General features: G+C 61.7%; 105 protein-coding genes (2 of these 105 cut by a window edge). 52 read left to right on the top strand and 53 right to left on the bottom strand.

Annotated features, from left to right (window positions below; translation table 11 throughout):
* A protein-coding gene (locus V8Z65_RS04905; RefSeq protein ID WP_338722933.1) for a TetR/AcrR family transcriptional regulator crosses the window boundary here: on the bottom strand, window positions 1-51 show its beginning. The gene continues 654 nt to the left of window position 1, outside the view; only the first 51 of its 705 coding nucleotides appear in the window; its start codon is at window positions 49-51; its stop codon lies off the left edge, out of view.
* A gap of 73 nt (window positions 52-124) precedes the next feature.
* On the opposite strand from V8Z65_RS04905, the gene V8Z65_RS04900 reads away from it, so the two are divergent.
* From V8Z65_RS04900 to V8Z65_RS04890, 3 genes are read left to right on the top strand one after another with little or no spacing between them, the layout of a single operon-like run.
* Entirely contained in the window at window positions 125-1,021 is an 897-nt protein-coding gene (locus V8Z65_RS04900; RefSeq protein WP_338722932.1) for an ABC transporter ATP-binding protein, read from the top strand.
* Window positions 1,018-1,743: a hypothetical protein gene (locus tag V8Z65_RS04895; protein WP_338722931.1), complete on the top strand. Its 726-nt coding sequence runs from the start codon at window positions 1,018-1,020 to the stop codon at window positions 1,741-1,743. The genes V8Z65_RS04900 and V8Z65_RS04895 overlap by 4 nt, the downstream gene beginning before the upstream one ends.
* Before the next feature lie 10 nt (window positions 1,744-1,753).
* Window positions 1,754-2,461 carry a hypothetical protein gene (locus V8Z65_RS04890; RefSeq protein ID WP_338722929.1) on the top strand — a complete coding sequence of 236 codons (708 nt, stop codon included), beginning with the start codon at window positions 1,754-1,756 and terminating at the stop codon, window positions 2,459-2,461.
* On the opposite strand, the gene chrA is transcribed toward V8Z65_RS04890, so the two are convergent.
* Together chrA and V8Z65_RS04880 are read right to left on the bottom strand one after the other, a co-directional pair.
* A complete protein-coding gene (gene chrA / locus V8Z65_RS04885) occupies window positions 2,458-3,816 on the bottom strand; it encodes a chromate efflux transporter (RefSeq protein ID WP_338722928.1) in 1,359 nt (452 codons plus the stop codon). The two genes, V8Z65_RS04890 and chrA, sit on opposite strands and share 4 nt — an antisense overlap.
* A 26-nt stretch (window positions 3,817-3,842) precedes the next feature.
* Window positions 3,843-4,619, bottom strand: coding sequence for a hypothetical protein (locus V8Z65_RS04880; protein ID WP_338722927.1), 777 nt, complete (start codon window positions 4,617-4,619; stop codon window positions 3,843-3,845).
* Window positions 4,620-5,007: 388 nt separating this feature from the next.
* Between V8Z65_RS04880 and V8Z65_RS04875 the strand changes: the two genes are divergently transcribed.
* The gene (locus tag V8Z65_RS04875; RefSeq protein WP_338722925.1) at window positions 5,008-6,165 is read left to right on the top strand and encodes a DUF2336 domain-containing protein; all 1,158 of its coding nucleotides are present in this window, start codon (window positions 5,008-5,010) and stop codon (window positions 6,163-6,165) included.
* Window positions 6,166-6,213: 48 nt separating this feature from the next.
* Here the strand turns inward: V8Z65_RS04875 and V8Z65_RS04870 are convergent, their stop codons facing one another.
* From V8Z65_RS04870 to V8Z65_RS04860, 3 genes are read right to left on the bottom strand one after another with little or no spacing between them, the layout of a single operon-like run.
* Window positions 6,214-6,561, bottom strand: a complete 348-nt coding sequence (locus V8Z65_RS04870; RefSeq protein WP_338722923.1) for a DUF1491 family protein — start codon at window positions 6,559-6,561, stop codon at window positions 6,214-6,216.
* Window position 6,562: 1 nt separating this feature from the next.
* The gene (locus V8Z65_RS04865) at window positions 6,563-7,750 is read right to left on the bottom strand and encodes a peptidoglycan-binding protein (RefSeq protein ID WP_338722920.1); all 1,188 of its coding nucleotides are present in this window, start codon (window positions 7,748-7,750) and stop codon (window positions 6,563-6,565) included.
* Window positions 7,747-9,558: a PAS domain-containing sensor histidine kinase gene (locus tag V8Z65_RS04860; protein ID WP_338722918.1), complete on the bottom strand. Its 1,812-nt coding sequence runs from the start codon at window positions 9,556-9,558 to the stop codon at window positions 7,747-7,749. Before V8Z65_RS04860 ends, V8Z65_RS04865 begins: the two co-directional genes overlap by 4 nt.
* Window positions 9,559-9,898: 340 nt before the next feature.
* Between V8Z65_RS04860 and V8Z65_RS04855 the strand changes: the two genes are divergently transcribed.
* Both V8Z65_RS04855 and V8Z65_RS04850 read left to right on the top strand, forming a co-directional pair.
* Window positions 9,899-10,192: a hypothetical protein gene (locus V8Z65_RS04855; protein ID WP_338722916.1), complete on the top strand. Its 294-nt coding sequence runs from the start codon at window positions 9,899-9,901 to the stop codon at window positions 10,190-10,192.
* A 170-nt stretch (window positions 10,193-10,362) separates the two neighbouring features.
* Complete coding sequence (locus V8Z65_RS04850) at window positions 10,363-10,791, top strand: SufE family protein (protein ID WP_338722915.1); 429 nt, start codon at window positions 10,363-10,365, stop codon at window positions 10,789-10,791.
* Window positions 10,792-10,809: 18 nt separating this feature from the next.
* On the opposite strand, the gene V8Z65_RS04845 is transcribed toward V8Z65_RS04850, so the two are convergent.
* From V8Z65_RS04845 to V8Z65_RS04795, 11 genes are all read right to left on the bottom strand, one after another.
* Complete coding sequence (locus V8Z65_RS04845) at window positions 10,810-11,823, bottom strand: acyltransferase (RefSeq protein WP_338722913.1); 1,014 nt, start codon at window positions 11,821-11,823, stop codon at window positions 10,810-10,812.
* A gap of 88 nt (window positions 11,824-11,911) precedes the next feature.
* Window positions 11,912-12,397, bottom strand: a complete 486-nt coding sequence (locus V8Z65_RS04840; RefSeq protein ID WP_338722911.1) for a DUF6456 domain-containing protein — start codon at window positions 12,395-12,397, stop codon at window positions 11,912-11,914.
* A complete protein-coding gene (locus V8Z65_RS04835) occupies window positions 12,390-12,749 on the bottom strand; it encodes a helix-turn-helix domain-containing protein (RefSeq protein ID WP_338722910.1) in 360 nt (119 codons plus the stop codon). The genes V8Z65_RS04840 and V8Z65_RS04835 overlap by 8 nt, the downstream gene beginning before the upstream one ends.
* Window positions 12,750-13,019: 270 nt before the next feature.
* The gene (locus V8Z65_RS04830) at window positions 13,020-13,442 is read right to left on the bottom strand and encodes a MucR family transcriptional regulator (protein WP_338722909.1); all 423 of its coding nucleotides are present in this window, start codon (window positions 13,440-13,442) and stop codon (window positions 13,020-13,022) included.
* Window positions 13,443-13,568: 126 nt separating this feature from the next.
* A complete protein-coding gene (gene mnhG, locus V8Z65_RS04825) occupies window positions 13,569-13,922 on the bottom strand; it encodes a monovalent cation/H(+) antiporter subunit G (RefSeq protein ID WP_338722907.1) in 354 nt (117 codons plus the stop codon).
* Window positions 13,922-14,230 (bottom strand): monovalent cation/H+ antiporter complex subunit F, encoded by a 309-nt coding sequence (locus tag V8Z65_RS04820; protein ID WP_338722906.1) that lies wholly within the window; start codon window positions 14,228-14,230, stop codon window positions 13,922-13,924. The genes mnhG and V8Z65_RS04820 overlap by 1 nt, the downstream gene beginning before the upstream one ends.
* On the bottom strand, window positions 14,227-14,706 hold the full coding sequence (locus V8Z65_RS04815; protein ID WP_338722905.1) for a Na+/H+ antiporter subunit E: 480 nt from the start codon (window positions 14,704-14,706) through the stop codon (window positions 14,227-14,229). The genes V8Z65_RS04820 and V8Z65_RS04815 overlap by 4 nt, the downstream gene beginning before the upstream one ends.
* The gene (locus V8Z65_RS04810) at window positions 14,703-16,310 is read right to left on the bottom strand and encodes a proton-conducting transporter membrane subunit (protein WP_338722904.1); all 1,608 of its coding nucleotides are present in this window, start codon (window positions 16,308-16,310) and stop codon (window positions 14,703-14,705) included. The genes V8Z65_RS04815 and V8Z65_RS04810 overlap by 4 nt, the downstream gene beginning before the upstream one ends.
* A gap of 3 nt (window positions 16,311-16,313) precedes the next feature.
* Window positions 16,314-16,691 carry a Na+/H+ antiporter subunit C gene (locus V8Z65_RS04805; RefSeq protein WP_338722903.1) on the bottom strand — a complete coding sequence of 126 codons (378 nt, stop codon included), beginning with the start codon at window positions 16,689-16,691 and terminating at the stop codon, window positions 16,314-16,316.
* A gap of 2 nt (window positions 16,692-16,693) precedes the next feature.
* On the bottom strand, window positions 16,694-17,119 hold the full coding sequence (locus V8Z65_RS04800) for an MnhB domain-containing protein (RefSeq protein WP_338722902.1): 426 nt from the start codon (window positions 17,117-17,119) through the stop codon (window positions 16,694-16,696).
* Window positions 17,116-19,545, bottom strand: coding sequence for a putative monovalent cation/H+ antiporter subunit A (locus tag V8Z65_RS04795; RefSeq protein WP_338722901.1), 2,430 nt, complete (start codon window positions 19,543-19,545; stop codon window positions 17,116-17,118). Before V8Z65_RS04795 ends, V8Z65_RS04800 begins: the two co-directional genes overlap by 4 nt.
* A gap of 359 nt (window positions 19,546-19,904) precedes the next feature.
* Between V8Z65_RS04795 and V8Z65_RS04790 the strand changes: the two genes are divergently transcribed.
* The 4 genes from V8Z65_RS04790 (at window position 19,905) to V8Z65_RS04775 (ending at window position 25,031) form a co-directional block, all read left to right on the top strand.
* Window positions 19,905-21,986, top strand: a complete 2,082-nt coding sequence (locus tag V8Z65_RS04790) for a S9 family peptidase (RefSeq protein WP_338723952.1) — start codon at window positions 19,905-19,907, stop codon at window positions 21,984-21,986.
* 44 nt (window positions 21,987-22,030) lie between these two features.
* Entirely contained in the window at window positions 22,031-22,999 is a 969-nt protein-coding gene (locus V8Z65_RS04785) for an AraC family transcriptional regulator (RefSeq protein WP_338722899.1), read from the top strand.
* A 60-nt stretch (window positions 23,000-23,059) separates the two neighbouring features.
* A complete protein-coding gene (locus V8Z65_RS04780) occupies window positions 23,060-24,274 on the top strand; it encodes an MFS transporter (protein ID WP_338722897.1) in 1,215 nt (404 codons plus the stop codon).
* A 142-nt stretch (window positions 24,275-24,416) separates the two neighbouring features.
* Window positions 24,417-25,031 carry a superoxide dismutase gene (locus V8Z65_RS04775; RefSeq protein ID WP_338722895.1) on the top strand — a complete coding sequence of 205 codons (615 nt, stop codon included), beginning with the start codon at window positions 24,417-24,419 and terminating at the stop codon, window positions 25,029-25,031.
* 61 nt (window positions 25,032-25,092) lie between these two features.
* On the opposite strand, the gene V8Z65_RS04770 is transcribed toward V8Z65_RS04775, so the two are convergent.
* Window positions 25,093-25,461: a YbaN family protein gene (locus V8Z65_RS04770; protein ID WP_338722893.1), complete on the bottom strand. Its 369-nt coding sequence runs from the start codon at window positions 25,459-25,461 to the stop codon at window positions 25,093-25,095.
* 203 nt (window positions 25,462-25,664) lie between these two features.
* Between V8Z65_RS04770 and V8Z65_RS04765 the strand changes: the two genes are divergently transcribed.
* Window positions 25,665-26,216: a response regulator gene (locus tag V8Z65_RS04765; protein ID WP_338722892.1), complete on the top strand. Its 552-nt coding sequence runs from the start codon at window positions 25,665-25,667 to the stop codon at window positions 26,214-26,216.
* Between the two features lie 330 nt (window positions 26,217-26,546).
* Here V8Z65_RS04765 and V8Z65_RS04760 read toward each other — a convergent pair whose 3' ends face one another.
* The gene (locus V8Z65_RS04760) at window positions 26,547-27,098 is read right to left on the bottom strand and encodes a hypothetical protein (protein ID WP_338722891.1); all 552 of its coding nucleotides are present in this window, start codon (window positions 27,096-27,098) and stop codon (window positions 26,547-26,549) included.
* Window positions 27,098-28,606, bottom strand: a complete 1,509-nt coding sequence (locus V8Z65_RS04755; protein ID WP_338722889.1) for a helicase HerA-like domain-containing protein — start codon at window positions 28,604-28,606, stop codon at window positions 27,098-27,100. Before V8Z65_RS04755 ends, V8Z65_RS04760 begins: the two co-directional genes overlap by 1 nt.
* A 158-nt stretch (window positions 28,607-28,764) precedes the next feature.
* Between V8Z65_RS04755 and V8Z65_RS04750 the strand changes: the two genes are divergently transcribed.
* Complete coding sequence (locus tag V8Z65_RS04750; RefSeq protein WP_338722887.1) at window positions 28,765-29,175, top strand: MbcA/ParS/Xre antitoxin family protein; 411 nt, start codon at window positions 28,765-28,767, stop codon at window positions 29,173-29,175.
* Entirely contained in the window at window positions 29,172-29,864 is a 693-nt protein-coding gene (locus V8Z65_RS04745; RefSeq protein WP_338722886.1) for an RES family NAD+ phosphorylase, read from the top strand. Before V8Z65_RS04750 ends, V8Z65_RS04745 begins: the two co-directional genes overlap by 4 nt.
* Window positions 29,865-30,084: 220 nt before the next feature.
* Here the strand turns inward: V8Z65_RS04745 and V8Z65_RS04740 are convergent, their stop codons facing one another.
* From V8Z65_RS04740 to V8Z65_RS04730, 3 genes are all read right to left on the bottom strand, one after another.
* The gene (locus V8Z65_RS04740; protein ID WP_338722885.1) at window positions 30,085-31,086 is read right to left on the bottom strand and encodes an asparaginase; all 1,002 of its coding nucleotides are present in this window, start codon (window positions 31,084-31,086) and stop codon (window positions 30,085-30,087) included.
* A 90-nt stretch (window positions 31,087-31,176) separates the two neighbouring features.
* Window positions 31,177-31,515, bottom strand: coding sequence for an SH3 domain-containing protein (locus V8Z65_RS04735; RefSeq protein ID WP_338722884.1), 339 nt, complete (start codon window positions 31,513-31,515; stop codon window positions 31,177-31,179).
* Between the two features lie 119 nt (window positions 31,516-31,634).
* On the bottom strand, window positions 31,635-32,066 hold the full coding sequence (locus V8Z65_RS04730; RefSeq protein ID WP_338722883.1) for a hypothetical protein: 432 nt from the start codon (window positions 32,064-32,066) through the stop codon (window positions 31,635-31,637).
* 235 nt (window positions 32,067-32,301) lie between these two features.
* On the opposite strand from V8Z65_RS04730, the gene V8Z65_RS04725 reads away from it, so the two are divergent.
* The 11 genes from V8Z65_RS04725 to V8Z65_RS04675 all read left to right on the top strand — a co-directional run bounded on the left by V8Z65_RS04725 (window position 32,302) and on the right by V8Z65_RS04675 (window position 47,802).
* A complete protein-coding gene (locus V8Z65_RS04725; protein WP_338722882.1) occupies window positions 32,302-33,162 on the top strand; it encodes an NAD(P)-dependent oxidoreductase in 861 nt (286 codons plus the stop codon).
* 103 nt (window positions 33,163-33,265) lie between these two features.
* Window positions 33,266-33,856 carry an ANTAR domain-containing response regulator gene (locus V8Z65_RS04720; protein ID WP_338722881.1) on the top strand — a complete coding sequence of 197 codons (591 nt, stop codon included), beginning with the start codon at window positions 33,266-33,268 and terminating at the stop codon, window positions 33,854-33,856.
* A gap of 9 nt (window positions 33,857-33,865) precedes the next feature.
* A complete protein-coding gene (locus V8Z65_RS04715) occupies window positions 33,866-35,074 on the top strand; it encodes a CmpA/NrtA family ABC transporter substrate-binding protein (RefSeq protein ID WP_338722880.1) in 1,209 nt (402 codons plus the stop codon).
* Between the two features lie 363 nt (window positions 35,075-35,437).
* Window positions 35,438-36,844: a CmpA/NrtA family ABC transporter substrate-binding protein gene (locus V8Z65_RS04710; RefSeq protein WP_338722879.1), complete on the top strand. Its 1,407-nt coding sequence runs from the start codon at window positions 35,438-35,440 to the stop codon at window positions 36,842-36,844.
* A gap of 50 nt (window positions 36,845-36,894) precedes the next feature.
* Window positions 36,895-37,968 carry an ABC transporter permease gene (locus V8Z65_RS04705; RefSeq protein WP_338722878.1) on the top strand — a complete coding sequence of 358 codons (1,074 nt, stop codon included), beginning with the start codon at window positions 36,895-36,897 and terminating at the stop codon, window positions 37,966-37,968.
* 9 nt (window positions 37,969-37,977) lie between these two features.
* The gene (locus V8Z65_RS04700; protein WP_338722877.1) at window positions 37,978-39,720 is read left to right on the top strand and encodes an ABC transporter ATP-binding protein; all 1,743 of its coding nucleotides are present in this window, start codon (window positions 37,978-37,980) and stop codon (window positions 39,718-39,720) included.
* A 352-nt stretch (window positions 39,721-40,072) separates the two neighbouring features.
* The gene (gene nirB, locus V8Z65_RS04695; RefSeq protein WP_338722876.1) at window positions 40,073-42,517 is read left to right on the top strand and encodes a nitrite reductase large subunit NirB; all 2,445 of its coding nucleotides are present in this window, start codon (window positions 40,073-40,075) and stop codon (window positions 42,515-42,517) included.
* 5 nt (window positions 42,518-42,522) lie between these two features.
* Entirely contained in the window at window positions 42,523-42,858 is a 336-nt protein-coding gene (gene nirD / locus V8Z65_RS04690; protein WP_338722875.1) for a nitrite reductase small subunit NirD, read from the top strand.
* A gap of 2 nt (window positions 42,859-42,860) precedes the next feature.
* Window positions 42,861-45,491 (top strand): molybdopterin-dependent oxidoreductase, encoded by a 2,631-nt coding sequence (locus V8Z65_RS04685; RefSeq protein ID WP_338722874.1) that lies wholly within the window; start codon window positions 42,861-42,863, stop codon window positions 45,489-45,491.
* On the top strand, window positions 45,457-47,037 hold the full coding sequence (cysG, locus tag V8Z65_RS04680) for a siroheme synthase CysG (protein ID WP_338722873.1): 1,581 nt from the start codon (window positions 45,457-45,459) through the stop codon (window positions 47,035-47,037). The genes V8Z65_RS04685 and cysG overlap by 35 nt, the downstream gene beginning before the upstream one ends.
* An 81-nt stretch (window positions 47,038-47,118) precedes the next feature.
* The gene (locus V8Z65_RS04675) at window positions 47,119-47,802 is read left to right on the top strand and encodes an outer membrane protein (RefSeq protein WP_338722871.1); all 684 of its coding nucleotides are present in this window, start codon (window positions 47,119-47,121) and stop codon (window positions 47,800-47,802) included.
* 65 nt (window positions 47,803-47,867) lie between these two features.
* On the opposite strand, the gene rhaM is transcribed toward V8Z65_RS04675, so the two are convergent.
* The 6 genes from rhaM to V8Z65_RS04645 form a co-directional block, all read right to left on the bottom strand.
* Window positions 47,868-48,200 carry an L-rhamnose mutarotase gene (rhaM, locus tag V8Z65_RS04670; protein ID WP_338722870.1) on the bottom strand — a complete coding sequence of 111 codons (333 nt, stop codon included), beginning with the start codon at window positions 48,198-48,200 and terminating at the stop codon, window positions 47,868-47,870.
* Entirely contained in the window at window positions 48,197-49,198 is a 1,002-nt protein-coding gene (locus V8Z65_RS04665; protein ID WP_338722869.1) for an ABC transporter permease, read from the bottom strand. The genes rhaM and V8Z65_RS04665 overlap by 4 nt, the downstream gene beginning before the upstream one ends.
* Window positions 49,195-50,175 (bottom strand): ABC transporter permease, encoded by a 981-nt coding sequence (locus V8Z65_RS04660; protein WP_338722868.1) that lies wholly within the window; start codon window positions 50,173-50,175, stop codon window positions 49,195-49,197. Before V8Z65_RS04660 ends, V8Z65_RS04665 begins: the two co-directional genes overlap by 4 nt.
* A complete protein-coding gene (locus V8Z65_RS04655) occupies window positions 50,172-51,677 on the bottom strand; it encodes a sugar ABC transporter ATP-binding protein (RefSeq protein ID WP_338722867.1) in 1,506 nt (501 codons plus the stop codon). Before V8Z65_RS04655 ends, V8Z65_RS04660 begins: the two co-directional genes overlap by 4 nt.
* A 177-nt stretch (window positions 51,678-51,854) precedes the next feature.
* Window positions 51,855-52,841, bottom strand: coding sequence for a rhamnose ABC transporter substrate-binding protein (gene rhaS / locus V8Z65_RS04650; protein WP_338722866.1), 987 nt, complete (start codon window positions 52,839-52,841; stop codon window positions 51,855-51,857).
* Between the two features lie 47 nt (window positions 52,842-52,888).
* Complete coding sequence (locus V8Z65_RS04645; RefSeq protein ID WP_338722865.1) at window positions 52,889-53,689, bottom strand: DeoR/GlpR family DNA-binding transcription regulator; 801 nt, start codon at window positions 53,687-53,689, stop codon at window positions 52,889-52,891.
* A gap of 184 nt (window positions 53,690-53,873) precedes the next feature.
* Between V8Z65_RS04645 and V8Z65_RS04640 the strand changes: the two genes are divergently transcribed.
* Together V8Z65_RS04640 and rhaI are read left to right on the top strand one after the other, a co-directional pair.
* Window positions 53,874-55,970: a bifunctional rhamnulose-1-phosphate aldolase/short-chain dehydrogenase gene (locus V8Z65_RS04640; protein ID WP_338722863.1), complete on the top strand. Its 2,097-nt coding sequence runs from the start codon at window positions 53,874-53,876 to the stop codon at window positions 55,968-55,970.
* A gap of 10 nt (window positions 55,971-55,980) precedes the next feature.
* Window positions 55,981-57,270, top strand: a complete 1,290-nt coding sequence (rhaI, locus tag V8Z65_RS04635; protein WP_338722862.1) for an L-rhamnose catabolism isomerase — start codon at window positions 55,981-55,983, stop codon at window positions 57,268-57,270.
* Window positions 57,271-57,345: 75 nt separating this feature from the next.
* Here rhaI and V8Z65_RS04630 read toward each other — a convergent pair whose 3' ends face one another.
* Both V8Z65_RS04630 and V8Z65_RS04625 read right to left on the bottom strand, forming a co-directional pair.
* Window positions 57,346-57,807: a DUF5680 domain-containing protein gene (locus V8Z65_RS04630; RefSeq protein ID WP_338722860.1), complete on the bottom strand. Its 462-nt coding sequence runs from the start codon at window positions 57,805-57,807 to the stop codon at window positions 57,346-57,348.
* Window positions 57,808-57,862: 55 nt separating this feature from the next.
* Complete coding sequence (locus V8Z65_RS04625) at window positions 57,863-58,759, bottom strand: LysR substrate-binding domain-containing protein (protein WP_338722858.1); 897 nt, start codon at window positions 58,757-58,759, stop codon at window positions 57,863-57,865.
* 121 nt (window positions 58,760-58,880) lie between these two features.
* Between V8Z65_RS04625 and V8Z65_RS04620 the strand changes: the two genes are divergently transcribed.
* Together V8Z65_RS04620 and ybaK are read left to right on the top strand one after the other, a co-directional pair.
* Window positions 58,881-59,090, top strand: coding sequence for a hypothetical protein (locus V8Z65_RS04620; protein ID WP_338722857.1), 210 nt, complete (start codon window positions 58,881-58,883; stop codon window positions 59,088-59,090).
* A gap of 38 nt (window positions 59,091-59,128) precedes the next feature.
* Complete coding sequence (gene ybaK, locus V8Z65_RS04615; protein WP_338722856.1) at window positions 59,129-59,602, top strand: Cys-tRNA(Pro) deacylase; 474 nt, start codon at window positions 59,129-59,131, stop codon at window positions 59,600-59,602.
* Between the two features lie 372 nt (window positions 59,603-59,974).
* Here ybaK and V8Z65_RS04610 read toward each other — a convergent pair whose 3' ends face one another.
* The 4 genes from V8Z65_RS04610 to V8Z65_RS04595 form a co-directional block, all read right to left on the bottom strand.
* A complete protein-coding gene (locus V8Z65_RS04610) occupies window positions 59,975-60,121 on the bottom strand; it encodes a DUF1127 domain-containing protein (protein WP_297105645.1) in 147 nt (48 codons plus the stop codon).
* A 262-nt stretch (window positions 60,122-60,383) separates the two neighbouring features.
* Window positions 60,384-60,515, bottom strand: coding sequence for a cytochrome bd-I oxidase subunit CydX (gene cydX, locus V8Z65_RS04605; RefSeq protein ID WP_338722853.1), 132 nt, complete (start codon window positions 60,513-60,515; stop codon window positions 60,384-60,386).
* 9 nt (window positions 60,516-60,524) lie between these two features.
* A complete protein-coding gene (gene cydB, locus V8Z65_RS04600; RefSeq protein WP_338722852.1) occupies window positions 60,525-61,670 on the bottom strand; it encodes a cytochrome d ubiquinol oxidase subunit II in 1,146 nt (381 codons plus the stop codon).
* Window positions 61,667-63,262 (bottom strand): cytochrome ubiquinol oxidase subunit I, encoded by a 1,596-nt coding sequence (locus V8Z65_RS04595; protein ID WP_338722851.1) that lies wholly within the window; start codon window positions 63,260-63,262, stop codon window positions 61,667-61,669. Before V8Z65_RS04595 ends, cydB begins: the two co-directional genes overlap by 4 nt.
* A gap of 174 nt (window positions 63,263-63,436) precedes the next feature.
* Here V8Z65_RS04595 and cydD point away from each other — a divergent pair, with 174 nt between their 5' ends.
* Both cydD and cydC read left to right on the top strand, forming a co-directional pair.
* Window positions 63,437-65,161, top strand: a complete 1,725-nt coding sequence (gene cydD, locus V8Z65_RS04590) for a thiol reductant ABC exporter subunit CydD (RefSeq protein WP_338722850.1) — start codon at window positions 63,437-63,439, stop codon at window positions 65,159-65,161.
* Window positions 65,158-66,810, top strand: a complete 1,653-nt coding sequence (cydC, locus tag V8Z65_RS04585) for a thiol reductant ABC exporter subunit CydC (protein ID WP_338722848.1) — start codon at window positions 65,158-65,160, stop codon at window positions 66,808-66,810. Before cydD ends, cydC begins: the two co-directional genes overlap by 4 nt.
* Before the next feature lie 19 nt (window positions 66,811-66,829).
* On the opposite strand, the gene V8Z65_RS04580 is transcribed toward cydC, so the two are convergent.
* On the bottom strand, window positions 66,830-67,552 hold the full coding sequence (locus V8Z65_RS04580) for a Crp/Fnr family transcriptional regulator (RefSeq protein WP_338722847.1): 723 nt from the start codon (window positions 67,550-67,552) through the stop codon (window positions 66,830-66,832).
* 391 nt (window positions 67,553-67,943) lie between these two features.
* Here V8Z65_RS04580 and V8Z65_RS04575 point away from each other — a divergent pair, with 391 nt between their 5' ends.
* From V8Z65_RS04575 to V8Z65_RS04565, 3 genes are read left to right on the top strand one after another with little or no spacing between them, the layout of a single operon-like run.
* A complete protein-coding gene (locus V8Z65_RS04575; protein ID WP_338722846.1) occupies window positions 67,944-70,205 on the top strand; it encodes a heavy metal translocating P-type ATPase in 2,262 nt (753 codons plus the stop codon).
* Window positions 70,202-70,618: a Cu(I)-responsive transcriptional regulator gene (cueR, locus tag V8Z65_RS04570; protein ID WP_338722845.1), complete on the top strand. Its 417-nt coding sequence runs from the start codon at window positions 70,202-70,204 to the stop codon at window positions 70,616-70,618. The genes V8Z65_RS04575 and cueR overlap by 4 nt, the downstream gene beginning before the upstream one ends.
* A gap of 2 nt (window positions 70,619-70,620) precedes the next feature.
* The gene (locus V8Z65_RS04565; protein ID WP_338722844.1) at window positions 70,621-70,821 is read left to right on the top strand and encodes a heavy metal-associated domain-containing protein; all 201 of its coding nucleotides are present in this window, start codon (window positions 70,621-70,623) and stop codon (window positions 70,819-70,821) included.
* A 310-nt stretch (window positions 70,822-71,131) separates the two neighbouring features.
* Here V8Z65_RS04565 and V8Z65_RS04560 read toward each other — a convergent pair whose 3' ends face one another.
* From V8Z65_RS04560 to V8Z65_RS04550, 3 genes are all read right to left on the bottom strand, one after another.
* Complete coding sequence (locus V8Z65_RS04560; protein WP_338722842.1) at window positions 71,132-72,082, bottom strand: substrate-binding domain-containing protein; 951 nt, start codon at window positions 72,080-72,082, stop codon at window positions 71,132-71,134.
* Window positions 72,083-72,193: 111 nt separating this feature from the next.
* Complete coding sequence (locus V8Z65_RS04555) at window positions 72,194-73,201, bottom strand: ABC transporter permease (RefSeq protein WP_338722841.1); 1,008 nt, start codon at window positions 73,199-73,201, stop codon at window positions 72,194-72,196.
* Window positions 73,179-74,720: a sugar ABC transporter ATP-binding protein gene (locus tag V8Z65_RS04550; protein WP_338722840.1), complete on the bottom strand. Its 1,542-nt coding sequence runs from the start codon at window positions 74,718-74,720 to the stop codon at window positions 73,179-73,181. The genes V8Z65_RS04555 and V8Z65_RS04550 overlap by 23 nt, the downstream gene beginning before the upstream one ends.
* A gap of 205 nt (window positions 74,721-74,925) precedes the next feature.
* Between V8Z65_RS04550 and V8Z65_RS04545 the strand changes: the two genes are divergently transcribed.
* Window positions 74,926-75,948, top strand: a complete 1,023-nt coding sequence (locus V8Z65_RS04545) for a LacI family DNA-binding transcriptional regulator (protein WP_338722839.1) — start codon at window positions 74,926-74,928, stop codon at window positions 75,946-75,948.
* A 2-nt stretch (window positions 75,949-75,950) separates the two neighbouring features.
* Here V8Z65_RS04545 and V8Z65_RS04540 read toward each other — a convergent pair whose 3' ends face one another.
* The gene (locus V8Z65_RS04540) at window positions 75,951-76,976 is read right to left on the bottom strand and encodes a LacI family transcriptional regulator (RefSeq protein WP_338722838.1); all 1,026 of its coding nucleotides are present in this window, start codon (window positions 76,974-76,976) and stop codon (window positions 75,951-75,953) included.
* Between the two features lie 281 nt (window positions 76,977-77,257).
* Here V8Z65_RS04540 and V8Z65_RS04535 point away from each other — a divergent pair, with 281 nt between their 5' ends.
* The 5 genes from V8Z65_RS04535 (at window position 77,258) to ugpC (ending at window position 84,656) form a co-directional block, all read left to right on the top strand.
* Window positions 77,258-78,574, top strand: coding sequence for an extracellular solute-binding protein (locus V8Z65_RS04535; RefSeq protein ID WP_338722837.1), 1,317 nt, complete (start codon window positions 77,258-77,260; stop codon window positions 78,572-78,574).
* Window positions 78,575-78,693: 119 nt separating this feature from the next.
* Window positions 78,694-79,584: a sugar ABC transporter permease gene (locus V8Z65_RS04530; RefSeq protein ID WP_338722835.1), complete on the top strand. Its 891-nt coding sequence runs from the start codon at window positions 78,694-78,696 to the stop codon at window positions 79,582-79,584.
* Window positions 79,584-80,396: a carbohydrate ABC transporter permease gene (locus V8Z65_RS04525; RefSeq protein WP_338722834.1), complete on the top strand. Its 813-nt coding sequence runs from the start codon at window positions 79,584-79,586 to the stop codon at window positions 80,394-80,396. Before V8Z65_RS04530 ends, V8Z65_RS04525 begins: the two co-directional genes overlap by 1 nt.
* A complete protein-coding gene (locus tag V8Z65_RS04520; RefSeq protein WP_338722833.1) occupies window positions 80,393-83,590 on the top strand; it encodes a glycoside hydrolase family 38 C-terminal domain-containing protein in 3,198 nt (1,065 codons plus the stop codon). Before V8Z65_RS04525 ends, V8Z65_RS04520 begins: the two co-directional genes overlap by 4 nt.
* 10 nt (window positions 83,591-83,600) lie before the next feature.
* Complete coding sequence (ugpC, locus tag V8Z65_RS04515; protein WP_338722831.1) at window positions 83,601-84,656, top strand: sn-glycerol-3-phosphate ABC transporter ATP-binding protein UgpC; 1,056 nt, start codon at window positions 83,601-83,603, stop codon at window positions 84,654-84,656.
* A 125-nt stretch (window positions 84,657-84,781) separates the two neighbouring features.
* Here the strand turns inward: ugpC and V8Z65_RS04510 are convergent, their stop codons facing one another.
* From V8Z65_RS04510 to V8Z65_RS04495, 4 genes are all read right to left on the bottom strand, one after another.
* The gene (locus tag V8Z65_RS04510; RefSeq protein ID WP_338723951.1) at window positions 84,782-86,452 is read right to left on the bottom strand and encodes an ABC transporter ATP-binding protein; all 1,671 of its coding nucleotides are present in this window, start codon (window positions 86,450-86,452) and stop codon (window positions 84,782-84,784) included.
* A 4-nt stretch (window positions 86,453-86,456) separates the two neighbouring features.
* Entirely contained in the window at window positions 86,457-87,587 is a 1,131-nt protein-coding gene (locus V8Z65_RS04505; RefSeq protein ID WP_338723950.1) for an ABC transporter permease, read from the bottom strand.
* Between the two features lie 62 nt (window positions 87,588-87,649).
* Window positions 87,650-88,663, bottom strand: a complete 1,014-nt coding sequence (locus tag V8Z65_RS04500; RefSeq protein ID WP_338722830.1) for an ABC transporter permease — start codon at window positions 88,661-88,663, stop codon at window positions 87,650-87,652.
* Between the two features lie 75 nt (window positions 88,664-88,738).
* Window positions 88,739-90,772: an ABC transporter substrate-binding protein gene (locus V8Z65_RS04495; protein WP_338723949.1), complete on the bottom strand. Its 2,034-nt coding sequence runs from the start codon at window positions 90,770-90,772 to the stop codon at window positions 88,739-88,741.
* Between the two features lie 220 nt (window positions 90,773-90,992).
* Between V8Z65_RS04495 and V8Z65_RS04490 the strand changes: the two genes are divergently transcribed.
* On the top strand, window positions 90,993-91,913 hold the full coding sequence (locus tag V8Z65_RS04490) for a helix-turn-helix domain-containing protein (protein ID WP_338722828.1): 921 nt from the start codon (window positions 90,993-90,995) through the stop codon (window positions 91,911-91,913).
* Between the two features lie 6 nt (window positions 91,914-91,919).
* Here the strand turns inward: V8Z65_RS04490 and V8Z65_RS04485 are convergent, their stop codons facing one another.
* The 3 genes from V8Z65_RS04485 to V8Z65_RS04475 all read right to left on the bottom strand — a co-directional run bounded on the left by V8Z65_RS04485 (window position 91,920) and on the right by V8Z65_RS04475 (window position 96,191).
* On the bottom strand, window positions 91,920-92,987 hold the full coding sequence (locus V8Z65_RS04485) for a DUF4037 domain-containing protein (RefSeq protein ID WP_338722826.1): 1,068 nt from the start codon (window positions 92,985-92,987) through the stop codon (window positions 91,920-91,922).
* Between the two features lie 35 nt (window positions 92,988-93,022).
* Window positions 93,023-94,564, bottom strand: a complete 1,542-nt coding sequence (locus V8Z65_RS04480; protein ID WP_338722825.1) for a tryptophan halogenase family protein — start codon at window positions 94,562-94,564, stop codon at window positions 93,023-93,025.
* A 172-nt stretch (window positions 94,565-94,736) separates the two neighbouring features.
* Window positions 94,737-96,191: an alpha-glucosidase/alpha-galactosidase gene (locus tag V8Z65_RS04475; protein ID WP_338722823.1), complete on the bottom strand. Its 1,455-nt coding sequence runs from the start codon at window positions 96,189-96,191 to the stop codon at window positions 94,737-94,739.
* Between the two features lie 98 nt (window positions 96,192-96,289).
* On the opposite strand from V8Z65_RS04475, the gene V8Z65_RS04470 reads away from it, so the two are divergent.
* Window positions 96,290-97,156 (top strand): AraC family transcriptional regulator, encoded by an 867-nt coding sequence (locus tag V8Z65_RS04470; RefSeq protein ID WP_338722822.1) that lies wholly within the window; start codon window positions 96,290-96,292, stop codon window positions 97,154-97,156.
* On the opposite strand, the gene V8Z65_RS04465 is transcribed toward V8Z65_RS04470, so the two are convergent.
* The 5 genes from V8Z65_RS04465 to V8Z65_RS04445 all read right to left on the bottom strand — a co-directional run bounded on the left by V8Z65_RS04465 (window position 97,157) and on the right by V8Z65_RS04445 (window position 101,583).
* Window positions 97,157-97,660, bottom strand: coding sequence for an SRPBCC domain-containing protein (locus V8Z65_RS04465; protein ID WP_338722821.1), 504 nt, complete (start codon window positions 97,658-97,660; stop codon window positions 97,157-97,159).
* Window positions 97,661-97,673: 13 nt separating this feature from the next.
* Window positions 97,674-98,015, bottom strand: coding sequence for a metalloregulator ArsR/SmtB family transcription factor (locus V8Z65_RS04460; RefSeq protein WP_338722820.1), 342 nt, complete (start codon window positions 98,013-98,015; stop codon window positions 97,674-97,676).
* 120 nt (window positions 98,016-98,135) lie between these two features.
* Window positions 98,136-99,236: a Xaa-Pro peptidase family protein gene (locus V8Z65_RS04455; protein ID WP_338722818.1), complete on the bottom strand. Its 1,101-nt coding sequence runs from the start codon at window positions 99,234-99,236 to the stop codon at window positions 98,136-98,138.
* A 107-nt stretch (window positions 99,237-99,343) separates the two neighbouring features.
* Window positions 99,344-100,930, bottom strand: coding sequence for an ABC transporter substrate-binding protein (locus V8Z65_RS04450; RefSeq protein WP_338722816.1), 1,587 nt, complete (start codon window positions 100,928-100,930; stop codon window positions 99,344-99,346).
* A complete protein-coding gene (locus tag V8Z65_RS04445; RefSeq protein WP_338722814.1) occupies window positions 100,927-101,583 on the bottom strand; it encodes an XRE family transcriptional regulator in 657 nt (218 codons plus the stop codon). The genes V8Z65_RS04450 and V8Z65_RS04445 overlap by 4 nt, the downstream gene beginning before the upstream one ends.
* A 208-nt stretch (window positions 101,584-101,791) precedes the next feature.
* Between V8Z65_RS04445 and V8Z65_RS04440 the strand changes: the two genes are divergently transcribed.
* The 11 genes from V8Z65_RS04440 to V8Z65_RS04390 all read left to right on the top strand — a co-directional run bounded on the left by V8Z65_RS04440 (window position 101,792) and on the right by V8Z65_RS04390 (window position 112,537).
* On the top strand, window positions 101,792-102,802 hold the full coding sequence (locus tag V8Z65_RS04440; RefSeq protein ID WP_338722812.1) for an ABC transporter permease: 1,011 nt from the start codon (window positions 101,792-101,794) through the stop codon (window positions 102,800-102,802).
* A gap of 190 nt (window positions 102,803-102,992) precedes the next feature.
* Window positions 102,993-103,895 (top strand): ABC transporter permease, encoded by a 903-nt coding sequence (locus tag V8Z65_RS04435; RefSeq protein WP_338722811.1) that lies wholly within the window; start codon window positions 102,993-102,995, stop codon window positions 103,893-103,895.
* A 175-nt stretch (window positions 103,896-104,070) separates the two neighbouring features.
* Window positions 104,071-104,907 carry an ABC transporter ATP-binding protein gene (locus tag V8Z65_RS04430; protein ID WP_338722810.1) on the top strand — a complete coding sequence of 279 codons (837 nt, stop codon included), beginning with the start codon at window positions 104,071-104,073 and terminating at the stop codon, window positions 104,905-104,907.
* Window positions 104,904-105,638, top strand: a complete 735-nt coding sequence (locus V8Z65_RS04425; protein WP_338722808.1) for an ABC transporter ATP-binding protein — start codon at window positions 104,904-104,906, stop codon at window positions 105,636-105,638. Before V8Z65_RS04430 ends, V8Z65_RS04425 begins: the two co-directional genes overlap by 4 nt.
* A 42-nt stretch (window positions 105,639-105,680) precedes the next feature.
* Window positions 105,681-106,187 (top strand): GAF domain-containing protein, encoded by a 507-nt coding sequence (locus V8Z65_RS04420; protein WP_338722807.1) that lies wholly within the window; start codon window positions 105,681-105,683, stop codon window positions 106,185-106,187.
* Complete coding sequence (locus V8Z65_RS04415) at window positions 106,184-106,690, top strand: GAF domain-containing protein (RefSeq protein WP_338722806.1); 507 nt, start codon at window positions 106,184-106,186, stop codon at window positions 106,688-106,690. Before V8Z65_RS04420 ends, V8Z65_RS04415 begins: the two co-directional genes overlap by 4 nt.
* 151 nt (window positions 106,691-106,841) lie before the next feature.
* Complete coding sequence (locus V8Z65_RS04410; RefSeq protein WP_338722805.1) at window positions 106,842-107,771, top strand: ABC transporter permease; 930 nt, start codon at window positions 106,842-106,844, stop codon at window positions 107,769-107,771.
* Window positions 107,768-108,940, top strand: a complete 1,173-nt coding sequence (locus V8Z65_RS04405; protein WP_338722803.1) for an ABC transporter permease — start codon at window positions 107,768-107,770, stop codon at window positions 108,938-108,940. Before V8Z65_RS04410 ends, V8Z65_RS04405 begins: the two co-directional genes overlap by 4 nt.
* Complete coding sequence (locus V8Z65_RS04400) at window positions 108,937-109,941, top strand: ABC transporter ATP-binding protein (protein ID WP_338722802.1); 1,005 nt, start codon at window positions 108,937-108,939, stop codon at window positions 109,939-109,941. Before V8Z65_RS04405 ends, V8Z65_RS04400 begins: the two co-directional genes overlap by 4 nt.
* Window positions 109,938-110,930, top strand: a complete 993-nt coding sequence (locus tag V8Z65_RS04395) for an oligopeptide/dipeptide ABC transporter ATP-binding protein (protein ID WP_338722800.1) — start codon at window positions 109,938-109,940, stop codon at window positions 110,928-110,930. Before V8Z65_RS04400 ends, V8Z65_RS04395 begins: the two co-directional genes overlap by 4 nt.
* 26 nt (window positions 110,931-110,956) lie before the next feature.
* A complete protein-coding gene (locus tag V8Z65_RS04390) occupies window positions 110,957-112,537 on the top strand; it encodes a peptide ABC transporter substrate-binding protein (RefSeq protein WP_338722799.1) in 1,581 nt (526 codons plus the stop codon).
* Window positions 112,538-112,603: 66 nt separating this feature from the next.
* On the opposite strand, the gene putA is transcribed toward V8Z65_RS04390, so the two are convergent.
* A protein-coding gene (putA, locus tag V8Z65_RS04385; protein WP_338722798.1) for a bifunctional proline dehydrogenase/L-glutamate gamma-semialdehyde dehydrogenase PutA crosses the window boundary here: on the bottom strand, window positions 112,604-112,705 show its end. 3,270 nt of this gene lie beyond the right edge of the window; the window shows 102 of its 3,372 coding nt (coding positions 3,271-3,372); its start codon lies off the right edge, out of view; the stop codon is at window positions 112,604-112,606.

The following is a 112,705-nucleotide window of genomic DNA, read 5'->3' as shown; positions in this document are numbered from 1 at the left end:
ATCCAATATCTGTTCACGTCGCTCATTGGCGCTGAGATAAGCCCTGGCCAAAGTCGTTTCCTCTTGCAAACCAACCGTCGGTCTGTTTATGTTGCGTGCCGCCGAACAAGTCAAGGAGCATTTCATGGCCGTGACAGCGCATGTGGACGATATCATCTCCGTCCACGATCTCAGCTACGTCTACAAGGGCCAGGCCAAGCCTGCCGTGAACGGCGTCAGCTTCGCGGTGCGGCGCGGTGAAATCTTTGGCCTTCTAGGGCCTTCGGGCGCCGGCAAGAGCACCACGCAGAAGGTCCTCACCCGGCAGCAGCGCGGCTTTGGCGGCCAGGTCGCCATCATGGGCAAACCACTCGATGCCTGGGGATCGGATTATTTCGAGCGCATTGGCGTCGGCTTCGAATTGCCCAATCACTATCTCAAGTTCACCGCCCGGGAGAATCTGGATTTCTTCGCCTCGCTCTATGCGCGGCCCAGCCGAAGCCCGGCCGAGATGTTGGCGCTGGTGGGTCTGGAAGATTATCTCGACAAGCGCGTCGAGACCTTTTCCAAGGGCATGCGCATGCGGCTCAATTTCGTTCGCGCCCTGCAGCACGATCCGGAACTGATCTTTCTGGACGAGCCCACGGCCGGGCTCGATCCGGTCAATGCCGGCATCGTCAAATCGCTGGTTGCCGATCTCGCCCGCGCCGGCAAAACCGTGGTGCTCACCACGCACAACATGAACGACGTGGACCAGCTCTGCGATCGCATTTCCTTCATGGTCGATGGCCGCTTTGCGGCTCTGGACACACCGCAGGCGCTCAAATCGGCGCATGGCCGCCGGATGGTTGCCGTGGGCACGGCGGATGCGCAAACCGCTGAATTTCCGCTGGACGGGCTGGGCGACGATCCCGGCTTTCTGGCCTTGCTCCGCTCGGGCGCTGTCGAACGCATCCATTCCCAGGAGGCGAGCCTCGATAAGGTCTTCACCAATGTAACAGGCCATCGTCTGGACCAGACCGAACCGGTGGCGGCGCAATGAGTGCCACCCTCAAACGACTGATCGTGTGGGACATTCAGTTACAGGCGCGCGAGAACATCTATCTATTCACCGTCTTGACCACGCTGGGCTTCGCCATCTTCCTCAAGCTGCTGCCGCCCGAGGCGCCGCCCACCATTTTCACGCTGGTCCTCTTTTTCGATCCGGCCATTGTCGGGGCCAGCTTTGTGGGCTCCATCGTCCTGATGGAGCGCAGCCAGAACACGCTTTCGGCGTTGGCCGTTTCCCCGGCCCCGGTGGGCAACTATATCCTTGCCAAGGTCGCCACCCTGACCCTCTTGGCCATTGTGGGCAGCCTGTTCCTTCTGGCGGTGGCCTATTGGGTGCCGCCCATCGACATGGTGTTGCGTTTCACCCTCGTGCTGGCTTTTACCGGGGCGATTGGCGTATTGGGCGGTTTCCTGATCGTTGCCGGCGCGAATTCGATGAACCATTTCATCGCGCGGGCCATGCCGATCACCATAATCCTGTTTCTGCCTCTGGCTTCCCATTTCGGTGTGGTCACCGGGATCTGGCAATGGCTGCTTTTTGCCATCAATCCGGGTCACGCCATGCTGCGGGCCATGCTCTGGGCCGCCCAGCCGTCCGCCGTCAGCACGGCCGATATCGTCTATGCCTTTGCCTATATGGCGGTGATGATCGTCGTCTTCTATCGCTGGACGATCGGCGTCTACACCTCCGAACTCAGCCGGGTCGAAGATTAGGAGCCACGCCATGAACCGCGTCCTGTCCGTCATCGGCCACGACATCGTCTCGATCACGCGGGACAGCATCATGATCAATATCGTGGTGATGATGATCGCCCTGGCGACGATAGCCTCGATCCTGCGCCATATGGGGCTCTATCCCGAATGGTGGCACAATACCCAGCTTCTGCTCCTGCTCACCTATATGCCGGGCATGGGCTATCTTTTCGCCATGCTGATCGTGGATGAAATGGATAGTGGCGTGAACCAGGCCCTGCTTGTCAGTCCGGCCTCCGCCATGGGTGTCCTCTGGGCGCGTGTCGCCCTGCCCACGGCCTTTGTGCTGCTCTATGCCTTCGCCTTCATCTATGCGGCGCGCGCCATCGACCTGCCGTTCCACCAATGGCTGGTGCCTATCCTCACACTATCGCTGGCCGTGTCCTGGGTGACCCTGCTCATCCCCGCCATTTCGCACGACAAGGTGCAGGCGCTCGGTCTGTTCAAGATACTCAATCTCTATGTCGCCATTGCCACGGTCGGTCTCTTCATCCCGCAGGATGCCTGGTACCGGCCGGTCCTGTGGCTGACCCCGGCCAGTTGGGCGCTCAATGGGATTGAGGCCTTTGTCGGGGGCAACGAGGGCCTGGGCTATGCCTGGTCGTTCGGCGGGCTGGCTTTCTTCGGGGCTCTGGTCGCCCATGCCGCCTGGCTCTATCTCAGGCGCCAGGCACGCTAAAGCAAGGCCTGCACCACCAGCCCGCCGAGCGCGCAGACGGCAAGGGTGCGCAGCACGCCCCAATGCAGGCCGAACAGCGCCATGCCGGCGACAATGGTCAGCGCCACAGCGGTCCAGTCCAGCGTCGTCCAATTGGGCCAGGCCAAGAATAGGGGCCCCGCCTCGATGCGTCCGACCTCGCGGAACAGCACATGCAGGGCGAACCACAGGGCCAGATTGAAGATAACGCCGACCACCGCCGCGGTGATCGCCGCCAATGCCCCCACCAGCGCCACATTGGACCTCAGCCGCTCGATATAGGGGGCGCCAAGGAAGATCCAGAGGAAGCAGGGGACAAAGGTGACCCAGGTGGCAAGACTCGCGCCCAGCACTCCGCCCCAGACATTCGGCAATCCCGCCGGGTCGCGAAAGCCGGCCACATAGCCGACAAAACTGAGCACTAGAACCAACGGTCCCGGCGTTGTTTCCGCCAGGGCCAATCCGTCCAGCATTTCGCCCGGTTGCAGCCAGCCGAATGTACCCACGGCCTCGCTCGCCACATAGGCGAGCACGGCATAGGCGCCGCCGAATGTCACCACCGCCATCTGCGAGAAAAACCCCATAATGGCGACGAATGCATTGTCCCAGCCCCATAGCAGGGTCAGCGGCACCAGCGGGGCGACCCACAGGCCACCCCAAACACCCGTCACCATCAGGGCGCGCCGCCAGCTCGGGTCGACCTCCGACACGTTCTGGTCGATTACAGCGGCCATTTGCGGGGCGCTCGCGTTGGACTTGTGCCCCCCTCCGGTCAGAAGGTCCGACCGCTGCCTGGCCACCAGATAGCCGACGAGACCGGCCCCCAGAACCACGAGCGGAAACGGCACTGCAAAGGCAAACAGCGCCAGGAAAGCGAATGCCGCCAGGCCATAGGACAAGCTGTTTTTGAGCGCCCGGTGCGCAACCCGGATCAGGGCTTCGACGACGATTGCCAGCACAGCGGCCTTGAGGCCAAAGAAGATCGCGTTGACCCAGTCCACCTGTTGAAACAGCGAATAGCTGGTGGCCAATGCCAGTATCACGAAGAATCCCGGCAGCACGAAAAGCACGCCCGCGGCCACACCGCCCCGCCAGCCATGCAGCAACCAGCCCACATAGGTCGCCAATTGCTGGGCCTCGGGTCCGGGCAACAGCATGCAATAGTTGAGGGCGTGCAGAAACCGGGACTCCGATATCCAGCGGCGCTCCTCGACCAGTTCTTTGTGCATCAAGGCGATCTGTCCGGCCGGTCCGCCAAAGGACAGAAGGCCGATCTTGGCCCAGACGCGGAGTGCCTCCGAAAATGAAGGATAGGCAGGCTTGGTGTCGACCGTCATGGTACCCTATAGGCTGGCAGCTGGCCCTACTTGGGTAGCACGACCTCCCGATCATAAACCATCGTCTGGAAGCGTGACGGTATGGTGACGCCATGGCCGCTGCCGCTTCCCGAATTGGACGAGCAGAAGTCCCCGCGATTGGCTCGGTCGACCCATGGCCGCATGCGTCGCAAATGTTCGTCCACACTCATGGATTGCTCATGCGGCGTTTCGACCAGCAGATGGTCGAGCGCATAGGCATAGCTCTGATAGCGGTAGTTGAGGGCCCGCACGAACCAATCGATATGCCATTGGTTTTCGGTGCGCCGCGCCGCGACATTGTCTGCCACGCTTTGCTCTATGCCGCCCAGTTCGGCCAGTGCCACCTGCCTTTGCCGATCCACTTCCAGGACCGCGCAGATCGATTGGAACGTGGTCGGGACCGTGTCGATATCGGCCAGGATGTGGCGGCCCACAGTGTTGTATCGTGTAGGCGAGGATTGGTATTGCGTCGTCCGCAGCCAATTGTAGTAGCGCTCAATGCCATAGCGGTAATCGCGGGCCGGCCCGATACGGGTGCGCTGCAGCTCCACCGAAGAATCGAACATCCAGTCCCGACTATGCGCCGCGATCAGGAAGCGCCAGGTCCGGTCGTGCATCTCCCGTTCCTGGTCGGTCTGGTTGAAATTTGAAACCGGTTCCTTGCGATTGGTCGCAATCAGCTTGCCGGCATAGGGCATGACCGTGTCGTGCAGCACACCTGGCTGGGCGCGTCCGAAATCACCCACCGGCCGCGCCACGCAGCCGGCCGCAAGCACCGCCATACCAATGCAAGCAAAGATGCGGAGCCAGGCTCCGCAGGAATTAGACACGTTTGCGCTTGCGCCCGTTATTGCTGTGAGTAGTCGGTGGCGGCGGCGTCCCGCGTTCATAACGCACCCCGGTGAAAATCAGGATCTGGGCGTCGCCGGAAACTTGCCTCCCAGCGCTGACGGACTTCTTCCGCCCCTCGAACTTTAGCAGCTTACCCAAGCTGGCCTCCATCATGCGCCGCTCCCCCGTCCCTAATGGGGGCAGCGAGTTCAACAGTTTCGTCCCGGCGCGACGCCCCTCGCGCTGAGAGCCATTAAGAGATCGTCAAGGTTAACAGTCTGCTAACGAATTGGCGGCAAGAGTCTGACTTGCATCAAATTCGATGCAAACGTTGAGTCGATGGTTCCGCCCGAAATGCTTGGATTTCAGCCCTACGAGACCTTTCAGCTTCTGATCGAGACGGGTGGCGTGGACCGTACCAACACCCTTTTGATCGCTGCTTGCGACGCCTATGCGCGGCGCGGCAAGCCGACGGTTCCCGAAATGGAACAATTCGAAGCGCTGGCCGCCAGGCTGTTTCCAACTGCCGGCCCGCAGGCGCGCGCCAAGGGTGCCGCCATTCTGGGCCGCGCCGAGATGCTGTCCCCTGCCCTGGAACGGCTGGTGGTTGAAAATATCGGCGAGGACCTCATTGCCTTCCTTGAAAGCGCAGTCGAGCTCTCCGACCAGACCATGCTGGATATTATCGCCCGCTATGACGTGCTGGCCTGCGCCACGCTGGCCGCGCGAGCTGATCTCAGCAATGTCGTTCTGGCCAAGCTTTTCCAGATGAATTCGCGCAAGGTCTACCGCGCCCTTGCCGCCAATACCCATATCGTGCCGCGTGGGGCCTATCTCAGCGCGCTTGCACGCTCCGCGCAAATGGATCATCTGGTCGCCGAAGCCCTGGGCCGCCGCGACGATTTCGACGCCGCCCTTCTCGCACCGGCCTTTTTCGACCTTTCCGATACGCATCGGGTCAAGGTCATCGAGGCCTTTGCCAATCGTACCACGCCGGTCGCGCCCATTTCCCGCACCATCGAGCAACTCTCGGTTGCCAGTGGCGAATTGACCAAGGCGTTGATGAAGCTGTTCTCCGAAAATCGCCGCCCGGAAGTCACGCGCCTGCTCGCGCAAATCACGGGCCTGGACGAGGTGCGTTGCGGCCAGATCGCGCATGACGTGACCGGCGCATCCCTCTTTGTCATTCTGCGCGCCTTTGGCGCCACCGCCTATGACGGGCTCAAGGTTCTCATTCATGCCACCAGCCATGACAGCGAGCGTTCGCGGGCATTGGCCGATTTTGCCACGCTTTTTGGCGCCGTTTCTTCCGAATCCATGGCCTATCTGATGAGCGCCTGGCGCGGCGAGGTGAACCTGCTCGAGCTCTCCAAGCCTCAGCACCAGCCCTTCACCCAGCCCAGCAAGCGCACGCCATCAATGTCGCCGGCCCACAATCCGGTAGTCGAACAGGCCATCGAAGCGCTGGCAAAGATCGGCGTGCGGCGCGCCAGCTAACGACATTGTCAAAATCAAAAGCCCCCGAACAGCGTTCGGGGGCTTTTGCTATGTGCCGAGATCCTTGACCATATCTATGCCAAGATCGTCGCCGCGCATATCGATGCTCAGCACCCAGAGATCGGGGTCGAAGGAAATTTCCTGCTCGATGCGCTCGCGCACCTTGCCCGGCTCGACCCGCTCGAACCGGCGCTGGAACATCTGCCCGGCGCTATCGCCCCGGCTTACTGTCGGAGCGGGCGTATAAAGGGAACGTGTGCCATCGAGATGGTCCACCTCGATGAAGATCTGGCCAGCGATCGGATCGCCCCGACGCGCGACAACGCACATATTGCCCATGTCGTTATGACGCCGCACAAAGGCCATGCACCAGAGATCGCTCCGAAGCGAGGCCACTTCAGATGGTCGCGCCTGCCTGAAGCAGGAGCTCAACCAGATCGGGCTGCACCTGGCCGGTCATCTTGTAGCGGTGGAAATTCTCGAACTCGCGGATGGCGCGCGCCGTCTCGGGCCCCGGCTTGCCGTCGATCGGCCCGCGGAAGAAACCGAGGCTGGCCAGCCCGGTCTGAATCTGGGTGACCAGAGCCGCGTCGGTGGCCGGGGGCACATTGGCGGGCGTGGTCACCGGCGTGGTGCTGGCGACTTGCACCGGCACCTGGGCGGCGGGCTGCACCGCGACTGGCTGGGGCTGGGCCTGAACCTGCGCACTAAGGCTGGGCAGCGCTGCGCGAGGCGTCGGTGGGTTGGCCGCAACAGGCGCCGCACCGCGGGAGCCGCCATCGAGGCCGGCAATGATCGAATCGATGGTATTGGCGGCGCTCTGCGCCACATCGTCGAACACCTGTTCGGCAGGCGAAAGCGCGGGCAGGCGCGCCACGACCTGATCCTGCTGCTGCACAACCGGCGTTTGCACCACAACCGGCTGCGGCGCCACAGCCACCTGCTGAATGGGCTGCGCCTGAACCACAGGCGCCGCCACCGCGGCCTGAGGCTGGGGCGCAGCCGTCTTGGTCGCCCGACCGTTCGCGTCAGCGCCCAGAATCACCTCGAACACCGCCGGATCGTTGGCGCCGGTCGGCGTCATGCCATTATTGGCTTCGAAAGCCCGGATCGCTTCGGCGGTCTTGGGGCCGTAATAGCCATCGATCTTGCCGGTAAACAGATTGAGCTCGAAAAGCTTTTTCTGCACCGCAAACATCTGCGCATTGCCCACGGGCGCATCCGGAATGACTGGCTGGGCGCTAACGCTGCCGGTCGTTTCCGGCGCGACGGCCGGTGTGGGAAGCACTTGGGGCAATGGCTGGACCGCGCCGGTCTGGGCCACTGGACGCTCAACCACGGGCGTGGGCAGCGGCGCCACTTCGCTGCGCGCCGGCGCAAAGAAGGGTGAGGGATGCTCGGTCGTCTGGAAAAACAGCGCATTGCTACCCGCCAGTGCCGTCATCGTCACCATGGCCAATATGCCGGTCGAGGCCAGCGGCGCCCGCATATAGCGCGAAAAGGTCCAATGCCCCGCGCGGCTCAGGGTGCCGAACAGGGCACTGCCAGCCATAAGCGGCAGTTGGGTGAGGGTCGAAGCCGTCATAGTGCTTTTCTTTTTTCGTCTGGCCATGAAGTGGGGGCCGCAGCCACGGGCTCGCGATGGAGTTGCAGAATATCGGCAGTTTCGCCCGGTTTGGTTGCCGGACCGTTTATAGGCAGCAAAACAGTGATGGTTGTCCCCGCCCCCATCTCGGACATGGCCCGCAATGTGCCGCCATGCAGCTCGACCAGTCCCTTGACGATGGAGAGGCCCAGCCCCGTCCCCTCATATTTGCGGCTCAACCCGTCCTGCACCTGGAAGAAGGGTTCGCCGATTCGCGCCATGGCTGCCGGCGCCATGCCAATGCCCCGGTCGCGCACCGAGAAATTGATCGACTGCCCCTGCCGCTTGACCGAGACGGTGACCAGGCCACCCTCGTGGCTGAACTTGATCGCATTGGAGAGCAGGTTGATCACGATCTGCCGGCACACGCGCTCGTCGGCGATCATGGTGGGCAGGCCCGCCTCGATCTCGGAGACCAGGCGCACATTCTGTTCCTGAGCCAGGGGCTCGACCATGGAGAAGCAGGCGGGAATGATGTCGCCAGCCTCCATGGCTTCGGCCCGGATCTCAAATTTGCCGGCCTCGATCCGCGACATGTCGAGCAACATGCTCACCACTTCGAGCAGATGCTTGCCGCTTTGCTGGATGAGATCGGCATATTCCTTATGCGTGGGCGAGAGCTCGCCGCCGATGCCGCCCGCCATCATCTCGGAAAAGCCGACCACGGCATTGAGCGGGGTGCGCAATTCGTGGCCGATCGTGGCCAGGAACCGGGATTTGGCCTGCGAAGCATCCTCGGCCACGCGGCGCGCTTCGGCCATGGCGGCCTCCGCATCCTTTCGGGCGGTGATGTCGCGTACCAGCGCGATCACGTCGAAATGCTCGCCGGCCCCGGCGTCATCGATGATCGGGGAGAGCTGCATTTCCACCCAGACAAAGCGGGGGACGCTGGTGCGCGCATGCGGGTCATCCTGGCGCAGGCGCAGTTCCACCATGCGGCTGCGGCCGTCCCGGGCGGCATCCGCCAGGCCCGTGAGAAAAGCGGGGCGATCCATGATATGCAGGCGCTCGCCGAGCTTGTGGCCCACAATCTGGTAGCGCGGGCAGCCAAACAGGGTTTCGGAGGAGCGCGAGGCCAGAAGGATATTGCCCTCGACCGAGAGCCGCAGGACCGTATCCTGAACATGCTCGATCAGATGCCGGTAAGCGCTGATCTGCGCCTTGTCGTGCACTTCAAAGGCCCCATTGATGCGGTGCGCACTGAAGGCCACCACGATAAAGGCCACCAGAAAGCCAGCGGCCGAGCTGGCCATCAGCACCGGAGCATCGACCGGTGTTGCCGGCAGCTCGAGCAGCGAGGCGGCAAGGCCCAGCGCGACCACGAGCGGCAAAGAGCACCAGCTCAGCCGTCGCAATGGCCTATGCGCGATCAGCGCTGCCAGCACCGGCCCCATAACAGCCATGGCAAGGCCCGCATCGCCCAGCCTGGGATCGGCAAGTGTCAGCACCAGGCCGGTGGCAATCAGGGTGGCGACCTGAATGCCGGCAGACGCCTCGTGCTGGCCGCGCTGATGCAGGGCCAGGCTGACAAGGCCACCCGCCAGAACCATGGACGCCAGCAGGAACGGCAGCGAAACGCTGGTCAGCAGGGCATAGATGGCCGGGATCATGGCCAGGAGGGCCGCGGCGGTCAGCAGTTTTGCGGTATGGGCGATGGTGGCGCGACGCAGCGTTTCGGACCAGTTTTCAAGGCTGGCCGAAATGGGGGCGCTTCGCTTGCTGGCTCCGAAGAAGGTGAAGCTACGCATCAACAAAAACTCACTAACCGACGCCTGTACTAACCGGCCCGACAGGACCGCCTGACGGCTCTTCCCCGAGCCGCTCATGCCCGACTGAGATCGGGTCTTTGTTGATCGCAAGCCTCGGTCAGCAACCGCTAAGACGACCTTAAGCCGGCACCGTCCGCGGACCGTTTGATCGGTATTGGAGGGGTGTTTCGGCAGTTAGCGTAAACAAGGTCTTTCCCTTCTTGCCGGCGCCGATTGCATTTGCCTCAAATTTTATCGACTTGTCCCAGCGCCGCTTAATCTGCGGTCCCTAGAGTGCCCCCTATCGGCCATTGTTGGCCCCGTTTTGGACTTGTAGACCATGTTCCTGCTGCGCTCGGCATTCTGGCTTACTCTCGCCTTCCTGGTCATACGACCCGGCGTGGATGTCGGTGCGGCCGCAACCTCTTTGTCCACCCAGGCCATGGCGCGCGGCAGCCAGTTCGTGGCGGCCCAGATCGAGGCCATCGATTGCCAGGAGATCCAGTGTCTGGGCGGCAAGGCCATGGCCAGTGCCGCCCTTCAATCCTCCCCGCTTGCCGGCGCCCCCATGCATGCCTCGCCGGCAGGTCATGCGGTTCCCCTGCCCCGACCCAGGCCGGACCGCGCGGGATAACAGGCGCCCCGGCGCCAAAAAGCTACCCCAGGGGTCGTGTCACTTCCCCAAGCGACGCTACTCCATAGGCCCCTGGCCCCTGCCGCAGATGCGCTGCCCCGCATCTGCGGCCTTTTCTTTGTCCGCTCTTGGCTCTGGCAATGGCGCCAGCCATCGCCTAGATAGAGCGCATGACACAGCCACAGCCCTTTCAGGACATCGCCGAAAACCTTTCCTTTCTGGACGATTGGGAAGACCGCTACCGCTATCTCATCGAGCTCGGCCAGGCCCTGCCCAAGCTTGAAGCGGCAGAGCGCAACCCGGCCAATAAGGTCAATGGCTGCGTGTCACAGGTCTGGCTGGTCGCCGAACCGCATATGGTCGATGGCGCCCCCGGCCTGCGGTTTCGCGGCGAGAGCGACGCCATGATCGTCCAGGGCCTCGTGGCCGTCCTGCTGGCGCTCTATTCCGACCGTCCTGCCAGTGAAATAGCCACAACCGATGCAATCGCACTGTTCGACGAGCTCGGCCTGCGCGAGCACCTGACCACGCAGCGGTCCAATGGCCTGGTGGCCATGGTCAATCGCATTCGTGGGGAAGCCCAGGCCGTCCAGGCCTAAACCGGGGGTCGTTCAGGCCTAGGCAAAGCGCCGCAGCCGCTGCATCAGCGGCTTTTCGATCATCGCATAACAGGCCCAGCCCAGCGCCAGTCCACCGGCCATTGCCAAAGCGACCGCAGCCACCACGGCAATGCCGTCGCCGGGCTCGAGCATTTTGAGCACGAGGCCCGCAAAGGCGCCGACGGCGAAGATATGAACCAGATATATCGAATAGGACGCATCCCCCAGGCGCTCGAGCAGGTGCAGGCGGGGCAAATGCGATTCGGTGCCGATAAAGAGCGCGGTGGCTGCCGTGGCGAAGGTCAGGAAGCCAAGAAAGGCGGTTGAGTCCTCGACATGCCCGCGATCGAACCAGAAGCCTTCGATCAGCCCGGCCAGCGCAATGACGGCCAGGGGAATGGCAATGGCCTTGGACATGGTGGCCAGCCGCCCCTCGACATGGGCCAGGCCGAGCCAGGCCCCCGCAACGAAGGCCAGCGGCATATAGCTGGTGTAAAATGCCGGGATCGGACCTTGCGGCTGCAGCCAGAAGCCGATCAGTGACAGCCCGATATAGGCCAGGCTCAACGTGATGACGCGTTGCCGGGCCCGCAGCGCCGCCAGCAGCGCGAAGCTGACATAAAAGAACATCTCATAATTGAGCGTCCAACCCAGCTTGTAGAGCGGGTGCAGGCCGTGGCTCACCGGGTTATAGAAGGGGATGAAGGCCAGCGAGAGCAGTAGTTGCTCGCCATCGAACACAGTGGTCTTGAACAGGCTTGGCACCACCAGGGCCAAAAAAGCGGCGAGCAGGGTAAAGCCCCAATAAAGCGGCACGACACGCAGGACGCGGCGCTTGAGGAAAGCCCCGGCCTCGAACTGCCCCTGTCCGGTCACGGCCACCATGATGAAGCCGGACACGACAAAGAACATGATCACACCCAGCCAGCCCAACCGTCCATAGGCCAGCGTCTGCTCGGCGAGCGGATAGAGCAAGGCATGCGAGGCCAGGACCAGAATGGCCGCCAGTGCCCGCAGCGATTGGATAGACATGATCTTGTTGTTCACGGAAGCGCCTCAAAGGACCTATCGTAAAATATCACAAGGCGCGGGCCGGCCAACATTACCAACGATTACATCGTTAACGCTCCGGCTCGGCGAACATTGCCGGCCTTTCGGGCAGCCAGGTGCGCATGTCCCCCGCGGTCCTGCCTACCGCTGCCGCGTCCAGGCCAAATGCCCGCGCCAATTGCTCCAGCCCAATGCGCAGAACCAGCTTGGCGCTGCGCCGCGGCCAATTGCGCTCTGCCTCGATCTGCTGCAACCCCTTGTCGTAAATACAGACATCGCAGAGCACGCCCCAGCAATCGCGCGGAAGCTGGGCGGCCAGGCGCGACAGATATTGCCTTGCCCCTTCGGCGCCGGCCGCGAGATCGGCCTGCGCATTGCCCGATCCCCGCTCGCCGATCCGGGTGGGGTCATAGGACATGGTGACGCGCTGGCGCAGCCTGGCGCGGGCGAAGCTGCGTGTAATCCGGCGCGCCGCCTCGGCATGGTGCGGGCCCAGAAAGCCGGGTTCTCCGGCAGCGCCGAGCAAGCGGGACACGGCCTCGGGCAGTTCAGACATGGTCCGCCCCCACCAGCGCCTGCAATTGCCGTTCGAGGTCGCTCACTTCCGTGTCGAACCTCACATCGTCGCGCATGTCCTCGATAAGGCCGCAGGCATAAGAGACTGTTGTCCTATCACGACCAAAGGCCTGGCCGACTGCGGTCAGGCTTTCGCCGAGCACCACATGGGCCAGATACATGGCCAGTTGACGGGCTCGGGCCGTTTTGATCCGGCAACGGCTGCCATGAAAAATCAGGTTGCTATGGACATTTGCGTGGCGGGCGACGAGGCTGACCACCAGGGCGACCTCTCCCTTGTCGATGCCGATTGGGAGGAGGGCAGAAGATTGGCCAGTGTGATAATGTTCCATCGTGATGCTCCACCAGATAATAGGATGATATTCCTATATTCTGATCGAAGCCAGCCACCCCGGGGATAAGTCAGTGCGAAAGAACTGGTGGCCTGGAGCGTTTCCAGCAAAAGTGGCAACGGTTTTGCGGTTCGGAAACGCGATAAAACAAGAACCTAGAGCAATTTCAGCGTTTCAACGAATCGGTGAAATGCTGTCGTGCCGGATAAAAGAAAATGGCCGCCCCGAAGGCGGCCATGAGATATGGGCAGAGCGGTCTGAAAGGACCGGTCAGCCGGCCTTGCGGCCCAGACCATTGTCCTTGGCGAGCTTGGAGCGCGTCGCCGAGTAGCTCGGGGCGACCATGGGATAGTCGGCGGGCAGGCCCCACTTCTCACGGTATTCTTCTGGAGACAGGTTATAATGGGTCCGCAGATGACGCTTGAGCGATTTGAACTTCTTGCCGTCTTCCAGACAGATAATGAAGTCATTGGCTACAGATTTGCGGATCGGCACTGCGGGCTTGAGTTCTTCGACTGGCGCCGGAGTCCCGTTGACCTGCAGTGTACGTAGTGCGCCATGAACCTCGGCGATCAGCTTGGGCAGATCGCTCGGGCTAACAGCATTGTGGCTAACATAGGCGGAGACAATCTCCGTGCTGAGCTCAACAAGATCGGCCTCGGCCGTTGCGAACGCGCCGGTATCGTCGTTCATTTCTCAACCTTCCATATTTTACTGGGTAGCAACAAGGGCGGTCACTAACCACTACAGCTTGGTATGGCCCTTTACTGGCCTGCGCAAGCCCTGAAAAGGATACTTAACATGTAATATGGTATAGAATTAAGGCGAAGCACTACTTTCTTTTCTTATGGCCAATTCATCGACCGTCGTTTCATTACAGGGCCGGTAGCCGGTAAGATAACTCGCCCGCGCCAGAAGGTGGGCGGAAACAGGCGTGGTCAGCAGCAAGAACAAAAATCCAATAATCGCGCGAATGGCAATTGCCGCATCTTGGCTCAGCACGGCCACTGCAAGCAGTACCAGCCCACCGCCTACTGCGCCTGCCTTGGAAGCGGCATGCATGCGCGTATAGAGATCGGGCAGACGGACGACACCGATTGTGGCGAGCAATGTAAATGTCGCGCCCAACAGAAGCAGTATGCCGCCAAGATAGAGTTCCCATCCGTTCAGCATTACTTCGCCTCCCCCTTGGCCATCTCGTTCTTGGCGCCGCGCAGCAGAATGTAGCGGGCCAGGGCAACGGTGGCGAGAAAGCCCAGCAAGGCCAGGGCAATGGCAATATCGAGATAGAGCCAGAGGCCGGTGCGAACGGCGATGGCGCCGACGAAGCCCATGGCCACAACGGCCAGCAGGTCGAGCGCCAGCACCCGGTCGGACAGGGATGGGCCGATGACAATCCGGACCAGCGACACCAATAGGGCCACGCCGAGCAGGATGAGCGAGATCAGCGTCGCCCATTCCATGAAAATGGCTGCGCTCATTCGAACACCTCCCGGATTTTCTTTTCGAAACCGTTGGCAATATCGGCGATCATGGCGTCCTTGCCGGCCATGTGCAGCGCATGCACGTAAAGCACCGATTTATCCGCCGCTACGTCGACCGAGAGCGTTCCCGGGGTCAGCGTGATCATATTGGCCAATAGGGTGATTTCGGCGTCGGACTGGACCGTAAGCGGCACGGCGATAATGGCCGGCCGCACTGCATTGGACAGGTCGGGGCGCAGAACGACAAGGGCCACACGCACCGCACTGACGAACAATTCGTACAAAAACAGGAACGCGAGCGAGATGATCCGCCGAATGCGGCGCATCGCGCTGGGCCGGGCGAAAGCCTCGCGCAGAACCAGCACGGCCACGCCGCCGACAATAGCACCAAGGACCAGGTTCAGCCCCGAAAAGCTGCCCGATATTCCGGCCCAGACAAGGGCCAGTATGACGACCAGAAATGCCGCGTTCATGGGTTCACTCCTGCAAGGCCAGTCGCCTCGACATATCGGGCCGGATCAAGGATGTCCCCTGCCCCCACCGCAATATTTTCCAAAAGCGGCCCCGGCCACAAGCCGGCCACGACAATCCCGGCAACCAATAGTCCGGTCGCCCCCAGGGCCAATTGTCCGCGCCGCCCGAATGGTGTCAGCGTCACCGCGCCATGTTCCGATCCATTCCCCTCGGGGCCGGACCGCCAGAATATATGCGCCCATAGGCGCGTCCCGGCGATCAGCGTCAGAACCGCGTTGATCATCAGCGCCAGGACCAGCGCCCAGCCGGTCCATGTCGGGGCGGTTCCCGTCACCCCTTCGGCCAGGCCCGCTTCGAGCAGCAGCAATTTGGGCCAGAAACCGAGGAAGGGCGGCACGCCGGCAGCGGCGAGCACCAGCACCAGAAACAGGATCGAAACCGGCGCATTGGCCGCGTAGAGGCCGCCCATCTTGCGCGTGTCGGTTACCCCGGTCGTTTTCTCCACCAGGCCCGCGACCATATAAAGAGCAGTCATGGTCAGGATGGCATGGAAGATATAAAGCCCCGCCCCGGCAACGCCGTTGAGGCTGGGCATGGCCAGTCCGGCCAATATCGCGCCGATGCCGCCAATCACGACAAAGCCCACGGCCCGGCGCAGATTGGTTTCGGCAATGGCGCCCAGCGGCGCGATCAGCAGCGTGCCGATGGCGATAAGCGCCAGGGCCGGTTCGAGCATTTCACGGCTGGCCGGCAGAACGGCGACCAGCGCCCGCAGCATGGCATAGGCGCCGACCTTGGTCAGCAGCCCCGCAAATAGAGCAGAAATGGCCGCGGGCGGGGTATGATAGGACGCCGGCAACCAGGCATTAACGGGAAAGGCTGCCGCCTTCATGCCGAATGCCAGCAAGAGCAGGGCCGCCACGCCCGCCATGGCCGCCGGGTTTGCGGCCGGCGCGACGCGCATGATGTCCGACATATTGAGCGTGCCCAAAAGCCCATAGAGCAGGCCGAGCGCGAGCAGGAAAAAGGTCGTCGCCAGGAAATTGAGGAAGCCATATTTAACCGCCCCATCGAGCTGCAGCGGCCTGCTGCCCTGCACGATCAGGCCGAACGAGGCGATCAGCATCACCTCGAACCAGACATAGAGATTGAACAGGTCCCCGGTGAGAAACGCGCCCGTCACACCGGCCAGCAGCAGCAGGACCATGGGATGGAAGGCGTCGCGGCCATCGGCATCGGCTCGGTCCATTTCGGCATAGAGCAGAATGATCAGCGTCACTACGGCGGCGGCCAGGGCAAAACTGGCCCCGAAAATATCGGCCGTCAGGCTGATGCCGAAGGGCGGCAGCCAGCGCCCCATGGTCATGCTGACCGGACCATTGGCGACGATCTCGCTCAACAGGACGATTTCGCAGGCGATGATCCCCAGCACGACGATCACCGCGCCAATAAGCGGAATGCCATTGCTGCGGCGGAACATCATCAGCCCGGCGGCGCCCATCAGGGCCAGCGCGATGGGCAGCACAATGACCCAGTCGGCGGCCGGCGTGACCGTTTCGAGCATGGCCTGCGACAGGTCGGTAGCGGGTGCGGAAGTGGCCATGGGTCAGTAGCTCAGCGGCGGGTTGGGCGCATTGTCCGGCTCGGCCAGGCGCATGGTGTCGGTATTGTCGGCATCCAGGCTCTGATAGGCGCGGAACGCCAGGACCAGCAGAAATGCAAACATGGAAAAGCCGATAACGATGGCGGTGAGGATCAGCGCCTGGGGCACCGGATTGGCAATCGGCCCGGCCGGAACCTCAAGCCCATCGGGCACGATGGGCGCTACTTCCCGGGTCAGGCGTCCAGCCGTGAAGATCACCAGCAGCACGCCATTGCCGAAAATGGTCAGCCCGACCAGCATGCGGATCACCGAGCGCGACAGCAGCAGATAGGTGCCCACGGCAATGAACAGGCCCACAAGGGCGGCGAGGATGTAATCCATGGTTAGAGATCCTCCTCGCGGTCGCTTTCCAGCGACAGGGCAATAGCCGACAGGGTACCGAAGACGACGCAATAGACGCCGATATCGAAGAACATGGGGGTCGAGAGCGGAATGATGCTGTTACCGAACTCGACATAGAGCCAGATGCTGGTCATGAACGGGGATTGGGTGAACAGGCTCATCAGGCCCGACAGCCCGGCCAGCACCACGCCAAAGCCGGCAATAGCCATGGGATCGAAATAAAGCGAGCGGCGCACCGCCCGCACGCCGGCGGCCATGCCGAATACAGCAATGGATGCGGCCGCGATCAGTCCGCCGATAAAGCCGCCGCCCGGTTCGTTATGGCCGCGCAGCGTCACATAGACCGAAAAGACCAGCATGATGGCGACGATCAGCGGCGCCAATGTGCGGAAAATGACCGTGTTCATGACGCAGCCTTTCGCGATTTGCGGACCCGCTTGGGCTTGGCCGGCTCGGCGGATGGCGGCACCTGCGCTGTCAGTTTTCTCTGGCGCCGCAGCAGCGCCAGAACGGCCATTCCCGCCCCCATGACCACGGCGATTTCGCCCAATGTATCGAAGCCGCGATAGTCCACCAGGATCACATTGACGATGTTGTGCCCGTGGGCAATGGGCACGCTGGTGGCGGTGAAGAAGTCCGAAAGACGCGTGTCGAGCGTGCCATTGAGCACCAGCATGAGCAGCAGGCTCACGCCCAGCCCGCAGACGATGGCCAGCGTACCGTCGCGGGCCCAGTCTTCAAACGGCCTATGGTCACGCTGGTCGAGCCGCAGCCGCGTCATCACAAAGGTCAGGATGACCACGGAAAGAATTTCCACCATGAGCTGGGTGAAGGCCAGGTCCGGCGCGCCGAACAGCAGGAAGATCAGGGCGACGGCCGTTCCCTGCACTCCCAGCGAGAGAATGGCGATCAGCCGCGAAGGCGCAATCACCACCGCGATCAGGCCCAGCACTGCCAGCGCCAGCACGCCCCATTCATAGGGCTGGAGCGCCGGCACGATCAGCCGCTGGCTCCAGTCGCCCAGTTCGGCCGTGGGCACGAGCCAGTCGAGACCGCCCCAGATCAGCATGGGGCCGAAAAGCGCCACCGCCAGCGCACCGAACACCACCACCAGGTAGAATTCGAGCTGCCCGTGATGCAGGAACCGCGTCACCGCTCCAGAGAAGCGGATCAGGCCAAACATGACGTGATCGAAGACAGTGTCGGCCGTCCAGCCCAGCGCCTTGTCGAACCGGCGCAGCACGGTGCGGATCATATCGGCCTGCCGATAGACCAGCACGCCCAGGCCCCAGGTCGCAGCCGACAGCCAGAACAGCAGGCTTGTTACGTCGAGCGCCAGCGTCAAATGGCTTTCCACCTCGCGCCCCAATATGGCCGTCGATCCCGGCACCAGCACATCATGGCCCAGCCAGTCAGGCAAAATGCCGGCAATAATCCCGCAGGCGCCCAGAACGAGTGGGCCGGCCAGCATGGCGATGGGCGCTTCATGCGGCTTTTTCGGCGTCGCAACCGCTTCGCCCAGGAATGGCCGGATCATGACCAGCATGGCGATACCGGCCAGCATGGCATTGCCTGCCACCAGCACGATGATCACCGCAATGGCAGTCCATTCACCACTCATCAGGCCCAGATACATCTCTTCCTTGGCGAAATAGCCAATGGTCAGGGGCAGGCCGACCATGGACAGCGCCGCCAGCGCCGCGCCGATGAAGGTCGCCGGCATCTTCTCGGCCAGGCCGCTCAGCGCCGTGATTTCGCGCGTGCCCGCCTCGTGGTCGATGGCGCCCGCCACCATGAAGAGCCCGGCCTTGTAAAAAGCGTGGGCGACGAAATAGACCACCATGGCGGCAATAGCGTAGGTGCTGCCCAGGCCGATCAGCAGCACCAGAAGCCCCAGCGAGGCAATGGTGGTCTGCGCCAGGATTTGCTTGAGATCGGTCTGTTTGAGCGCCCCCAGCGATCCCCAGATCAATGTGACACCGCCAAAAATCACCAGCACATTGGTCCAGATATCGGTGCCGCCCAGTGAGGGGGTCATGCGCGCCAATAGATAGACACCGGCCTGCACCATGGTGGCGGAATGCAGGAATGCCGAAACCGGCGTGGGCGCTTCCATGGCATTGGGCAGCCAGAAATGCAGCGGAAACTGCGCCGATTTGGTGAAGGCCGCGCCCAGGAAACAGATCAGCACCAGCACATAGAGATCGCTGCCGCGCAACACCTCGCCCATGGCGCGAACCGCGCTCATGTCCCAGGCGCCGGCCATCTGGTAGACCAGGATCGCCCCCGCCAGCAGGAACATGCCGCCAATATTGGTGATGACCAGCGCCTGAATGGCGCCGCGCCGCGCTGCCTGGCGTGAATGATCAAAGCCGATCAGCAGGAAGGAGGTGACCGAGGTCAGCTCCCAGAACAGGAACAGCGCGAGCAGGCTGTCGGCCAGCACCAGCCCCAGCATGGCGCCCATAAAGGCCAGCATATAGCCCAGAAACCGCCCCTGATGGTGGTGTCCGGCAAGATAGGCTCCGGAATAAAGGATGATCAGCGTGCCGACGCCCGAAATGGTCAGCGCGAAGATCAGGCTCAGGCCATCCACCAGAAAGGAGAGATTGATGCCATAGGCCGGAATCCATTCCATCGCCGTTGCAACGGTGTGGCCGTGAATGACCGTGTCGGCAAAGCCAAGCAGGTAGATGAAGATGCTGGCAGGAACGATGGCCAATATCCAGCCGGCATAGGCGCCTGCGAAGCGGTGGATATAGGGTGCCAGAAGGGCAGCCACGAAGGGCGCAACGGCAGCAAGCCCAATGCCTGCCTCAAGAGACGACCCCAATGCTGCCACTCCTTTCACGCCAAAGGCGATTCAACTGGATTTGGTTTGCGACCTTACCGATTAGGACCCATGGAACAAGCGGAATCGGCCCGGGTGCGACCATAGTGCCACGGCTTTTCAACCAATTGAGAGCCTGATTGGAAATTCGCTGGGGCGAGACAAATGGCGGAATTTTCCAGAACCGGAGCGCAGCGTACATTGGGTACGTGAGCACGGGAAGCGCAGAAAATGCCGTCAGTTGGCCGTCCCAGTAGAATTTCCGGGCAGGCTCTGAGGGGCTGGCAATGCCGTTGCAGGCGGCCTATGTCCTCTCTCAGCTTTCCCGTGGCGGCCTGCCCGCCGATCTGTCCGGAGACATCATGACCAAGGCCAACCCGCCTGTTGCCAAGCGCATCGCCCACAGCCACACGCATCACAATATTACCCGTGACGACCCTTATGCGTGGCTGCGCGCCGATAATTGGCAGGAGGTCATGCAGAAGCCCGACACGCTCGACAAGGACATCCGCGCCTATCTCGAAGCGGAAAACACCTATTATGAGACCCGGTTCGGCCAGCCCACCGCCGCCCTTCAGGACAAGATCTACAAAGAGATACGCGGCCGGATCAAGGAAGACGATAGCGGCGTCCCCTCCCCTCATGGCCCCTGGGCCTATAATACGCGCATGCTCGAGGGCAAGCAGTACCCCTTGATCGTGCGCACGCCGCGCGAAGGGGGCGAGGAGACCGTGCTGCTCGACTGCAATGTCGAGGCGGGCGATGGCTATTTCGGCTTTGCGGGCGCCAGCCACGACCCTTCGCACCGTCTGCTGGCCTGGGCCGCAGACCGGGCCGGCTCGGAATATTACGATATTGTGCTGCGCGACCTGTCCACCGGCAAGGACAGTGCGGAAGTCATTGCCAACACGGCCGGTTCTTATGTCTGGTCCAATGACAGCCGCGCCATTTACTACACCGAATATGACGACAATCACCGCCCCTTCCGCATCCGCCGCCACGATATCGGCACCGATCAGGCGTCCGACCCGATCATCTACGAAGAAAAGGACCCCGGCTTCTTTGTCGGCGTAGGCAAGACGCAGTCGGACAAATTCATCGTCATCGACGCTCACGACCACCAGACCAGCGAAGTCTGGCTGATCGACGCCGCGGCCGGGGGCGAACCGCGCTTGGTGGCGCCGCGCCTTGTCGATCGCGAATATGAAATCGAGGAGCGTGGCGGCCTGCTCTATATCCGCACCAATGCAGACGGCGCCGAGGATTACAAGATTGTCACCGCACCGGCGGACAATCCCGCTGCAGAGAACTGGACCGACCTTGTTCCGCATCGTGAGGGCGTATTGATCCTTGATCTGGCGATCCTCACCAACCACATGCTGCGGCTTGAACGGGAAGACGGGCTGCCGCGCATCGTTTCCCGTGACCTGCGCAGCGGCAAGGAAGAGATTGTCGGGTTCAAGGAAGAGGCCTATTCACTGGGCATGTCGACCGGCTATGAGTTCGACACCTCGGTTTTCCGCCTGACCTATTCCTCGCCCACCACGCCCAGCCAGGTTTTCGACGTCGATCTCGAAACCGGCAAGCGCACGCTGCTCAAGACCCAGGAAGTGCCCTCGGGCCACGATCCGGCCGATTATGAAACGCGGCGTCTGTTTGCCACCGCCCCCGATGGCGAACAGGTGCCGGTGACCCTGCTCTACCGCAAGGGGATCACGCTCGATGGTGCAAACCCGACCCTGCTTTATGGCTATGGCGCCTATGGCATGAGCATGCCGGCGGCCTTTTCCGTCTCGGTGCTCTCGCTGGTGGATCGCGGCTTTGTCTATGCCATTGCCCATATTCGGGGCGGGATGGACAAGGGCTATCGCTGGTACAAGCAGGGCCGGCGCGAGCACAAGACCAATACCTTCACCGATTTCATCGCCGCCGCCGAAATGCTAATCGAGGCCGGCTATACGCAGAAGGGCCGGATCATTGCCAATGGCGGTTCGGCCGGTGGCATGCTGATGGGCGCCATCGCCAATCTCAGGCCCGACCTCTGGGGTGGCATTATCGCCCAGGTTCCGTTCGTGGATGTGCTCAACACCATGCTCGACGACACATTACCCCTCACCCCGCCCGAATGGCCTGAATGGGGCAACCCGATCACCTCGGCTGAGGACTATAATCGCATTGCCGCCTATGCGCCCTATGAAGCGGTCTCGGCCCAGGCCTATCCGCCCATCTTCGCCCTAGCCGGCCTCACCGACCCGCGCGTCACCTATTGGGAGCCGGCCAAATGGGTGGCCAAGCTCAGGGCAACCAAGACCGGCGATGCGCCGCTCTATCTCAAGACCAATATGGGCGCAGGCCATGCCGGCGCTTCGGGCCGCTTCGACCGGCTCAAGGAAACCGCGCAATGCTATGCCTTCGCGCTTGAGATGCTGGGCATGAAAGACTAATCCGCCACCTTGCCGCTCGGACGAATTGTTGATAATTCTCGCGAATGACCGACAATTCGTCCAGATCCGATGATGCGCTGAGTGATGTCCTGCAGGATTTTCGCCTGGCCGGGGTCAGTTATGGGCGGTGCGAATTGCGCCATCCCTGGAGCATCAGCTTTCCGCGGCAGGATTTGCTGCGCTTCCACTTCATCAGCAAAGGCCCTTGCTGGATGTGGGCAGAGGCCGAAGGCTGGCGGTCGCTGGGCATGGGCGATCTGATCCTGCTCCCGCAGGGGATCGAGCATATTCTGGCCGGCGCGCCCGGCCCCTGCGAGGACAGTGTGGCCAAGTGCCAGGTCATCCGTCACGGCGGCAATGTGTGCGAGGTTGTGCAGCCGGGTGAGGGTGAGCAAAGTGTCATCTTCAGCGGCTCGATGGCGCTTGGCGCCTACGCGTTGCATCCACTCATCCGCCTCATGCCTGCTGTCATCAGGGGCTGCGACGTGGCGGCCAACGATCCGGTAGTCACCCCGCTCATCGAAGCCATGGCCAGCGAGGCCAGCGAGGCGAAAATGGGCAGTGCCACCATGCTCTCGCGCATGGCCGATCTATTGACCGCCCGGCTGATCAGATGCTGGGTCAACAAGAACGAGAATGCGACATCGGGTTGGCTGGCAGCCATACGCGATCCGCAAATTGGCCGCGTCCTGGCTGCCATGCACCGCGATCCCGGCCAGCATTGGACCCTCGACACGCTCGCCGAGCTGGCGGGCCAGTCGCGATCCGCTTTCGCCGAAAGGTTCAGCACCATTCTGGGCGAAGGCGCGGCGCGTTACCTGGCACGATTGCGCATGCAATTGGCGCAGGAATGGCTTGCCCAGCATGGCATGGCGGTTGCCGATGTCGCCGACAGGCTGGGCTACGAATCCGAGGCCAGTTTTTCGAGGGCCTTCAAGCGCATAACCAATCATTCGCCCGGTGCGGTCCGGCGGGCTAAGCCTGGACGAATTGATATGGAATTTGGATTTTAGGCCACATATCGTCCAGACGCACATCGTTATGAATGTCTCCCCATTCATGGAGACTCATTGATGAGCGATACTTCCCTTCCCTTTGAGGATGAGACCAATTCCGCCCTGGGCCAGGGCGTAAAGCAGTCCAGTTGGGCGGCCAGGACCTGGATGGCCATGCTGGCCATGCTGGTCACCAGCTTCTCGCTGGTTTCGGCGGAGTTTCTGCCTGCCGGCCTGTTGACCCCGATGGCGCGCGATCTGGGTATCACCGAAGGCACGGCGGGCCAGGTCGTCACCGCCACTGCGCTGGTTGGCGCCTTTTCTGCGCTGTTCAGCAATGTGTTGATCGGCCGGCTTGACCGGAAGCTGGTGATGGTTGGCCTCAGCGCCCTGGCCATTGCCTCCAATCTGCTGGCGGCTTTCGCCACCGATTTCTGGCTGCTGCTCGTGGCGCGGGCGGGCCTGGGCATTGCGCTTAGCGCATTCTGGGCGCTTTCGGTGGCCGTGGTGGCGCGTCTTGTCGGCACCGGCGCCATCGGCCGGGGCATGGCCATGGTCAGCCTCGGTGTATCCCTGGCGACCATCGCCGCCCCTTCCATGGGCGCCTTGGTGGGTGACTGGTTCGGCTGGCGCTTTGCCATGGTCATTACCGCCGCTCTCTCCGGCCTGGCCCTGCTGCTGCAACTGGCCAGCCTGCCCAACCTGCCCTCAGCGCAGGGAAACAGCGTGGCCGACGTGTTCCGCCTGCTCAAGCGCCCCGGCATCCGCATGGGTATGCTGGCCATCATCCTGCTCGTTGGCGGGCATATGACCGGCTCGGTCTATGTGCGGCCCTTCCTCGAACAGATCACGGGTCTCACGACCAACGAGATTGCCATGGTGCTGGGCGGGTTCGGCGTCGCGGCGGTCTTCGGCACTGTGGCGGGCGGACGGCTGGCCGATGTGAATGCGTCCTGGGCCGTGGCGGTCACGGGCGCCATCCTGGCATTGTCCGCCCTGGCGCTGGTGCTTCTCGGCTCGGGCATGGTTGCGGCCTTTGCCTTCTCCGCGCTTTGGGGCTTTGCCTTCGGCATGGCGCCGGTGGCGCTTCAGGCCAATCTCTCGCGTTCGGCGCCCGACGCGCTGGAGACTTCGGGCAGCCTGATGGTGGTGTCCTTCCAGGCGGCCATTATGAGCGGCGCCATCCTCGGCGGCTTCATCGTGGACAATTATTCGGCCCTGACCAATCTCATGGTGACGGCCGTACTGGCAGCCCTGGTGGCGGCTCTCGCACTGATGCCGCGCAAGGCCTGACGCTTTGGCCCGCTCCTGCCGGCCGGGTCCGGGCAGGTGCGGGCGCGTCGGAACAATCCCAAGCAAGTGATTGTTGTGTCATCGCGTTCGGCCTATACCAGTGGCCGAACTTTTCCAGCGTCTATTCCAGATGGAGGCCATAATGACCACCAAGTTCACACTGCCCGAGCTGCCCTATGCCTACGATGCCCTGGCACCCTATATGTCAGCCGAAACCCTAGAGTTCCACCACGACAAGCACCACCAGGCCTATGTCACCAACGGCGAAAAGCTGCTGGAAGGCTCGGGGCTGGAAATCCTGCCGCTGGAAGACATCGTCAAGGAGAGCTATGGCAAGAATGCGGGCCTGTTCAACAATGCCGGCCAGCATTACAACCATGTGCATTTCTGGAACTGGATGAAGCCCAGTGGCGGCGGCTCGGCCCTGCCCGGCAAGCTGGCGGCCAAGATCGAGGAAGATCTGGGTGGCTTTGACAAGTTCCGCGCCGATTTCATCGCCGCCGGCACCACCCAGTTCGGCTCGGGCTGGGCCTGGCTGAGCTTCAATCACAAGGCCGGCAAGCTCGAAGTCACCAAGACCCCCAATGGCGAATCGCCGCTGGTCCATGGCGGCATTCCGCTTCTGGGCGTGGATGTGTGGGAACACTCCTATTACATCGACTACCGCAATGCGCGCCCGAAATATCTCGAAGCCTGGTTCGACAGTCTGGTGAACTGGGAGCATGTCGAAAAGCTGTTCGAAGAGGCAACTGCCTGATCCGGCATTGCCCTTTTGCGACAAACGGCGGGAGCGATCCCGCCGTTTTTCTTTTGTCGGGTCACTTGCCCCGTTTCGTCTCCGGACGCGAAATAATATAGCCCGCGCTCCCGCCCAGAATGGCGGCTCCGGTAAGCCATAGCCAATAGCCGGGCCTGGCGCCGATCCAGAAAAACACCACGCCCACCGCAATGCCGCAGCAGGCCAGCAGCTTGGCGCGGCGCGGAATGGCGCCATTCGTCCGCCAGGCCCGGAGCAAGGGGCCGAATCTGGGGTGGTCGAGCAGCCAGCTTTCCAGGCGCGGCGAGGAGCGGGCGAAGAACCAGGCAGCCAGGATCAACAGAGGTGTTGTCGGCACCAGCGGCAGGAAGGCGCCGGCAATGCCGAGCGCCGCCGAGGCCAGCCCAAATACCAGATAGATATGTCTCATGCCCGGTCCCCGGCCCTGCCCAAAACGGTCACCGCTATCAACCAGACCCAGCCCGCCCGGGCAACCGGCACACTGCCGCAGCCCTCCGGCACGGCCCGTCCCCGTTCACCCTGCTCACGATCTCTTTTTGAGAAGTGGAACCACACCCTTCAATCCGCCATTGAGCCATGTTAACGAAGCTTTAACGATAAGAAGGGGGCGTCGTGACCACAACGGGCAAGACCATTGCCATTCTGGCCGCAAATCCGGCTCTCAGCGCCGTTCTGACCATGGTGCTGGCGGGCGACTCACGCCTGCGCGTCCGGCCCTTCGACAGCGAAGCGGGCCTGTTTGCCTATATGCGCATTGCCCCGCTCGACATGCTGGTGGTCGATTTCGACCGCGAGGGCCGCCCGGCCTATGAAATGGTCGAGGCCATTCGCCTCGATCCCGCCTTCGTCTCGCGCGACCTGCCGGTCGTCGCCATGACCCGCGCCATCACCCCGCCCATGCGCCAGCAGGCCATCAGTGCGGGTATCGACGAAGTGCTGATCAAGCCCATGTCCCCACGCCATTTGCTGCAGCGGGTGCAGGCGCGCCTGCTCAACCGCAGTGTGGTGGGCGCCCTTGGCTTTGGTTATCGCGGTCCCGAGCGGCGCAATCGCGTGCCCATGCGGACGCCTGAGCCGCATCCCGCGCGCCGTTATACCGACAATGTCGTGCCGCTCTTTCCCGATCGCCGCGCCGCGCGCCCCGATCAGGGCCCGTCGAACTAAGCCCCGACACAGACCACCCCCACCCTCATTCCCCCCTATCAAGGGGAGGGCGGCGCAGGGAAAGGGGCCAGTGTTCATCGATCTCCCTCCCCCTTGTGGGGAGGGTAGCGAAGCTGGCCGCAGGCTTTAGCGAAGCTAGGGTGGGGGAAATGGCGGCCTATCCCCTGGACTCCATCAATCTCTGACGGGGCCCCTCCCCTCCCCCTTGAGGGGAGGGGAGGGGGGTGGGGGTCCATCGGTGACCCACAAAACCACCCCCACCCTCGATCCCTCCCCTCAAGGGGGAGGGAGGCGCAGGAACCGCCGATTCCGACCCAATCCGGAACGCCGCTAGCGCGCCTGTTCGCTCACCCAGGCCACCTTGTTCCAGAGATCCTCGACATTGTCGGTAAACTGGACATTCTTGTCATAGCCCGAAACCGAGGCGGCCAGCACATCGGTGGCAAAGCCGCGCAGCACCTCGAAAGCCCGGTGGCGGTTGAGCATGACGACCGGCCGCACCGGGCCCGATGCCCAAGTGCCGAACAATGCCGATATCGAGGCCAGCGATCCGGGCAGCGCCACAAAGACCGAGGCGGCATTGGCCAGATAGGCCAGACGCTCCGCGCGTTCGGGCAGCACGGTGATGGGCAGGCCATCGAGCGCCTGCGGCAGCACGATACTCGCATCGGCCACCACGTCCACGCTGCCCCCGGCGGTCCGCGCCGCGGTGATCAGCGGCACGGGCAGCGCGCCACCTTCCGCCAGGCACAGCATGCGCGCGCCTTTGCGGGCGAACATGCGGCCGGCCTCACCCATCAGGCTGGCGCGTTCGGGATCGCCATGCCCCTTGTCGGAGGCGAAAATGGCAATGGTCAGGCCGGTCTTGCTCGGAACCGCCATCAGCGCCGCCCCTTCAGGCCGCCCAGAATACCGCGCACCAGTTCACGCCCCAGCGTATTGGCCACGGTGCGGGCAAAGGAGGTCATCGCCGCCTCTGTGGGCGATTGGCGGGTACTGCGGCGCGGCGTGCTGGCCTTTTCGGCACGCGCCTGTTCCCGGGCCAGTTTTTCAGCCTCCTCGCGCTTCTGCTCTTCGAAAGCGGCGCGCTCTTCGGCCAATTGTTTGTCCCGTGCCCGCTTGTGCAGCACTTCAAAGGCCGATTCGCGGTCCAGCACCGTGTCGTAAAGTCCGCCAACGGGCGAATTGGCCAAGGTCGCATCCCGCTCGGCTGGGGAGATTGGCCCCACCTGGGCCGAGGGTGGCCGGATAAAGGTGCGCCCCACCATGGAGGGTACGCCCTTCTCCTCCAGCACCGACACCAGCGCCTCGCCGATCCCGAGCTGGGTGATCACCTCTTCGGTGGAAAAGGCCGGATTGGGCCGGAAGGTCTCGGCCGCCACCCGCACCGCCTTCTGCTCGCGCGGCGTATAGGCGCGCAAGGCGTGCTGCACACGATTGGCGAGCTGGGACAACACACTTTCGGGAATATCGACCGGGTTCTGGGTGACGAAATAGACGCCGACGCCTTTGGACCGGATCAGCTTGACCACCTGTTCCACCTTGTCGATCAGCGCCTTTGGTGCGTCGTCGAACAGCAGATGCGCCTCGTCGAAAAAGAACACCAGCCTGGGTTTGTCCGGGTCGCCCACTTCGGGCAGTTCCTCGAACAGCTCCGAGAGCAGCCAGAGCAGAAACGTCGCGTAAAGCCGCGGCGCCTGCATCAGTTGGTCTGCCGCCAGGATCGAGACCACACCGCGCCCATCGGCATCGGTGCGCATCAGATCGGCAATGGCCAGGGCCCGTTCGCCGAAGAAATTGTCGGCGCCCTGCTGTTCCAGCACCAGCAGCGCGCGCTGGATAGCGCCGATCGAGGCCGTGGTCACATTGCCAAAGCGCGCCGAGACTTCCCTGGCCCGCTCCTGGATATCCACCAGCAGGGCGCGCAAATCCTTAAGGTCGAGCAGCAGCAGCCCTTCCTCGTCAGCGACGCGGAAGGCGATGTTGAGCACGCCTTCCTGGGTGTCGTTGAGATCGAGAATGCGGCTCAGCAGCACCGGCCCCATTTCCGAAATCGTGGCCCGTACCGGATGGCCCTGGCGGCCGAACAGGTCCCAGAAGATCACCGGAAAAACATCGTCGGCAAAGTCGGTAAAGCCGATATCCTCGGCGCGTTTGGTCTGCCAGCCCTGCGCCCGGCCCATTTTGGACACGCCGGACAGGTCACCCTTGATATCGGCCGCAAAGACCGGCACGCCTGCGGCGGAAAAACCTTCCGCCAGCACTTGCAGGCTCACTGTCTTGCCGGTGCCCGTGGCCCCGGTAATCAGCCCATGGCGATTGGCATATTTGAGCTTGAGATATTCCGGCTTGTCGCTCACGCCCAGAAAAATGCTGCCGTCCACGAGCATATAGCGTCACCTTTGCTGTTGTCGCTTCCGGTTATAGCCGGGTGCGCGGCGCCGGAACAAGCGAAGTGGCCCACTTGCCTGTGCTTTGCGGCGCCCGCGCATGTCGATCTTGCCATTTGGCACAAATTGTCCTAATTATTGCCAATAGGAGAGTTGTAATGCTGCAAGAGCTACCGCGTACCGAGGCGCTACCCGACAATGCCATGCTCACGCAGGCGGAAGTGTCGGCCATGGCCCGCGCCGTGGTGCGCCTGTTTGAAAATTGGGGTCTGACCGATGCGGAGGCCCGCGATATTCTGGGGGGCCTGGCCGCGCGGACCTTTGCGCGCTGGAAGGCGGGAGAGCCGGGCCGCATCGATCGCGATCTGGCGACGCGCCTGTCCCTGCTCATGGGCATTCACAAGGGTCTGCGTTATCTCTTCGCGGATCGGACACGCGGCTATGCCTGGGTCAAAAAGCCGAACCAGCATTTCGACGGCCGCACACCGGCGGATATCATGGCCGAAGGCAGCATTTTCGCGCTGGCCCGGGTCCGGAGCTATCTCGATGCCGAGCGTGGTGGCTGGTGACTGATGCACCGCCGCTGGCGCGGGTCGTCTGGCCCAAGGCCTATCGCCTGATCCGCTCGATCCACCCGCCTATCGACCTGTTTGAAGACATTGCCGATCCCCGCGATTGGGAGGCCCTGGCCTCGGCCGAGTCCAAGACCAATCCGCGGCTCTGGGAACATCTGGGCCATCTCGATCTCGTGCCGCCCGAGCGGCGGGTCAATGGTCCCGGCGCCAGCTATCTCATGGCTCCTTTTGTCCATGTCAGCCGCGACCGCCCCGGCCGGTTCACCGATGGCAGCTATGGCGTCTATAGCGCCGGTAATGCCGAAGAAGTCGCCATTCGCGAAGTCGCCCATCACCATGGGCGTGCCATGGCGGCCAGCGATGAGGAGCCGGGCTGGACCTCGCAATTCCGCATGCTGGTCAACCGGCTTGATCTCGACCTGCACGATGTAAGGGGGATCGACGCCATCCATGTCCCCGACGATTATCGCGCCTCGCAGGCGCTGGGCCGGCAGCTTCGGCAAAATGGCAGCAATGGCCTTGTCTATCGCAGCGTGCGCAGCCCCGGCGGAGAATGCGCCGCCATCTTCTGGCCCGACCTCATGCCCGCACCGGTGCAAGCCGACCATTTCGACTATCACTGGGACGGCAAAAGGGTCGACCGCATCCGCAATTGCGCGACGGGCGCGATTTTTGGGCTTTGAGGCATTTGCGCCGGGCGCCTCGCCTCCATCGCCCCCTCCCCCTTGAGGGGAGGGTAGCGCCGCCGGGTCCTGCAAGGGCCCTGGCAGAGCTGGGGTGGGGGTGGGATTGTGCATCACCAAAGCGACCCCCTCCCTCAATCCCTCCCCTCAAGGGGGAGGGACGCGAAAGAGCCATCGGCTCGGTAGATCATTGGCGCATAGGCCGAACCAATACGCCGCCTTAAATCCCCACCGTCCGCATTTCGCCGACCACGGTGCCCCGCACATTCCTGATCGGCTGACGCGCGAATTGCTCCAGAACAGCCTTTTGCGCCGCGTCGGGATCCGCATATTTCAAGAGCAGCGCGGCCACCATGGTGTGGCTGGCGACCATATTGCCGTCATCGCATTTAAGCGCATAGCCCCAGCCCATGTCGCGAATGGCGCCGCATTGCACGCCCTCGGCGCCACCCTTCTGCATCACTCGGCCCTTGAAGGCTTCCATGACCAGGGTGTCGAGATGCCCGGTTCCGGCCACCAGATGGGGGTGGCTGGTTGCCGCATCGAACAGTTTCTGCGCCCCGTCCGCGTGGCCGCTATCGAGTCCCCTTCCCGTTGCCATGCGCGCAAAGCCGCGGGCCCAGGCCCGCAAGGGCGCAGCCCAAGTGGGAATTGAACACCCGTCGGTGCCGCAGCGATCCTCGGTCAGGTCCTCACCGATCACATATTCCACGGCCGCGCGCACTGCCTTTTGCACATCGTGCTCCCGCTCGACATAGCCGGTGGTCGGCACGCCCATGGCCAGGGCTACGCTCAGCATGCCCGAATGTTTGCCCGAGCAATTATTGTGCAGCGCGCTCGGTTCCAGCCCGGCCGCGCGCAGCGCCTGGCGCGCCTTGTCATTGGTGGGCATATGGGCGCCGCATTCGAGATCGTCGACCGACAGGCCCATGCGATCGAGGAAATGGGCCACATTGCTCACATGCCCGTCCTCGCCGTGATGGGAGGCGCAGGCCAGGGCCAGTTCTTCCCCGCTATGGTGGAAGCGCTCGGCGGCGTGGCGGTCGAAAATCGCCAGGGCCTGCATGGATTTGATGGCGGAACGCGGAAAGATCGGGCGCTCGATATCGCCGCCAGAGGCGATCACCTGGCCATCGGCATCGACGATGACAAAAGCGCCGCGATGGCGGTTCTCCACCCAATTGCCGCGCACGGCCTCGGCGAGAATGGGATTGGCGTCCATAAGAAAACTCCGGTCTCTGCTGTCCAACACGAACAGCAAGAGCACCGGAGAAAGTCAACATGCATGGGTAGGAGGTACGCAGTACTAAATTCAGATATCCCAGTCCTGAACCGGAACGAGAAAGCGGGAATTGACCCAACCCTTGGTGCCGCCGCGTTCGACCAGGCACCAATCCGAGCTGTTTTCGACTTCGATGCAGCGCTCGACCCAGACATGCAGTCCGGGGGCGAAGCTGCCCACTTTCTGGGAATAGCTGGCGGGCCATTTGCGCACATTGAGCCGATCCCATTCGGCCACACCGGTCACCTGACCGAGCGTATCGACCTGGTAGCCGGCGGCCATTGCGGGTTGCACGGCAAAACCGGCTGCGGTGGTGATGATCAGGCCGCACAGGGTCGCGACCAGAACCTTTTCCTGCGCCTTGTTCATTTGAAGAGCCCTCCAAAAATCTCGTTGTTGGCACCACCCTGGCACCCCGCCTTTGAACCCATGCTGATCTCGATGTTCAGCTAGCGTTCATGAACGGGAGCCAGGGCCTCCTCATCGGGTCAGTTCATGTCCCGCTGATGGACGTAAAGGATGACGCTGTTGCGGGCGCCGAAGCGCAGCGAGACGACGTCATATTCGTCGTAACCCTTGGCCTCGAGCGCGTTCATCAGCAGGCGATTGCGGGCAATGGGCTCGCGCAGAACATTGACATTGCCGTTGATGAACAGCGTGCCATAATTGTTCTTGCCCGGAACCGTCAGGTCCTCACAGACCGGGTGCAGCCAGACGCTGCGGTCGCGAATACCGTCAATATCAAAGACATTTACGCGGCGCATATGGCCCATTTCGTCGGCACAATTGTGCTCATTGTGCGAGGTGGGATAGTTCGGGCCGCCGGGAAAATTCGCCGCAGCGAATTGTGCGCTGCTGGGCAAAACGGTCGCGACGGAAACAAAGCCCGCGACCAAGGCCAAAGTGGTGAGTTTCATCATTTTCATAACTCCTTGGTGCTGTTGGAGCGGCTCATTGTCCGAGCCGCCTGTTGATGTCGAACATCAACCCTGCCCAGGGTTATGCTGCCGCCAGCTTGAACCGGCGCTGAGGCCCCTATTCATCATTTGTTAACGTGCATGAATGCGGCCAAGACGGTTGGCAGGTCTCGCGTTCCGCAATAGGCTTGACGCCAGAGAGACGCAGAAAATTTGCGTGGAATAAGAGGAGGTTCGAATGGCCAAGGTGTTGGTGACCGGGGGAAGCGGCAAGCTGGGTCGGGCTGTTTTGCGAGACCTCGTGGAGCACGGCTATGACGTTCTCAACCTCGATCAGCAGGCCCTCAGCGAACCCATCTGCCCCAGCGTACGCATCGATCTGAGCAATTTCGGAGAGGTCGCCGGCGCCATCCTGGGGGGCGTTGATGAACGCGGCGGGCCCTTCGATGCCGTGGTGCATCTGGCCGCCATTCCCGCGCCGGGACTGTCCGCCAATTCGCGCACGCTGACCAATAATGTTACGGCGAGCTACAATGTCTTTGAAGCCTGCCGCCTGGCCGGCATCAAGAACGTGGTCTTTGCCTCCAGCGAAACCGTACTGGGCCTGCCCTTCGACAATCCGCCGCCCTACGCGCCGGTGGACGAAGACTATTTCCCGCGCCCCGAAAGCGCCTATTCGCTGGGCAAACTGCTCGACGAGACCATGGCAGCCCAGTTCTGCCGCTGGGATCCGGAGCTACGCATGGTGGGCCTGAGATTTTCCAATGTGATGTATCCGGAAGACTACAAGGCCTTCCCAAGCTTCGACAGCGATCCGCGCAAACGCAAATGGAACCTGTGGGCCTATATCGACGCGCGCGACGGGGCGCAGGCGGTACGCCGGGCCATCCAGGCGGAGTTCAAGGGCTTTGAGGCCTTCATCATCGCCAATGCAGATTCGGTCATGTCCCGGTCCAATGTCTCCCTGCTTGCCGAGGTCTTTCCCGGGGTCGAGCAGAAGGGCAATATCTCCACCAATGGCACCCTGCTCTCCATCGAGAAAGCCAAACGCATGCTGGGCTATTCACCCCAGTTCAGCTGGCGCAACGAGATAAAATAACGAGCCAATCCGGCAGGCCCGGCGGCGCGGCAAGCATTTTTGCATCGAAAATGTGCATGAATGGCACTTGTGCTTTTTGTAAGCAAAGGCATAAGTGCCACTGATGCCGAGCCCCGACCTGTCCATCTTGATCATCGACGAGAACCGCATCCGCGCCTCGATCATCGAGGAGGGTCTGCGGGAGGCGGGCTATGCACGCGTTGCCGTCATCCACGACGTCAACGAGGTCGGACGCACTATTGCCCTGACCATGCCCGATGTCATTTTCATCGACCTGGAAAATCCCAAGCGCGACACGCTCGAGCACTTCTTTTCCCTGACGCGCGCCATTCAGCGTCCGATCGCCATGTTCGTCGACCGCTCTGATGGCACCATGATCGAAAAGGCCGTCGAAGCCGGCGTCTCGGCCTATGTGGTGGACGGCCTCAAAAAGGAGCGGGTTAAGCCCATCCTGGACATGGCCATTTCGCGCTTCAACGCCTTTTCGCGCCTCACGCGGGAGTTGGAAGAGGCCCGCAGCGCGCTCGAGGAACGCAAGATCATCGACCAGGCCAAGGGCATTCTGATGAAGACCAAGGGCCTGAGCGAACCGGACGCTTATGCGCTTTTGCGCAAGACGGCCATGAACCAGAACCGGCGGCTGATCGACATTGCCCAGAGTCTCATCACAGCCGCCAATCTGCTTGGGCCATAGGAAATCGCCATGTCCCTTCCTCACCTCACCGCCGGTTTTCTTCCCCTTTTGGACAGCGCCCTGCTGGTGCTGGCCCGCGAACTGGGCATTGCCGAGGAGGAAGGCTTTACGCTTGGCCTGACGCGCGAATCCTCCTGGGCCAATATCCGTGACCGTACTGCGCTCGGACATTTCGACATTGCCCTGGTGCTGGCGCCGATGCCGATTGCCGCCAATCTCGGGCTGACGCCCATAGCAAAGCCAATGATCGCGCCAGTCATGACCGGCCTGGGCAATAATGCCATTACCGTCAGCGCCGCAATCTGGTCGGCCATGGCCGATGCCGGGGCGCCTGGCGATCTTGCCGCCGGCCCCGCTGGCCGGGCGCTGGCAAAAGTCGTCCAGTCCAGCACCCGCAAGCTGCGCTTTGGCGTGGTGCACCAGACCTCCTCGCACAATTACGAGTTGCGCTATTGGCTGGCGGCCAGTGGCATTCATCCGGATCGCGATGTCGAGATCGTTGTCCTTCCGCCGCCCTTGCTGCCAGAGGCGCTGGGCACGGATGGGCTGGATGGCTATTGCGTCGGCGAACCCTGGAACAGTGTCGGGGTTGCCCAGTTCGGCGCGCGGATCGCCACGACCAAGTCATCCATCTGGCAGCGCAGCCCCGACAAGGCGGTCGGCATGCGCAGCGATTGGGCCAAGCAGAACCCCGATCTGGTTGCTGCAACAATTCGCGCCATCTACCGCGCCGGCGAATGGTGTCAAAGGCCGGAAAACCGCTTGCAGGCCGCCGAGATCATGGCCAGGCCCGCCTATCTCAATCAGCCCGTCGATATCGTTTCACGCGCCCTGACCGGGCAGATTGACGGCGGCGTTCATCAGGTCACCATTCCCGACTTTTATGTGCCGCATGAGGGCGCCGCCAATTTCCCATGGAAGAGCCACGCGCTCTGGTATTACAGCCAGATGGTACGCTGGGGCGAGGTCACGCCTAATCAGGCTCGCGCGGAAATAGCCGCCGCCACCTTCCGGCCCGATCTCTACCGCGCGGCACTCGCCCCTCTTGGCGCATCCTTGCCCGCCGACGATTATCGTCGTGATGGCGACCAGGCCCAGAGCCACACCATTGCCGCCGTGACCGGCACCATGCAGGCCGGCCCCAACCGCTTTTTCGACGGTAAAGTTTTCGATCCTGACGCGGTCGACAGCTATATTCAGTCCCAGGCGACCAAGTAACGATCAATCCGTGCGCAAAACCCTTGTTTGCTCAAAATTTGATCACATGACCTGACCGATCTGCCACTGCAACGTGCAACCCGCTGCCACAGCCCGGCAATCGTCATTCCGGCCAATGCATTGGGATTGCACAATTTTCGCAAAACACGGCCATTTGGCACGCTTCGTGCAATGTGAAGGGCGAATGAGCTCCTCCCAAGACGGCTCACACACTATCGGCGTCCGATGACGGGCGCTCCAATGGCAAGGTCGCCAACTGGCTAGCGTTCGATCGGATGGATCGGCGCGCGGATCAGTTGGCGACCTTTTTGTCGTTTGGAGCACGGCTTGGCTGCCGGTTGTCGACACAACACGGAGACGATGATGACTGCGACTACCCGCCCCACGCCGCCACGCCGCCGCCTCAAGCCGTTGCTGGCCGGACTTGCACTGGGCCTCCTGGCCAGCACCGCCAGCAATGCGGCCATGCTCGACGTCGAAAAGGACGAGCTGAAGTTTGGCTTTATCAAGCTCACCGACATGGCCCCGCTCGCCATTGCCTATGAGCTTGGCTATTTCGAGGACGAAGGCCTCTATGTGACGCTGGAACCGCAGGCCAATTGGAAGGTGCTGCTGGACGGTGTCATCACCGGAACCCTGGATGGTGCTCATATGCTGGCCGGCCAGCCGTTGGCCGCCACGATCGGCTATGGCACCAAGGCGCATATCGTCACTCCCTTCTCCATGGATCTCAATGGCAATGGCATTACCGTCTCCAATGCCGTGTGGGAGCTGATGAAGCCGCATCTGGAAATGGATGCCGAGGGCAAGCCGGTGCATCCGATTTCCGCCGCCGCGCTGAAACCTGTGATCGATGAATTCGACGCCGAAGGCCGCCCCTTCAATCTGGGCATGGTCTTTCCCGTCTCCACCCACAATTACGAGCTGCGCTATTGGCTCGCGGCCGGCGGCGTCAATCCAGGCTATTACTCGCCGGAAGATGTTTCGGGGCAGATAGCGGCCGATGCCTATCTCTCGGTGACCCCGCCGCCACAAATGCCGGCCACGCTCGAAGCGGGCACGATTGACGGCTATGCAGTGGGCGAGCCCTGGAACCAGGCCGCGGTGTTCAAAAAGATCGGCGTGCCGGTCATCACCGATTACGACATCTGGAAGAATAACCCGGAGAAAGTGTTCGGCATGACCGCCGAATTCACCGAGGCCAATCCCAATACCACGCTGGCCATCACCAAGGCATTGATCCGCGCGGCCAAGTGGCTGGACGAGAATGACAATGCCAATCGCCAGGAGGCGGTGGAAATCCTCTCCCGCTCCGAATATGTGGGCGCCGATGCCGAAGTGATCGCCGCCTCGATGACCGGCACGTTCGAATTCGAAGCCGGCGACGTCCGTGACGTTCCCGATTTCAACGTTTTCTACCGCTACTTTGCCACCTATCCCTATTATTCGGACGCCGTCTGGTATCTCACCCAGATGCGCCGGTGGGGGCAGATCGCTGAGGACCAGCCCGATAGCTGGTATGACGAGGTCGCCAAGTCCGTCTACAAGCCCGAAATCTATCTCGAAGCCGCACGCCTGCTGGTCGAGGAAGGGCTGGTCGACGAGGCCGATTTCCCCTGGGACAGCGCCGGCTATCGCGAGCCGACCGCCGAGTTCATCGACGGCGTCACCTATGATGGCACCAAGCCCAACGCCTATATTGACAGCCTCGAAATCGGCCTCAAGACCGGCGACAGCGTCGTCGGGGCCGAAGTGGTTGCCGCCAACTGACATCCTCGGGTGGCCGGTCTCCGGCCACCCTCATCCCTGAGGACCGCATTATGACCCTTGCAAGCGAAGCCCCTGCCCCGGCCACCGAGCGCCGGCAGAAGCTGTTTACCGCCATCAATCGATCTGCCGCCTGGCTCAGTGCACTTGGCTTTGGCTGGCTTGTTCCGCTGCTCAGAATTGCCGCCGGCGACGATCCGCGCGAGCAGATGGGCGAGTTGCGCGACAGCCTGCTCTTCCCGCTTATGGGCATAGCGGCTTTTCTTTTGGCCTGGGCGATCTTCGCCCCTCAGGTGCAGACCTCGCTTGGCGCCATTCCCGGCCCGGCGCAGGTCTGGGAACAGGCCGGCAGCCTTTGGCAGGATCATGTGGCCGAGCGGCAGAAAGAGGCTGACTTCTACGTCCGTCAGGACGAGCGGAATGCCGAATTGATCGCCGATGACCGCGCCGACGATGTCAAGTGGCGTGCTTATACCGGCAAGCCGACTTATCTCGACCAGATCGTGACTTCATTGAAAACTGTCGGCCTCGGCTTCCTGATTGCCACGATTATCGCCGTGCCGCTCGGCATTGCCTCGGGCCTCAGCCGCCCCTTCAATGGTGCGCTTAATCCTCTGGTTCAACTCTTCAAACCGGTCTCGCCATTGGCCTGGCTGCCTATCGTGACCATGGTGGTCTCGGCGCTCTATGTCGATGCCAGCGACGCCTTTCCCAAGGCTCTGGTCATCTCAGCCGTCACGGTAACGCTCTGCTCGCTCTGGCCGACCCTGATCAATACCGCGCTTGGCGTGGCCTCTATCGACAAGGATCTGGTCAATGTGGGCAAGGTGCTGCAGCTCTCGACGCCCACAACCATAACCAAGCTGGTTCTGCCTTCGGCCCTGCCGTTGATCTTCACTGGCCTGCGGCTGTCGCTCGGTGTTGGCTGGATGGTGCTGATCGCCGCCGAAATGCTGGCGCAGAATCCTGGCCTAGGCAAATTCGTCTGGGACGAATTCCAGAACGGGTCGTCCACCTCGCTGGCCCGCATCATCGTGGCCGTGCTCACTATCGGCATTATCGGCTTCCTGCTCGACCGGGTGATGTTCACCCTGCAGACCGCCTTTACCTTCTCCGGCAAGCGATAGGACCAGATCATGGCCCCCATTCTCCAGCTCTCCGGCATTTCCAAGCACTTTGGCGAAGGCGCCAAGCGCGTGGATATTCTCGATAACATCAATCTGGACGTCGAGGATGGCGAATTCGTCGCCATTCTCGGTTTCTCGGGCGCGGGCAAGACCACGCTGATCTCGCTGATGGCCGGACTGTCCGAGCCGGATTTGGGCGGCGTCATCTATCGCGGCAAGGAGATCGATGGTCCGGGGCCGGAGCGTGGCGTGGTGTTCCAGTCCTATTCGCTCATGCCCTGGCTCTCTGTTGCGGGCAATGTCGACCTGGCAGTCAATGCCGTGCACAAGTCCAAGTCGCGCACCGAAAAGCTGGAGCTACGCCAGCGCTATGTGGAAATGGTCGGCCTCGGCCATGCCACCGACCGCCGGCCCGCCGAACTGTCCGGTGGCATGCGGCAGCGCGTTGCTGTGGCCCGGGCACTGGCCATGCAGCCAGAAGTGCTGCTGCTCGACGAACCGCTTTCGGCGCTCGATGCGCTCACCCGCTCCAAGCTTCAGGATGAGTTCGCCCAGATCTCGGAAGCCGAGAAAAAGACCATTGTACTCATTACCAATGACGTGGACGAAGCCATCCTTTTGGCCGACCGCGTGATCCCGTTGACACCCGGCCCCGCGGCTACGCTCGGCCCCGATTTTCATGTCGGCATCGAGCGGCCGCGCGATCGCGCCGCCCTTAATGGCGATGACCGGTTCATCAGGCTCCGTCGCGAGATTACCGAATATCTCATGGATGTGGGTGCAGCCCGCAATCAGTCCGGTGATGCCGATCTGACCCTGCCCAATGTCCTGCCCATTGCCCGTGGCAAGTCGGCCCGCCTGCCTAGCGCCTATTCCGCGGCGGCGGCCTCCGAAACCCAGGACGATTATGTCCGCTTCGATGAAGTCTCGAAGGTCTATCCAACGCCCAAGGGTCCGCTGACCGTGGTGGACCGCTTCGATTTCCAGATGAAGAAGGGCGAATTCGTCACCCTCATCGGTCATTCGGGCTGCGGTAAATCCACCGTTCTGTCGATGGTTGCCGGGCTCAACGACATTTCGGGCGGCACGATTGCGCTCGATGGCAAGCCGGTGGTCGGTGCCGGGCCCGAGCGCGCCGTGGTGTTCCAGGCGCCTTCGCTCATGCCCTGGCTGACCGCTCGGGAAAATGTGGCGCTGGGCGTGGATCGGGTCTATCCCAAGGCCAGCCCTGCCGAGCGCCGGGACGTGGTTGAATATTACCTCAACCGCGTGGGCCTGGGCGATGCCATGCACCGTCCGGCCTCCGAACTGTCCAATGGCATGAAGCAGCGTGTCGGCATTGCCCGCGCCTTTGCGCTTTCACCCAAACTCCTGCTGCTCGACGAACCGTTCGGCATGCTCGACAGTATTACCCGTTGGGAATTGCAGGACGTGCTTATGGATGTCTGGGCACGAACCCAGGTCACCGCCATCTGCGTCACCCATGATGTGGACGAGGCTATCCTGCTCGCCGACCGCGTGGTCATGATGTCCAACGGCCCCAATGCACGCATCGGCAATATCATGGAGGTCGACCTGCCCCGGCCGCGCTCGCGCAAGGCATTGCTGGCCCACAAGGATTACTACGCCTATCGCGAGGAACTGCTCGACTTCCTCGAAGCCTATGAAGGCGGCGCCAATCCCGATCAGGCCACCCTTGACCATATCAAGTCCAAGCGTCTGTCGCGCGGTCAGTCGGTAGCGGCGGAGTAAGGGACGACACCGCACAATAATAGTGCAGCTCCGAAGAAATTTTAGAACTGCACAATTTTTGAACACAAAGGTGGCGATTGCGGCGGCGGACCCGTGGGAATTCGGCATCCCGGCCCGAGACGATGGGTCTAACCATCGGATAGAGCACAATAAAATCGTGCCGGACCATTCTGGCACGGTTCCTGCAACGAAAGGCGTGAAGGGGCTCCTCCCAAGACGCCTTCGACACAAGTGACGTCCAAGGTTGGGCGTTTAGAGGCAAGGTCGCCAACGGATACGAACTGGTCAATGGACCAGAGACGTGTCGGTTGGCGGCCTTTTTGTTTTTCAGACCTGATTTCTGGAGCACGAAATGGAAAAACTGGTCGTCGTAGGTGCAGGGATGGCTTCGGGCCGCGCCCTGGAACACATCTTCGAAGAAGCCCCGGGCCGGTTCGACGTCACGCTGTTCGGCGCAGAACCGCGCGGCAATTACAACCGCCTGATGCTCTCACCGGTCCTGGCCGGCGAGAAGGAATATGAGCAGATCATCACCCATGACAGCGCCTGGTATGAGGCCAATGGCGTGCATACGCGCTTCGGCGAGACGGTCACACTGATTGATCGCGAGCGCAAGGTGGTGGTCAGCAAGCTTGGCGAAACCCCTTATGACAAGCTGATCATTGCGACCGGCTCGGCGCCCTTCATCATCCCCCTGCCCGGCAAGGACCTGCCCGGCGTCATGGCCTTCCGTGACCTCGACGACGTCAACCGCATGGTCGATGTCTCCAAGCGCCCCGGCGCCAAGGCCGTGGTGATCGGCGGTGGGCTGCTTGGTCTCGAAGCGGCCGCCGCGCTCAATGCCCGTGGCATGGAAGTGGTGGTGCTGCACCTGATGGGCCATGTGATGGAGCGCCAGCTCGACCCGGCTGCCGGCTATCTCCTGCAGCGCGATCTCGAAGCACGCGGCATCAAGGTGCATTGCAAGGCCCAGACCAAGGCCATTCTCGGTGAGGATCGCGTCGAGGCGGTGGCGCTTGAAGACGGCACCGTCTATGGCGCCGATATCGTGGTCATGGCCGTCGGCATCCGTCCCGAAACCCGCTTGGCCGTCGACGCCGGCATTCATGTCGAGCGTGGCATTGTCGTCAATGACCAGATGGTCACCTCCGACCCCGACGTGCTCGCCCTAGGCGAATGCGTCGAACACGAAAAGATCGTCTATGGTCTCGTCGCTCCGCTCTATGACCAGGCCAAGATCCTGGCGAAAACCCTCGCCAAGGTCGATGCCGCCTTCCGCCCGGTGCAGACCGCGACCCAGCTCAAGGTGACCGGCGTGTCGGTCTATTCGGCCGGTGATTTCGCCGATGCCGAGGACCGCGAGGAAATCGTGCTGCGCGATGCCACTTCGGGCATCTACAAGCGCCTCGTGCTCAAGGAAGACAAGGTTATTGGTGCCGTGCTCTACGGCGAAACCGCCGATGGCCCATGGTTCTTCGACATGATCCGCAAGGGCACCGACACGCGGGACATGCGGGACACTCTAATCTTTGGCCAAGCCTATCAGGGGGGAGCCGCGCTGGACCCTATGGCGGCCGTTGCAGCCTTGCCGGATGATGCAGAAATCTGCGGCTGCAACGGCGTATGCAAATCCACGATCACCGGCACGATCGTTTCCAAGGGCCTGACTGACCTCGATGGCGTGCGCGCCCATACCAAGGCCTCGGCCTCGTGTGGTTCATGCACGCATCTGGTCGAAAAGCTCATGGCCATCACCCTGGGCGACAGCTACAACCCGGCTGCCGTCAAGCCCATGTGTCCCTGCACAGAGCACGATCACGGCACCGTTCGCCGCCTGATCGTGGCCAAGGAACTGAAGTCCATTCCTGAAATCATGCAGGAATTGGAGTGGAAGACCTCCTGCGGCTGCGCCAAGTGTCGTCCGGCTCTCAATTATTACCTCGTGGCCGAATGGCCCGGCGAATATGAGGATGATGGTCAGTCGCGCTTCATCAACGAACGCGTCCACGCCAATATCCAGAAGGACGGCACCTATTCCGTCGTGCCGCGCATGTGGGGTGGCCTTACCAACCCACGAGAATTGCGCGCCATCGCCGATGTCGCCGACAAATTCCACATCCCGACCGTCAAGGTGACAGGCGGGCAGCGCATCGACCTGCTTGGCGTCAAAAAGGAAGACCTGCCCGCAGTCTGGGCCGATCTCAATGCCGCGGGCATGGTGTCTGGCGCCGCCTATGCCAAAGGCCTCAGGACCGTGAAAACCTGTGTCGGCTCGGACTGGTGCCGCTTCGGTACCCAGGACTCGACCGGCCTTGGCGTACGCCTTGAAAAGTTCATGTGGGGTGCCTGGACCCCGGCCAAGGTCAAGCTCGCCGTCTCCGGTTGCCCGCGCAATTGTGCCGAAGCCACCTGCAAGGATATCGGCGTTGTCTGCGTCGACTCTGGCTACGATATCCATTTTGCCGGCGCCGCCGGCCTCGACATCAAGGGCACCGAACTCCTCGGCCACGCCAATAGCGAAGACGAGGCACTCGAGATCATCGTCGCCCTCACCCAACTCTATCGCGAGCAGGGGCACTATCTCGAACGCATCTACAAATGGGCCAAGCGCGTCGGCAATGACAGCATCAAGGCCGCCATTATCGACGACCTCGACAAGCGCCGGCACTATTACGACCGCTTCGTCTATTCCCAGCAATTTGCCCAGGTCGACCCCTGGGAGGAACGCGTCAATGGCAAGGATGCCCACGAATTCGCCGCCATGGCCGAATTCGGGCTTCCAGTGGCAGCGGAGTAAAGCGCATGACCGAATGGATCGAACTGGGCAGCGTCACTGCCATCCCCGTGCGCGGCGCCCGCTGCGTCAACACCCCTTCGGGCAAGATTGCCGTTTTCCGCACCGCCGAAGACCAGGTCTTTGCCGTCGAGAACCGCTGCCCGCATAAGGGTGGCCCGCTCTCGGAGGGCATTGTCCACGGTGCCTCTGTCACCTGCCCCTTGCACAATTGGGTCTTCGATCTTGCCACCGGTGAGGCCCAGGGCGCCGATGAGGGATCGGTGCGCACCTATCCCGTCAAGGTTGAGCACGGCACTATCTATATCGCCCCCGATGTCCTGATGCAGATGGCAGCGGAGTAAGCATGGTGGAGCAGTCGACGGTTCGCACCACCTGCCCCTATTGCGGCGTCGGCTGCGGCGTGCTCGCCACCCCGCAAGCCGACGGCACGGTGAAAATTGCCGGCGATCCAGACCACCCGGCCAATTTCGGCCGCCTGTGCTCCAAGGGCTCGGCCCTTGGCGAAACGCTTTCGCTCGACGGGCGCCTGCTGCATCCGCAAATCGCTGACAAAAGAGTTACTTGGGACGAAGCGCTCGACGAGGTTGCCAAAAACTTCAAGCAGACTATTAGCGAATTTGGCCCCAATTCCGTTGCCATTTATGGCTCCGGCCAGCTGCTGACCGAAGACTATTACGTCGCCAACAAACTGATGAAGGGCTTTGTCGGCACGGGAAATATCGACACCAATTCGCGTCTTTGCATGGCCTCCTCGGTGGCCGGCCACAAGCGCGCTTTTGGGTCGGACACGGTGCCAGGCAATTATGAGGACCTTGAAGAAGCGGACCTCATTGTGCTGGTCGGTTCAAATCTCGGCTGGTGCCACCCGGTACTCTATCAACGCATCGTCGCGGCCCGCACTGCACGCCCCGAGATGAAGGTTGTGCTGATCGATCCGCGCCGCACAGTCTCTGCCGACATTGCCGAAATGCACCTGCCGGTAGCGCCCGATGGCGACAGCGCGCTTTTCGTCGGATTGCTCGCCCATCTCGACCAAGTCGGGGTCACCGATAGCGACTATATCGCCGCCTATACGTCTGGCTTCGAGGCCGCGCTCCTGACCGCCGAGGACTGGACCGTCGAGCGGGTCGCTGAGGCCACCGGCCTTTCCCCGCTTTCCATTACCCGCTTCTACGACCTGTTTGCCCGCACCAAGAAGGTCGTCACCGTCTATTCCCAGGGCGTCAACCAGTCGGCAGCGGGCAGCGACAAGGTCAATGCCATCATCAATTGCCATCTTGCCACGGGCCGGATCGGCAAGCCCGGCATGGGCCCCTTCTCGGTCACCGGGCAGCCCAATGCCATGGGCGGACGAGAAGTTGGCGGGCTGGCCAATATGCTGGCTGCCCATATGGATTTCACCCCCGATGCGATTGACCGAGTGTCGCGGTTCTGGGGCAGCACAAACATCGCCACCGAGCCCGGGCTCAAGGCCGTCGATCTCTTCGCCGCCATAGCGCGGGGCGAGATTAAGGCCGTCTGGATCATGGCAACCAATCCGGTGGATTCCATGCCCGAGGCCGATGCGGTGCGCGCAGCGCTCAAGGCCTGCCCCTTTGTCGTCGTGTCCGACATGAACCGGAATACCGACACGATGGAACTGGCCCATGTGCGGCTGCCCGCCGCCGGCTGGGGCGAAAAGAACGGCACCGTCACCAATTCGGAACGACGAATTTCTCGCCAACGCCCGTTCCTGGCCCTGCCGGGAGAGGCGCGCCCCGATTGGTGGATCGTCAAGGAAGTCGCCCGGCGCCTGGGCCATGGCAAGGCCTTTGCCTATTTCAGCCCGGGTCAGATTTTTGCCGAGCATGCCGCCCTCTCCGCCTTCGAAAATGACGGCAGTCGCGACTTTGATCTCAATGGCCTGTCCGGCGTAGACTACGAGACCATGGCGCCCGTGCAATGGCCTGTCCGCAAACGGCCAGCTGCCCGCATGTTTGGCGATGGCAAATTCTTCACGCCCGATGGCAAGGCGCGCTTCCTGCCGATCCAGCCGCCGCCGCCTTTTGCCCCGGCGCCGGGCAGTTTCATTCTCAATACCGGCCGCGTACGTGACCATTGGCACACCATGACGCGCACCGGCAAAGCGGCGCGTCTATCGGCGCATATGGCCGAGCCCTTTGTCGAAATTCATCCGGACGACGCCAACAGATTGGGCATTCGTCGCGCCAGTCTGGTGTGCCTTTCCAACACGCACGGAACGGCCCTGGTCCGGGCCCTCGTCACCGACCGCCAACAGCGCGGCCATCTATTCGTGCCCATGCACTGGACCGATCAATTTGCCAGCAATGGTCGCGTGGACGTCCTGGTTACGGGCAAGGTCGATCCGGTATCGAACCAGCCGGCCTTGAAAATGGCGCAGGTTCACGCCGAGCCGGTCGGGGTGCGCCTCTATGGCTTTCTCGTCGCTGCAGGAAAGCCAGCTCTCGACACCGATTACTGGGCCGCCGCCCCTGCCCCCAAAGGCTGGCGCGCAGAAATAGCCCTTTTCGACGAGCCGGCCAATTGGGATGATTTTCTGGCCGATACTTTTGGCACCACGACGCCTTTCCAGTCCATTCGCGACGAGCGCTCCGGTCGCCGCGCCTTTGTTCTGGTCGAAGACGGCCAGCTTGTCGCCGCGCTCTACACCTCGCCCGATCCGGTTCTGGTGTCCCGGCAATGGGCCGTCGACATGCTCGGCGAGCGCGATATCACCGCATCTATCGCACTGGCGGGGCGGCCCGGCGCCGACCGGCCCGATGGCGGGGCCATTGTCTGTTCCTGCATGGGCGTGGGCATCAATACCATTACCGAAGCCGTGACCCGCCACGGCTGCACCAGTGTGGAAGCCGTCGGTGCCCTCACCCGCGCCGGCACCAATTGCGGCTCCTGCCGCGCCGAAATCAGGGGAATTGTCGATGCAAACCGTTTCGTCGCCGAAGCCGCAGAATAATCCGGGCCGCATAACGCCCCTGGCGGTCCTCCCGGTCTTTTTCGATCTGCGCGGTAAACGCGTCGTCGTCATCGGCGGCGGTGAGCCGGCCGCCTGGAAGATTGAGCTTTTGGCCGCCGCCGGAGCGCAAGTGGATGTGTTTGCCGAGGCGGTTTGTGAGGAACTCCGCAGTCTTTTGCAGCATCGCACCCCTCACCCGGCCCTTCGGGCCGACCTCTCCCCAGAGGGGCGAGGTGAGGAGGCATCCTGCAAGCCGCAGCCCAGCGGCTCCATCGTCCCCTCGCCCCTCCGGGGAGAGGGTCTGGGTGAGGGGTCTGTCATCCTCCACCCCCGCCTCTGGACGCCCGCCGACCTCGAAAACGCCGCCCTCGCCATTGCCGATATCGAGGACGACGCCGAGACCCAGGCTTTTGCCGCTGCCGCCAAGGTGGCCGCCGTCCCCTATAATGTCATCGACCGCCCGGAATTCTGCCAATTCCAATTCGGCGCCATCGTCAATCGTTCGCCCGTTGTGGTGGGCATTTCCACCGCCGGCGCCGCTCCCATTCTCGGTCAAGCCGTGCGGCGGCGTATCGAAACACTGTTGCCGCAGACGCTGACGCTATGGGCCCAATTGGCTGCAAAACTCCGCGAAACGGTCATGGGCAAGCTCAGCGCCGGACCGCAGCGCCGGACCTTCTGGGAACGATTGGCTGAAAACGCCTTCGGCAATCGGGCGCCCGAGGCCATGGACGAAGACGTCACCTTTGCCGCCCAGCCGGCCGGTGGTCGCGTCACGCTGGTTGGCGCCGGGCCGGGCGATGCCGATCTTCTGACCATCAAGGCCGTGCGGGCCCTGCAGTCGGCCGATGTCATTCTCTTTGACGATCTGGTGTCATCCGAGGTTCTGGAACTGGCCCGCCGTGAAGCCAAGCGCATGCTGGTGGGCAAAAGAGCCCAGCGCGAAAGTTGCGACCAGCGCGACATCAACCAGATGATGCTGACCCTGGCGCGCCAGGGCAAGCATGTGGTTCGGCTCAAATCGGGCGACCCGATGATCTTTGGCCGCGCTGGCGAAGAAATCGAGATGCTGGAAAGCCATGGCATTGCTGTTTCGGTGGTGCCGGGCATTTCGGCCGGCCTAGCCTTGGCCAGCCGTCTTGGTGTGTCACTCACCCATCGCGATCACGCCCAGTCTGTGCGTTTCGTCACCGGTCACTCGCGCAAAGGCGCACTACCGACCACCCTCAACTGGGCCGCGCTGGCCGATCCGGCCACCACCTCGGTCTATTACATGTCCCGCCGCACCTTGCCCGGCATCGTCGAAGAACTTTCTGCCAAAGGCATGAGCCTTTCAACGCCCGCCATCATCGCTGGAAGCCTGGGGCGTCCGGAAGAGCAAATCTGGCGGGGCACGATCGGCGACGCCATTGCAGCCGTCGAGGATTTTCCACTATCCGCGCCGACCATCTTTGCGGTGGGCGACGCGCTTCAGCACCGGGCTCTGCAGCGCCACCTGTCGCCTGAACCCTGTGAAATGTCCGTAAGCTCTGCAGCGAATATGTGACTTTTTACTGAAAGATCGGCGCGATAAGCATTTGATTAACCAAGCTTATGCACTTTGCCTTCACCATAATTGGGGGTTAAAATGCATAAATTCAGCAAGATACTCACGGCAATAATTGCCACCGCAGCCTGTTCCTCGGCGGCCCACGCCGCCGACCTCATTCAGGATTTTCCGCCCCTCTATGACATCCCCAGCCAGGCCATGGACTGGAACGGCTTTTATGCCGGCGTGTTCGCCGGATATGGCGCAGGGCGTCCCACCAGCGACGTGACACCGATCAATGTCGAGGGCGCGCTCCTGGGTGGCACGATCGGCGCCAATGCGCAGTATGGCTCCTTCGTCCTCGGCGTTGAAGGCGACCTGGCCTGGAGCAACGTCAAGGGTAGCGCGACCTGTGTCGGCAACCCGACTTTCGATTGCAGTGGCAAGCTGGACTGGCTGAGCTCCGGCAAGCTGCGCGGCGGCGTGGCCCTGGACAATCTGCTTTTGTTCGGCACTGCCGGTATTGCGGCCGGCGGCATCACCGCCTCGGTCGATCCGATCCCCGGTGGCGCAAGCGGCAGCTTCTCCTCCACCGTCTGGGGCTGGACCCTTGGCGCCGGCGCCGAATATGCCGTCAGCGAGAATGTCAGCGTCAAGGCCGAATATAGCTATTACGACTTCGCCACGGTCACCGCACCGGTCAACACGCTCACCACTGTTGGTACCACAAATATCGACGCGCACGCCCATGTCGCCAAGCTGGGCGTCAATTACCGGTTCTGATGCCGGCGGAAATCCAACGAAAAGGGCGGCCCGAGAGCCGCCCTTTTTCATGTCCGTAAGACCGATCACTTCATCCAGAAGACTGGCGTTAAATCGGTCGAGATGGGCTCGTTCTTGTCATTGGTGGCCATGATGTCGGCCATATGGGCCCACCAGCGCTGCATCACTTCGGTATTCGGCAGGTCGGCCATGGTGTGGTCCACTCGCCGCCAGAGGACGCCGAAAAGCGTATTGGTCTCTTCGTCAAGGTGGATGGAATAGTCCTTCACGCCCGCCTCGTGCAGCAGGTCCACCAGTTCAGGAAAAATCTCGTCGTGGCGCCTTTTGTATTCGGCGGCCATTCCGGGATTGAGATGCATCTTGAAGGCGTGCTTCTCATAACCATTTTCGAGGATCATGCGCGACGTTCCTTGAACATCTTCCAGAGGATTGGCAGTGCGATCACCACGATCAGCAGCGTTCCGGTAAAGATGGTCATGACGATGCCGGGCACATTGAGCAGGCCGAGGCCGAAGGTCACCAGCCCAATGATCAGCGCTGCCAGCACGACGCCGATGATCGACCCGGCCCCGCCCAAGATCGAGACGCCACCCAGCACCACCATGGTCACCACATCAAGCTCGAAGCCTTCGGCGATTGAAGGCCGCGTGGAGCCAAGCCGTGCCGTTAGCAGCACCGCGGCAATGCCACTCATCAGGCCGGTCAGGCAAAAGAGGACGAATTTTATGCGGTCGACGCGCACCCCCGAAAAGCGGGCGGCGGTCGCGTTGTTGCCGATGGCGAAGACCCGGCGACCAAAATTGGTGTGGTGCAGCAGCACGTAGAAAACCATGGCCGCGACAAGGAACAGCACCAGCTCGAACGAAATGACCCACACTACATAGCCCTGGCCGAACCAGGAAAAGTCTTTCGGATAGCCCTTGAAGCTCTGGTCGCCCAGAATGATGAAGGCGATACCCCGAAAGAGGCTCATCGTGCCGATGGTGACCACAATCGAGGGCAGTTTCAGCCCGGTCACGAGAAAGCCGTTGAAGGCGCCACACAGCACCCCGACACCCACGCCCACAGCGACCAATGTTGGCGTATCGGCACCATATTGCAGGGCCAGCCCCATCAGCGTTGAAGCCAGAGCAATGATGGAGGCGACGGACAGATCGATCTCACCGGTTATGATCACCAGCGCCATGGCCAGGGCAATCAGGCCCTTCTCGGTGAAATTGAAGGTGAGGTCAGAAAGGCTCCATTCATTGAGGAAGTAGGGAGAGGCAAAGCTGTTGGCGATGAAAATGCCCAGCGCCACCAGAACCAGCAGGCTCTCCCAACTCATCACGGCGGATTTGATCGGATTGTCGAGCCGATCAGGCAAGCGCCGGCCGGTTGCAGTCATGTCGGTCATGCGGCCACCTCGGCCTTTTTGAGAATGATACGCCCCTTGCTGCGTTCGCTGGTGGCGTTGAGCACCACAGCGAGCAGAATAGCGAGGCCCGAAATGGCCATCTGCCAGAAGGGCGAAACGCCGATGACCGGCAGGGCATTATTGACCACGCCGAGGAACAGCGCGCCCAGAATGGCGCCACCGACAGTGCCGATCCCGCCGGCAATCGACACGCCACCGATCACGCAGGCTGCGACAACGGTCAGTTCATAGCCCCCCGCGCTCTCTGTCGAGGCGATCACATATTTGGACACATAGAGATAGCCAGCGAGCCCCGACAAAGCACCCGACAACACGAAGGCCAGGAACTTGGTGCGTCCCACATTGATGCCGGTATAGACCGCCGCGACCGGGTTGACGCCGATGGCGTAGAAGGCCCGCCCCCATGGCGTGCGGGTCATCAGGAGATAGACCAGCGCCGCCACGACAATGGCGAACCAGCTCAAGACCGGCAGGCCCAGCAAGGTGCCACGCTGCAGCTGGATGAAATCCTGGCTCATCTGCGCCGCATTCACCCAGGTGCCGCCAGAAGCCACGAAGGCAAGGCCCCGGAAAATGGTCAGCGTGCCCAGCGTCACCACGATGGGCGGAATATTGAGCTTCCAGACCAGAAGACCATTAAAAGCGCCCAGACCCGCTCCGACCACGACACAGCCCGCGATCAGCAGCGGCACTGGAATGAACGGAAAGGCCGCATTGGTCAGCGCCACCAGCATGCCGGTCAGGGCCAGATTGGAGGCGACCGAGAGATCGATGGACCGCGTGAGGATCACCGCCATCTGGCCGAGCGCCAGCATCATCAGGATCGACGTGTCGTTGAAAATCGTCAGCAGATTGCTGGGCTGGGCAAAGCGCGGGAAGCGCCAGGTCACCAGCGCAATCACGGCGAGAATGGCCAGCGCCAGCCAGAGTTCGCGGGATTTCAGAAGCCGGTTCATGCCGCCTCTACCTCGATAATTCCGGCAGCTAGGCGCACCAGCGTTTCGGGCTGCAGGTTCTTGTTTTCAAGCGTGTCCACAACTAGCCCCTCGCGCATGACCACCACGCAGTCGCTCATGCCCAGCACTTCGGGCAATTCGGAAGAAACCATGATCACGCTCAGCCCCTGCGCCACCAGTTCCCCCATGAATTCATGGACGGCGGCTTTCGAGCCAATATCAATGCCCTTGGTCGGTTCATCGAGAATGATAACCTTGGGCAGGGTCGCCAGCCATTTGGCGATCACCACCTTCTGCTGATTGCCGCCCGACAGGGTCGAGACATTCTGGCTGAGCGAAGAGGCACGCAGGTCGAGCCGCTCGGTATAGGTGCGCGCCAGCCTGAATTCCTCGGTCATGCGCAGAAAACCGGATTTGCTGGTCTTGGTGAGGCTGGGCAGCGAGACATTCTTGAATATGGGCTCGCCGGTAATCACGCCCTGCTTGCCGCGCTCTTCGGGGACATAGACAATGCCGGCCTCCACCGCATCGGCGGGAGAGCGCGGGGCAATGGTCTTGCCGTCCAAGACGATTGAGCCCCTCGAGGGCCTCGTCATGCCGAACACGGCCTGCATCACTTCCGAGCGACCGGCCCCGACCAGACCGTAAAATCCAAGGATCTCGCCCTTGCGCACCGAGAACGACACCTGGTCGAATTCGGTTGGGTGGCTGAGCCCGGACACCTCAAGCACCGTCTCGCCAATGACGGCCTCGCGCGCCGGGAAAATCTGCTCAACCGCGCGCCCGACCATCATGCGGACAATCTCGGATTGCGGCGTGTCCTTGATGAAGCCCTTGCCCACCTGTTCGCCATCGCGAAACACGGTGTAGCGGTCGGCAATGCGATAGATCTCGTCGAATTTGTGCGAGATGAAAAGAATGGCTTTTCCATCCTTTTTCAGGAGCTCGACCAGCACATAAAGCTCCTCGATTTCCTTCTGGCTGAGCGCCGCGGTCGGTTCATCCATGATGACGACCTGCGCATCGACGCTCAGCGCCCGCGCGACAGCCACCAGATGCTTTTTGGCGATGCCCAATTCCTTGAGCGGCATGGACGCGTCAATGCCCGCCGCCATGGAATCGAGCGTCAATTGCGCCTCATGGCGCATCGTCTTCCAGTCGATCATGCCGAAGCGGTTTTTCGGCGCATGGCCAAGATAGATATTCTCGGCGACGCTCAGCTCATCGAACAGCACGGTTTCCTGATGGATGGCGGTTATGCCGGCATGGGAAGCGGAATGCGCTGTGGGCAGCGATACAAGCTGACCATTGACCCTGATTTCCCCGGCGTCCGGCTGATAGATGCCGGTCATGGTTTTCACCAGCGTCGACTTTCCTGCGCCGTTCTCCCCGATCAGAGCGGTCACCTGCCCGGCATAGAGCTCAAGCGACACATCATGCAGCGCCCGCACACCGGGAAAGCTTTTCGATATGCCCGAAAGGGTCAGGATGGGGTCGGTCATGGATTTCACTTTACCAAATACCCCCACCCTCAATCCCTCCCCACAAGGGGGAGGGAGGCGATGGGCAAAACGCTTCGGTCTTGCGCATCCCTCCCCTCGATGGGGAGGGATTGAGGGTGGGGTGGGCCGCGCGAGCGGGTACCCTGCGCGGTCCGGGCCGCGCAGGGAATGTTCAGATCAGTAGATCTTGGAGAACTCTTCGATGTTTGAAGCGTCGAACTGGAAGGGTGCAGCCATGGCGGCAGAGTTGGTGTCGTCCAGCGTCACTTCACCAACCTTGCCGATGGAGAAGGTTGCGCCGGGAGCGGCTTCTTCGCCTTCAACCAGGGCATTGGCCAGATAGACTGCCGAATAACCCAGGTCGATCGGGTTCCACAGGGCCACGGCCTGCGAAGCACCATTGTCGATGAACTGCTTGAATTCGCTTGGCAGAGCGAGACCAGTGACATTGATCTTGCCGATCAGGTCCTGGTCGGTCACCACCTGGGCCGCAGCCACGACGCCGACCGTGGTCGGCGCAATGATGGCCTTCAGGTCAGGATAGGCAGCGATCAGGCCGCGAGCCTCTTCGGTCGACTTCACCGAGTCATCATCGCCATAAACGGTGGCGACCAGATTGATATCGGGGAACTTCTCGGGAATGGCGGCCTTGGCGGCTTCGATCCAGGCATTCTGATTGGTCGCAGTGGAGGCAGCCGACAGGATCGCCACATCGCCACCCTCGGGCAGGTAATCGGCGGCCAGCTTGATGATGGTTTCGCCGATCAGGTCGATATCGGAGGGGTTGAGGTGGATCTGGCGGCCTTCGGGGGCAACGCCGGAGTCGAAGCTCACCACCTTGATGCCGCGCTGCATGGCGCGCTGGAGCACCGGCACCAGCGCGTCCGGGTCGTTGGCCGAAATGGCAATGGCGTCGACCTGCTGGGCAATGAGCGAATTGACCACTTCAATCTGGGCTTCGGCCGTTGCCGAGGTCGGGCCGGTATAGATAACCTCAACGTCACCCAATTCGGCGGCAGCTTCCTGCGCGCCCTTGTTGGCAGCATCGAAGAAGCCGTTGCCGAGCGACTTTACCACCAGCGCAATGCGGGTTTCGGCCATGGCCGGTGTCGCTATCAACACGGCGGCGGCTGCGGTGGCAGCCAGCAATTTCCAGAGTTTCATTTCGTCCCTCCCAGGGTTCACGTCTTGGAACTAGTCGTTGTTTCAGATCAGGCCACGTTTGCTTCGGCCTGATCCGTAGTGTCCGCCACGATGAGCCTGACCCCTGCTGTTTCCAGCATCTGACGGTCATCATCGCGGATGCCGCTATCGGTAATGACAGCGGAAATTCGGCCGAGCCCGCACAGAATGAGGCTCGAATGTCCCGAAAATTTCGAGGAATCGGCCAGCACGATCAGCTCGTCGGCCTGCCCGATCAGCGCCAGTTCGGACTGCACGACCATAGGGTCGGCTTCCATCAGGCCATGGGCGCCGATGCCCTGGCAGCCGATGAACATGCGCTTGGCGTAGAAATGGCTCGCCACCACGCCGCCAAAAGGCGAGAGGATGACGTTTTGCTCGCGATAGACCGTGCCGCCGGGAATGACGACGGAATTGCGCGAATTGTGAATGAGGAATTCGGCGATGGCGAAGCTGTTGGTGAAGACGCTCATGCGCCGCGCCGTCAGGTGGTGCACCATCTGATAGGTGGTGGTGCCGCCATTGATGATGATCGGCTCGCCATCGCGGCACATTTCTGCCGCCACCCGGGCAATTGCGCGTTTCTGCGCGATATTGATCGTTTCGTTGACCGAAAAGGGCCTGCCGACCAGTCCACCCTGTGATGGGGGATTGATCGATTCAGCGCCACCCCGTACGCGGCGCAGCTTGCCCTGCTCGTCCAGGGCCGCAATATCGCGGCGAATGGTGGCTTCGGACGAGCCTGTCACTTCGCAAAGCTCCGCCACAGTCACCACGGGATGGGACTGCGCGGCGGCGAGAATGACGCGGTGGCGTTCCGTTTCGTGCAAAGCTGATACTCCTCAAGCGCATTTGCTTCCATCAATTCCGGGCAGAGTCAATCACAAATCCGCACCAAACCGTCACATTCGCGCAAATATGACGAAACATGATTGTTTCTGATTGACAGTGTTCGTCATTCTATGCCCATTTCCGGCCAATCAATATGCTGCCCCTATATCCGGGAGGAATCTGATGTCCACCGCGCCCAAGCGCCTCCAAAACCTGTGGGACGACGCCAAGGCCGCGTCCATGTCCGAGCCGGAGCGTCTCGTCTACCGCTCGAACCTGCTCGGCTCGGACAAGCGCGTTACCAATTATGGTGGCGGCAATACCTCCTCCAAGATCATGCAGAAGGACCCGCTGACCGGCGAAGAGGTCGAGGTTCTATGGGTCAAAGGCTCCGGCGGCGACAATGCCTCGATCAAGCTCGATGGCTTTGCCACGCTCTATATGGACAAGCTGCGCGCGCTGAAGGGGCTCTATCGCGGCGTGGAATTCGAAGACGAAATGGTGGGCTACCTGCCCCATGCCACCTTCAATCTCAATCCGCGCGCATCCTCCATCGACACCCCGCTCCATGCCTATGTGAACCGGCCTTTTGTCGACCACATGCACCCCGATGCGATCATCGCCATTGCCGCTTCAAAGAACAGCAAGGAACTGACCCAGAAGATTTTCGGCGACACCATCGGCTGGCTGCCCTGGAAAAAGCCGGGCTTCGAGCTGGGTCTGTGGCTGGAAAAATTCTGCATCGAGAACCCCGAGGCCAAGGGCGTGGTGCTCGAAAGCCATGGCCTCTTCACCTGGGGCGACACCCCCAAAGAGTGCTACGAAACCACCATTGCCATTATCAATCAGGCCATTGAGTGGTTTGAAACAGAAGCGGCCGGCAAGACGATTTTCGGTGGCGCTGCCAAGCAGTCTCTGCCTGCGGACGAGCGTCGCGCAATTGCCGCCCGGCTGATGCCGAAAATTCGCGGCTTCATCTCCGAAGATAGCCACAAGCTGGGGCATTTCGACGATAGCGATGCCGTGCTCGAATTCGTCAATTCCAACAATTTGCGGCCGCTGGCGGCCCTGGGCACCTCCTGCCCCGACCACTTCCTGCGTACCAAAATCCGCCCGCTGGTCGTGGATTTTGATCCGGCCAGTCCGGATGTCGATGCCGTCATCGCAGGTCTGGCCGACCAGATCGCCGCCTATCGCGTCGACTACCAGGCCTATTACGACCGCTGCAAGCACGACAATTCGCCCGCCGTGCGCGACCCGAATGCCGTGGTCTATCTGATCCCGGGCGTGGGCATGATCACCTTTGCCAAGGACAAGGCCACAGCCCGCATTTCGGGCGAGTTCTATGTCAACGCCATCAACGTGATGCGCGGCGCCTCGACCGTTTCAGAATATCAGGGCCTGCCCGAGCAGGAGGCCTTCGACATCGAATATTGGCTGCTTGAAGAGGCCAAGCTCCAGCGCATGCCCAAGCCCAAATCCCTTGCCGGCAAGATCGCGCTGGTCACCGGTGGCGCGGGAGGCATTGGCAAGGCCACGGCCGCTCGCCTCTTGCGCGAAGGGGCCTGCGTGGTGCTGGCCGATATCGACCAGACCGCGCTCGATGCGGCAACAGAAGAGCTGAGCGGCGTGTTCGGCAAGGACTTTGTCCGGCCGGTGAATATTAATGTCACCCGCGAAGAGCAGGTCATTTCCGGCTTCGCCCATGCCGTGGTTGAGTTCGGTGGCCTCGACATTCTGGTATCGAACGCTGGCCTCGCCTCTTCGGCCCCGATCGAGGAAACCTCGCTCGAGCTCTGGAACAAGAATATGGACATCCTGTCCACGGGCTACTTCCTGGTCAGTCGCGAGGCCTTCAAAATCTTCCGCGCCCAGAAGATCGGCGGCAATGTCGTTTTCGTCGCCTCCAAGAACGGGCTCGCCGCCTCGCCCAATGCCGCGGCCTATTGCACCGCCAAGGCGGCCGAAATCCATCTCGCCCGCTGCCTGGCGCTGGAAGGCGCGGAAGCGCAAATCCGCGTCAATGTCGTCAATCCCGACGCCGTGCTGCGCGGCTCCAAGATCTGGGCTGGCGAATGGCTGGAACAGCGTGCCTCGACCTACAAGACCGATAAGGACGGGCTTGAGGAAATGTATCGCCAGCGCTCGATGCTCAAGCGCTCCGTGTTCCCCGAGGACATTGCCGAAGCCATCTATTTCTTCGCCTCAGACGCCTCGGCCAAGTCCACCGGCAACATCATCAATGTCGATGCGGGCAACGCCCAGTCGTTCCCGCGCTGAGGATTGAGAGATGACCGAACACATTATCGACCCATCCACGATCGAAGCCGAGAACGCCCGTCGTGCCGCCGACCTCCATGTCGATTACGACACGCTGGGCGAACGCCTGGACCGCCGGGGCATTTCAATTGACGCAATCAAGGACAAGGTCGCGGCCTTCTCCGTCGCTGTGCCCTCCTGGGGCGTCGGCACCGGCGGCACCCGCTTTGCCCGCTTCCCGGGCAAAGGCGAGCCGCGCGATATCTTCGACAAGATCGAGGACTGCGCCGTCATCGCGCAGCTGACCCAAGCGACGAAAACCGTGTCGCTCCACATTCCATGGGACAAAGCCGATCCGAACCGGTTGAAGCAGGCCGCCAGCCGCTTCAACTTGGGCTTCGACGCGATGAATTCGAACACCTTTGCCGATGCCGCAGGGCAGATGCAGAGCTATAAATTCGGTTCGCTCTCGGCGTCAGACAGGGCCACGCGCGAACAAGCCATCGAGCACAATCTCGAATGCATTGAAATCGGCAAGACCATTGGCTCGAAAGCTTTGACCGTGTGGATCGGCGACGGTTCGAACTTCCCCGGCCAGACCAATTTTGCCGATCAGTTCGGCCATTATCTGGACGCCATGAAGTCCATCTATGCCGCCCTGCCCGACGACTGGCGCCTCTACACCGAACACAAGATGTATGAACCGGCCTTCTATTCGACGGTCGTCCAGGATTGGGGCACCAATTACCTGATCGCCAAGGAACTGGGCGACAAGGCCTATTGCCTGGTCGATCTCGGGCACCACGCGCCCAACGTCAATATCGAGATGATCGTTTCGCGCCTGGCTCAATTCGGCAAGCTTGGCGGCTTCCATTTCAACGACAGCAAATATGGCGACGACGACCTCGACGCTGGCGCCATCGATCCTTACCGCCTGTTCCTGGTGTTCAACGAGCTGGTCGATGCGGAAAATCGCTATGACGATTTCCATCCGGCGCACATGCTCGACCAGAGCCACAATGTCACCGATCCGATCGAATCCCTGATGCTCTCGGCGGCCGATGTCCAGCGCGCCTATGCTCAGGCCCTGCTGGTTGATCGCATGGGTCTCAAGGCCGCACAGCAGGGCAATGACGCCCTGGCGGCCACACAGGCACTGCGCCTTGCCTATCGCACTGATGTCGAGCCGATCCTGGCTATGGCCCGCATGGAACAGGGCGGCGCCATCGACCTGTTGGCCACGTATCGCGCCTCGGGCTATCGCGCCAAGGTCGCCGAAATCCGTCCCGAAATCGCGGCGGGGTCGAGCGGCATCGTCTAGTTTTCCGAGGCACCTCCCCGCCAAGGAAAAACAAGGGCCCGGTGAGCATTTCGCCGGGCCCTTCCTTTCAACGAACTAAGGTTTTACCAGCCCACCGAAATAGTCGAGCGCATAGGCCCGTACGCCGCCGACCTCGATCACCTCCTGCCCGCGAAAGCAAGCCGCATTGCCCTCGCTGCGGTCGCGATAGCGGCCATGCGGCCCGGTCCAATCGAAGCCGCCGAGGAAGCGCCCCTCGGCATACATGGCCGACAATGCTGCCTTGATGGTTTCCCCGGCCCGCGCGGCGTCGATGAGATCGGGGCGCGACACATGGCCATAATAGTTCATGGACCAGACCGGCTCCCCGGCCCGCCAGAGCACTTCCTGGCCCAGAAAATCGGTGCCGCCGAAATAGCTGTCGAGGTAGTGCCAGTCGCCATCGGACCAGCTCAGGTCATGCGATCCGCGCCGGCAGGACGGCATTTTGGCGCCGCCGCCGACATAGGTCGCAGCCTTGGCCCTGACGACCGCTGTGTTCAGTTCATGGATATCCATTGGGGTTCTCCCTGTTTCCGGGGAGGAACCTGGCGCCGCCAAGAGACAGACAATGTCAGGACGCCTCGCGCATATAGGCGGTAGCCTCCAATATCCAGTCGCGGAACTTGCGGATTTTGGGCACGTTGCGGCGGCTTTCGGGATAGACGAGGTAGTAGGCGCGGTCGGCCGGCGCCAGCAGCGTGAACGGCTGGATCAATCGCCCCGAAGCAATCTCGTCTCGAAACAGGATCGGCGTCAGCATGGCCACGCCGCGCCCCGCCATGGCGGCCGAACCCAACAGGCTCTGCCACCCCAGAAGGCTCAAGGGCCGCCCTTCGGCTGAATATCCCGGCACGCCCGCCGCAGCGAACCAGGTATCGAGCCAATCGTCCTGCGGGTCGAGAATAGGCAGTTTGAGCAGATCGGCCGGCGTCTTGATGCCGCCAATGCTCTGCGCCAGCTCCGGGCTCAGCAAGGGGGTAAAGTCCGCCTTGACCAGCAGATGGGCCACCAGGCCATTGCCCGGCGGACCTTGCAGGGTGCGAATGCCGATATCGAAATCGCCATGAATAAGATCGACCATGGTCGAGCCGCTATCGAGCCGCACGGCAATATCGGGATGGGCCAGTTGAAACAGCCCCAGATTGGGCGCCAGCCACTGCACGGCAAGCGTGGGCACGGCGGTAATGGAAAGCTGGTTGTCCAGCGCCCCTCGCGCATTGGCAAAGGCACCGCGGATCAGGTCGAACGCCTGTTCAATATCGGGAGCCAGCCGAGCGCCGGTTTCGGTCAATTCTATACGCCGGGCTTTGCGCACGAATAGCGGCGTGCCGACACGTTCCTCAAGCACCTTGATCTGGTAGCTCACCGCTGCCTGGGTCATCCCCAATTCGTCCGCGGCCCTGGTGAAACTCAGATGCCGGGCAACGGCCTCGAAGGCCCGCAAGGCGGTCATGGGCGGTAACGACATAGATAAAACCTCCTTATGCGTGATGACTGAGGTTTAGTTGGAATATCGCCAAATGAAGAGGCATTGTCATGAGGAAGTCAATCAGATCGAGGCGCTGACCATAAGGTCAGTGAATGCTAAAATGATGTCTCTTTCAGCTATTCTCGCCCTTCTCGTCCCCGTTCCTGCCGTGCGCGATGCGTCCCAAAAGCTCGCAAAGCGGCACCAGAAGCGAGAGGTGATCGCGCGCTTGCGCTGGGCGCCCCATCTGCTGCGGGATATCGGCTTTGACGAGCCGCTTCCTCCACCGACCGACCCTCGCTGGGTAGATCGGAGCCTGTGGGAGCGCTGAGGCTTGCCGTTTGCGGGCATTGGCCTAAAACAAGGCCCATGTCCAAGACCACGCCCGCAACGCAGGCCCTGACCAAGGCCGGCATTTCCTTCACCCTGGCCCACTACGATTACGATCCACACGCGGAGCGTGTCGGGCTGCAGGCAGCCGAAGCCATGGGTGTCTCGCCTGCCGAGGTCTTCAAGACGCTCATGGCCGAGCTCGACGGCAAGCCCGTTTGCGCCATCGTCCCGTCGGACGAAGAGGTGAATATGAAAAAGCTCGCCGCCAGCCTGGGCGGCAAGTCGGCCAATATGATGAAACCGGCCGACGCCGAGCGATTGACGGGCTACAAGGTGGGCGGCATTAGCCCCCTGGGCCAGCGCAAGCACGTGCCCACCGCGCTCGACGAATTGGCCACGCTTTACGACGAGATTTTCCTCAATGGCGGGCAACGCGGGCTGCAGATCCGCATCCGGCCGGACGACCTCATCAAGGCGCTCGATTGCGTCGTGGCCGATCTGGTGAGGTAAAGTCACGCCGGCCAAACGCCGCACGTTCACACAACCACCGAGCCGCCCTCGGACTTGATCCGAGGACCAGTCGTAACGGCCAAGGAGCGGCGAGCGGCACTCGGGTCTGGCCCGAATGCGGCCCTGCGATACCTACCGGCTTCGCCGCACACCTCTCCCTTTGGGGTGTGTTTAGCTTGCGCGCACCCGGTCAGATAGGAAGGATATCGGCTCCTTCGCCTTCCCTCCCCTTGATGGGGAGGGAACGAGGGTGGGATGACCTTCAACGACACCGCGTGTCCCAACCATCCAAAACGACAAAAGGCGCCCTTGTGGACGCCTTCATCGGATGACTTGGAGGGTCAAGTGCCGCCTTGCGGCGACGGTCGCTGGTTAGGCGACGTAGGTGCCGCGAGCGATGGCGCGGATGTCACCCTTGGTGATGCCGAGGTCGTGCAGCTGACGAGCGTCGAGGTTGTTCAGCTCGCGCAGGGTGCGCTGGTACTTGGCGTAATCGGCGATCTTCTTGGCGATGTTCATTTCGGTTTCCCCTTCGTTTGATGACCCTTATCTAGATCACTCCGGTCGTGATTAGTAGATGGCCATTCTGCACATCCGTTATGCACTGGATGCAAATGAAAGAGGCAATCTTGCCGCAATCCCGGCATGGCCATGGCGGAATTACGGCGAGGCTTCAACCGCGCCGGAAATCTCAATTCATTGAAACTGCAGCAAAAAACCGATCCCGAACTATGTCGGGACCGGTTTTTGGTGTTTTGACCAATTGGTCAACAGCTATGCGTCAGCGGGTAGCGGTTTGCCGCTTCTGCTCGCGCGCCACACGGCGGTCTTCGCGCATTTCAAACCACATGGCGTTGAGAATGCCGAAGCTGCAGGCCAGGCTCAGACCCAATATCCAGGAAAAATACCACATGAGCTTCTCCTAATAGGCGTTGGGGTTCTTGGAGAGATTGTCGCCGGTCACCGTGCCGCGCATCACCCGGAAGACCCAGGCGGTGTAGAGCAGCACGATGGGCAGGAAGAACAGCGTCACCAGCAGCATGATGAACAGGGTCATGTGGCTCGAAGAGGCGTCCCACAATGTCAGCCCGGCATTGGGCATGGTCGAGGATGGCAGGAAGAACGGGAAGATCGACACGCCTGCCGTGGCAATAATGCCGAAAATCCCGGCGCTGCTCCCCAGATAAGCCAGCCAGCGATTGCGGACCATAAGCCCGAGCACCGATATGGCCATGCCGGCAAGGCCGATGACGGGGGCAGAGATCATCCAGGGATAGAGGCCGTAATTGCGCAGCCAGCCGCCCGGCACCAGCTCCACGCTCTTGCCCAGCGGATTGATCGGTCCATTGGGATCGATCGCGCTGGTGACCACATGGCCGTTCATGGCGGCCACCCAGAGACCGCCCAGTGCAAAGAGCACGATGGTGGCTACTCCCGACCACAGGCCATAGGTCCGGGCCCTGTCGGCAATCGGGCCGGCGGTGCGGCCGATGATCAGGGCAGCACCATGGGTCACGATCATGCCCAGGCTGACAAGGCCGGCCAGCAGGGCAAAGGGCATCAGGAGCTGGAAGAAATTGCCCGTATAGAAGATGCGCATGCTGTCGTCGAAGTGGAACGGCGCCCCCAGCAGCACATTGCCCACGGCAACGCCCATGATCAGCGACGGCACAAAGCCACCGACGAACAGACCCCAATCCCATACGGCGCGCCAGCGGGTGTCTTCGATCTTGCCACGGAACTTGAAACCCACCGGACGCAGGATCAGCGCCAGCAGGATGACAAGCATGGCCAGGTAGAAGCCGGAAAAACTCACGGCATAAAGGGGCGGGAAAGCGGCGAAGATGGCACCACCGCCCAGGATCAGCCAGACCTGATTGCCTTCCCAGGTCGGGCCGATGAGATTGAGCAGAATGCGCCGCTCCTCGTCGGTTTTGGCGACGAAGGGCAGCAGGGCCCCGACGCCCAGGTCGCGCCCGCCCATAATGGCAAAGCCGATCAGCAGCACGCCCAGCAAAAGCCACCAGATAAGCCGCAGCGTTTCATAGTCGAGAGGAATGGTGCTCACGATCCAAGCTCCTTGGTTGCGGCATTGGCAGGCAGGGTGGTGATGACGAAATCGTCCTCATCGTCGGGCGTAAACAGCTTCTCCTTTGGCCCCGCCTTGATGATCCGGATCATGAGCATGACCATGATGATCAGCAGCGTCGTATAGACCAGCACGAAGAAACTCAGCGACAGCACAAGGTCGAGCACGCTGAGGCCCGAAGCCGCATAGAAGGTGGGCAAGACCCCTTCGACCACCCAGGGCTGGCGCCCGAATTCGGCAATGAACCAGCCCGATTCAATGGCGATCCATGGGGTGGGCAGCAGGAACACCGTGAACCATAGCAGCGGCTTATTGGTATCGATCCAGCCGCGCGAGGCGCGGTAGAACCACAGCCCGAAAAAGGCGATGAAGAAGAAGCCCAGCCCCATCATGATGCGGAAGGTCCAGAACAGCGGCCACACGGCCGGCACGGTATCTTCTGCCGCCATGGCGATTTGTTCGTCCGTGGCGTTCTGCACATCGTCGCGATAGCGCTTGAGCAGCAGGCCATAGCCGAGATCGGCCCAGTGTTCATCAAAGACCGCACGCGCGTCGGCATTATCGCCGTCGGCGCGGATCTGTTCGAGCGCGTCATAGGCGATCATGCCCGAACGGATGCGCTCTTTGGCATGTTCCACCAATTCATTGATGCCTTCGAGCTCTTCATCGAAGGACCGTGTGGTGATCAGGCCACCCATCCAGGGCACCGAGATCGACCAGGCGGTTTCCCCATCGGCGCCGGGAATGGCGACGACCGTCCAGGGCGCCGGCGCCGGTTCGGTGTGGAACGAGGCCTCGATGGCCGCGATCTTCATCTTCTGGTGTTCGGTGGCGACATAGCCGCTTTCGTCACCCAGCACGACGACCGACAGGGCCGAGGCGAGGCCGAAGCTGGCGGCCACCACGGCCGAGCGCTTGGCCAGTTCCACATGCTTGCCCTTGACCAGGAACAGCGCCGAAATCGCCAGAACAAAAACCGCGCCGGTCACATAGCCGGCGCTCACCGTATGGACGAATTTGGCCTGGGCGACCGAGTTGAAAATCACCGCCATGAAATCGGTGATTTCCATGCGCATGGTGTCGGGATTGAATTTGGCGCCAACCGGGTTTTGCATCCAGCCATTGGCGATCAGGATCCACAGCGCGGAGAAATTGGCACCGAAGGCCACCAGCCAGGTCACGACCAGGTGCCCCACCTTGCTCAAGCGGTCCCAGCCGAAGAAAAACAGACCCACGAAAGTGGCTTCGAGGAAGAAGGCCATCAGGCCTTCAATGGCCAGGGGCGCGCCGAATACGTCGCCGACATAATGGCTGTAATAACTCCAGTTCATGCCGAACTGGAATTCCATGACGATGCCGGTGGCGACACCCATGGCGAAATTGACGCCGAATAGCGTGCCCCAGAACAGGGTCGCCTTGCGCCAGATATCGCGCCCGGTCATCACATAGACGCTCTCCATGATGGCCATCATGAAGCTGAGCCCCAAGGTCAGGGGCACGAAGATGAAGTGGTACATCGCGGTAGCGGCAAATTGCCATCGCGAGAGGTCGACGACGAGCATGTCGGTCATGGCACGTTCTTGCTCTCTGTTTGCGGCGGCCGGAACGTGGGCCGTCTTTTATGTTCAGCCTAGCGCATTTAGATTGACCTTGGCCTTGATCCAGATCAAGGCGCTTGGTCTGGCACACTTTATAAGTGCACAATACCGCATTCGTTCTTTTTCGCGCGCGACCACACCCGGCCAGTGACAAGCAAACCCGACAAGACGAGCGCCAAGGCGCTGGATCGCCTGGCCCGCAAGGGTGGTGGCCTGGTGCTGGCGGCCATGGCCGCGCCGCTGATTGCGGGTCTGCTGCTGGTCTGGCAGGCATGGACCCTATCCGACATATTGGGCCGGGCGATAGAAGATGGCGAGCCGGTTGCCGCCCTGATTCCCGCACTTGGTCTGGTCATCGGCCTATTGGTCGTGCGGGCGCTGCTCAATGCCCTTGGTGAACAGGCGGGATTGGCCGGTGCCGAGGCGATCAAACGCCAGGTGCGGCAGGCGCTTTTTACCCAGCTTCTGTCCCGTTCGCCCCGCGCCGTCGACAATGCGCCTTCGGGCGTAGCCGGCGCAGCCATTGTCGACCAGGTGGACGCGCTTGAAGGATATTTTGCGCATTATTTGCCCGCCGCCACGCAGGCGGCTTTGCTGCCCCTGATCTTTGGCGCGATCATCCTGCCGCTCGACTGGCTGGCCGGGCTGCTGTTTCTGGTAACGGCGCCGCTCATTCCTGTCTTCATGGCCCTTGTCGGCTGGGGTGCGCAGATCGCGACGGACCGGCAGGCGCGCGCGCTTAGCCATCTTTCGGGCCGCTTCGCCGACCGCTTGCGCGGGCTGCTCACCTTGAAGCTCTTTGGTCGCGAGGCGGCGGAGACCGCCAGCATTGTCGAGGCCAGCGAGGCCCTGCGGCGGCGCACGCTCAAGGTCCTGCGCATTGCCTTTCTGTCCTCGGCGGTGCTCGAATTCTTCGCCGCGCTCGGCGTGGCCGGCATTGCTCTTTATGTGGGCCTGACCTTTATCGATTACCTGCAATTGCGCGCGAGCCCGCTCAGTCTGCAATTGGGCATGTTCCTGCTGCTCATGGCGCCCGAGGTCTATAATCCGCTCCGGCTTTTCGCTTCCCATTATCACGACCGGGCCACCGCGCGCTCGGCCATGGCCGAGATCACCGAGCAATTGGGTGTCACCGCCCAAGCGCCGGCGCCGCTGGCCGATATTGCTCCCCGGCCCGGCCCGGCCATGGCGCTCAACCTCTCCGGCGTCACCTTGCGGACGCCCGATGGCATGGCCAGCGTGGCGCTCGATCTGTCGCTCGCCGTGCCGGCCGGGCAGCATATTGCCCTGCTCGGCCCCAGCGGCACGGGCAAATCCACCCTGCTCGAAGCCATTGCCGGGCTACGGGCTTATACCGGCGACATCCTGCTCGATGGCCGCGAATTGGGCCAGTGGACCGAACCCGAACTACGCGGCCGCATCTTTCTGTTGCCGCAGAAGGCGCGCATCGTTCACGCCAGCATTGCCGACAATATAGCCATGGCCCGCCCCGGCGCTTCACGTCAGGAAGTGGAGCGGGCCGCCGCGCTTGCCTCTGTCAGCCATTTCGCTGCCGCCTTCCCCGAGGGGCTCGATACGATCATCGGCGAGGATGGTATTGGTCTTTCGGGCGGCCAGGCCCAGCGTGTCGCCCTGGCGCGGCTGTTCCTGCGGGACGCGAGCCTCATCCTGCTCGACGAACCCACCGCCCATCTCGATGGCGCGCTCGAACAGGAGATCGCGACGGCCCTGCTGAACTATGCCAAGGGCCGCACGCTGATCGTCGCCACCCATTCCCAGGCCCTGACCGCCCGGATGGACAAGGCCTATCGCATGGCCGGCGGCGTCCTGCTCAGCACGCCATTGCCAGCCTTGAAGCGAGATATCGCATGAAGGCGCTCCTAACCTTCCTGCCCCTGTTCCGTCGCCGCAGCCGGGCTTTGCTGCTCGCCCTGGCGCTGTCGCTGCTCACGCTCGTGGCAGGGGTCTCACTCCTGGGCACCTCCGGCTGGTTCATCACCGCAACGGCGCTGACGACGGCGGGGCTGGGCTTTAACCTCTTCGTCCCCTCGGCCATGGTCAGGGGTCTCTCCTTCGTACGCATCCTGGCGCGCTATGGCGAGCGGCTGGTCGGGCACAATGCCACGCTCAAGCTGCTGTCCGATCTCCGCGGCTGGCTCTTCGCGCGCCTCTTTCCGCGCCTGCCCCTGCCGGAACGCTCGCTCCGGCATGGCGACCTGGTCTCGCGCCTGACGGCCGATGTCGATGCGCTCGACACCGCCTTTCTTGTCGCCATCGGCCCGCTGATCGCGGCGGTGGTGGTGGGCGGCGTCATGACGATTACGCTCGCCCTGTTTCTGCCCAACGCCGCCCTGCCCTATGGGCTGGCGCTGGCGCTCGCTACATTCGCCGTGCCCGCCACCATGGTGCTGCTCGGGCGCAAGGCTGGGCGTGACAGCGTCTCGGCCCGCGCCGATCTGCGCATGGACGTGCTCGATGGCGTCAAGGGCCATGCCGATCTGACCGTGCTGGGGGTTCTGGGCACCACGGCGGGCCGGTTTGCCGATACCAGCACCAAAGCCTCGCGTTTGAACCTGCGTCTGGGGGGCCTGACCAGCCTTGGCGGGCTGGCGGTGCAATTGCTGGCCGCCTTTGCACTGATGGGCACGCTATGGGCGGGCCTGGTCGCCCTCGAGGCGCAAGCGATCGATGGCCCGCTCATGGCCGGGCTGCTACTGGCGGTGCTGGGCAGCTTCGAGGTCACCAGCCTGATCGTGCGCAGCACCGGCAAGGCCAGCCAGGCCATGGCCGCCGCCGAGCGCCTGGTCGCCCTGGCCGAGCTGCCGCCACCGGTCGTCGAACCGGCAGCGCCCGCGGCCATGCCCGAAATGGGCGATATCGTTCTTGACGCTGTGAGCTTTGCCTATCCCGGCCTGCCGCCCGTTCTCGAAGACATTTCCCTGGTCGTCGCGCCCGGCGAGCGCCTTGCCATTGTCGGGCCGAGCGGCGGCGGCAAGACCACGCTATTGCGCCTCCTGCTGCGCCTGGCGACGTCCCAGTCCGGGTCGATCCGGCTTGGCGGGGTGCCCCTTTCGACCCTCGGCAGTGCCGATATCCACGCTCACATGGCCCTCTTGAGCCAGGATAGCCCGGTCTTTATCGACACGATCCGCAACAATCTGCTCATCGGCCGCGCCGATGCCAGCGATGACGATCTCTGGGCGGCCCTGGCCAAGGCGCAGTTGGATGCCCATATCCGCGCCCTGCCCGATGGCCTGGACACAATTGCGGGTGAGGCCGGTCGGACATTGTCCGCTGGGCAGGCCCGTCGCCTCTGCCTGGCGCGCGCCCTTTTGTCCAATGCACCGGTCTTGTTGCTGGACGAGCCGACCAATGCTCTGGACCGGGAAACCGAAGAGGCCTTTTTCAAGGTTCTGGCGACCGCGGTCAGCGGCCGCACGGTCATCATGGTGACCCATGCCGCCCTGCCGGCGGGCACGGTCGACCGCGTCTTGGCGTTGGAAAACGGCACATTGGCCTGAAGCTTGCGACGAGCCGTCCCTAGCCGCAGCGCACTCTCAGCCGCGCCAGATCGGGCACCGTCACCTGGCGGTAATTGACGATCTCGATCACGCCATCGGCCTTGAGCTTGCTGATCTGCCGGCTGACCGTCTCAATGGTCAGGCCCAGGAAATCCCCGATATCGGCACGGCCCAGCGGCAGGTCGAATCTGGCGGCCGCCCCACTCTCGGAGGGGTCGATATGGGTGGCGATCAGATAGAGAAAGCTGGCAACCTTTTCGGCCGCGTTCTTGCGCCCCAGTGTCACCATCCAGTCGCGCGCTTCATCGAGCTCGCGCAGGGCCTGCATCATCACCCGGTGCTCCAGGGCCGCACTCTGCGCCAGCATGGTCTCGAAATAGGTCTTGGGGATCAGGCACAGTTCGACATCAGAGGCCGCTTCGGCGCTGACCCGGCTTTCGGCCGCGAAAGGACGCCCAAGCAGGTCGGGAGCAAATTGCAGGCCCACCACTTGCTGGCGGCCATCTTCGAGCACCTTGGTCAGCTTGATCACGCCGCGCAGCACATTGGCATAGCTGGCAATGGGCATGGCATCGGCCAGCAGTTCTTCCCCTGCCTGGCGGCAGACCCTGCGTGTATGCCTGGACAGGTCCAGCAATTGTTCGGCGGTGAGCGAACCGCAAATACCCTGGTGCCGCGCCTCGCAACTCTGGCACAGCACCGGAACGTCGGAATTGTGAATATCCTTGCGCAGTGTCTGCATAGTGATGCTCCTGACTGGGCAAGAAATAAGCTGTCATGCCGGAAGGAATAAGCCGCTAGAATGTCGCTGTGCCAACAGGTCGCATCGCAATCCGAGTCGCCCCCCGCGCCCCTTTCGTGCCGCTGGATCGAGCGGGGCGCAGGGGGGGTGAACATTCCCACCCAGCCAGGCTTGAGCGCTATGCGCGAATGGCAAGCGTTCCCGAGGCGGTTTTCGTCTCAGTTTTTTAGTTTCAGGGACGACAGCCGTCTCGGGACTCCGCTCTTTTAGTCAGAACCGCAGGCGCAGGGCGCCGTGTGGACCTTTGACATGCCTTGGAAAAATAGACGCCAACACGCCTTGACCTTACCATCATGGGAAGGTCTATATGTTGGCGGACGAGGTGAAAAACATGAATGAACACGTCCATCACAACCACGCATCCTCCCCTGTTTCGCTCGATATCGAGGGCATGACCTGCGCCTCCTGCGTTAATCGCGTGGAAAGGGCGTTGCTCAAAGTTCCCGGCGTCGAAACGGCGGCGGTCAATCTGGCCACCGAGCGTGCGACTATATCGGGCGGCGATATCGAGGCCCTGCTCAAGGCCGTCGAGAAGGTCGGCTACAAAGGCAGCGTCCGGCAACCGGACGCGCCCGCGCATGACCATATGCATCATCACGACGAGGACGCCGCCATTCTCAGGCGCGATGTCATCATTGCCGCCATCCCGACGCTGCCACTCTTTCTGCTGGAGATGATCGGCCATATCCACATGCCCTTCCACATGTGGCTGATGTCCGTGGTCTCCATGGATGTGTTGTGGGTCAGCTATTTCATATTGGCCACATTCGTCCTGTTCGTCCCCGGCCTGCGTTTCTTCAAGCTGGGCATTCCGGCGCTCTTGCGTGGCGCGCCGGAGATGAACTCCCTGGTGGCCCTGGGCGCGGGCGCGGCCTGGCTCTATTCGAGCGTGGTCACCTTCGCACCCCAATTGGTGCCGGCGGAAACGCGCTATGTCTATTTCGAGGCCGCGGCGGTCATCGTCACCCTGATCCTGGTGGGCCGCTGGCTCGAGGCGAAGGCCAAGGGCCGCACGGGCGAGGCCATCAGCCAGCTCGTGCAGCAGCAGGCCAAGACCGCGCGCATTCAGCGCGATAATGCGGCCATTGAGGTTCCGGTCGATCAGGTGCGCGTGGGCGATATCGTGCTGGTTCGCCCCGGCGAGAAGATCGCGGTGGATGGCGAGATCGTCGAGGGCGAAAGCCATGTCGATGAATCCATGATTTCGGGCGAACCCCTGCCCGTCTCCAAGGGTGTGGGGGCCAATGTCATTGGCGGCACGCTCAACACCTCGGGCAGTTTCAGCTTCCGGGCCACCAAGGTCGGCGCCGATACCATGCTGGCCCATATCATCCGCATGGTCGAAGATGCCCAGGCCGGTAAATTGCCGATCCAGGCGGTGGTGGACCGCATCACCTCGGTCTTCGTGCCCGTGGTGATCGGCCTTGCCATGCTGACCGCCATTGCCTGGTTCGTCTGGGGGCCGGAGCCATCGCTCACCTATGCCCTGGTCAATGCCGTGGCCGTGCTGATCATCGCCTGTCCCTGTGCCATGGGCCTGGCCACGCCCATGTCCATCATGGTGGGCACCGGCCGCGCCGCCCAGCTCGGCGTGCTCTTCCGCAAGGGCGAAGCGCTGCAACAGCTTCGCGATGCCAGGATCGTGGCTTTCGACAAGACCGGCACGCTTACAGCGGGCAAACCGGAGCTGACCGACCTCATTCTCGATGACGATTTCGAGCATGACGAGGTTCTTGCCCTGGTTGCGGCGGTCGAAGCACGATCCGAACATCCCATTGCCACAGCCATCGTGGCGGCTGCCGAAAAGGCCGGTTTGACGCTGGGCACGGTCACCGCGTTCAGCGCCAATTCCGGCACGGGTGTAACCGCGCGGGTCGATGGACGGCTGGTTTCGGTCGGGTCCCAGCGGCATATGAGCCATCTCGATTTCGCCGATTTTTCGGACGCCATCGAAAGCCTGGCCGCCGAGGGCAAGACGCCGGTCTTTGCCGCCATTGACGACAAGCTGGCTGCGGCCATCGTCGTGGCCGATACCATCAAGCCCACCAGCAAGGCGGTTATCAATGCCCTGCATGCCATGGGGCTCAAGACGGCAATGATCTCCGGCGACAACCGCCGCACCGCCGAGGCAATCGCCGCCCGGCTCGGCATTGACGAAGTGCGGGCCGAGGTTCTGCCCGCCGACAAGGTCGAGGTCATCAAGTCCCTGCACGCGGCCCACAAGGTCGTTGCCTATGTGGGCGACGGCATTAATGACGCGCCGGCGCTCGCCGAGGCCGATATCGGCATCGCCGTGGGCTCGGGCACCGATGCGGCCATTGAAAGCGCCGATGTCGTGCTGCTCGGTGGCGATCTCAAGGGCGTGCTCAATGCGCTCGCCGCGAGCCGCGCCACTTTGCGCAATATCTGGGAAAACCTGTTCTGGGCCTTTGGCTACAACGCCCTGCTCATCCCGGTCGCCGCCGGCGCGCTTTACCCCGCCTTCGGCATACTGCTCTCGCCCATGATCGGGGCGGGCGCCATGGCCATGAGCTCGGTCTTTGTGGTGGGCAATGCCCAGCGCCTGCGGGCCATTAAAGGAGTGGATGCATGAATATCGGCCAGGCTGCGGAAACGTCCGGCGTTTCCGCCAAAATGATCCGTTACTACGAGCAGATCGGCCTGATCTCTCCGCCTTTGCGCACCGACAGCAATTATCGGGTCTATGGGCCTGATGAGGTGCATGTGCTGCGCTTTATCAAGCGGGCGCGGACACTGGGCTTCTCGGTGGATGAAACGGCGGCGCTGCTGGGGCTGTGGCGGGATCGGTCACGCGCCAGCGCCGAAGTACGCGACATCGCCACCGGCCATATCGCCGCGCTCGAAACCAAGATTGCCGAACTGCAGGGCATGGTGAAAACGCTCAGTCACCTCGTGCATTGCTGCGCCGGCGACAATCGCCCCGACTGCCCCATTCTCGATGACCTGGCCGGCCTCCCGGCAGATCAGAAAACCAAAGGACACTGAAAATGACTGACAAGACCACCTTCATCGTCAACGACATGACCTGCAATCACTGCGTGGGCACCGTGCGCGGCGCGCTCGAAGACGCGCTGCCGGGCACCCAGGTCGAAATCGATCTGGGCACCCACAAGGTCAGCTTCACCGGCGACCGTGCCAAGGGCGAAGAGGCCATCCGCGAAGCCGGATATACGCCTAGTAACGCCTGAGAACGCACAAAACTGGTGAGCTCCCGCAACGCCAAGGCAGGCGGGCATCGCCCGGAACTCGGGCGGACAGATACACGGATTCCCGTGTCAGCGTGACGACAGGGCAAAGCCTTCGAATTCAATGCAAAAGGGGCGCCCGTACCGGCGGGCGCCCCTTCATCGTCCGTTCAAGCCCACCATTCGAGCCTTGTTCGCTCAATTCGCTCCACCGGAGCGAATTGCCCTTGCGGTCGCTCCAAGCTCTCATGGCCTTCCTGACTTGCGCGGCTCCACCGGAGCCACGCATTCGCTCTGCGAACCGTCTGCGAAGTCAGAACGGGCTATCGGGATCGAGGAATTCCTCGACATTGTCGGCGGTGATGACCGTCGAATCGAGGATATAGCGGCCGGCCACCTGGATGCCCCCGGTGAAGTGGGAGGTGGTCAGCTCGATAGCCGTGGCGATCATAGCCGGGCTGTAGCTCACATCGATCGGGACCAGCTTGTCGCCCGCCTGCACGCGCTGCAGGATCTGCTGCATGCCGGCGCCGCCGACGATGAACATTTCGTCTTCGCGGCCAGCCTGGCGGATCGCTTCGATAGCGCCCAGGGCGATGTCGTCGTCCTGCGCCCAGACGCCCTTGATGTCGGGGAAGCGGGTCAGGAAGTCCTGCATCACCTTGAAGCCGTCATCGCGGTTCCAATTGGCGAATTCGTCATCGAGCACGGTGATATTGGTGCCTTCGATGCCGGCCATGAAGGCGTCGAAACGCTGCTGGTCGATCGGGATGGGCAGGCCGCGCAGGATCACGATATTGCCGCCATCGGGCATGACCTGCTTGAAATATTCGGCCGAATTGGCACCCAGACCCGGATTATCACCGGCCACATAGAGGTTCTCTACCCCATCGATGCTGAGCTGGCGGTCCACCACGGTGACGAATTTGCCGGCATCCTTGACCTGCTTGATGGCCGAGGTCATGGCATCCGGATCGCCCGGCAGGATCACCAGGGCGTCGATATTGCGGGTCGAGACCATGTCCTCGATATCGGCGATCTGCTTGGGTGCGTCAGCGGCCGAGGCGAAGACATAGTTGACATTGGGATAGGTCGCCGAGAGCCGGTCGATGGCCTGCTGGGCGAAATAGTTGACGCCGCCGGTCCAGCCATGGTCGGCCGCCGGCACCGAGACGCCGATCGTGACGCTGTCCTGGGCATGCGCGACGCCGCCCAGGCCACCGGCGATCACCGCCACGGAGAGAAGGGATTTCAACAGTTTCATTTCAGTCCTCCCAAAGATGCCCTCAAGGGGCAATTTGAACTTTCGATGCGGGAGCCTCCGGCTGATCCTGTTCTGTCCGGACTGGCTCCAACCTTTTGATGCAGCGCGTCCTCAGGCGCTGCGCCGGCCACGCTGCAGCAGCACAGCCAGAATGATGATGACGCCTTGGAACGCGCCGTTGAGATAGGGGCTGATGAAGCTCTGCAGGTTGAGGATATTGCCGATCAACCCGAGGATGATCACGCCGACCACCGTACCCCAGACCCGGCCATAGCCGCCCTTGAGGGTGGTGCCGCCGATGATCACGGCCGCGATCGCTTCGAGCTCCCAGAGCACACCGGTCGTGCTGGAGGCCGAGCCCAGACGCGGCACGTAGAGCAGCACTGCCACACCCACCAGAACGCCCTGCAAGATGTAGGTGATCAGCCGGACATTATCGACGCTGATCGAGGAATAGCGGGCAACCTGCTCATTGGAACCGATAGCGGCGCAATAGCGACCGAAGGCGGTGCGGCGCATGACGATCTCCCCAGCGACCGCCACCAGCGCAAAGACAATGATCGGCCAGGGCACGCCAAGAAGGCCGTTGTAATAGACGGGCCGGTAAAGGTCGGCGATCTGAAAGTTGAGCGAGAGCGTGCCACCATCGGCCAGGAAGGTGACGAGTGAGCGAAAAATGCCCATCGTGCCCAAGGTCACGATAAAGGCTTCGATGCGCCCGCGCGTGATCATCATGCCATTGCCGATACCGGCTACGCCCCCCACGGCCAGGCCGGCTGCCATGCCGATCAGGATCACACCGAGCGAGATACCCATCGAGGGGATCAGCGCATTCATGACAATGATCATGATGCCGGCGACCACGGCCGCCATCGAGCCGACCGAAAGATCGAGGCCCCCGGATGTAATCACGAAGGTGGCGCCAATGGCGATGATGCCGATGAAGCTGGAGCGCGCCAGCACATTGGTGATGTTGTTGTAGCTGAGGAAATTCTCGTTGAGCGAGATGCCCAGCAAGACCAGCAGCGCCAGCGCCACCAGCGGGCCGATGGTCTTGAGATCGGGGCGGAAGCTCCGTCCCGTTTTGGCCGGAAGATCAGGCACTGATACGCTCATCATGTCCACTCTGTTTGATACCCGCGGCGTACCGCATAATTTCCTCTTCGGTGATTTCGGCCCCTTCCAGTACGCCCGCGAGGCGCCCGGAGCGCACGACCACGACGCGATGGCTGAGGCCGATGACCTCCTGCAGTTCAGAGGAAATCAGGATGATCGATTTCCCCTCGGCGGCCAGCGCTGCGATGATGTGATAGATTTGCTGCTTGGTGCCCACGTCGATACCGCGCGTCGGCTCATCCATGATGATGATGTCCGGTTCGCTCTCCATGGTCTTGCCCAGCATCAGTTTCTGCTGGTTGCCACCCGAGAGGCGCCCCACTGCCACCGAGGCATCGCGCGCCCGAATATCGAAACGCCGCACCGCCCGCTCCAGCGCGGTCTCCTCGCTGCGGCTGTCCAGAAAGCCATATCGGAGATGTTTGTCGAGGGTGAGCAGGGTGAGGTTGGGACGCAGGCCCATATTGAGCAGCAGCCCCTTACCCTTGCGATCCTTGGTCATATAGGCGATGCCGGCGTCGACCGACTGCGCCACCCGGGCGAAGTTGACCGGCTTGCCCTCCAGTTCCACCGTGCCCGCATTCCGGCGCGATAGCCCAACCACCGCCTCGGCTATGGCGGTACGGCCCGAGCCGATCAGACCGGCAAAACCGAGCACTTCGCCGCGCCTGAGATCAAAGGAGATGTTCTCGATCCCCGGAGCGGACAGGCCGCGCACGCGCAGCACCACATCGGCATCGACATCGGGCTCGTGCTTGGGCGGATAGAGGTTGGAGAGTTCGCGGCCAACCATCATCTGGGCAATGCTGTCAGGCGTCAGCGCTTCGGTGCCCACGGTCGTTATCAGTTGACCGTCGCGCAGCACGGTGACGCGGTCGGCAAGCTCCATGACTTCATCGAGCTTGTGCGAAATGAAGATGACCGCAACGCCGCGCGCCGTCAGCCGCCTGATCTGTTCGAACAGGGTCTCGGTTTCGCCCACCGAGAGCACTGCGGTGGGTTCGTCCATGATCAGCACCCGCGCATCGCGGCTGATCGCCTTGGCAATCTCCACCATCTGCTTGTCGGCGATGGAAAGCGATGAGATCCGCGCATCGGGATCAACCTGGACATGCAGGGTGTTCATGATTTCCGCCGAGCGGCGCTGCATCTGTGCGATGTCGAGAAAGCCGAAGCGCTTGATCTCGCGGCCCAGAAAGATCGACTCGGCCACGCTCAAATGTTCGGCCAGGTTCAGTTCCTGATGGATGAGCACGATGCCCATGGCCTCGGCCGCGCCATCGGGCGGCAGCACAACGGTTTCGCCGTCGAAACGAATGGTGCCGGAACTGGGCTGCTCTATACCGGAGAGGATTTTGATGAGGGTGGATTTGCCCGCGCCGTTCTCGCCGACAATGGCGTGAACCTCGCCTGGGCGAATGTCGAAATCGATGCTGAACAGCACCGGAATTTCACCGAAGGATTTCGAGATACGGCTTGCCGAAAGAATCGGCGGCGCATTGGTGTCCGGCGTCCCAGCCATCTCGCTCCCCTCCCCGAACCCGGGCCGCTTCGCGCAGCGCTCGTTTGTTCACAGCCTCTGATGTAAAGGTTTTCATGATTTGTGTAAAGGTTTACAGTGAGCGAATTCGGTTTATCGCTGTGGAGAGGCCGTAGTCAAAACCGCGGCGTCTGCTAAAGGCGGGATTGTGTTGGGTGATGGCCTGACGCGGAGGGCGGAGAGCCAAGTGTTGCAGCAAAAGCTGGCCACGATCGAAGATGTTGCTGCCATGGCCGGCGTATCCATTGCCACGGTCAGCCGTGCCATCAACGAGCCGACCAAGGTGGCCGACGCCACGCGCCGCAAGGTCACCGACGCGATTGCGCGGACCGGCTATACGACCAATGCCATGGCGCGTTCGCTGCGCATGCGACGCAGCAATATGATTCTCATTCTGGCCCCCGATGTGGGGGACCCCAATTTCTCCAACATCCTGGTGGGACTGGAGACGGAGGCCAGCAAGCGCGGCTATGGCCTGTTGATCGGCAATACCCAGAACGATCCCAGCCGCGAGACCGATTATCTGCGCTTCATCAGCTCGAACCAGGCAGACGGCCTGATCCTGTTCACGGGCCACCTGCCCTTTGGCCTGTCGCAACCGTCCCACCATACGGTCCTGCCGCCCATGGTGGCGGTCAATGAGCCCGTCCTGGGCCAGGACATTCCGTTTGTCGGGGTCGACAATTTCGAGGGCGCGCGCATCGCCGCCGAACACCTGATTTCACAAGGCCATCGCCGCATCGCCTTTGTCGGCCGCGCGCGCAATCGCGAGATCAACCGGTTGCGAGAGGAAGGCTATCGTGCCGCCCTCGGGGGTGCCGACATTGCGATCGATCCGCGTCTTATCATCGATGGCGATGGCACCACGGAAAGCGGCCGCGCCGCTGCGGAGTTGATGTTCGTGCGCGACGCCCTGCCCACGGCATTCCTCTGCGTCAATGACGCCACCGCCATGGGCGTCATTATCGCCCTCAATGCCCGGCGCTATGACCTGCCGCGGCAATTCTCGGTCATGGGCTTTGACGACATTTCCTTTGCCAGCTTCCTGACACCCTCGCTCACCACCATGAAGCAGCCGCGCCATCGCATGGGCGAGGCTGCCATGGAATTGCTGCTGACGCTTCTTGCCGGCGAAAAGCCGAAATCACGCGAAGTGCTGCTGCGCGCCGAGCTGATATTGCGCAATTCCGTATCGCGCCCCAATAGCTGAACTCAGTCGTCGCTCCGCCATTGCGGCTGCGGCTCGGCAAGGGTCTGCAAGTCCTCGACCGGCGCCCCGTCAATACGCATTCGGAGCAGGCGGGTCAGCTCGATGCCGGCGCCCAGAATGTCCTCTCGCACGCTGTCCAGGCGCGGAAACATGGTGGGCAGAATGCCCGAGGTCTGCTTGTAGATCAGGTGCACATCTTCGCCCACAACGACCCCCGCCTCCATCAGGCCGCCCAACAAGGCCAGCGCCCGCATTTCGCTGTCGCAAATAATGCCGTCGGGGCGATCCGGCGACCGCGCAAGTTCGACGCCCTTTACCCGCATCTCGGCTGGTGTCAGCCCCACCGTGCGTTCAAATAGCGTCGTTTCGATAGCGTTGCGCGCTGCCGCCTTGTGAAAAGCGGTGACGATATTGTGGTAATTGGTGGTGCTGTCGTCGCCGATCACCAGCAGGACGCGTCTACATCCCTTACCCGCGAGCCGCTCCACGGCCATGGTCGCGAAGGCTTCCGAATGAAAGTCGTGATAGGGGTGGGGAGTGAAAAATTCCGTCCGCCCGTGACTGACGAAGGGGAAGTCAGCGTCGATCATCATCTGAACCCGCGGATCGCGGGGACCGGTATGGGTGATGATCACGCCATCGGCATTTTTGTGTTCGAGAATGTAGCGGATGGTATCGGTGGACTGACGGTCGAATTCGGGCGTCACCGTCAGATGATAGGGCGTGCCCTTGATGGCCTGCCCAATGCCCTGGATCATCTGGCGGGCGAAGTCGATGGAATCCTCGGCGCCATCCAGCACCAGGGCGAGCACATTGGTCTTGCCGGTGCGCAGGCGCACCCCTGCCCTGTCAGGCACGTAACCCAATGCCTTGGCGGCCGCGGCAACCTTGTCCCGCGTATCCTGCTTGAGCGTCGTCCCGCCGCGCAGTGACAGGGAAACCGTGGAGAGGCTGAGGCCGGTCGCCTCGGCTATGGTCTTTAATGTTACGCGCCCTTTGGCCGGTGGCCCGGACCTGTTCTTTTGCATGCTGCTTCGTCCCCTGACGCTCTACATAGCAGAGGTAAGCGATGGAGTGTACCAGTCAATCCTGCAACGATGCAAACGATACAAATGCGGCAGATTCACAAGCACATACGCCACTATCTATCTGTAATACTTTCTTTTTTGCACGAATTAGGTGCTTTTCTCCGCCAATTGTCGATCTGAAATTGCAACGTTGCAGCGTTTGTGTATTGTTACGAACCTATGCCGGAAGAGGAGCCGGCCTGGGCCGCCGTCACTGGCGGCTAACCCACAGGGAGGAATTCATGTTCAAAAAAGTGCTTTTGACCGGCGTGGCATCCCTTGCCATGACCGCCGCCATTGCCGGGCCGGCAAGGGCGGAAGTGTCATTCATGTATGCCGAATGGATCGCCGCACTTGTCGAACCCGGTATCGAGGCCTTCGAGGCCGAGACCGGCGAAACGGTCAATGCCATCAAATTGCCCGGACAGGGCTATGACCAGCGCATTGCCCTGGATCTCGCCGCCGGCACGGCGGCCGATGTCAACCTGATGGATAGCTTCATGGTGTCCGAACTGGCATCGGCAGGCTATCTGCACCCGCTCGATGAGCTGCTCGCCGGCTGGGACCAGTTCCAATATTACATGCCGGGTCTGCTCGAAGTGGCCTCCTATCAAGGCCAGGTCTATGCCCTGCCCACCGATACCGATGTGCGCATGCTCTGGTACGATCTCTCAAACTTCGAGAAAGCCGGCATCTCCACGCCTTGGGCACCCAAGACCTGGGACGATGTGCTTGACGCCGCTCAAAAGCTCAAGGATGCGGGCGTGCGCTATCCATTCCAGCTTCCCGCCGGTACCAAGCAGGCGGAAGCGGCCACCATGCAGGGTGTCTATATGGCGCTGCTCGGCGCCGACGTGCCCGAGGGCGATCGCAACCGCCTGCTCAATCGCGAAACCGGCCAGTGGATCGGCGACAGCCCTGCCCTACGTCGCACATTCGACTTTTTCTATCAGGTCTATGTCGAACGCGAGCTGAACACGGCCGAACTCAACTATGCCACCGATATCGGCGCGGCTGTGCGCGCCGCGCTGGCCGCGGACGAGTTGGGCATTCTCGCCTCGGGCTCCTGGGAAGATGCGTGCCTCTGGGACTGCAATAATCCGCCGAGCCGTGAAGAGCGCGACGCTATGGTCGCATGGACACCATGGCCCGGATCGGGCGTGGAAGGCGCCAAGGCCACAACCAATATTTCGGGCGGCTGGACCATCGGCATCAATGCCAATGCGCCCGACAAGGACCTGGCCTTCAAATTGATCACCTCGATCTTCGACGAGGGTAACTTCAAGGCCTGGACGCTGGCCAATCACCGCATGGCGGTGCGGACCGATATTTCGGAATCCCCGGAATATACCGCCGATCCGTTCCTGGCCGAAGCCACCAAGCTGGCCGCGGACACGACCGGCCGCGACACGGTGCCGGGCTACCAGACCGTCTCGGCGCTGATCCAGCAGGCCACGGCCGATATTCTGGACGGCGTATCGCCTGATGAAGTGGTCGAGGAATATCACGACGCTCTGGTCGACGAATTCGGCGAAGAGAACGTGATCACCTACGAGTAACCCGACCCAACTGCCGGCGGCACCTTACTGTCCTCCAAGGTGTCGCCGGTCTTTCTCGTCTCGCCACGGCGCGGCTTTAAAGCCAGGCCGGACCAAAACTGCCCTAGCAAGAGGCGCCGATGAAGAACCAGGCCAATCCCTGGCTGACCAGCAATCTATGGGTCCTTGGGCTGGGCATGCTGCCCGCCATCCTGCTGATCGGCATCCTGCTCTATTTCACTGCCTGGGCCTTTGCTTTCAGTTTCACCGATCTGGCGCTGGTCGGGCGCAAGAGCGTCGAGTGGAGCTGGGTGGGCCTGGAAAATTTCGAGCGCCTGTTCACGCGGCGCGGGTTTCTGGAATCGCTCTGGACCACAGTCATTTTCGTCTTCTTCTCCGCCATTGTCGGCCAGTCGGTTCTGGGCTTCCTGTTGGCGGCGGCCCTGCGCGGCTCCCGCTCCACCCTGCGCAGCGTGGTGGAGGTCTGCATCATGCTGGGCTGGCTTTTACCCGATATCGTGGCGGCCTTTCTGTGGTCGGCGACCACGGCGCAGACTGGACTGATCAACCAGCTCATCATCCGGCCCCTGGGCCTGCCGCCGGTCAATTTCATCAATGACTATGCTCTGCCCGTCGTCACCATCGCCAATATCTGGAAGGGCACGGCCTGGTCCTATCTGCTGTTCACTGCCGCGCTCGACTCGGTCAGCCGGGAGGTGGTCGAGGCCGCCAAGGTCGATGGCGCCACGCCCCTGCAGCGTATCTGGCTGGTGCAATTGCCGATCATCCGGCCGCATATCGCCACCAATATGCTGTTCATCACCATCTGGACCTTCACCTATTTCCCGTTGATTTTCGCCATGACTGGCGGTGGTCCGGGGCGGCAGACCGAAACCCTGGCCGTGTTCCTGTACAATCAGAGTTTTTCACGCGGCAATCTGGGCTTCGGCTCCGCCATCTCCGTGGCCATGCTGGCTATTGTGGGCGTCCTGTCCTTGTTCTATCTGCGCATGCTGCGGGAGCCGAAGTAATGGAGTCCAACCAGCCCTCCCGCCTGACAGCCATTGCGCTCGCCTTTATGGCGGTCATCTGGGTCAGTCCGTTTTCCTGGCTTATTCTCAACGCCTTCAATCCGCTTTCGACGGGTCAGCTCGAAATTCCCCGCGTCGTGGGCTTGGATAATTTTGCCCTGGCCGTCAGCGGCAATGCGGGTCGGCAATTTCTCAATTCCATGTTGATTGCGGCCGGCACGGCAACGCTCAGCGTCATTGTCGGCATCTCCGCCGCCTATCCGCTATCGCGGCTGAAGATCCCCGGTCGTAATGCCTTCCTCTGGACGCTGGTCCTGCTGCGCATGCTACCGGCGGCGGGCGTCCTGGTGCCGCTTTACTTCACGGCCCAGCGCACGGGCCTGCTCAACCAGCTCGGCGTCATCATCGCGCTGACCATTCTCAACCTGCCCTTCACCTTGCTGCTTTTGAAGAACTTCTTCGACACTGTGCCGATCGAACTTGAGGAAGCTGCCTATGTGGAGGGCGCCAGCCTTTTTCAGATCGTCACACGAATCGTATTGCCCATGTCGCGGGCCGGTATCGCGGTGGTCTGGTTCTTCAGTTTCACCGGCGCCTGGAACGAGTTCCTGCTGCCGCTGATCTTCGCTCGCGTGCAGGATGCTTTCCCAATGTCGGTCGGGCTCTATGCGGCCTTCGGGCAGCAAGGCGCCATCAACTACGGGTTCCTCACGGCCTTTTCCATCATCTACGCTGCGCCGGCGGTCGGCGTGTATTTCTTGTTGCGGCGGAACATGAACACAGGGTTCGCCGGTGTCGGAGTTAAAGGATGACTTATTCCAATCCCCTCTCGTCCAAACTGGGTTTGCTGGACGACGATCTGAAACAAGAGGGCAAGCTGCTGCGCCTTTGCGCGGATCTGGAACAGAAAATCCGCACACCGATCAAGAACGTGCCTTTCCAGTGGTATGTGCAGCGCGCCGACAATTTTTCCGCCACGGACGCCCTCAAGGCCGACTGGCGGCAGTGGGAGCAGTTCGGCCGCCATTCGGTTTGGGCCAAGCATCAGGAGCACACCTGGTTCGCCGCCGAGATCACTGTGCCGGAGGAGGCGCGCGGCAAGGTCTTTGTCGCCAATTTCACCAGCCAGTGGCAGGACCGGCCCGGTTCCACCGATCCACAATGCCTTGCCTATCTCGATGGCAAGATCGCCCAGGCGCTGGACGGCAATCACACGGAACTCGTGATCGAGCGCGATGCCAAGCCGGGCAACAAGCATGTGCTGCTGGTCAATGCCTTCACCTTCTTCGACCGGCCCCTGGTCGGGTTCGAGGTGGATTTCTTCGTTCGCAATGAACGGGCGGAGAAGCTCTACTATGACCTGCAGACGCCGGTCGACGTTGCTATCCTGTTGCAGCAGAACGATCCGCGTCGTCACGCTATTCTCAATATTGTCGACCGCGCCCTGCGGGCCCTTGATCGCCGTGACGGGCACACGCCCGAATTCGAGGCCAGCCTGCCCGCGGCGGAGAAGATCGCGGGCGAAATCTACAAGCTCGTCGATACGGAGGCGCAGCCGCAGATCACTGCAGTCGGCTCAACCCATCTCGATGTCGGCTGGCTCTGGCGCGTCATGCATACCCGCGACAAGACCGGGCGCAGCTTTGCCACGGTGCTCAACCTGATGGAAGAGTACCCACAATTCGTCTTCATGTATAACCAGTCGGTGCTCTTCGATTTTCTCAAGAAGGACTATCCGGAAATCTGGGACCGCATGGTCAAAAGGGTCAAATCCGGGCAATTCGAGATCGAAGGCGCCATGTGGGTGGAGCCCGACGTCAATATTGCCTCCGGGGAGAGCCTCGTCCGCCAGATCATGCGCGGCCGCCGTTTCCATCTCGAGCATTTCGGCGTCGATCCCAAAACCGTCTGGCTGCCCGACACCTTCGGCTATTCGGCCAATCTTCCGCAGATCATGGACAAGTCGGGGCTGAAATATTTCGTCACCTCCAAGCTGAGCTGGAACGACACCGACCGCCATCCCTACGACACCTTCTTCTGGCGCGGCATTGACGGCACGACCACCAAGGCGCAGCTCATCACCGCCCAGAAATATGACAGCGAGCAGATTTTCACGACCTATAACGGGGACCTGTCCGTCTCCGAAACGATGGGCGCCTGGAAGCGCTATGAGCCCAAGGCGGCTTACAGCGAAGTCGTCATGTCCTATGGCTATGGCGATGGCGGCGGCGGCCCGACCCGCGCCATGATCGAGCGCGGCACACGCCTTGAGCGCGGCATTCCCGGTGCGCCCAAGGTCAAGCTCGAAGGCATCGTCCCCTTCCTCAACCGTCTGGGCAAGGCCATGGATGCCGAACCGGGCAAGTTCCCGGTATGGAATGGCGAGCTTTATCTTCAATATCACCGCGGCACCCTGACCTCGGTGGCCAAGAACAAAGCCAATAACCGCAATGCGGAGCGGCGTCTGCGCGAGCTCGAAATGCTCGGCGTCATTGCCCTGACGACAGCCGGCCACGCCTATCCCAGCGAGACGCTGGCCGAATTCTGGGAACTGGTGCTGATCAATCAGTTCCACGACATTCTGCCGGGCACCTCGATCCCGGAAGTCTATGTCGATAGCGACGCCGAATATGGCCGCATCTTCTCGACGCTGGATTCGGCCAATGGTCCTTGGCATGCCGCAGCGCAGGCCGCGGCCAAGCCAGGCCCCGATCAGCTCCGCCTGATCAACTTTACCAGCCAGACGCGGTCCGGTCTGGTGCATCTGGGCGCCGAGGTCGCCGAGACGGCCGCTCTTGCTACCGCTTCGGGTACTCAGCCCGTGCAGAAGATCGTCCGCGCCGACGGCTCAGCCGACACGGTCGCCGCCATTGCCGATCTGGCTCCCTTGGGCTGGACCGGCGCACAACTGGTCTCCGCTGGCTCTAGCAAAAAAACCGAGCTTTCGGTTTCGACCACCCATCTCGAAAATGCGCTGATCCGCGTCACCTTCGATAGATCCGGCGAAATCACCTCCGTCTTCGACAAGACCCGCCATCGCGAAACGCTCGCCGCCGGCGCCAAGGCAAACCGTCTCATTGCCTATGAAGACAAGCCGATGAACTGGGACGCCTGGGACATCGACCGCTATTTCGAAGAACAGTTCTGGTCGCTCGCCGATGGCAAGGCGGACATTTCCGTGGTCGAGACCGGTCCGCACCGCGCCGCGATCCGCATCGAACGGACCTACCAGAAGTCCAAGATCGTCCAGGTCATTTCGCTCACCGCCGGCGAGCGGCAGGTGGAATTCGACACCTTTATCGATTGGCAGGAACGGGCGCAGGTTCTCAAGGCGCAGTTCGGGTTCGATCTCAATACCAGTGAAATCCGCTCCGAGATCGCCTTTGGCCATGTCACCCGCCCGACCCATCGCAACACCACCTGGGACCGCGCCCGTTTCGAGGCCTCGATGCATCGCTGGGTCGATATCTCCGAGGCCGATTTTGGCATCGCCCTGCTCAATGACAGCAAATATGCCTATGACTGCCACGAGCAATCCGTGCGGCTGACGCTGGTGCGCGGCTCGACCTTCCCCCATCCGGAGGCAGACCTGGGCGAGCATCGCATCCGCTATGCCATGTTCGTGCATGAGGGTGTGGCCGACCTGGCCGCCGTGCCCCGCGCCGCCGAGCGTTTCAACAATCCGGTGGCCGTCATTGGTTCCCGGGCCGTTGTCGCGTCGCCCGCGCGCGATTTCAGCAGCTTCAGCCTTGCGGCGGTCGATGCACCGAACGTCACCATCGAGACCGTCAAGAAGGCGGAGGCGTCGGACGCACTGGTTCTGCGCGTCTATGAGCACGCCAATCGGCGGGCCGAGGCCACGATCACCTTCGGCCTGCCGGTCAAATCGGCCCGCATTGTCAATCTGATGGAGGAGGGCGATGCCCAGCCGGTCGAGGTCAAGGACAATGCCGTGGTCCTCAACCTGCGGCCGTTCGAAATCGCAACGCTGATGGTCGAGATTTGAGGAGAAGCAAATGTCCGATGTGAACCTCAGGGGTGTCCGCAAATCCTATGGCGCGCTCGAAGTGGTCCATGGGGTCGATCTCGATATCAAGTCGGGTGAATTCGTGGTCTTTGTCGGCCCCTCGGGTTGCGGCAAGTCAACCCTGTTGCGGATGATCGCCGGGCTCGAACCCATTACCGGGGGCGAGGTCAGCATTGGCGGACGGGTGGTCAATGACGTCCCCTCCCCGCAGCGCGGCATTGCCATGGTGTTCCAATCCTATGCGCTTTACCCGCATATGAGCGTCTATGAGAACATGGCCTTCGGCCTCAAACTGGCCAAGACGCCGAAGGCCGAGGTCGACCAGCGCGTGCGCGAAGCAGCCCGCATCCTGCAGATCGAACCTTATCTTGATCGCATGCCCAAGGCGCTGTCAGGTGGCCAGCGCCAGCGCGTGGCCATCGGCCGGGCCATTGTGCGCGACCCCAAGGTCTTCCTGTTCGACGAGCCACTGTCCAATCTCGACGCTGCCTTGCGTGCCCAGACCCGCGTCGAGATCGCCAAGCTGCATGACACGCTCGACGCCACCATGATCTACGTCACCCATGACCAGGTCGAAGCCATGACCCTGGCAGACCGGATCGTGGTCCTCAATGCCGGCAAGATCGAGCAGGTCGGCACGCCGCTCGAACTCTATCGCGAGCCGGTCAACACCTTCGTTGCCGGCTTCATCGCCAGCCAGCGCATGAACTTTGTCGATGTAACGCCGACCGCAGACGGCGTTATGCTGCCTGACAAGAAATTGCTGGCTATTCGCCACGCCGAGCTGGCCCGCGCCAAAACGCTCGGCGTGCGCCCCGAACATCTGGAACTGGCCAATGCGGAGACGGCCGATATCAGCGGCACGCTCACCGTGATCGAGCAGTTTGGCGAATATGCCCTGGCCTATATCGAGCTGTCGGGCGGGGAAACGATCACGCTCAAGCTCGATGGCGCGCCGGACCTGCATCTGCACGATGCCATCCACATCAAGGTGCCGCCTGACGCCGTCCACCTGTTCGACGAGACGGGCCGAGCGCTGCGCTAGAGCGCTTCCAGCAAAAGTGCCACGGTTTTGCGGTTCGGAAACGCGACGAAACAATGAATTAGCGCATTTCACCGTTTCAACGAAACGGTGAAATGCGCTAAGCGCCCGATCCCGTCACCGGCACCTCAGGCCGCGATCTCGAACGCGGCTCGAACCAGCCGGCGGGTGTAGTCCGTCTGCGGGTTGACCAGCACATCGCTGACGGGCCCCTGCTCCACGATCTTGCCGTGCTGCATCACCATGACGCGGTGGCAGAGAGCGCGCACCACTTTGAGGTCATGGCTGATGAAGAGATAGCTCAGCCCCTTTTCATCCTGCAGCTTGCGCAAGAGGTCGATGATCTGGGCCTGCACGGAAAGGTCCAGGGCCGAGGTCGGTTCATCGAGCAGAATGAATTCAGGCTCGAGCGCAATGGCCCGGGCAATGGCGATACGTTGGCGCTGCCCGCCGGAGAACTCGTGCGGGAAGCGGTTGAGTATTCGATCGGGCAGACCGGAATCGCGCAGCGCCTGGCGGACGCGCTCCACGCGTTCTCGCGTATTGGCGCCGATACCGTTGACGATCAGGCCCTCCTCGATGATTTGCCGCACCGACATGCGCGGATTGAGGCTGGCAAACGGATCCTGGAAAACAATCTGCATACGGCTGCGAAGCGGCCGCATGGCCTTGCGATCCTTGGTGTCGATGCGCTCCCCATCAAACAGGATTTCGCCGCCCTGATTGCCGATCAGGCGGATCAGCGCCTGGCCGAAGGTGGTCTTGCCCGAGCCGCTTTCCCCCACAATGCCTAGCGTCTCGTGGCGCATCAGGCTGATATTGAGGTCGTCGACGGCCTTGAGTTCGAAGAAATCGGGTTTGAAGAAACCACCGCGCTTGAGCGTGAAGCTCACTTTGACATTGCGCCCTTCGAGCACGGTATCATGCGCGCCCTCTTCGAGGGGCAGCGCCGTCCCCTTGGGTTCCGATGCCAGCAGGTGTTTCGTATAAGCATGTTGCGGATTGGCAAAGAGGGCTTCGGTCTCATTGTGTTCCTGGACCTGCCCATTCTGCATGACATAGACATAGTCGGAGAACTGCCGGACGATCGTCAGGTCATGGGTGATCAAAATCACCGCCATGCCGTATTTGTCCTTGAGGTCCTTGATGAGATTGAGGATCTGCGCCTGCACCGTCACGTCCAGTGCGGTCGTCGGCTCGTCGGCAATGAGCACTTCGGGCCGATTGGCCAGGGCCATAGCGATCATCACCCGCTGTCTTTGGCCGCCGGAAAGCTGGTGGGGGTAATTATGCAGACGCGCCCGCGGCTCGGGAATTTGCACCTCCGCCAATAGCTGTTCGGCCCGGTCCATGGCCTCGGCGCGAGACACCCTATTGTGCAGGTGGATGATCTCGCAAATCTGTTGGCCGATCGTATAGACCGGATTGAGCGAACTCATCGGCTCCTGGAAAATCATGGCGATGTCGTTGCCGCGCAGTTTGCGCATTTCGCGCTCTTCGGCCGCCACAATGTCTCGCCCCTTAAGGGTGATTTCCGTGCCCGGCAGAATTGTCGCCCGCTTGGTGAGCAGACGCATGAGCGTGCGGGCGGTGACCGATTTGCCCGAGCCACTTTCCCCCACCAGAGCGATGGTCTCGCCTTTATGAAGCTGGAAGGAGACGTCGCGCACGGCGTGAACCACGCCGCCTTCCACCTTGAAGTCGACAGCCACATTGCGGGCGTCCAGGATAAGATCTCGCCCATGCGTGCCCAGATCGAACCGTTCGGCCGGCGCCAGATTCTTGTCGGTCATGGCCATGTCCTCAATAGGGGTCGACAGCATCGCGCAGGCCGTCGCCCAGCGCGTTGAAGGCAAAGACGGTGATGAGCACGAAGATCACCGGCGACAAGATCCAGGGATAGGACCCGATCACCGAATAGGACGAGGTGTCCTGCAGCATCAGCCCCCACGAGATCAGCGGTGGCTTCACGGCAAAACCGAGGAAACCCAGGAAGCTCTCGAGCAAGACGACCGAAGGGATTGCCAGGGTCACCGCGACGATGATGTGGCTGAGCACGTTGGGCAGGATATGCCGCGTGATGATCCGCCCGTCGGACGCGCCCACCGCGATTGCGGCCCGGACATAGTCGATGCGGGCCAACGATAGTGTTTTCGACCGCACCTCGCGGCTCAACTGCGCCCAGCCGAGCGCCGCAATCACCCCGATGACAAAGGCAATGAAAACATTGGACGGTGCCGTCGCTGGAATAAGCGTGGTCAGGGCCAGATAGAGCGGCAATTGCGGGAACATCAGAATGAATTCCACCACCCGCTGCACCCAGGCGTCAAGCGCGCCCCCGATATAGCCCGACGTAATGCCAACCAGCGTGCCCACGATCGTGGTGATGGTCACGACCACCAGGGCGATCGTCAGGGTGATGCGCGAGCCGACCAGGCCACGCGAGAGAATATCGCGGCCGAACTTGTCGGTTCCCAGGAAGTGCGCGGTGCGCTCAGGGTCTACCGGCCCAAAGAAGTGGATATCGGACGGGATCAGCCAGAGCAGCCGGTATTGATAGCCGCGAACGAAGAAACCCAGCTCGGTGGGATTATCGTAGTCGGGGCCGACCAAAGGCTGGAACGTGATCGGGTCCAGTTCGCCACCCTCGGCAATCGGGAAGACGACCGGGATCGGAGAAAAGCTGCCATCGCCCCGAAAGAAGCTGACCTGGTCGGGCGGCGCGAAACCGATATCGGCGGCCTTCGGATCCTGCGGCGCAAAGAAGTCTGCAAACACAGCGACGATCAGCAGTAGCAGGACCAGGACGAAACCGGTCATGCCGATAGTGGAACGCCTGAAACGACGCCATACCAGCGCCAGATATCCTTCGTCCGAATTGCCCCAGCGGGTCTGCGCCTGGCTTGGCGCAGCCTCTTCGGCCGGTGTCGGCATCGGGCCGGCGGCATCGGGCGGCAGGGGAATGGACGTACCGGATTTAGGGTCATTCGAATGAGTCAATTTGCCTTCTCCCCGCCCAGACGGATCCTTGGATCGAGCAGCGCGAGCAGCACGTCGGATATGATATTGCCGATGATCAGGGTCACGGCGAGCACCATGACGAAGGTCGCCGTCACCCAGACGTCGCCCACACTCATCGAGCCCACGATTGCGGGGCCGACAGTGGCCAGGCCGAAGACGATGGCCACTTCGATTTCACCGGTCAGCATGTAGGGCAGAACCACGCCCTGATAGGCCACCAGGGGATGCAGGGCATTGGGCACGGCGTGACGCATAATCACGGCGCTTTCCGGCAGACCCTTGGCCCGCGCCGTTTCGATATACTGGCTGTTGAGCACATCGAGCAGATTGGCCCGCATCACGCGCATATTATAGGCCAGGCCACCCACCGTGGCGACGAAAACCACCGGCCAGACATGGGCAACCAGGTCGACGAACCGCCCCCAGCCCCAGGGCTGTCCACCCCAATAGGCCGAATTGAAGCTGCCGATTTCGTTGGCACCCAGGCGGAATACCAGGACGTAGAGAATGATGATCGCCAAAAGGAAGCGCGGGATCGTCATGCCCATGAAGGAAATGAAGCCCAGGACCGTATCGGTCCAGCTATATTGACGCGTAGCCGCCAGGATACCCAGGCTGATGCCGATGATCGAGGCCAGGATGTGGCAGGTGAGCGCCAGCAGGATCGTGCGCGGCAGGCGTTCGATCACCACGTCGCCGACAGGCTTGTTGTAAAACAGCGACTGCCCGAAATCGAAGCGGGTGACGATGCCTGTAATCCAGCGGAAATATTGAACGATCAGCGGATCGTTGAGGCCATTGGCCTCGCGATAGACGCGCGCCATGGCTTCGGCCTGCTCGGCGGTCGCGCCGGTGCGGTTGATCGCCATGGTCCGGATGTAGTCGCCATAATCGCCCGGGGGCGCCTGGATGATGAGGAACGTGACAATGCTGAGCAGTATAAGGATGGGGATGGCCCCCAGGATCCGGAAGGCAAGGAAGCGCAGCATCACACTCTCTTCAAATCGACACTAAATTTGGTGGTGTCCGGCGGCAGGGTGCCGCCGGACGTGACTTGCCAAGGCTTACTTGGAGATGGGTCCATTGCCCACGCCCGGTGTATTGGGCAGGGTATTGGGATGCAGCTCGTAATTGGACTGATCTTCGGCGGGGACGAAGACGCGCTCGCGGATGATATTGTCCTCGGCCCAGTTGAACTGGAAGATCGGAGCGCCGGCAGGGATATTGTCAAAGCGCTTGTTGATCAGCAGAGCACCCGGATACTGGGTCAGGCCGATGCCGTAGAGGTTCTGCGTGTAGAGCTGCTGATATTTCTTCATCAGCTCGGCGCGCTCGGCATTGTCCGAACTGGCGATGAACTGGTTGATGGTGTCCACCATCTCCTGTTCAAACGGCATCAGGTCGAGCGTGCCATCGGTACCGGCGCGGTGCGAGAACGCGGTGCGCGGACCAACCGGCGCCAGGCCCGAAGTGCCCTGCACCACCGAGACCAGGTCGGAACCATTGCGCAGCACAGCCCAGTCGAACTTGCCGCCCTGCTGGTACTCGGCCAGAGCGTTGCCGCTGACCGTGTCGAGCACGACGCGAATGCCGAGCTGCTCCATTTGCGCCTGCACGCCTTCGGCCAGACTCTTGTCGGTGGTGTAGTCGGCATTGACCAACATGGTGACCTGAACATCCTGTCCGCCGGCAACGCCTTCGGGGAAGTTCACAACGCCATTCCCATCCGTATCCTCAAGACCGGCCTTGGCGAGATAATCCTTGGCGGTTTCCATGGAGTGGGGGAAATAGGCCGTGGAGTCCTTGTCGTAGAAACTGGTGCCGGCATAGAGGCCACCCGGATAGGGGGTGGTAAACGGCCCCTTGACGAGCGATTCACCCAGGCTCTGGCGGTCCAGCGCATAAGTGACGGCCTTGCGGAAATCCAGATTGCGATTGAGGTCGCGGATGGCCTGGCTCAGTTCGTTCGGTTCGCCCCAGCCATTGCCGGAGAGGTTCGGATAGAGCGAATAGCCGATGGTTCGGGCGCCGAACTGCAGGCGCGCGGGGGCGGAATCCTCAGCCGAACGGCGCAGCGATTCCACGAAATTTTCCGGCTGCTCGAGGTTCGAGAAGTCCGCCGTACCGGCGACCGTCTGCACGTCGCGGTCGGACCAGGTGGACAAGCGATAGCTAACCTCGTTCAGATAAGGCAACTGATTGCCGGCCTCGTCGACCTTCCAATAGTAGGGGTTGCGGCGCAGCACGATCACGTCATCGGGACGGTATTCGACCGGTACCCAGGCGCCCATGACCGGGAAGTTCAGGAATTCCGGCGTAAAGGCGTTCTTGTAGTCTTCATAGGTATTGTCCGGATTGTATTTGGGGTGTTCCGGCTTGAGCAGATGCGACGGGCCAGGGCAGAACGAACCATAGGCCATGGCGTAGAGATACTGGGTCGGCCGGACCTCCTTGAAGGTCCATTTGATCGTATAGGCGTCGATCTTTTCGAGCGTGGTGCCCTCGCCAAAGCCCTCAGGCGTTGCGCCACCGGTCGGTGCGACATTGCTGTCGAGCACGTTGTCTTCCCAGTAGAACATCACGTCGTCAGCGTCGAATGGCTCGCCATCGGACCACTTCGCGCCCTCGATCAGGTGCATGGTCAGTTCGTGGCCGTCTTCAGACCATTCCCAGCTCTTGGCCAGGTTCGGCAGCGGCTCGAGTTCGTCGGCTTCGACCTGGAACAGCGGTCCGGTACGGGTCAGGCATTCATACATGCCGATATCGATGCCGCCCCAGCCCTGGATGGCACCGCCGATATAGTTCCAGCCGTCGGGGCGGCCGCCGATCACGTGGCGCATGGTGTCACCATAGACACCGACCCCGTCGGGCATATTGCCAGTCTTGAAAACCAGCGGTTCCTTGGGCAAGCGTTCGGCAACCGGGGGCAGCTCGCCAGCATCCACGAAAGCCTTGACGAAGTCGGGCTCGTGATATTCGGGCAGCGCCTTATATTCCTGGATATCGGATACGCTCACGAAAATGGGTTCGCTCTGCGCCGAAAATTCCGGCGGATCGGGCGGTGTTGTCCACTCGGTCTGCGCAAACACCGCCGCCATAGACACAGACAGCAGAAGTCCTGCCCCGCCAAGGGCATAGATATGTTTTCTCAATAGAACCTCCCATTGCATACGTGGCAAATTGGCGATCATGCCCCGGGCCGGTTTCTCCTATCCGACCCATGCCTCCGTGCAGGATCAAACCCTACCCCTTGCGGCAATCGAAGCAATCCGGAATGATAGTGACTAATTCCGGTTTTCTAAGAACTGCAGGAAAAGTATGACTCTTGTAGAAAGTCTGGGCCGCCCCGCGCGCACAAGGGAGAAAGCACCGCGCCCGACGCCGCGGCCGGATCGCAGCTTTTATGCCTCGGGCAAGGCCTTTGGACGCTTCGGCATCCGTGCATTCCCGCCGCAGATCATGCCTGAAGCGCACAGCCATGGCCATATCGAGTTCAATTGGCTAACGGAAGGCACGATGGACTATGTCTTCGACGGCGGGCCCTTGACCGTGGGTGCCAATCGGCTGGTCGCCTTCTGGGCCGGCATTCCGCATCAGACCGTCGGTTTGCGTGATGTGGACAAGGCGCGCCAGCTCAACATCTACCTGCCCATGGACGCGTTTCTTGAAATGCCGCAACTGGGCCGACTGACAGAGACGCTGATGGGCGGCGGCGTCATCCAGCTCACATCCGATTGTATCGGCCTTGAAACGCTCGAGCGCTGGTATGGCGATTATCGCAGCGGCAATTCCCTGCGCTCCGACCTGGTGCGAGCGGAGATTGGTACCATGTTCCGCCGTGCGGCCATAACTGGCTGGGAGACCCTGCTGCCTGCCTGGGTGGAAAAATCGGGCGCCCGCAGCCGCACGGCAACGCCTGTGCGCTATGTGGTGCGGATGGTCCGGCACATCGTTGAAAATATTGCCGATCCGCTATCGGTTGAAGACATCGCCGATGTGGTTGGGCTGCACCCCAATTATGCGACCAATCTGTTCACCAAGGTCATGCACATCTCCATCCAGAAATTCGTGACCCGCATGCGGCTGATCCGCGCCCGCAGCCTCTTGTTCGACAGCAATCTGGCCATTGCCAATATCGCGTTCCAGTCCGGTTTTTCCAGCCAGACCCAGTTCTACGAACATTTCCGCAAAGCCTATGGCATGACCCCCAGTCAGATGCGTGAAAACAAGATCGCCTGAGGGTACTTATCCAAGAATGGCGCGCATCGCCCGCTGAGAGTGGTCAGGAGCCTCGAGAAGCGGCGTGAGATCACTGACCTGATCGAGCGATCCTATCACCGGCAGCGCTCGCACCTGGGGATCGGCTATAGCGGTCACGGCGCTGGCGACAGCGTCGTCTGCGTTGATGGTGGCAAAAGGCCGACCGAAATAGTGTCCCACGATCGCTTCGAAGGGTGCGATGCCGAGCGCATTCTGATGCTTCGCCAGTTCGAGATAGGCACTTGCCAGCGCCTCGCCACGACCCTCCCAGTGCTCAGCCAGCAGGGCCCGCTGCAAATGAGGCGTCAGCGCTCCCGACAATGACAGCCTCGAGAACAGGCTGCCAAGCCATTTTGAATAGGGGGCGTAGCGGCGCTCGATCAGGAATGCCATGCGCATGACATCGCGGACCAGCCGCGCCGCGATGACGCGCGAGCCGAGATCATCGCCAGCCTGACCCGCCCTGCCGACAAATGCCTGTTCCTCGGCGATGCGTCGCCACTGGCAGGCGATCTTGTAGAACCAAACGTCGTCTGGAAAATAGGCGAGACGCTGCCGGGCCTGCTCCAACCGTCCGTCATCGTCCCGGAAAACCGAGCCCGCCGTAAAGGCTAGCAGTTTCTGTTCGGCGAAACCAAGCCAATGGCGGGGCGTCAATTCGTCAACGGATCGTGTGGCAAAACTCCCCTCAAGCTTGGCCTCGAGCGTGTGGCACTCAAGGCCATGGCGGATGTCACCCGCCGCCTCCGGACCATCTGCCGCCGGATGGGGGCGCCCCCTCCAACCAATGGGTTCACCGAGAAACCGTTCGGGCACTATCTGCGCAAACTCGGCCACCAGCCGTCGAGCGTGGGCGTCGAACAATTCCCGTGTGAGGATAATGTGAACCCGCGGCCCCCAATTGTGGTCTCGCGAGGTCTCGTCGTCGAGGCCGAGCAGTTCTGAGCCATAGCCAATCAACGCGGCGGCATGGGGCAGACCCGGCGCGGCTTCGGCAAGCCAAGGCCCGACGATATCTGCATAGAAGCGACGAGACAGCTCTATCCCTTGCATTATCCCTCCGCCAAAGCCGCTCCGGCGCCTGAGCCCTAACCCATTTCCTGCACAATGCGTAAAAACTCGGCATGCCCGAGCGCCTGCTGGGCCGCCGCCCGATATTCGCGAACCAGGCTGTCATAGGTTTCCCGCGCAAACTGGCGCAGCTTTGGATCGGCCGCCATCTCCTGACGCGCTACCGACTGATCGAGCAGGCCCAGGCCGTCCAGCACGGGATAGTGCAACTGCGTCTCCACATGCGGCAGGCCGCCCAGATAATTCGGAAAATGCTCGGCGCGCGGCATTTGCTTGCTCCAGCGCGAGAGACGTTCGCGGGTCTCGGAATGGATACGATTGGCCCGCACCTCGCGCCAGAACGGCGTATCGTCGCGCTCGGTGACGTAGTGGGTGTTCACGAAGGTCCGGAAATCATCGACCTGCCGGCCAACCCGCGCATTGTAATCGTCCCGCGCCTTCTGCGCGATCTTGTCGGGCCGGTCCATGTAGCGCTGCGCGAACAGCATCATCTGCACGATCGTGCCGTGAATGGAGGTGGATTCGAGCGGCTCCAGGAAGCTCGAACTCAGGCCCACGGCAAGACAATTGCCGATCCAGGCCTTTTCGAGCCGGCCAATCTGGAAGCGGATATCGCCCCGCACCTCGATTTCATGACCGAGCGCGGCTTCGACCTCGTCCTTGGCCTGCTCGGGCGTTGTGAACTCGTCCGAATAGACATAGCCACAACCGAACCGCGTCCGGGTCGGGATTTGCCACATCCAGCCCGAATTTTGCGCCCAGGCACGGGTATAGGTCGGCAATTCCTCGCCTTCCTTGACGTCGATCCAGAACGGCAGCGCCCGATTGACCGGCAATTCATGCGCATAGGATATCCAGGGCGCGTTCAGTTCCTTGACGATGAGCTGTTTGCGAAAGCCTGTAGCGTCGATGAAGAAGTCGCCTTGGAGGCGCTGGTTGCCTTCCAGCACAAGCGCGTTGACCTCCCCGGTCTCGGGATGCCGCTCGACCCCTTCGACCAACGCATCGACCTTGTCGACACCTTTGGATTTGCTCGCAAAAAACTTGCCGACCAAGGCCTGGTCAAAGTGATAGGCGTGGTGAAAGGGCCCAAGCGGGATCAGTCCTCCATCGGGCTTTCGCGCATAAGGCGCCTTCCAATGTTCCAGCAATGGCTGGAACATATGCATGTCCTGCACCGGCCGCCCGGCGGCCACGGCGTAGACATTGAGATAGTCCGACGGTGCGCCGCGCGGCGCCTCTATCACCTGGTGCGGGTCGTCGATCGGTCCGTAATAGGTAAAGCCCTTGCGCCGCCAATCCTGGTGACGAATACCCAGCTTGAAGCTGGCATCGGTTTTTCTGAAGAACTCGAACTCGTCGATGCCGAAATGCTTCAGCAGCACACGGAACGCTGCGGTGGTCGCCTCGCCCACTCCAACGGTTGGGATCTTGCTGCTTTCCACCACCGAAACGCGGAAGTTCAGGCCGCGTCGCCGCGCTTCATCCTGAATGATGAATGCAGCGATCCAACCGGCCGTGCCCCCGCCAACGATCACATAATGGGATGGTTTATCCATGCCCGTTCCTCCCCTTAAGCGCAGGCTAGATTTGGCAAAAGTCGGTGACAAGGGCCGAGCTCAATGCGCGTAAGATCATCTTAGGAAACCGCAAGTCTTCTCCATAACAACGAAAGCGGTTCGGTGTTGAACCGAACCGCTTTCACGACGTCAGGAGGAACGTCGGGGGGACCTAGTGATGCGCGCCGCTCATTTCGCGCAATTCTTCGACCGAGCGCACCCGCTTGCGGGCGGCGCCTTCCCAATCTCGGGTCTTGACCGTCGACTTGGCGATCCGCTCCTTGGCGGCCGGCACGGCATCGGCATATTGGGGCAGCCATTGCGCCTGGGCGACGACCATTTCGTCGACCATGGCCCAGACTTCATCCGGCGTGCAGATGGCGCCAACCAGCGGGTCATGCAACACGGCGAGCTTCAGCGTATCGATATTGCCGGTCATGGCAGCTTCGACCGAGAGACGCTGCACGGAAACAGATACCGAGCAGGTGGCCGCGCAGGCCGTCGGCAGGGTGATGCCCTCGATCATGTTGATGCCGAAGCGGTCGACATAGCCCGGGCTTTCGATGATCGCGTCGTCGGGCAGATTGGTGATGATGCCATTGTTGCGGCGATTGAAATGACCGCGATAAGAGCGCCCGGTTTCGATGGCCTCGATGATATAGCTGGCGTGTTCGCTGGTCCGCTTGTGTTCGGAAAGCGGCTTGTTGGCCTGCTCCTTGAACATCGGGAAGTCGGTCTCGAACCAGTTGCGGCGTTCGGTCGAATAGCGCAGGTAACCGCCGGTTTCGCCGTGGATCCAGTCGCTCATGTCGATCCAGCGGCCGATTTCTTCGGGGCGCTTGCGATACCAGGGCAGGTATTCGCTGAGGTGACCATTGCTTTCGGTGGAATAGACACCGAAGCGCTTAAGCACATCGATGCGCACCTTTTCCTGCTTTGAGTATACGGGGTGCTTCTCAAAAGCGGCGAGCAGTTCGTCGCTTTCGATCTTCCGCCCCTTGGCACGGATGTCGATATACCAGGTCTGGTGGTTGATGCCCGAGCAGACATAGTCCAGCTCGCTGTCGTCGACGCCCAGCACCTGCGCAATCTGGTGGGCGCCATGCTGAACGCCATGACAAAGGCCCACCACATTGACCCCGCCATACATTTCGGCGGCCCAGGTGTTCATGGCCATGGGGTTGGCGTAGTTGAGGAACAGCGCGCCGGGCTCGGCGACCTCGCGGATATCCTTGCAGAAATCGAGGATCACCGGGATGTTGCGCTGCCCGTAGAGAATGCCGCCGGCGCAGATAGTATCACCCACGCATTGGTCGACGCCATATTTGAGCGGAATGGAAATATCACTCGAAAAGGCCTCCAGGCCGCCCACCCGCACGCAGCTCATGATATAGCGGGCGCCCGTAATCGCCGCGCGCCGGTCGGTCGTCGCTGTCACCTTGGCGGGAAGATTGTTCACCGACACGATGGTCTCGATGATCTGTCTGACCATGTCGAGATTGTGCGGATTGATATCGGTCAGCGCGAATTCGCAGTCCACGAATTCGGGCACTTTCAGCAGGTCTGAGATCAGGGTTTTGGTGAAGCCGACCGACCCGGCGCCGATAACGGTAACTTTGAACGACATTGTTCCTCCAGAGGCACATTGGCCCTTCGCATTGCCCTAGAGCTAGCGCCACCGGCGTCGATCGTGTAGAGAAAGCTTGTGCGAAAACGGGTAATTTTGTGCTCACCACCCTGCTGAACAATGGTTTCGACCTCCGCCGCCTGGCGGTGCAGCGCAGCGCAGCGCCACTGCATTGCATGGTTGTCAGCGCGGGCTATGAGCAGCGGCGCAACGAAGTCTATTCCTGGGACGGCATGAAGCGCGGCACGGCGCCATTCCTGGTCATTCAACACACCACATTCGGGGAGGGGCGCCTCGACTATGCCGGGACGCAGCACAGGCTGACGCCCGGCAAGACCATGCTGGTGACCATGCCGCATACCCATCGCTACTATCTGGAGCGTGGCGGACACTGGGAGTATTTTTGGCTATTGCTCAATGGCAGAGAAGCCCTGCGCCTGGCCCGGGAAATTCTCGATAGCGCCGGTCCGGTGCTCACCCTCGATCCACCTCAGCTTGATCGCCTGGCGACCGCTGCGCTGGATGCCCTAACCATTGCTGATCCGTCGCCCGGCCAGGTCTCCGTCCTTGGCTATGCGGCAATGGCCGCTTTGCACGATGGCGTGTTCGGCGCTCGCCGGCCGGATGACGCCGCGCTGCCCCCGGCCATGGAAAGGGTCGTCGGCTTTGTCGACGACAATCTTGCCGCGGCCCTCCATGTGGAGCGCCTTGCCAATATTGCCGAGATGAGCCGGGCACATTTCGTGCGCCGGTTCACCTCGGCGCTGGGACAGTCACCATCCGATTTTGTGCTCACCCGCCGGCTTGCCCGTGCCGAGCGCTTATTGCTGGCCACCGAGATGGGCGTGGGCGAGATTGCCCGGCTGACCGGCTTTGCCAATGCGAATTACTTTGCCAAGGTTTTCAGAAAGAGGCGTGGCGCGGCTCCATTGGAGTACCGTGCCACGCGCTTCGAAGCGGGTTGATTAGCCTTCGGCCTGCAACCGTTCCAGGATCGCGTCGAACTTGGCCATGGAGACATTGGCGCCCCATTCCATGCCGGTATCGACCGTGGCATTGCGCATGTCGAAATCGGGGAAATTCGAGATCGACCGATAATAGGTCCTGCCGTCACGCTCCTCGAAATGATGCTCTTCGTAATAGCGCTCGTCTTCCTCGAACATGCCCTCGACCACAAAGGTATTGCGGATCATGGCCTTGGGCTCGACCTTGAGATAGGTGCCGAAAAAGGTAATCTCGGACCTGTCCGGCATGGTCGAGACGATCCGCCATTTGCCGCCCGTGCGTACGTCATATTGCACGACTTTGTTGGCCTCATGGGGCCCGAACCACTGCGCCACATGCTGCCCCTCGGTCCACACTTTCCAGACCAGGTCCAATGGCGCGTTGAACGTGCGCGACATGATGATCACGGGCCGGTCGGCCGGCAATTCGGTAGAGAATGGATTGGGAAAAGTTTGATCGTTCATGGCGATGTCCTCGTCAGTTCCGTGTGTTGTCTTTGGGGGTCTGCAATTGCGTCAGATAAGCGTCGAGCTGATCGAGGTTGCGTTCCCAGAAGCCGCGATAGGTCTCGAGATAGGTGGCCACCTCGCGCATGGGCGCGGCGTCCAGTTTGCAGGGGCGGTACTGCGCCTGTTTTCCTCTTGTGACGAGACCGGCATTTTCAAGCACTTTGATGTGCTTTGAGACGGCAGCCAGCGTCATATCGAAAGGCTCGGCCAGTTCATTCACGCTGGCTTCACCCGTCGACAGGCGAGCGAGAATGGCCCGTCGGGTGGGGTCGGCCAGAGCGGCAAGAGTGGTGCTGAGGGGATCGGCCATTTTCAACCCAACTATATAACACTAATTGGTATAATACGGATTGGTTGAATTCAGTCAAGGGCGTAGATGCGCAAACGCCCGCTGGCGCGGGCGTTCAAAAAACTCTTTAGGAGGATCAGCTTAGCCAGCGGCCACGGCGGTTCGCGGCATTCCGGAGAAGATTTCCGCCTTGCCGTCGCGGATAATGACGATCTCTTCGAGCCGCAGGCCGAACCGGCCCTGCAGGTAAATGCCGGGCTCGATGGAGAACACCATGCCCTCGTCGAGCGTCGTGTCGCTGGAGGCGGTGATGTAGGGCGCCTCGTGCACGTCGATACCCAGGCCATGGCCGGTGCGGTGCAGGAAATTGGGACCATAGCCGGCAGCGGTGATGACATCGCGCGCGGCCTTGTCGACGTCACTGGCCTTGGCGCCTGGCACCGCTGCAGCAAGCGCTGCTTCGACGGCTCGATCGACGATGGAATGGATCTGCCCATAGCCCTCAGGCGGGGCGCCGAAATAGCCCATGCGGGTCATATCGGACGGATAGCCATCGAGGCGGCAGCCGGTATCGATCAGCACGGCGTCGCCTGCCTTGAGCGAGGTGGTTCCGGTGTGATGATGCGGGAAAGCGCCGTTGGGCCCGAAGCAGACCGAACAGAATTCGGTCACAGCGCCATTGGCCTTATAGAAATCACCGATCAACTGCGCGACCTCAAGCTCGGTCATGCCCGGTTTCAATGCTGCGAAGGCAGCCTCGACCGCCCGGTCATTGAGCAGGTGCGCCGCCTTGAGGCGTCTATACTCGTCAGCGTCCTTGCGCGAGCGCAGATAGCCCACCGTGTCGCTGGTGAAGCGGCGCGTGGCGCCCGGCATGGCATCGAGCAGCAGCAGCGCAAAATCGGCGCGCATGGTTTCATCGAGCACGATGGAGGGCGCCGCGCGATCGATGCCTGTCGCCGCAATGAGCTCGGCAAGCGCCGCATCGGGACCATCGGCATCGGCCCAGGTGAAGAAGGGCAGATCGGTATGCTGGCGCGAACTATCGGCGTTAAGGGCGGGCATCAGGAAGCCGGCAAAGCTTTGGCTGACCATCAGCAGAACCGGGCGTTCGTCGCCATGGGGCGAGAGATCGGCCAGATATTTCATGTGGCTCGAAGGGCCGATGACCACCAGATCGGTGCTGGTTTCGGTCATGCGGGCGCGCAATTTTTCAAGGCGGGCGTCGAGCGTGGAATTCATGGGACCATTTCCTGAAACAAAACGCAGAGCCGGGCGGGAGGAGAATGCCCGGCTCTGCATGCGGCGGCCGAAGGGACCGGGCCGCCGCAAGCGATGGACCAAAACGCTTAGTTCTTGGTCACGAGACGGTAGTAGACGAAGTCCGAATTGGACCCGTTCACATAGCCTTCAACATTGTCGGCCATGGCGATCTGCAACTGGGCCTGGAACATGATGACGATCGGGCTTTCTGCCTGAACCTTCTTTTGAAGGTCGACATACATTTCATTGCGCTTGGACTGGTCGGATTCGGCCAGGGCGGCACGCACCTCCTCGTTCATCTCTTCGGGCACGGCCCAGGCGTTCCGCCAGGTGGTGGTGGCCGTATAATTATCGTCCGAATTGTCCGAGTTATAAGCGAAGGCCTTGGCGTTGGAATGCGGGTCCATGAAGTCCGGGCCCCAATAGAGCAGCATGGCCTCGTGCGTGCGGTCACGATATTTCGTGATCACCTGGGCACCGGTGCCGGGCAGGATGTCGAAATTGATGCCTGCCTCGGCAAAGCCGGCCTGCAACGACTGGGCCATATCAGTGAACGGCGCCGCATTGATCACGTCGAGGGTGACATTGATCGGGGTTTCGATACCGGCGTCGGCCAGGATCTGCTTGGCCTTTTCCACGTCATAGCTATAGGGCGTTTCGTCATAGGAGCCCGGGAAGCCCTTGGGCCAGAAGGCCTGGTGCTTTTCCATCTGCCCCTTGAGGAAGCTCTCGGTCATGCCGTCATAGTTGACCAGATAGCGCGCGGCTTCCCACACGGCCGGGTCCGTCAGACTCTCGGTCTTCTGGTTGAACGAGAGGAAGTGCACCGCAGCCTGCGGATAGGCTTCCACCTTGATGCCTTCGCCCAGTCCCGCGATCTGGTCGGGGGTCAGGTTCTTGGCCATGTCGACATCGCCCGAGGTCAGCAGCAATTGCTGGGTGGCGGCTTCCGCCACATGGCGAATGAGGACCTGCTTCATGGCTGGCGCGCCGGCGAAATAGTTTTCGTTGGCGGTAAGGCGAACCAGTTCAGCCGGACGGTAGTCGGTCAGCACATAGGGGCCAGAACCGGCCGAATTGGTGTTCAGCCAGGCATTGCCCCAGTCCTCGCCCTCGACATGCTGGGAGACCAGCACTTCATCGACAATCGAGGCCGGGCGCGAGGCCAGCACGTTGAGCACGAAGGCCGAAGCAAAGTCGCCATCCCACTTGATGGTAACCGTGTTGCCGTCAACGGTGACCATTTCGTCGATGTTTTCCGGCGTCCAGCCGAGCTGGGTCAGAATGAAGGCCGGCGTGAGGTTGAGATTAACCACGCGCTTGAAGGAATAATGCACGTCTTCGGCGCGAACGGGATTGCCTGAGGCGAAGGTCGCACCATCGCGCATGGTGAAGGTGATGGTCTTGGCCGCTTCATCGGCCGTCCATTCGCTGGCCAGGCCCGGCGCAAGAACAGTGGTGTCCTCGGCGGCATACTGTACCAGGTGGTCATAGAGATTGGCGTTGATTTCGCCGGCCGAGAATTCATAGGCCTGGGCCGGATCGAGCGCGACAATGTCATCGATATTCTGGGCAATCACCAGGGCGTCGGCCGGGGTTGCGGCGTAGACAGCGCCCGATGCCAGCGGCAGCGCGAGCGCTGACGCCAAAAGGGCCGTGCGGAAGAGCTTCATGTGCGTTTCTCCTTGGGAATGGGTTTCTTGCGAACCGGCTTATTGGCGCCGGCTTTAGGTTTCGCCACGACCGGACGCGGCCGCGCCGTGGAGCGAAAAAGGGCGAGCGTGCCGGTCCAGAGCAGGCGGGCCGGCCGGTCGGTATGGTTGGACCAGGAATGAGGGCGATTGCCGCGGAAATGCAGGCTGTCGCCCGCGTTCATCACCATCTCCTCACCGTCGAGGCGCTGGGTGATCGACCCTTCGAGGACGTAGAGGAATTCCTCGCCTTCATGGGCCACCGTCTCGGACCGATAGCCGGGCGGCACCACCATGAGGAAACTGGAGAGCTGGTTGCCCGGAAAATCCGCCCCCAGCCGCTCATAGATGATCGAGGAACCATCGAGCGAGAAGCGGCTGCGCTCCCCTGCACGGGTCAAGGCGTTGTGTGGCGCGGGGGTAGAAATAAAATAATCGATAGTAACGCCCAGCGCCCGTGCGATCTGCGCCAGCGTGCCAAGCGAGGGCGTAGCATGGTCGCGCTCGACCTGGCTCAGATAGCCCACCGAAACGTCCGCGGCCTCTCCCAGAGCCATCAGGGTCATATGCTGCTGGCGGCGGCGCGCACGGATCAGTGCCCCAACCTTGGGATGTCCATCCTCTTTGATCGCCATTGCACCAGCCACGGCCAACTCCACCAAAATTTTTTTGATATAAGCAAAGTTTCTTGTATGGTGGAAGCGAAATGTGAAACTTTTGTCACCTGCCGACGCGTTAAGTCAGCGGGTATAAGGGTTTGTTTTTCCGAAAGGATTTCGTGTGGCGATAGACGAGCGGAACAGCGCCCCGCCCCCTGGAGCATCCCCTGCCGGAAGGCATGCGATGCGGGTGGTATCGGCAACGGGCGGCTTTGCGATCACGCTGTTCCTGACCTTTCTGGGCCTTCTCGCCATCACCTTCTTTATTGGCCGCGTCATTCCCATCGATCCGGTCCTTGCCGTCGTCGGCGACCGCGCTACGCAGGCGCAATATGACGCCGCCAAAATCGCCATGGGGCTGGACCGGCCGCTATGGATGCAGTTCATCTCCTATGTAGGCAATGTCTTTACCGGCGAGTTCGGCATGTCGGTTTCGACTGGCCGCCCAGTGGTCGAGGACCTCTCCCGTTTCTTTCCCGCAACCTTCGAAATGGCCACTCTGGGCATTCTGATCGGCTGCGCCATTGGCATTCCGCTGGGCGTCACCGCCGCCGCCCGCCAGGGGAGTTGGCTCGACCAAATCATTCGCGTCGTTGGTTTGCTCGGCTATTCCGTTCCGGCCTTCTGGCTGGGCCTTGTGGGCCTTGCGGTCTTCTACGCCCGGCTGCGCTGGGTTGGCGGACCCGGCCGCCTCGACATTTTCTATGATGGGCTCGTTTCCCCCATTACTGGCATGATCCTGATCGACAGTCTGCTGCAGGGCGAGGTCGACATCTTCTGGAACGCGGTTTCCCATCTTATCCTGCCCGCGTCAGTGCTGGGGTTTTTCAGCCTGGCCTATATCGCCCGCATGACCCGCAGCTTCATGCTCGATCAGTTGAGCCAGGAATTCGTCACCACCGCCCGCGTCAAAGGCGTGCCCGAACGCGTGGTCATCTGGCGCCATGCCTTTAACCCGATACGTGTGCCGCTGATCACCGTGATCGGCCTCTCCTATGCTGGCCTTCTCGAAGGCTCGGTGATGATCGAGACCGTTTTTTCCTGGCCGGGCATCGGCAATTATCTCACCACAGCCCTGCTCAATGCCGACATGAACGCCGTGCTGGGCGCGACCCTGGTCATCGGTGCGGTATTCATCGTCATCAACAAAGTTTCGGACGTGCTCTATCGCGTCCTCGATCCGAGGGCCCGCTGATGGAAAATTCACTTACAGATCGACGGGCGCTTCTTCTCTTCTCCCCTGAGGGGAGAAGGTGGCGCGCAGCGCCGGATGAGGGGTTCAGGATCGCGGTCCTACCCGAGGATATTCACCCCTCACCCCAACCCTCTCCCCTGGAGGGGCGAGGGAGCCGGATTGCGTCTCGTGGCGCTGCAGGAGTCCACCCATGACCACCCGTGACTGGCTCCTTGCCGACAGCCCCACCTCCCGCCTGCAGGCCAATGCGGGTCGCGCCTATCGCGTGTTCACCGCTTTGATGCGCAACCCGCTCTCTGTGCTGGGCGGCGTCATCATTCTCCTGCTGCTGCTCACCGCGGCCTTCGCGCCCTGGATCGCGCCCTATTCGCCAATCGGGCAGGATCTGGCCAATCGACTCATGCCGCCTTCGGCAGCCCATTGGATGGGCACGGACGAGCTGGGCCGCGATATCTTCTCCCGCGTGGTGTGGGGATCGCAGATCACCCTCACCATCGTGCTGCTGGTCGCGCTGATTTCGGCGCCGCTGGGCCTGCTGATCGGCGCAATTGCCGGCTATTTCGGCGGGTGGGTCGATCGCGTCCTGATGGGATTCACCGACATTTTCCTGTCCCTGCCCAAATTGATCCTGGCTCTGGCCTTCGTCGCCGCGCTTGGCCCCGGCATCAACAATGCCATTATCGCCATCGCCATTACCTCCTGGCCCGCCTATGCGCGCATCGCCCGCGCCGAAACCCTGACCATCCGCAATGCCGAATATATCTCGGCGGTGCAGCTTGCGGGCGGCGGCCCCATCCGCATCATTGTCCAACACATTCTGCCGCTCTGCACCTCTTCGATGATCATTCGGGTCACCCTCGATATGGCTGGCGTCATCCTGACCGCGGCAGGCCTTGGCTTTATCGGCCTGGGCGCGCAACCGCCACTGCCCGAATGGGGCGCCATGATCTCGCGCGGCCGCACCTTCATTCTCGATCAGTGGTGGGTAGCCACCATGCCCGGCTTTGCCATTATCATCGTGTCGCTGGGCTTTTGTTTCCTCGGCGATGGGTTACGCGACGTGCTCGATCCCAAGAGCGAGGGGAAGTCATGATCCTCGCCATTCACGCGTTTGATGTCACGGCTCCATTGCATCCCTCCCCCTTGAGGGGAGGGAATGAGGGTGGGGGTCCATCAGTGATCCACTGGACCACCCCCCTCCCCTGCCCTCCCCCTCAAGGGGGGAGGGAGACCATCGCAAAAGGCTTCGTTTTCATTGGAGGGAACAAATGACCTCCCCCCTCCTCACCGTCGAAAACCTGCGCGTCAGCTTCCCCACCCATTCAGGTCGCGTCGAAGTGGTGAAGGGCATCTCCTTCACCCTTGGCCGCGAGCGGCTGGGCATTGTCGGCGAAAGCGGCTCAGGCAAGTCCATGACAGGCCGCTCGATCCTCAAGCTCATCCGCAAGCCCGGCGAGGTCAGTGCCGACAGGCTCGAATTTGACGGCATAGACCTTCTTCAGCAGACCGAAAAACAGATGCGCGCCATTCGCGGCGCCCGCATTTCCATGGTCATGCAGGACCCCAAATTCTCGCTCAATCCGGTCATGACCGTTGGCGAGCAGATTGCCGAGGCTCTGGTCACCCACCAGAAGCTGCCGCGCCGGGATGTGCAGGCGCGTATCATCGAGATGCTGCATGCCGTGCGCATCAATGACCCGGAGCGGGTGGCCAAACTTTATCCGCACGAGGTTTCGGGCGGCATGGGCCAGCGCATCATGATCGCCATGATGCTCATCCCCGAACCCGAATTGCTGATTGCCGACGAGCCCACCTCGGCGCTCGACGTCTCGGTGCAGGCGCAGGTGCTCGACATCATCGACGAACTGGTGCGCAACAAGGGCATGGGACTGATCCTGATCAGCCACGATCTCAATCTGGTCAGCCGCTATTGCGACCGGATTCTCGTCATGAATGCCGGCCGGGTGGTGGAGGAGTGTGCGGCCGGGCAGCTCGAAAACGCCCAGCATCCCTACACGAAGGGCCTGCTTGCCGCCATGCCGGTGATCAACGAAACCCGCGACGAACTTCCCGTGCTCGACCGCACGCAATGGGCCGGCACATGAACGCCATCGATCTTACCAATCTCGACATTGCCTATGGCGACACCAAGGTCGTCTTCGATGTGAACTTGTCTATCCCGGAGGGCGAGAGCTTCGCCCTGGTCGGCGAAAGCGGTTCGGGTAAATCCACCATCCTGCGCGCCATTGCCGGGCTTGCGCCGGATTGGACGGGCGGCATTTCGGTCATGGGCGAGGCCCGCAGCCATCACGTCGATCGCGCCGTGTCACGAAAAGTGCAGATGGTGTTCCAGGACCCCTATGGATCGCTGCATCCACGCAAGACCATCGACGCGGCGCTTTCCGAACCCCTGGCTATCCACGGCATCGGCAATCGGGGGGAGCGTGTGGAAGCCATGCTGGCCGCGGTCGGTCTCGACCAACGTTTCCGTTTCCGCTTTCCGCACCAGCTTTCGGGCGGCCAGCGCCAGCGCGTCGCTATTGCCCGTGCCCTGATGCTCGAACCCAAAGTCATGCTGCTCGACGAACCGACCTCAGCGCTCGACGTATCGGTGCAAGCCGAAATCCTCAACCTGCTCAAGCGTCTGCGGCGCGAGCAGGGGCTGACCTTCCTCATGGTCACGCACAACCTGCCCGTCGTCAGCTTCCTCTGTGATCGGCTGGCGGTCATGCGTCACGGCCGCATCGTCGAGATCGCCGACGTCGCCCAGCTCAAAGCCGGGGACCTCAAAGAATCCTATTCGCGCGAGCTACTCGCCGCGACCGAGAGCGCGTAGGCCAATTGGCACGGACGCTCTGAGACCACCAAGGACTATCCAATGACTTCCCATACTGAAGCACTTTCAAATTTTGACGCCGCCATTGCGATCGCCAAAACAGCTGACCAGGCCTACAAGGCCCTGCAAGACCTTACCCAAGCCACCGTGGGCGCCAAGCTTTTTACCATCATGACGGTCGACATGCAGGCCGATGTCGCCCGCCGTGCCTATACCAGCGACCCGGCGAACTACCCGGCCTCGGGCACCAAGCCGATCAATTACGGCCCCTGGTTCGATGTGGTGCACAAGCGGCGCGAATATTTCGTCGCCAACACCATTGAGGACATCGCCCAGGTCTTTTTCGACCACGAACTGATCAACACGCTGGGATGCCAATCGGTCATCAATATGCCGATCGTTCTGGGCGACGAGTTGGTGGCTACCATGAACATCCTGGATGTGGCCGGCTATTACACGCCCGAGCGTGTGCAGATGGTACGCGATGTCCTGTCGATCCCGGCCAAGCTCGCGGCTCTGGTGGCTCTCAACCGGGGAGAGCGAGCATGACCACCGATAGCCGCGCTGCTGCTTTCCGCACGTTCGAAGAGGCCCTGGCCCGCAACACCGATCCGCTCACTACTGGCGCCGCCCTGCACGAGCTCGCTCAGGCGCTGATCGGGGCTCACCTGTTCACGCTGACGGCCATCGAAATGGAGCAGATGCAGGTGCGCCGCGTCTATTCCAGCCATCCGGAGGTCTATCCGGTATTGGGTACCAAGCCGATCGTGCTCGACGACTGGTTCGAGGCCATGCGCACCGAGCGCCGGATTACGGCCATCAACACGGCGGCCGACATGGAAGGCCAGTTCCCCGATCTCGACCTCATCCGGTCGCTGGGCTGCAATGCCTCCATCAGCGTGCCGATCATGGTCGGCAATGAGCTCATCGGCACGATCAATGCACTGGACAAAGAGGGACAATATGGTCCCGGCGCGATTGAGCAAGCTGCCGATCTCATCGTCCCGGCAACCGCCGTCTTTCTTATCCTGCGCCGCCACTTCGGCGTGTGACCGCCAGATCAGGCTTGTAAAAAACTTCACTTATGAGCAAAAAAATTTTACCGGCCACTTGAGTTGTAGCATGGGCGGTGCTGCTATGCGGGACGGAGCAGATATGGGGGCGAATAGTGCGAGGCTCTGCTAAGGCAGTGGGTGCAAAGGAATGATCGGCTATTTGGCCCAGCGTCTGGGCATGATGGCCATCACGCTGTTCGCCATTATCACATTGACCTTCTTCCTCATGCATGCCGTGCCGGGTGGGCCCTTCGTGTCCGAACGCATGCTGGCGCCGGAAATTGCCGCCGCGCTCAATGCCAAATATGGGCTCGACCTGCCCATCTGGCAGCAATATCTCAACTATCTGGGCAATATCGTTCGTTTCGATCTTGGCCCATCCTTCAAATATCCGGGCGTCTCGATCAATTCGATGATCGCGGCCGGCCTGCCGGTCACGCTGCAAACCGGTTTGCTCGCCGTTATCTGCGTGGTGGCGCTGGGCGTGCCCCTGGGCGTCATCGCCGCGCTCAACCGCAATCGCTGGCCTGACACCACCGTCATGTTCATCGCCACACTGGGCGTGGCCATTCCCAGCTATGTCATTGCCACTGTTTCGCTTTATGTCTTTGCCCTGCGTCTGGGCTGGGTGCCGACATTCGGGCTCGACGATTGGCGCGGCTATTTCCTGCCGGTCTTTGCGCTGTCCGGCTTCTGGATTTCCTTCGTCTCGCGGCTGACGCGGTCGTCCCTGCTCGAAACCCTTGAGCAGGATTATATGACCACGGCGAGCGCCAAAGGCCTCAGGCGCGGACAAATTCTGTTCAAGCATGGCCTGCGCAATTCGCTTTTGCCGGTCGTTACGGTGCTTGGGCCAGTGGTGGCCAATCTGGTCACCGGCTCATTTGTCATCGAGCAGATCTTCGCCCTGCCCGGCATCGGCCGGCAATTCGTGCTCTCGATCACCAATCGCGACTACACCGCCATTATGGGCATCACCATTTTCTATGCCGCCATTCTCATGGTCATGATCCTCATTGTCGATCTGCTCTATGTCTGGCTCGATCCCCGCATCAAACTGACCAAGGCCACGGCATGACCGATATTACTCCGGACATGTGGGCCAGGGTGCCCGCGGGCGCAGCCGTGCCGCCTACACCGCCCCCTGCCCCCACCTATGGTCAGGATGTGCGCCGCCGCCTCTGGGCCAACAAGCCGGCCGTCCTTTCCATCGTCTTCATCGTCGCATTGGTGCTGGCCGCGTTTTTCGGACCGTATTTTTCGCCGCACACTTATTATCGGCAGGATTTGAAGCTCTCCAATATCCCGCCCGCCTTCGAGACCTATGCCGTCACGCAGGACGATGGAACGCAGATGCGCTTCTTCCTCAACGCGTCCAATTTCAACCTCTATGAGGTCGATGCAGAGGGTCATGTGCTGGGCCTGCTGCGCGGCGGCCGCAAGGACATCATCAAGAAAAGCCAGCCCTTCGAATTTGGCAACCAGGCCGTGACGCTGGATTATTCCAGGCTCCCAACCCGCTTACTGCTCGAAGATGGGACAGAACTGCGCCCTTCGGGTTGGAGCTGGAACCGCACCTATCTCTTCGGCACCGATCAACTCGGCCGCGACATTCTGGTCCGTCAGCTCTATGGCGCGCAGATTTCGTTGACTGTCGCCTTTGTCGCCACGCTGGTCAATTTCTTCATCGGCGTCTTCTATGGCGGCATTGCCGGCTATGTCGGCGGACGCGTCGATGCGGTGATGATGCGCATAGTCGAGATCATCTCCACCATTCCGCTTACGCTCTATGTCGTGCTGCTGATGGTCGTCTTCGATAGCGGGTTGCTCTCGATCATCGTCGCCATCGGCTCGGTCTTCTGGGTCGATATGGCGCGCATCGTGCGCGGACAAATATTGAGCTTGAAAAGCCAGGACTATGTCGCGGCGGCCCGCACCATGGGTGCCTCGCCGACCCGCATTCTCACCCGGCACCTGCTGCCCAATTCCATCGGCCCTATCATCGTCACCCTCACCATGCTCATCCCCTCGGCCATTTTCATCGAAAGCTTCATGAGCTTTATCGGCCTTGGCGTGACGCCGCCGCTGGCCTCCTGGGGTTCGCTGACCTCCGAGGCGGTCGAGACCTTGCGCACCTATCCGCACCAGCTCTTTTTCCCGGCAGCCGCGATCTCGCTCACCATGTTCGCCTTCAACTTCCTGGGCGACGGGTTGCGCGACGCCCTCGATCCGAGGTTGCGCGGATGACCCAGACCGTTCTTTCCGTGCGCGATCTCGCAACATCTTTCTTCACCCGCCGGGGTGAGGTGCAGGCCGTACGCGGCGTCAGCTTCGATGTGCGCCCCGGTGAAATTCTAGGTCTCGTGGGTGAAAGCGGTTCGGGGAAATCGATCACCTGCATGTCGGTTCTCCGCCTGCTCAAGGCCGGCGGGCGCATCAAATCCGGCAGCGCCAGTTTTGAGGGAACGGACCTGCTCTCGCTCGACGAGGACGCCCTGTCCGATCTGCGCGGCAACCGCATCGGCGTGATTTTCCAGGATCCGATGACCTCGCTCAACCCGACCCTCACCGTCGGGGAACAGGTCATGGAGGCCATCCTGCGGCACAGAAAGGTCAGCCGCGCCCAGGCAAGGGCGCGGGCCATCGAGCTGTTCGAGCTGGTACGCATCCCCTCGGCGGCGGCGCGGCTCAAATCCTTCCCGCACGAATTTTCCGGCGGCATGCGCCAGCGCGTCATGATCGCCATTGCCCTGGCCTGCGAACCGACATTGCTGATCGCCGACGAGCCGACCACGGCGCTCGACGTCACCATCCAGCGCCAGATCCTGGCCCTGCTCAAGGACTTGCAGCAGCGCCTGGGCATGGCGGTCATCCTCATCACCCATGATCTCGGCGTCATTGCGGAAGTCACCGACCGTGTTCTGGTGCTTTATGGCGGCCTCGTCATGGAAACCGCGCGGGTGCGCGACCTGTTCGCCGCGCCGGGACATCCCTATACGGTGGGCCTCCTCGGCGCCGTGCCGGACCTGCGCGACGATACCCATCGGCGCTTGACGCCAATTCCAGGCAGCCCGCCCAATATGCTGGCACCGCCCGCCGGCTGCCCGTTCGCGCCGCGCTGCCCCTATGCCATGACCCGATGCCTTGCCGAATTGCCACCCTTGTTCGGTGAAGGTCATCAGTCCCGCTGCTGGCTGCAACACCCCGACGCACCCAAGGTGGACGCCGTGCACGAGGTGGCCGCATGACCCGACCACTCCTCCAGTTGCGTGGCCTGCATAAGCATTTCCGCCTGCCATCTGCGCCTTTTACCCCTAAGCCGGTCCTGCGGGCCGTCGATGGTGTCGATCTCGATCTGATCAAGGGCGAAACGCTGGGCCTGGTTGGAGAGTCCGGCTGCGGCAAGTCGACCCTGGCGCGCACGGTTATCCGGCTGCACGAGCCGACTTCGGGCAGCATCGTCTTCGACGGCGAGGAAGTCGGCAAGGCGGGCGATCGCCAGATCGGCGCATTCCGCCGCCGCGTGCAGATGATCTTTCAGGACCCCTATGCCAGTCTCAACCCGCGCATGAGCGTGGGTGAGCTGATCGCCGAGCCGCTGGACATTGCCGGGCTTGGTACGCCGGCCGAGCGCCGCAAGAAAGTTGCCGACCTGCTCGACCGCGTCGGCCTGCCGGCAGATTCGGCCGCTCGCTTTGCGCATGAATTCTCCGGCGGCCAGAGGCAGCGTATCGGCATTGCCCGCGCCATTGCACTGGAACCCGACCTCGTCATTTGCGACGAGCCGATTTCGGCGCTCGACGTGTCGGTGCAGGCGCAGGTGGTCAACATGCTTGAGGACCTGCAGGCCGAACTCGGGCTGACTTACCTTTTCATCACCCACGACCTTTCCATGGTCCGGCATATCTCGGACCGCATCGGGGTGATGTATCTGGGCCGGATCGTCGAACTGGCCTCCAGCGCCGATCTCTATCACCGCCCCAGCCACCCCTATACGCGGGCCTTGCTCAGCGCCATTCCGGTGCCCGATCCGGCAGCGGCGCGGGCCGTCGAGCCGATGCAGGGCGAAATACCGAGCCCGATCGATATTCCCTCGGGATGTCGTTTCCGCACGCGTTGCCCCATGGCCAAAGACATCTGCGCAAAGGTCGATCCGCCACTCACCGATGTCGGTGGCGGACACCTTTCCGCCTGCCATTTCGCCGGGGAACTGGCGCAACAATCAACCGGGACCTAAGGTCCCAACAAAAGGAGAGAACGAGAATGAAGACAATGGTTCTGCCGCTGATGACGGCGGCATTTCTGGCCACCACCGGCGGCGTCTTTGCCGCTGGCGAATTGACCTATGTCGTCAACAATGAAAGCGCCAAATACGATCCGGGCACCACGGCCGAAACCTTTGCCGCGCCCATTATCGGCAATACCTTTGAGGGCCTTGTGCGTCTCGATGCCGAAGGCGAAGTGGTCCCGGCCCTGGCCGAGAGCTGGGATATTTCCGAGGACGGCCTGACCTACACGTTCCACCTGCGCGATGCGCTGTGGTCCGATGGCGAGCCGGTCAAGTCGTCCGATTTCGTCTATGCCTGGAAGCGCGTACTCGATCCAGCTTCGGGCGCAATGAACTCGCAGATGCTCTATCACATCGTCGGCGCCGAAGAGGCTTTTGGCGGTGGTGATGCCGAGGCCATCGCGGTCTCAGCGCCCGATGACAAGACGCTGACCTTCACCCTCAAGCAGCGCGTGCCCTATATGCTGCAATTGCTCAACTATCCGACCTTCTATCCGGTCCGCGAAGATGTGGTCTCGGCCGATCCGGAAGGCTGGACCCGCGATCCGGCGACCTTCATCGGCACCGGCCCATTCCGCGTCACCGAATTCAATCAGGGCGAGTCGGTCGTGTTCGAGAAGAACCCGAACTATTACGCCGCCGACGAAGTCAGCCTCGATAAGCTCACCTTCCGCCTGATCCCCGATCCGGCGACGGCGCTGGCGGCCTTCGAAGCCGGCGATGTCGATGGCATCGAGGCCGTCCCTGCCCCCGAAATTCCGCGTCTCTCGGTAGAATCGGACGCCTTTATGATCGTGCCGGCCCTGGGCACGACCTATGCCTTCTTCAACCCGCATCAGGCCCCGCTCGATAATCTCCATGTCCGCAAGGCCCTCTCGATGGCCATCGATCGCTCGGAGATCATCGAATTCGTGCTGCAGTCGGCGGACACCCCGGCCCTTGGCCTCGTGCCCCCGGGCATGGGTCTTGCCGGTGAGGACTTTACCGATGGCCGCGACAACTTCGGTCTGTCGGAGACTGCGGACGTCGAAGGCGCGCAGGCCGAGCTGGCCGAGGCCGGCTATCCCAATGGCGAAGGTTTCCCCGAAACCCTTTACGTGACCTATTCCTCGCCGCCGATCGAGAAGCTGCTCGAAGCCATTCAGCAGATGTGGAAGGAAAACCTCAATATCGATGTCGCCATCCAGGCGACCGAGTGGCAGGTCTATTATCCGGAAGTGCAGAAGGTCGAATACCAGATCGCCCAGATGGGCTGGGGCGCCGACTATCCGCACCCCATGACCTTCCTCGACAATTTCGTGTCGGGCAGCGCCAATAACCTCAATAACTGGTCCAATGCCGATTACGACGCTGCCATTGAAGCGGCCAAGTCCGCGTCGGACGAGGCGGCATCGCGCGATGCCATGCGCGAGGCCGAGGCCATTTTGATGAACGACCACGTCATCCTGCCACAGTACCACCGCTACAATTACATGATGATGAGCCCGGAGGTGACCGGCTTCTGGCGCTCGCCGCTCAACGTGCCCTATTTCCGCGACGCGGAAATCGCTGAGTAATCGTTCGGAATAAGGCGCAAAGGCCCGCGGGATTGCCCCTGCGGGCCTTTTTCATTGCTGCCGAAGTCAGCCCGCCGCGGCTATGAGCGAGGCATTGCCACCGGCGGCAGTGGTGTCGATACAGACATGCCGCTCCAATTGCAGGCGGCCGATATCCTGCGGTCCCGA

The organism is Devosia sp. XK-2 (assembly GCF_037113415.1).
Taxonomy (GTDB): Bacteria; Pseudomonadota; Alphaproteobacteria; order Rhizobiales; family Devosiaceae; genus Devosia.
Note: the sequence above shows the minus strand (reverse complement) of the source record. Positions and strands in the feature narration are given on the sequence as shown.

What these genes read in the sequence shown, in the direction of transcription:
- V8Z65_RS04815 (WP_338722905.1), bottom strand. Translation starts at nt 14,706, where the DNA reads ATGAACGCGGCATTTCTGGTCGTCATACTGGCCCTTGTCTGGGCCGGA.
- V8Z65_RS04550 (WP_338722840.1), bottom strand. Translation starts at nt 74,720, where the DNA reads ATGGCTGGGACGCCGGACACCAATGCGCCGCCGATTCTTTCGGCAAGC.
- V8Z65_RS04565 (WP_338722844.1), top strand. Translation starts at nt 70,621, where the DNA reads ATGACTGACAAGACCACCTTCATCGTCAACGACATGACCTGCAATCAC.
- V8Z65_RS04900 (WP_338722932.1), top strand. Translation starts at nt 125, where the DNA reads ATGGCCGTGACAGCGCATGTGGACGATATCATCTCCGTCCACGATCTC.
- V8Z65_RS04485 (WP_338722826.1), bottom strand. Translation starts at nt 92,987, where the DNA reads ATGCAAGGGATAGAGCTGTCTCGTCGCTTCTATGCAGATATCGTCGGG.
- V8Z65_RS04555 (WP_338722841.1), bottom strand. Translation starts at nt 73,201, where the DNA reads ATGATGAGCGTATCAGTGCCTGATCTTCCGGCCAAAACGGGACGGAGC.
- V8Z65_RS04720 (WP_338722881.1), top strand. Translation starts at nt 33,266, where the DNA reads ATGCCGAGCCCCGACCTGTCCATCTTGATCATCGACGAGAACCGCATC.
- V8Z65_RS04425 (WP_338722808.1), top strand. Translation starts at nt 104,904, where the DNA reads ATGAACGCCATCGATCTTACCAATCTCGACATTGCCTATGGCGACACC.
- V8Z65_RS04850 (WP_338722915.1), top strand. Translation starts at nt 10,363, where the DNA reads ATGACACAGCCACAGCCCTTTCAGGACATCGCCGAAAACCTTTCCTTT.
- V8Z65_RS04465 (WP_338722821.1), bottom strand. Translation starts at nt 97,660, where the DNA reads ATGAACGATCAAACTTTTCCCAATCCATTCTCTACCGAATTGCCGGCC.
- V8Z65_RS04480 (WP_338722825.1), bottom strand. Translation starts at nt 94,564, where the DNA reads ATGGATAAACCATCCCATTATGTGATCGTTGGCGGGGGCACGGCCGGT.
- V8Z65_RS04735 (WP_338722884.1), bottom strand. Translation starts at nt 31,515, where the DNA reads ATGAACAAGGCGCAGGAAAAGGTTCTGGTCGCGACCCTGTGCGGCCTG.
- V8Z65_RS04495 (WP_338723949.1), bottom strand. Translation starts at nt 90,772, where the DNA reads ATGGCGGCGGTGTTTGCGCAGACCGAGTGGACAACACCGCCCGATCCG.
- V8Z65_RS04525 (WP_338722834.1), top strand. Translation starts at nt 79,584, where the DNA reads ATGGAGTCCAACCAGCCCTCCCGCCTGACAGCCATTGCGCTCGCCTTT.
- V8Z65_RS04620 (WP_338722857.1), top strand. Translation starts at nt 58,881, where the DNA reads ATGATGTCTCTTTCAGCTATTCTCGCCCTTCTCGTCCCCGTTCCTGCC.
- V8Z65_RS04845 (WP_338722913.1), bottom strand. Translation starts at nt 11,823, where the DNA reads ATGTCTATCCAATCGCTGCGGGCACTGGCGGCCATTCTGGTCCTGGCC.
- V8Z65_RS04540 (WP_338722838.1), bottom strand. Translation starts at nt 76,976, where the DNA reads ATGCAAAAGAACAGGTCCGGGCCACCGGCCAAAGGGCGCGTAACATTA.
- V8Z65_RS04880 (WP_338722927.1), bottom strand. Translation starts at nt 4,619, where the DNA reads ATGGCGGTGCTTGCGGCCGGCTGCGTGGCGCGGCCGGTGGGTGATTTC.
- cydX (WP_338722853.1), bottom strand. Translation starts at nt 60,515, where the DNA reads ATGTGGTATTTTTCCTGGATATTGGGTCTGAGCCTGGCCTGCAGCTTC.
- V8Z65_RS04660 (WP_338722868.1), bottom strand. Translation starts at nt 50,175, where the DNA reads ATGAACCGGCTTCTGAAATCCCGCGAACTCTGGCTGGCGCTGGCCATT.
- ugpC (WP_338722831.1), top strand. Translation starts at nt 83,601, where the DNA reads ATGTCCGATGTGAACCTCAGGGGTGTCCGCAAATCCTATGGCGCGCTC.
- V8Z65_RS04665 (WP_338722869.1), bottom strand. Translation starts at nt 49,198, where the DNA reads ATGACCGACATGACTGCAACCGGCCGGCGCTTGCCTGATCGGCTCGAC.
- nirD (WP_338722875.1), top strand. Translation starts at nt 42,523, where the DNA reads ATGACCGAATGGATCGAACTGGGCAGCGTCACTGCCATCCCCGTGCGC.
- chrA (WP_338722928.1), bottom strand. Translation starts at nt 3,816, where the DNA reads ATGACGGTCGACACCAAGCCTGCCTATCCTTCATTTTCGGAGGCACTC.
- cysG (WP_338722873.1), top strand. Translation starts at nt 45,457, where the DNA reads ATGCAAACCGTTTCGTCGCCGAAGCCGCAGAATAATCCGGGCCGCATA.
- V8Z65_RS04575 (WP_338722846.1), top strand. Translation starts at nt 67,944, where the DNA reads ATGAATGAACACGTCCATCACAACCACGCATCCTCCCCTGTTTCGCTC.
- V8Z65_RS04625 (WP_338722858.1), bottom strand. Translation starts at nt 58,759, where the DNA reads ATGTCGTTACCGCCCATGACCGCCTTGCGGGCCTTCGAGGCCGTTGCC.
- V8Z65_RS04440 (WP_338722812.1), top strand. Translation starts at nt 101,792, where the DNA reads ATGCGGGTGGTATCGGCAACGGGCGGCTTTGCGATCACGCTGTTCCTG.
- V8Z65_RS04800 (WP_338722902.1), bottom strand. Translation starts at nt 17,119, where the DNA reads ATGAACACGGTCATTTTCCGCACATTGGCGCCGCTGATCGTCGCCATC.
- V8Z65_RS04855 (WP_338722916.1), top strand. Translation starts at nt 9,899, where the DNA reads ATGTTCCTGCTGCGCTCGGCATTCTGGCTTACTCTCGCCTTCCTGGTC.
- V8Z65_RS04895 (WP_338722931.1), top strand. Translation starts at nt 1,018, where the DNA reads ATGAGTGCCACCCTCAAACGACTGATCGTGTGGGACATTCAGTTACAG.
- V8Z65_RS04415 (WP_338722806.1), top strand. Translation starts at nt 106,184, where the DNA reads ATGACCACCGATAGCCGCGCTGCTGCTTTCCGCACGTTCGAAGAGGCC.
- cydC (WP_338722848.1), top strand. Translation starts at nt 65,158, where the DNA reads ATGAAGGCGCTCCTAACCTTCCTGCCCCTGTTCCGTCGCCGCAGCCGG.
- V8Z65_RS04640 (WP_338722863.1), top strand. Translation starts at nt 53,874, where the DNA reads ATGTCCACCGCGCCCAAGCGCCTCCAAAACCTGTGGGACGACGCCAAG.
- V8Z65_RS04760 (WP_338722891.1), bottom strand. Translation starts at nt 27,098, where the DNA reads ATGGCGGTTCCGAGCAAGACCGGCCTGACCATTGCCATTTTCGCCTCC.
- V8Z65_RS04675 (WP_338722871.1), top strand. Translation starts at nt 47,119, where the DNA reads ATGCATAAATTCAGCAAGATACTCACGGCAATAATTGCCACCGCAGCC.
- V8Z65_RS04520 (WP_338722833.1), top strand. Translation starts at nt 80,393, where the DNA reads ATGACTTATTCCAATCCCCTCTCGTCCAAACTGGGTTTGCTGGACGAC.
- V8Z65_RS04530 (WP_338722835.1), top strand. Translation starts at nt 78,694, where the DNA reads ATGAAGAACCAGGCCAATCCCTGGCTGACCAGCAATCTATGGGTCCTT.
- V8Z65_RS04780 (WP_338722897.1), top strand. Translation starts at nt 23,060, where the DNA reads ATGAGCGATACTTCCCTTCCCTTTGAGGATGAGACCAATTCCGCCCTG.
- V8Z65_RS04630 (WP_338722860.1), bottom strand. Translation starts at nt 57,807, where the DNA reads ATGGATATCCATGAACTGAACACAGCGGTCGTCAGGGCCAAGGCTGCG.
- V8Z65_RS04685 (WP_338722874.1), top strand. Translation starts at nt 42,861, where the DNA reads ATGGTGGAGCAGTCGACGGTTCGCACCACCTGCCCCTATTGCGGCGTC.
- V8Z65_RS04505 (WP_338723950.1), bottom strand. Translation starts at nt 87,587, where the DNA reads ATGCCGACACCGGCCGAAGAGGCTGCGCCAAGCCAGGCGCAGACCCGC.
- rhaI (WP_338722862.1), top strand. Translation starts at nt 55,981, where the DNA reads ATGACCGAACACATTATCGACCCATCCACGATCGAAGCCGAGAACGCC.
- V8Z65_RS04410 (WP_338722805.1), top strand. Translation starts at nt 106,842, where the DNA reads ATGATCGGCTATTTGGCCCAGCGTCTGGGCATGATGGCCATCACGCTG.
- V8Z65_RS04770 (WP_338722893.1), bottom strand. Translation starts at nt 25,461, where the DNA reads ATGAGACATATCTATCTGGTATTTGGGCTGGCCTCGGCGGCGCTCGGC.
- V8Z65_RS04710 (WP_338722879.1), top strand. Translation starts at nt 35,438, where the DNA reads ATGACTGCGACTACCCGCCCCACGCCGCCACGCCGCCGCCTCAAGCCG.
- V8Z65_RS04510 (WP_338723951.1), bottom strand. Translation starts at nt 86,452, where the DNA reads ATGGCCATGACCGACAAGAATCTGGCGCCGGCCGAACGGTTCGATCTG.
- V8Z65_RS04395 (WP_338722800.1), top strand. Translation starts at nt 109,938, where the DNA reads ATGACCCGACCACTCCTCCAGTTGCGTGGCCTGCATAAGCATTTCCGC.
- V8Z65_RS04595 (WP_338722851.1), bottom strand. Translation starts at nt 63,262, where the DNA reads ATGACCGACATGCTCGTCGTCGACCTCTCGCGATGGCAATTTGCCGCT.
- V8Z65_RS04805 (WP_338722903.1), bottom strand. Translation starts at nt 16,691, where the DNA reads ATGGATTACATCCTCGCCGCCCTTGTGGGCCTGTTCATTGCCGTGGGC.
- V8Z65_RS04580 (WP_338722847.1), bottom strand. Translation starts at nt 67,552, where the DNA reads ATGCAGACACTGCGCAAGGATATTCACAATTCCGACGTTCCGGTGCTG.
- V8Z65_RS04775 (WP_338722895.1), top strand. Translation starts at nt 24,417, where the DNA reads ATGACCACCAAGTTCACACTGCCCGAGCTGCCCTATGCCTACGATGCC.
- V8Z65_RS04535 (WP_338722837.1), top strand. Translation starts at nt 77,258, where the DNA reads ATGTTCAAAAAAGTGCTTTTGACCGGCGTGGCATCCCTTGCCATGACC.
- V8Z65_RS04875 (WP_338722925.1), top strand. Translation starts at nt 5,008, where the DNA reads ATGGTTCCGCCCGAAATGCTTGGATTTCAGCCCTACGAGACCTTTCAG.
- rhaS (WP_338722866.1), bottom strand. Translation starts at nt 52,841, where the DNA reads ATGAAACTCTGGAAATTGCTGGCTGCCACCGCAGCCGCCGCCGTGTTG.
- V8Z65_RS04790 (WP_338723952.1), top strand. Translation starts at nt 19,905, where the DNA reads ATGACCAAGGCCAACCCGCCTGTTGCCAAGCGCATCGCCCACAGCCAC.
- V8Z65_RS04830 (WP_338722909.1), bottom strand. Translation starts at nt 13,442, where the DNA reads ATGAACGACGATACCGGCGCGTTCGCAACGGCCGAGGCCGATCTTGTT.
- V8Z65_RS04810 (WP_338722904.1), bottom strand. Translation starts at nt 16,310, where the DNA reads ATGGCCACTTCCGCACCCGCTACCGACCTGTCGCAGGCCATGCTCGAA.
- V8Z65_RS04860 (WP_338722918.1), bottom strand. Translation starts at nt 9,558, where the DNA reads ATGCGTAGCTTCACCTTCTTCGGAGCCAGCAAGCGAAGCGCCCCCATT.
- V8Z65_RS04750 (WP_338722887.1), top strand. Translation starts at nt 28,765, where the DNA reads ATGCTGCAAGAGCTACCGCGTACCGAGGCGCTACCCGACAATGCCATG.
- V8Z65_RS04865 (WP_338722920.1), bottom strand. Translation starts at nt 7,750, where the DNA reads ATGACGGCTTCGACCCTCACCCAACTGCCGCTTATGGCTGGCAGTGCC.
- V8Z65_RS04700 (WP_338722877.1), top strand. Translation starts at nt 37,978, where the DNA reads ATGGCCCCCATTCTCCAGCTCTCCGGCATTTCCAAGCACTTTGGCGAA.
- rhaM (WP_338722870.1), bottom strand. Translation starts at nt 48,200, where the DNA reads ATGATCCTCGAAAATGGTTATGAGAAGCACGCCTTCAAGATGCATCTC.
- V8Z65_RS04455 (WP_338722818.1), bottom strand. Translation starts at nt 99,236, where the DNA reads ATGAATTCCACGCTCGACGCCCGCCTTGAAAAATTGCGCGCCCGCATG.
- V8Z65_RS04785 (WP_338722899.1), top strand. Translation starts at nt 22,031, where the DNA reads ATGACCGACAATTCGTCCAGATCCGATGATGCGCTGAGTGATGTCCTG.
- V8Z65_RS04730 (WP_338722883.1), bottom strand. Translation starts at nt 32,066, where the DNA reads ATGATGAAACTCACCACTTTGGCCTTGGTCGCGGGCTTTGTTTCCGTC.
- V8Z65_RS04445 (WP_338722814.1), bottom strand. Translation starts at nt 101,583, where the DNA reads ATGGCGATCAAAGAGGATGGACATCCCAAGGTTGGGGCACTGATCCGT.
- mnhG (WP_338722907.1), bottom strand. Translation starts at nt 13,922, where the DNA reads ATGCTGAACGGATGGGAACTCTATCTTGGCGGCATACTGCTTCTGTTG.
- V8Z65_RS04655 (WP_338722867.1), bottom strand. Translation starts at nt 51,677, where the DNA reads ATGACCGACCCCATCCTGACCCTTTCGGGCATATCGAAAAGCTTTCCC.
- nirB (WP_338722876.1), top strand. Translation starts at nt 40,073, where the DNA reads ATGGAAAAACTGGTCGTCGTAGGTGCAGGGATGGCTTCGGGCCGCGCC.
- V8Z65_RS04450 (WP_338722816.1), bottom strand. Translation starts at nt 100,930, where the DNA reads ATGAAGCTCTTCCGCACGGCCCTTTTGGCGTCAGCGCTCGCGCTGCCG.
- V8Z65_RS04725 (WP_338722882.1), top strand. Translation starts at nt 32,302, where the DNA reads ATGGCCAAGGTGTTGGTGACCGGGGGAAGCGGCAAGCTGGGTCGGGCT.
- V8Z65_RS04420 (WP_338722807.1), top strand. Translation starts at nt 105,681, where the DNA reads ATGACTTCCCATACTGAAGCACTTTCAAATTTTGACGCCGCCATTGCG.
- V8Z65_RS04500 (WP_338722830.1), bottom strand. Translation starts at nt 88,663, where the DNA reads ATGCTGCGCTTCCTTGCCTTCCGGATCCTGGGGGCCATCCCCATCCTT.
- V8Z65_RS04460 (WP_338722820.1), bottom strand. Translation starts at nt 98,015, where the DNA reads ATGGCCGATCCCCTCAGCACCACTCTTGCCGCTCTGGCCGACCCCACC.
- V8Z65_RS04435 (WP_338722811.1), top strand. Translation starts at nt 102,993, where the DNA reads ATGACCACCCGTGACTGGCTCCTTGCCGACAGCCCCACCTCCCGCCTG.
- cueR (WP_338722845.1), top strand. Translation starts at nt 70,202, where the DNA reads ATGAATATCGGCCAGGCTGCGGAAACGTCCGGCGTTTCCGCCAAAATG.
- V8Z65_RS04840 (WP_338722911.1), bottom strand. Translation starts at nt 12,397, where the DNA reads ATGTCTGAACTGCCCGAGGCCGTGTCCCGCTTGCTCGGCGCTGCCGGA.
- V8Z65_RS04755 (WP_338722889.1), bottom strand. Translation starts at nt 28,606, where the DNA reads ATGCTCGTGGACGGCAGCATTTTTCTGGGCGTGAGCGACAAGCCGGAA.
- V8Z65_RS04400 (WP_338722802.1), top strand. Translation starts at nt 108,937, where the DNA reads ATGACCCAGACCGTTCTTTCCGTGCGCGATCTCGCAACATCTTTCTTC.
- V8Z65_RS04705 (WP_338722878.1), top strand. Translation starts at nt 36,895, where the DNA reads ATGACCCTTGCAAGCGAAGCCCCTGCCCCGGCCACCGAGCGCCGGCAG.
- V8Z65_RS04405 (WP_338722803.1), top strand. Translation starts at nt 107,768, where the DNA reads ATGACCGATATTACTCCGGACATGTGGGCCAGGGTGCCCGCGGGCGCA.
- V8Z65_RS04820 (WP_338722906.1), bottom strand. Translation starts at nt 14,230, where the DNA reads ATGAGCGCAGCCATTTTCATGGAATGGGCGACGCTGATCTCGCTCATC.
- V8Z65_RS04835 (WP_338722910.1), bottom strand. Translation starts at nt 12,749, where the DNA reads ATGGAACATTATCACACTGGCCAATCTTCTGCCCTCCTCCCAATCGGC.
- V8Z65_RS04560 (WP_338722842.1), bottom strand. Translation starts at nt 72,082, where the DNA reads ATGAAACTGTTGAAATCCCTTCTCTCCGTGGCGGTGATCGCCGGTGGC.
- V8Z65_RS04490 (WP_338722828.1), top strand. Translation starts at nt 90,993, where the DNA reads ATGACTCTTGTAGAAAGTCTGGGCCGCCCCGCGCGCACAAGGGAGAAA.
- V8Z65_RS04475 (WP_338722823.1), bottom strand. Translation starts at nt 96,191, where the DNA reads ATGTCGTTCAAAGTTACCGTTATCGGCGCCGGGTCGGTCGGCTTCACC.
- V8Z65_RS04390 (WP_338722799.1), top strand. Translation starts at nt 110,957, where the DNA reads ATGAAGACAATGGTTCTGCCGCTGATGACGGCGGCATTTCTGGCCACC.
- V8Z65_RS04890 (WP_338722929.1), top strand. Translation starts at nt 1,754, where the DNA reads ATGAACCGCGTCCTGTCCGTCATCGGCCACGACATCGTCTCGATCACG.
- V8Z65_RS04740 (WP_338722885.1), bottom strand. Translation starts at nt 31,086, where the DNA reads ATGGACGCCAATCCCATTCTCGCCGAGGCCGTGCGCGGCAATTGGGTG.
- ybaK (WP_338722856.1), top strand. Translation starts at nt 59,129, where the DNA reads ATGTCCAAGACCACGCCCGCAACGCAGGCCCTGACCAAGGCCGGCATT.
- V8Z65_RS04430 (WP_338722810.1), top strand. Translation starts at nt 104,071, where the DNA reads ATGACCTCCCCCCTCCTCACCGTCGAAAACCTGCGCGTCAGCTTCCCC.
- V8Z65_RS04610 (WP_297105645.1), bottom strand. Translation starts at nt 60,121, where the DNA reads ATGAACATCGCCAAGAAGATCGCCGATTACGCCAAGTACCAGCGCACC.
- V8Z65_RS04715 (WP_338722880.1), top strand. Translation starts at nt 33,866, where the DNA reads ATGTCCCTTCCTCACCTCACCGCCGGTTTTCTTCCCCTTTTGGACAGC.